Origin of the sequence: Bacillus mojavensis, assembly GCF_012648005.1 — a bacterium.
Lineage (GTDB): Bacteria > Bacillota > Bacilli > Bacillales > Bacillaceae > Bacillus > Bacillus mojavensis.
In genome coordinates, this window is sequence record NZ_CP051464.1 from 1516123 (window position 1) to 1631465 (window position 115343).

Consider the following 115343-nt stretch of genomic DNA (forward strand, 5'->3'; position numbering starts at 1 on the left):
ATTCTGAAACAGAACCACTTTGAGTACGAAGAGTATGAAGTGCTAAAAGTTGTGATTATGGGACATAAGCGTTTATACGAGGTCATGCAGGAGAAAGACGCAATTTACATGAAGCCTGATTTCTCGGATGAAGACGGAATTCGTGCGGCAGAGCTCGAAGGTGAATTTGCAGAGCTGAACGGATGGGAAGCAGAAAGTGAAGCTGCGATCCTCTTAAAAGGTCTCGGCATCTCAGAAGATCTTCACACGAAAAAGATGGAAGATATTGGAGGTTCCGAAAAAGTAAAGGTTCTCCTGGCCCAGGCATTATTCGGCAAGCCCGATGTCCTGCTTCTTGATGAGCCGACGAACCACTTGGACCTTCAGGCAATTCAGTGGCTGGAAGAGTTTCTGATTAACTTTGACAATACTGTGATTGTTGTATCCCATGACCGTCACTTTTTAAACAAAGTGTGTACACATATTGCTGACCTTGATTTTAACAAAATCCAAATCTACGTTGGAAACTATGATTTCTGGTATGAATCAAGCCAGCTTGCATTGAAGCTTTCACAAGAAGCGAACAAGAAAAAAGAAGAGCAAATTAAACAGCTGCAAGAGTTTGTGGCCAGATTCAGCGCGAATGCGTCTAAATCAAAACAGGCGACTTCAAGAAAGAAACTTCTTGATAAAATTTCTCTTGATGACATTAAACCGTCTTCACGCCGTTATCCTTACGTCAACTTCACACCGGAACGAGAAATCGGTAATGACGTTCTCCGGGTAGAAGGATTAACGAAAACAATTGATGGTGTAAAAGTTCTCGACAATGTCAGCTTTATTATGAATAGAGAAGATAAAATCGCATTTACAGGACGTAACGAATTGGCTGTTACTACTCTGTTCAAAATCATTTCCGGGGAAATGGAAGCTGACAGCGGAACGTTTAAATGGGGCGTGACGACATCTCAAGCGTACTTCCCTAAAGACAACAGCGAATATTTTGAAGGCAGTGATTTAAACCTTGTAGATTGGCTTCGCCAATATTCTCCTCATGATCAAAGTGAGAGCTTTTTACGTGGCTTCTTAGGTCGCATGCTGTTTTCCGGTGAAGAAGTACACAAAAAAGCAAATGTATTATCTGGGGGAGAAAAGGTTCGCTGCATGCTTTCGAAAGCAATGCTTTCTGGCGCCAATATTTTAATTTTGGATGAACCGACCAACCATTTAGACCTAGAATCCATTACAGCGCTCAATAACGGCTTAATCAGCTTTAAAGGCGCAATGCTGTTTACATCACATGACCACCAGTTTGTACAGACGATTGCCAACAGAATCATAGAGATTACACCTAATGGCATTGTTGACAAGCAAATGAGCTATGACGAGTTCCTTGAAAATGCTGATGTGCAGAAAAAACTGGCTGAACTATACGCGTAATAAAAAAGCAGAGAATTCTCTGCTTTTTTTTGTACATAGAAAAGAAAGGGGACATTCACTTGAAATTTTTAATTGTTGGAGCAGGTGGAGTAGGCGGTTATATTGGCGGACGGCTTGCAGAGAAAGGGAATGCGGTGACGTTTCTTGTCCGCCAAAAAAGAGCTGAACAGCTAAAACAAACGGGACTCGTTATTCATAGTGAAAAGGGTGACGTGTCCTTGGACCCAGCAGTAATCACTGCAGGAGAAAGAGGACAGTTTGATGTGATCATCATCGCTTCTAAAGCATATTCACTCGGTCAGGTGATTGACGATGTCAAACCTTTTGTCCACAGCGCATCAGTCATTATTCCTTTCTTGAACGGTTATCGCCACTATGAGCAGCTGTTTACGGCATTTTCGAAAGATCAGGTGCTGGGCGGGCTGTGTTTCATAGAAAGTGCTTTAAACAAGCAGGGAGAAATCAACCATACAAGTGCGTCGCATCGTTTTGTGTTTGGTGAATGGAACGGTGAGCGTACGAAACGGATAAAAGAACTTGAGAAAGCATTCGCAGGAGTGAAGGCGGAGGTCATCATTAGCGAGCATATCGAGAAAGACATCTGGAAAAAATATCTGTTTATTGCAGCGCAAGCAGGAATGACAACCTTATTTCAAAGACCGCTTGGACCAATCCTTGAAACAGAGAGCGGCCGGCACACTGCGCGAACACTCATTGGGGAAATCGGCATGATCTTGCGCAAGGAGGGGGTGCCCGCTGATCCAGAGCTTGAAGAAGATAGCTTCCGCACGATGACAAAAATGTCTTATCATATGAAATCCTCCATGCTCCGTGATATGGAAAATGGCCAAACGACTGAAGGTGATCATCTGCATGGCTTTTTGCTTGATAAAGCAAAGCGTTTATCTCTTTCAACACCAGTATTAGAAACGGTTTATGCCAATCTGCAAATGTATGAAGCAGAAAAATAAGAAGGAGGCGAAAGCCTCCTTCTTATTTTAAAAAGCCCAATTTCCATTTCTGAAAATCGGTTCTCTTTTTCCGTCTTCAGTAATTCCATCAATGTTCATATCCTTAGAACCAATCATAAAATCTACGTGGGTAATGCTTTCGTTTAAGCCTTCTTTGACAAGCTCTTCACGAGACATCTGTTTTCCACCCTCAATGTTAAAAGCATAGGCACTGCCGATTGCCAGGTGATTTGATGCATTTTCATCAAATAAAGTGTTATAAAAAAGAATATTTGATTGTGAGATAGCTGAATCGTAAGGAACAAGAGCTACCTCACCAAGATAGTGAGAGCCTTCATCTGTTTCGACCAATTCTTTTAATATGTCTTCTCCTTTTTCAGCTTTGATATCAACAATACGGCCGTTTTTGAATGTGAGCGTGAAGTTTTCGATAATATTCCCGCCGTAGCTGAGCGGTTTTGTGCTCGATACAAACCCGTCAACCCCGTCTTTTTGCGGCAGCGTGAATACTTCTTCTGTCGGCATATTAGCCATAAATTCATGTCCGCTTTCATTTACGCTTCCGGCTCCAGCCCAAACGTGTTTTTTCGGAAGCTTGATTGTTAAATCAGTTCCTTCTGCTTGATAATGTAAAGCGGCGTAATGTTTTTGGTTCAAATGATCAACTTTTTCATGAAGGTTTTGATCATGATTGATCCACGCTTGGACCGGATTTTCTTCGTTTACGCGTGTTGCTTTAAAAATTTCTTCCCACAGAAGCTGTGTCGCTTCCTCTTCTGATTTGTCAGGGAACACTTTCTGAGCCCAACCTGCTGATGCAGCACCGACGACAGTCCAGCTCACTTTATCTGATTGAATGTATTGTCTGTATGTATGTAACGCTTTTCCTGCTGCTTTTTGGAAGGCGGCAATCCGTTTGGAATCTACACCTTGCAGTAAGTCTGGGTTTGAGGATACGACTGAAATAAAAGCAGCTCCTTTTTTGGCTAGCTCTTCTCTGCCTTTTGCTTCCCATTCAGGATACTCTTCAAAGGCTTCAAAGGGCGCCAATTCATATTTTAATCTGGCTACTTCGTCATCCTGCCAATTCACTGTTACATTTTTGGCGCCTTTTTCATATGCATGTTTCACAATCAGACGGACGAAGTCACGTACCTCCGTTGAAGCATTTACAACCACATACTGGCCTTTTTGAACATTAACGCCGACCTCAACCGCCAGCTGGGCATATGTATTTAATTTCTCTGAAAATGTATCCATCAATCTTTCCTCCTCGTGCTTTTTTCTCATCATATCAAATAATCTCCAATAAAGAAAAGAAAGGAGTGCAAAGAGAAAAACCCAAAACAAAATTGTCTTGGGCTTTTCAATACTTATGGATGATTCATTTTTACAGGGCCTTCAGGCGCATGAGGCATGTTTGCCAGTGAAATGCTCATGCCTCCAAGAATGATTCCGCTCAAAATGGCTGCAATCGCTACCCGTCTTCCTAAATCTCTAAGCATCTGTTTCCTCCTTATCGTTTCTCCATTTCTCACAATATGAAGAGAGAGAGGAAAAAAGAAGCAGGAATTTCAATTACTTTCTGAGATTTTGCGAGAAAAGGATTATTTAACCGCTTTTTGGAGCTTATCAATCACCTCTAAGGAACGTCCGGTGCCGATTGCCACGGATTCAAGCGGGTTTTGCGCAACGTGTACGGGTACAACGATTTCTTCTGACAGCCATTCTTTTATTCCTTTAAGAAGCGCCCCGCCGCCAGTTAAAATGACACCGCGATCGACAATGTCTCCGCTTAATTCAGGAGGACAGTCCTCAAGTGTGGCTCTAATCGCTTCAAGAATATGAAGGAGAGATTCACGCATCGCATTTTGAATTTCATTTGATTGAAGCAGAATGGTTTTTGGTAGCCCTGTTACAAGGTCACGTCCGCGAATTTCCATTGCATCCGGCACATGCTCAATCAATGCATGGCCAATTTCCATTTTAACCTGCTCAGCTGTGCGTTCACCGATCAGCAAATTGTACTTTTTCCGCACAAATGCAACGATATCCTCATCAAGCTGGTCTCCGCCGATTCTGATTGAATGGCAGGAGACAATGCCTCCAAAGGAAATAATCGCGACTTCCGTCGTGCCGCCGCCGATATCTACCACCACGTTAGCAACCGGCTCGTCAACCGGCAAATCCGCTCCGATCGCAGCTGCCACCGGTTCTTCGATTAAATGGACGTTTTTCGCTCCGCAATTTTTCACCGCGTCACTGATGGCGCGGCGTTCCACTGCAGTTGAGCCTGATGGTGTGCACACAACGACATTCGGCTTTCTAAACGACATGCCGATGCTCTTTCCGGCTTTTTTCATGATGTGCCTTAACAAATCAGTTGTCATGTCGTAGTCAGCGATAACGCCGTCTTTCATCGGTCTGACAGCGACAATTTTTCCTGGTGTTTTACCGATCATATTTTTCGCGTCAGTCCCGATCGCAAGCACTGCTTTTGTCGTTGTATCTACTGCGACAACAGAAGGTTCATTTAAGATGATTCCTTTATTTTTGCTGTAAACAAGTATATTAGCTGTTCCTAAGTCAATTCCAATTTCAGTTGATTGAAACATGTTTTCACCCAATCTTTATCCTGATTTAATATGATTCTACATTTAAAGTTTCTAAGAAAAGAAGTGATTTGTGGGGGTGTGCGTCGGGAAAGAAATGTTTTTGTAAAAAAATGCGGAAGGGTGTAACAGAAGTAATACATTTATCGGTTTTATGGAAAAAATTTCGAGCAATTCTTCAAGAAAGCGGGAAACTTTTTCTAAGTTTCGTACGTCTACGATATATTGAGGGACAACCTTTAATATTACATGAAAAAAGAAACGTTTAAGGAAGAAGGGTTTTTATGAAATCAATAGGTGTTGTAAGAAAAGTAGATGAATTAGGCCGTATTGTTATGCCGATCGAGTTAAGACGGGCACTGGACATTGCTATTAAAGACAGCATTGAGTTTTTTGTCGACGGTGATAAAATTATTTTGAAAAAGTACAAACCTCATGGCGTTTGTTTAATGACTGGGGAAATCACTTCAGAAAATAAAGAATACGGCAATGGTAAAATTACGTTAAGCCCTGAAGGTGCACAGCTGCTTCTCGAAGAAATCCAAGCCGCTTTAAAAGAATAATATATGTTAAAAGGCGGAATGTGTAATCTCCGCCTTTTTTTGCGTGCCAATTTCTGATTACCGCCGCCTAAGATATGACATCATGAACAAAAGGTAATGAATGATTTGGGATACTTTACATATTTTACTCAATTATTTGTCGAAGAATGGTACAATAAACAGAGAAACACAAGCGGCAGGTGGTCATATGAGAAAATATCAAGCACGTATCATTTCCATTATTTTGGCAATGATTTTTATTATGTTTTGGGATTATTTATTTTATTTTATAGGCAAAAACCCGATTAATTGGCCTGTTGACATTGTGTATACAGCAGTCACGATTTTCAGTGTCTGGATGCTGGCGTATTATGTCGATGAGAAGAAACAGCTGGTCAAGAAAATGAAAGATAATGAATGGAAGTATAAACAGCTTTCTGATGAGAAGAACCGCATCATGGATAATTTACAGGAGATTGTTTTCCAAACAAATGCAAAAGGCGAAATTACATACTTAAATCAAGCGTGGGCAGCGATCACAGGTTTTTCGATCAGTGAATGTATGGGAACAATGTATAATGATTACTTCATAAAAGAAAAGCATGTAGCTGATCACATTAATACTCAAATCAAAAACAAAGCGTCCTCGGGAATGTTTACGGCAAAATATGTGACAAAGACCGGGACGATCTTTTGGGGTGAGGTCCACTATAAACTTTACTATGACCGAGATGAGCAATTTACCGGAAGCTTAGGTACAATGTCAGACATCACTGAGCGAAAAGAGGCTGAAGATGAGCTTCTGGAGATTAATGAACGGCTTGCGAGAGAGTCGCAGAAACTGTCGATCACGAGTGAACTGGCTGCCGGCATTGCCCATGAGGTCAGAAATCCCTTAACGTCCGTCAGCGGATTCCTTCAAATTATGAAAACATCATATCCGGATAGAAAAGATTATTTTGATATCATCTTTTCAGAGATTAAAAGAATTGATCTGGTGCTCGGCGAGCTTTTGCTGCTGGCGAAGCCGCAGGAAATAACATTTAAAACGCACCCAATTAATGAAATTTTGAAACAAGTCACAACATTGCTTGATACAAATGCCATATTGTCCAATATTGCTATAGAAAAGAATTTTGATGAGACAGAAACCTGTATGATTAAAGGGGACGAAAACCAGCTGAAGCAGGTTTTTATCAATATAATCAAAAATGGAATTGAAGCAATGCCAAAAGGCGGTGTCGTTACGATTTCCACTGCTAAAACAGCTTCACACGTCGTAATAAGCGTAAAAGATGAAGGGAACGGCATGTCACAGGAAAAGCTTGAACAAATTGGAAAACCTTTTTATTCAACAAAGGAGAAAGGCACAGGACTGGGGCTCGCGATTTGTTTGAGAATATTAAAGGAGCATAACGGGGAATTGAAGATTGAAAGTGAAGCTGGAAAAGGCAGCATCTTTCAAGTTGTTCTGCCTTTAAAATCTGATAGCTGAGAGGGGAAAAACAAGATGAACTCGCTTCTGTTTGTATATGGGACCTTAAGGAAGCATGAAAAAAATCATCATCTGTTATCACAGTCGGCTTGTATCAGTGAGCAGGCACGGACAAAGGGATGTCTTTTTGATACGGCAGCCGAGGAACCTGCGGCCGTCTTAGAGGCTGATGGCTATATTTGCGGTGAGATTTATGAAGCAGATGAATCATGTATACATAAGCTGGATCTTTTTTATCAAGGCTATTACAAGAAATCTGTACATGTAGAAACTGATGCTGGAATTAAGAAAGCACTTGTGTATGATATGAAAAAAGATGATTGTGCTGACTTTGTGAAAATAGGCAGCGGTGACTGGAAAGAACATCAGATGATCAGCAAATCTAAAGGTCCCGTGTACTATTTTGCCTACGGATCTTGTATGGACAATGCCCGTTTTCAAAAAGCAGGGGTTGATCATTATTTTCAAGATCCAGTGGGAGGAGCTGTTTTAAAAGGGTATACAACCCGCTTTACGTTAAAAAGACAAGACGGCTCAAGAGCGGATATCACTGAAGACGGAGGCACGACAGAAGGGGTTTTGTATCGTCTTCCTTTTTCAGCTGTCGCCTATTTGTATAAAAGAGAAGGGGTTGAATCTCTTACCTATCGGCCGGCATTTGTAGACGTTGAAGCAGGGGGAAAGCTCTATACCGATTGTTTAACCTTTCTCGTCCTCCGAAAAGAAGCAGAAACAGCACCTCCTCAGCATTATCAAACCGAGATTGAACGGGGAGCCGAGCTTTATTTGACCCCGGGCTTTACTGAACGGCTTAAGCAGCATATGAATTCGCTGCCAAAGGGTTGATGAAATTAACACTGCTTCAAAAGAATATGATAAAATTTGATCAATATGATGTTAGGTAAAGGAGCACCACTATGAAAAAAGAATTTGCGGTAATTGGACTCGGCCGTTTTGGTGGAAGTATTTGCAAAGCATTGAGCGAAGAGGGCGTCGAGGTCATGGCGATGGATATTGATGAAGATAAAGTCAACGAGTATGCCAAAATTGCATCACATGCCGTCATCGGAGATTCGACCGACGAATCTGTTCTGAAAAATTTAGGTTTGAGGAATTTTGACCACGTCATTGTTGCGATCGGTGAAAATATTCAGGCGAGTATATTAACAACTCTGATCCTCAAAGAACTGGGTGTCAATACGATTACAGTTAAGGCTCAGAACGATTATCATGAAAAAGTGCTGTCCAAAATCGGCGCGGATCACATTGTCCACCCGGAACGAGATATGGCAAAAAGAATTGCGCATAATATCGTTTCCAACAATGTACTTGATTATTTGGAGCTGTCAGAAGAGCATAGTCTTGTCGAGATCGTAGCCAACAGCCGTCTTGCCGGAAACACTCTTCTCGATTTAGATATACGGGCGAAATACGGTATTAATATTGTAGCGATTAAAAGGGGTAAGGAAGTCATCGTGTCGCCGCTAGCAACTGAAGTGATACACCAAGAAGATATTCTCATCGTTATTGGATCGGTTACGGATATTTCACGTTTTGAGAAAAGAGTTCTTCATACGAAATAGAAGAAATATAAGCCGTCCTTAGGGGCGGTTTTTTCATATTATCAGAATATAACAAATTTAATGAACTGAGTGCCAATTTATTAAAATTTTATTGACTACGGATAAGCGTTCCGATAGCATATTGTACCATATAAATAAAAAAGAGGAGGGGGCCATTTGAATAAAGAAGCGCTGGTCAAAAGGCTGAATGCTTCAGCCCGCAGACAAAAAGCTGACATCGTCATTAAGAACGGGAAAATCATGGACGTATATAATCATGAGTGGATCTATGAAGATATTGCGATAACAGACGGAGTCATTGTAGGCCTCGGCCAGTATGAAGGTGAAGAAACCATTGATGCAGAGGGGCAAATCATTGTGCCGGGATTTATTGATGGTCATGTACATATTGAGTCATCAATGGTGACACCGATCGAGTTTGCCAAAGCCGTATTGCCGAATGGCGTGACGACCATTATTACCGATCCGCATGAAATAGCGAATGTGTCCGGTCAAGAAGGAATCAAATTTATGATTGAACAGGCCCGCCAAACACCGCTGAATATCCATTTTATGCTTCCCTCCAGTGTGCCTGCCGCCAGCTTTGAGCGATCCGGTGCAGTACTCCGGGCGGCCGATTTGAAGCCATTTTACGAAGAAAAAGAGGTATTGGGTCTGGCTGAAGTGATGGATTATGTATCGGTTGAGCAGGGTGAAGCAGACATGGTTAATAAGCTGTTAGATGCCCGGAGTGCCGGGAAACGGATTGATGGGCATTTAGCAGGCTTGTCAACTGATCTCATCAATATATACAGGACCGCTCTTGTCTTGACCGATCATGAGGTAACAACGAAGGAAGAAGCGCTTGATCGTATCAGAAGAGGGATGTATGTCATGATGCGAGAAGGGTCAGTGGCAAAAAACACATTGAAAGTGCTGCCGGCTGTTAATGAAAAGAATGCGCGCCGTTTCTTCTTCTGTACTGATGATAAACATGTAGATGATTTATTGTCAGAGGGAAGTGTGAATCATCAGGTGAAAATGGCCATTCAAGCAGGCCTCGACCCGTTTTTGGCATACCAATTGGGAAGCCTGAATGCAGCGGAATGTTACGGACTAGATACAAAGGGAGCAATTGCTCCGGGATTTGACGCCGACCTGCTCTTTATTTCAGATGTGGAAAATGTCACTGTCACAAAGACGATGGTAAAAGGACAAACTGTTGCTGAAGATAATAAAGCAGTCGGTCAGGCACAAGTTCATACGCTAACACCAGACCCGGCACTGCTTGACTCCGTTAACCTTGCTGCTCCTCTTTCCGAACAGGATTTTCATATGCCAATTAATCCCCAGCAGCAGATGAATGTCATTCAAATCATACCAAATCAGCTTGAAACACGCCTTGTGAGTGTTCCGGCTCCAGAAGCACATATTTTTCAGCCTGACATTGAACTTGACTTGTTAAAGATTGCAGTCGTTGAACGGCATAAGGGATTAAAAGAAACGGGACTCGGTATTGTGAAAGGATTTGGTTTGAAAAGCGGAGCGATTGCAACAACCATTTCACACGATTCGCACAATATCATTGCTGTCGGGACAAATGACGCCGATATCGCAGCCGCAGTTAATAAGCTGCAGGAAATTGGCGGCGGATTAACAGTTATAAAAGATGGGGAAGAACTTCACTCTGTTCCTCTGCCGATTGGGGGATTATTATCCGACCAATCGGCAGAATTGGTGAATCAAAGTTTAATGACGCTTCATGAAAAGCTCTCATTTATTGGTTTCAAAGACCGCTTTAACCCATTTTTGACGCTTTCATTTTTGGCTTTGCCTGTCATTCCTGACATCAAAATGACGACAACAGGGTTGTTTGATGTAAAGTCATTTCAGCATATAGCACTGCAATAAAAAAGATGCACTCCTAAGTGAGTGCATCTTTTTTTAAACCTCCATAATGATCGGAAGGATCATTGGGCGGCGTTTCGTTTTTTCATATAAGAACGGAGCAAGCGTATCCGTAATCTCATTTTTGATTTCTGACCATTGAGTGGTTTTTCGTTCCATGACTTTTTGTAAGTGGTTTGAAATGAGCTCTTGGGCGTCATTGATCAAATCGCCCGATTCTCTCATGTAAACAAATCCTCTGGAAATCAAGTCAGGGCCCGCTGAAATCTTAAAGTCATCCATATCTATGCTGACAACGACGATCACAAGACCTTCTTCAGAAAGAATTCTGCGGTCGCGAAGCACGATATTTCCAATATCACCGATACCGCTGCCGTCGATGTATACTGAACCGGATGGAATTTTACCGGCAACTGAAGCTTCATCGCCTTTAAGCGCCAATACTTCACCATTATCCATGATAAAGCAGTTTTCTTCAGGGATGCCGCAATCTGTTGCAAGCTTGACATGCATCTTTTGCATTCTGTACTCACCGTGAATCGGCATGAAGAATTTAGGCTTGATTAAACGTAGCATCAGCTTTTGTTCTTCCTGTCCGCCGTGGCCTGATGTATGGATATCATTAAGAGGTCCGTGAATAACCTCAGCCCCCGCACGATACAGCTGGTTAATTGTACGGCTCACGCTGATAGTGTTGCCTGGGATAGGGGATGAAGAAAATACGACTGTATCCCCAGGATTGATAGAAATCTGCCGGTGTGTGCCGTTTGCAATTCTGGATAAAGCCGCCATCGGTTCCCCTTGGCTTCCTGTACACAGGATCGTTACTTTATTGGCAGGAATGCGATTGATTTCATTATGTTCAATAAACGTATTTTTAGGACAGTTAATATAGCCGAGAGTTTGTCCGATTTCGATAGCCGATTCCATACTGCGTCCAAATACGGCAACTTTTCTTCCATTTAATACAGCAGCCTCAATTACCTGCTGCAAGCGGTGAATATTCGACGCAAATGTAGCGAAGATAACTCGGCCGTCCACCTTGCGGAAAATGTCATGAATGCTTTCTCCGACACGGCGTTCAGACATAGTGAACTCAGGGTTTTCACTGTTTGTGCTGTCTGAAAGGAGACACAGAACGCCTTCTTTGCCGATTTCGGCCATTTTCGTTAAGTTTGCCGGTTCGCCGACTGGAGTAAAGTCGAATTTGAAATCTCCAGTATGTACGATGTTTCCGGGCGGCGTTTTTACAACAATACCGTAGGAATCCGGAATACTGTGTGTTGTTCTAAAGAATGACACAGCCGTTTTGCGAAATTTTACGATATCATCCTCACCGATGATGTTAAGCTTGGTCTGTCTTAATAATCCATGCTCTTCAAGTTTATTCCGAAGTAAGCCGATCGCGAGTTTACCGCCGTAAACGGGAATATTGACTTGTCTAAGCAGGTACGGGATGCCGCCGATGTGGTCTTCGTGCCCGTGCGTAATAAAAAGCCCTTTAATTTTATCTTCGTTTTTGACTAAATACGTGTAATCGGGAATGACGTAATCAATACCGAGCAGTTCGTCCTCGGGAAACTTAATCCCCGCATCAATCAGCACAATTTCATCCTGAAACTGCACCGCATACGTATTTTTACCGATTTCGCCCAGTCCTCCGAGGGCGAAAACAGCAGTCTGATCATTTTTTACAAATTTCATACCGCTCATAACTCCAATACTTTAAAATTTTCACTCTGTTGTTCATATTCTAAAAAAGCACCGTCAACAGGTGTGATAAATTCAATATTAAATTTCTTGTCTTTCAGTTTTGTTCTGACGTCACGCTCTGATACGCCTTCAATATAAAGTGAATCTGTTTTTTCCCGAACAGGTACTTCCTCAGCTTTTTTTTGATAAAATACCTTATAAATCATCCAAATCTCTCCTTAAATGCCGTATGTTAGACTCGCCTTACTCTATTATATTCGAAAACGGAATATAAGGAAAGTCTTGAGCAAAATAAGGACCTTTGAAAAAGTGACAGATCCCTTATCAGGCAATGACTTTCCTGCGGAGCATTCCGTTCCATTGTCTTCTGAGCTTCTTTTTTAATTTCCTAAGCATAACGCAGGTCCCTCCTTCAATTGTTACTTGTCCAAGGTTGTTATATACAAATAGTATACGGAGTTTAGCACGAACTTTTCGTGGATATTAATGGAATTTTATTTAGTTTTTGAGGGAAATGGTTTGCTGAACCGGAATCTTTTTGTATGATGAGTGTGGGAATTGCAGATTAAGACATAAAGGGGAATAACGATGGACTCAAAATTAATCTTTTTCGATATTGACGGCACGATATATGATCATGACAAAAAAATACCGGAAAGCACAAGAAAAACCGTAGCAGAGCTTCAGCGGCAGGGACACCATTTGTTTATCGCCAGCGGGCGGTCCCCGTTTCTGGTGAAACCGATTTTAGAGGAGTTAGGCATTCACTCATTTATTTCCTACAATGGTCAGTATGTCGTCTTTGAAAAAGAAGTGATTTATAAGAATCCGCTGCCTGAAGATGCTATCAGAAGATTGTTAAAGCAGGCGGGAGAAGGAAGCCACCCGGTTGTGTTTATGGCTGAAGATACAATGAAAGCAACTGTTGCAGATCATCCTCATGTCTTGGAGGGAATCGGCAGCCTGAAGACCGACTATCCTGAAACCGATGACCTCTTCTATGAAGGAAAAGACATTTTTCAGCTTCTGTTGTTTTGCCAGGATGAAGAAGAAAAAGTTTATGCGGCTTTTCCTGAATTCGATCTTGTGCGCTGGCATGAGCTTTCAACTGATGTTCTGCCGCGCGGCGGATCAAAGGCGGAGGGGATTAAAAAAGTAATCGAGCGTCTTCCGTTTGATATCAGCGATACATATGCCTTCGGCGACGGATTAAATGATCTGCAAATGATTCAGTTTGTCGGAACAGGCGTTGCCATGGGGAATGCCGTTCCTGAATTAAAAGAAGTTGCGGATTTTGTAACAAAGCCTGTAGACGAGGATGGAATTGCTCATGCTGTCAAAGAATTAGGTCTGCTAAAATAAAAAAGCGGCTGGCACTTAGAGTGTCAGCCGCATATTTTCTTTTAGCGGTCTATCGCAATCGCATTTTCAGGTTCTTTAAAAGGATTTTCTTTATCGATATGATCATAAAACATAACGCCATTTAAATGGTCGATTTCATGCTGAAATACAATCGCCGGAAATCCTTTTAAACGAATATCAATTTGTTCACCCTCCAGTGTTGTTCCTTTCACTCTGATACGAGCATAGCGCGGAACAAAGCCGGGAATTGCCTCATCAACTGACAGGCAGCCTTCACCGCTAGTTAAGTAGCTTCTTTCAACGGAATGGCTGACGATCTTTGGATTAAACAATGCATAGCTGTATAACTTCCCGGAAGCATCTTCTGCATGGACTGCGATCATCCGTTTATTAATATTAATTTGAGGAGCCGCGAGTCCCACGCCGGGACGCAGCTTATATGTTTCAGCTAATTCCGGATTTTGGCTGTTTTTTACGAATTCAATCATATCTGCCAGCTGCTGTTTTTCTTCTTCTGTGGCAGGCAGCCCGACAGGCTCTGCTGTCACTCTTAGGGCAGGGTGGCCGTCGCGCACGATGTTTTCCATAGTAATCAAGAAACTTCACTCCTAAAGCTTAATATGTAAATTATATCGGATTTCTTCGTAAAGGTGCAACGAAACAAATGACCAGCCGTAAATGGCTGGTCAGTGTTTTACTGTGTAATGATTAACAGCCTCCGCCTAAATAAGCAGCTCCGACAATGATTAACAGAATGAATAAAACAACAATTAACGCAAATGTGCGGCCATATCCTGCTCCGCCATATCCGTAACCATAACTGCAGCAGCCTCCGCCGTAACCATATCCATAACCGTACATGAACATAACCTCCTCTTTTAATTACGCCAGAGCCTTGTAGTAGGCATAGCGTCTACAATAACCTATGTAAAAACAAAAAAGTTGTATGGTCATCTGTCCTGATTTTTCACGATTTAGATTTGATTTTTTGTTCAGCAAACCATGAGATAACCATCTGGCTATTGTCAAATATCTTTATGGATTCTATAGTAGAAAATGTCAAGATTGGGGGATTTAACGTGAAAGACAGAATAAAACGGCGACACGGTGTGAAAATCGGAGCCTTTTGCGCTTTGAGTTTACTTTTAACCGGGTGTGTGGGACAGGATCCGCTGGACTCACTTCATGACTCATTAGAAAAAGTCGCTGATCTAGAAAAGCCGTTTCAAGAAGAACAGAAAACGCTCGAGGAATTAGAGAAAAAAGAACATGCTCTCTACAATGATGTCATCAAGCTTAATATGGATGATTATAAAAAAATCGTTTCTTTATCAAATGAAGCGCTAGAGAATGTTAATAAACGTGAAGAACATCTGAAGCTTGAAAATGAGAGCATCGAGAAATCCGAATCAGAATTTGAGGAAGCAAAAAAATCCGCTGAAACTATTAAGGATAGACACATAAAGAAAAAGGCTGAGACTGCGGCAGATCATATGGAAAAAAGATATGCAGCATACAGCTCTATGTCTGAAGAATATGAAAAAGCCATTAAACTTGATAAAAAACTGTATAAGCTTCTGAAAGACAAAGACTTGACGCTGGATAAGCTTGAACAGCAGATCGAAAAAGCAAATGCTTCTTATAAAAAAGTCCTTAAACAAAGCGGAGAATTTGATGTGCAAACGGAGAAATATAATAAAGCCCGCGAAGATTTATATGACGCCGCAGGCTATCACATAAAAAAGAGCTGACTATGATCAGCTCTTTTTTTAAATTCTATTCAAAATTTAAATTTCTATTGTAGTACAGTGTAATAGGTTATACTAGTACAGTTTGAGGTGCAGGTTGCATCTGTTTTTTTATAGAAAATGTAAAGCGAATACATTTATTGAAAATCAGCGATGAAAACGATTGACGGTTCTTCTTTATATGGTGTAAACTAATCCATGTTAAGCGGTGTTGTATTAGTTTTTTACAACTTCGAAATAATACAGTTCAAAGCAGAGTGTAACTATCCTACATAAATGGTTTCGGCAAACTGGGGATCGGCTAAAATATATACGACTTACTGCTGATACTTTAGGGTACCCTAAGTTTGTATGTATAAAAGGAATGCACGTCTAATGACTGTTTAAAAGAAAGGAAGAGGTGACTTAGTATGGCTGCAAAAACGAAAAAAGTAATCGTTGATAGTAAGAAGCAATTTGATGCCATTAAAAAGCAGTTCGAAACGTTCCAAATTTTAAATGAAAAGGGAGAAGTCGTGAATGAAGCGGCGATGCCTGATTTAACTGATGATCAATTGAAAGAGCTTATGCGCCGCATGGTATTTACGCGTGTGCTTGATCAGCGCTCTATCTCATTAAACCGTCAAGGACGTCTCGGATTCTACGCTCCTACTGCGGGCCAAGAAGCTTCTCAGATTGCTACACATTTCGCGCTTGAAAAAGAAGACTTCGTTCTTCCGGGATACCGTGATGTGCCTCAGTTAATCTGGCACGGCCTTCCATTATATCAAGCGTTCCTGTTCTCTCGCGGACATTTCCGGGGTAACCAAATGCCTGATGATGTGAATGCCCTTTCTCCACAAATCATTATCGGTGCTCAATACATTCAAACGGCCGGTGTTGCGCTAGGTCTTAAAAAACGCGGTAAGAAAGCTGTCGCAATCACTTACACTGGTGACGGCGGAGCTTCACAAGGGGACTTCTACGAAGGAATTAACTTTGCCGGCGCTTATAAAGCACCTGCGATCTTCGTGGTGCAAAACAACCGTTACGCGATTTCAACTCCAGTTGAAAAACAATCTGCAGCAGGCACAATTGCACAAAAAGCAGTAGCTGCCGGTATTGTGGGTGTACAAGTAGACGGAATGGATCCGCTTGCTGTATACGCTGCAACTGCTGAAGCACGCGAACGGGCGATTAACGGCGAAGGCCCGACACTGATTGAAACACTGACATTCCGTTATGGCCCGCACACAATGGCTGGTGACGATCCGACTAAATATCGCACAAAAGAAATCGAAAACGAGTGGGAGCAAAAAGATCCGCTTGTACGCTTCCGTGCGTTCCTTGAAAACAAAGGCCTATGGTCTGAAGAAGAAGAAACAAAAGTAATCGAGGATGCAAAAGAAGAAATTAAGCAGGCGATCAAAAAAGCGGATGCTGAGCCTAAGCAAAAAGTAACTGATTTAATGAAAATCATGTTCGAAAAAATGCCTCATAACCTTGAGGAGCAATTTGAAATTTATACACAGAAGGAGTCGAAGTAAGCCATGGCGCAAATGACAATGATTCAAGCAATCACGGATGCGTTACGCACAGAACTGAAAAATGACGAAAATGTCTTAGTTTTCGGAGAAGACGTTGGTGTTAACGGCGGCGTATTCCGTGCGACAGAAGGATTGCAAAAAGAATTCGGTGAAGACCGTGTGTTTGACACGCCTCTTGCTGAATCTGGTATCGGCGGTCTTGCCCTTGGTTTAGGCTTAAACGGCTTCCGTCCGGTAATGGAAATCCAATTCTTTGGATTTGTTTACGAAGTAATGGATTCAGTTTCTGGCCAAATGGCTCGTATGCGTTACCGTTCTGGCGGACGCTGGACTTCACCTGTAACCATTCGTTCTCCGTTCGGCGGCGGTGTTCATACTCCTGAGCTTCACGCTGACAGCTTAGAAGGTCTTGTTGCACAACAGCCTGGTATCAAAGTTGTTATTCCATCAACTCCTTACGATGCCAAAGGACTTTTGATTTCTGCGATCAGAGACAACGATCCTGTTGTTTTCTTAGAGCACATGAAGCTTTACCGTTCTTTCCGTCAGGAAGTGCCTGAAGAAGAATACACAATTGAGCTTGGCAAAGCTGACGTAAAACGTGAAGGTACTGACCTTTCAATCATCACTTACGGCGCAATGGTTCATGAATCATTAAAAGCAGCTGAAGAGCTTGAAAAAGACGGCATTTCTGCTGAAGTTGTTGACCTTCGCACAGTCAGCCCGCTTGATATCGACACAATCATTGCATCTGTGGAAAAAACAGGCCGCGCGATTGTTGTTCAAGAGGCTCAAAAACAAGCCGGCGTTGCTGCGAACGTAGTAGCTGAAATCAATGACCGTGCGATTTTGAGCTTGGAAGCGCCTGTACTTCGCGTTGCTGCGCCTGATACAGTATTTCCTTTCTCTCAAGCGGAGAGCGTATGGCTTCCAAACCATAAAGACGTTCTTGAAACAGCTAGAAAAGTACTTGAATTTTAATCAAATTGCATAATCGGGAGGGAGCTGAAACGCTTTCCCTCCATTATATATGTGTTTTCAATGCTTACGATGTAAACTTTAAAATTGCTTAATCAAACTAGGAGGTCGAGAACTGTGGCATTTGAATTTAAACTTCCAGATATCGGGGAAGGTATCCACGAAGGCGAAATCGTAAAATGGTTTGTCAAGCCTAACGATGAGGTAGACGAAGATGATGTACTGGCTGAAGTCCAAAATGATAAAGCAGTAGTAGAAATTCCTTCACCTGTTAAAGGAAAAGTATTAGAATTAAAAGTTGAAGAGGGAACAGTTGCAACTGTTGGACAAACGATCATTACGTTTGATGCACCTGGTTACGAAGACCTTCAATTTAAAGGCAGCGATGAGTCTGGCGACGCAAAAACTGAAGCGCAAGTTCAGTCTACTGGTGAAGCTGGACAAGATGTTGCGAAAGAAGAGCGTGCTGAAGAGCCTGCTAAAGAAACTGGCGCAGGACAGCAGGATCAAGCTGAAGTTGACCCGAACAAACGCGTGATCGCTATGCCTTCTGTACGTAAATACGCTCGGGAAAAAGGCGTAGATATTCGCAAGGTAACTGGTTCAGGCAACAACGGACGTGTTGTGAAAGAAGATATCGATAGCTTTGTAAACGGAGGAGCACAAGAAGCTGCGCCGCAAGAAACGGCTGCACCTCAAGAAACAGCTGCTAAACCGGCTGCTGCACCAGCTCCAGAAGGCGAATTCCCAGAAACTCGCGAAAAAATGAGCGGTATCCGTAAAGCAATTGCAAAAGCGATGGTTAACTCTAAACACACTGCTCCTCACGTAACACTAATGGACGAAGTGGACGTAACAAACCTTGTTGCACATCGTAAACAGTTCAAACAGGTTGCTGCTGATCAAGGCATCAAGCTGACATACTTGCCTTACGTTGTAAAAGCTCTTACATCTGCACTGAAAAAATTCCCTGTTTTAAACACGTCAATTGACGATAAAACAGATGAAGTAATCCAAAAACATTATTTCAACATCGGTATCGCTGCTGATACTGAAAAAGGCTTGCTTGTGCCGGTTGTAAAAAATGCAGATCGTAAAGCGATCTTTGAAATTTCTGATGAGATCAACAGCCTTGCAACAAAAGCTCGTGAAGGCAAGCTTGCTCCAGCTGAAATGAAAGGCGCATCTTGCACAATTACAAACATCGGTTCTGCCGGCGGACAATGGTTCACTCCGGTTATCAACCATCCAGAAGTTGCGATTCTTGGTATCGGACGCATTGCAGAAAAAGCGATTGTTCGTGATGGCGAAATCGTAGCAGCTCCAGTCTTAGCTCTTTCTCTCAGCTTCGACCACCGTATGATCGATGGAGCGACTGCGCAAAATGCACTCAATCACATCAAGCGTTTACTGAACGATCCACAATTAATTTTAATGGAGGCGTAATGTTATGGTAGTAGGAGATTTCCCTATTGAAACAGATACTCTTGTAATTGGTGCGGGACCTGGCGGCTATGTAGCTGCCATCCGCGCTGCACAGCTTGGACAAAAAGTAACAGTCGTTGAAAAAGGAACTCTTGGAGGCGTTTGTCTGAACGTTGGATGTATCCCTTCAAAAGCGCTGATCAATGCTGGCCACCGTTATGAGAATGCTAAGCATTCTGATGACATGGGAATCACTGCTGAGAACGTAACAGTTGATTTCACAAAAGTTCAAGAGTGGAAAACTTCTGTTGTTAACAAGCTTACTGGCGGTGTAGCAGGTCTTCTTAAAGGCAACAAAGTAGATGTAGTAAAAGGCGAAGCTTACTTCGTAGACAGCAATTCAGTTCGTGTAATGGATGAGAATTCTGCTCAAACATACACGTTTAAAAACGCAATCATTGCGACTGGTTCTCGTCCTATCGAATTGCCAAACTTCAAATATACTGAGCGTGTTTTAAATTCAACAGGCGCTTTGGCTCTTAAAGAAATTCCTAAAAAACTCGTTGTCATCGGCGGCGGATACATCGGAACTGAGCTTGGAACTGCGTATGCAAACTTCGGAACTGAGCTTGTCATTCTTGAAGGCGGAGATGAAATTCTCCCAGGCTTCGAAAAACAAATGAGTTCCCTTGTTACTCGCAGACTGAAGAAAAAAGGCAACGTTGAAATCCATACAAACGCGATGGCTAAAGGCGTTGAAGAAAAGGCTGACGGCGTAACAGTCACTTTCGAAGTAAAAGGTGAAGAAAAAACCGTTGATGCTGATTACGTATTGATCACTGTCGGACGCCGTCCAAATACTGATGAACTTGGTCTTGATCAAGTCGGTATTGAGATGACTGACCGCGGTATTATCAAAACTGACAAACAGTGCCGTACAAACGTACCTAACATCTATGCAATCGGTGATATCATTGAAGGACCGCCGCTTGCTCACAAAGCATCTTACGAAGGTAAGATTGCTGCAGAAGCGATCGCTGGAGAGCCTGCAGAAATCGATTACCTTGGTATTCCTGCCGTTGTCTTCTCTGAGCCTGAGCTTGCATCAGTCGGTTACACTGAAGCACAGGCGAAAGAAGAAGGCCTTGACATTGTTGCAGCTAAATTCCCATTTGCAGCAAACGGCCGTGCGCTTTCTCTTAACGAAACAGACGGCTTCATGAAGCTGATCACTCGTAAAGAGGACGGCCTTGTGATCGGTGCGCAAATCGCCGGCGCAAGCGCTTCTGACATGATTTCTGAATTAAGCTTAGCTATCGAAGGCGGCATGACTGCTGAAGATATCGCTATGACAATTCATGCGCATCCAACATTGGGTGAAATCACAATGGAAGCTGCTGAAGTGGCAATCGGAAGCCCGATTCACATCGTAAAATAATAGAGATAACATAAAAAAACAGCCCCGCTGTAAGCGAGGGCTGTTTTCCTTTATTTAGACAGTACATGCTGTAATGGTTTAATAATGTCTTCTTTCTTTTTCACACATCCCTCTATTTTCACAACGACATGCCGCTGATCAACTACCATGAGAGTAGGGACGGTTTCGATTTCATCTTCCCAGCCTTTCCTATTATCGTATACCTTCATTTTATCTATTTGATCAGGATAATCCTTTTCTAAATCAAGCAGAGCATCATAATATGACGCCTCTTGATCAATTTGATTTTCATCAGAAAAAAATAGGATTTGAGTATGATGAATGCTGTCAATTCGGCTTTTTTGTATTGGATTGATTGTGGAAAGGGTGCAGCCCGATAAAGCAAATATTATCATCAGTATGGGAAATACCGCGCGATATCGCATCTATCTTCTCCTCTGTATAAACCATAGTAAACTAGTTTTAGTTTATCACGAGTAACCGCGTCATCTGCTTCTTGTTACCTAATTGTTATATAATTGAAACCGTTTTTAAAGAGAGATAACATTCCTTTAAACCCAATACTCTGAACGCACATTTTATTCAGCGCGAATCATTTGCAATTTCGTTACACAATTCAAAAAAAGTTCAAGAAAACATGAAATCACCATGTCCTTTCAGCATAAGTATCGAATGAAAGCGTTTGTTATGAAGATGATGATTTATATAAACGAAAAGAAAAAACATGTTACATTAAAAGTTTTTAAAATAAATGTGTTATACAGTTTGTTGTTGACATTTTAAATGTGACATATTAATATAATACCAATAAAAGAAATTAAGCGTTTTCAAAATTAAAAGAAATGGGGAATGAGAGATGGGTACGATTGTTTGCCAAGATTGTAACGAAGCCATTCATTACTTCGAGGATGAGAAGGTTACAACGTTATACGGAACATGCTGCGGACAATGTCAGTGTCCTCTTGATGAAGAGTAAGAAAAAGCATGCGGCTTAGCCGCATGCTTTTTGATTTATTGAATAGCTTTTTGCTCTTTTATAACTCGAATCATGCTTAGAGTAGAGTCCTCCGGTCCTTGAACTGGAAGTCCGGCATCAATGTTTTTGAAGATGTAGCTGATGTTTTCTTCTGTAATAATCTCGCCGGGGATAAAGATAGGAATTCCAGGCGGATACACCATTACAAATTCAGCGATAATCCGTCCTGCTGCTTCTTTTAATGGAACAACTTCTGTATTCGCATAGAAAGCGTCACGCGGCGTCATCGCCAGTAACGGGATTTCTGGAAGCAGTACCTTTGTTTGTTTATGCGTAACATCATTTGCTGACATTTGGCGCGCAATCTCTTTTAAAGCTTCAACAAGGCAATCCGCATCGTTTTGGCTGTCACCAGGCGTGAAGATACACAAGATGTTATAAAGATCTGAAAGCTCTACTTCAATATTAAAGGATTCCCGCAGCCACTTCTCGACATCATGCCCTGTGAGCCCAAGATTTTTAACTGAAATAATTAATTTTGTCGGGTCATAATTGTAAGCTGCTTTAGAACCGAGAATTTCAGAACCGACACAGTAAATGCCCTCAATTTGGTTCAGACGTTCTCTCGTCTGGTTGGCAAGCTTCAACGTTTCTTCAGCAAGCTGATAGCCCTCTGTCGCAAGACGTTTTCTGGCGACGTCCAAAGAGGCTAGAAGCAAATAAGAAGTAGACGTGGTTGTCAGCATGCTGAGTATCGATTGCACTCTGTCTTTAGATACAAGGCCTTCTTTCATGTTTAGGATAGAGCTTTGTGTCAGTGATCCGCCTAGCTTATGCACACTTGTCGCGGCCATGTCTGCACCTGCCTGCATCGCTGAAAGCGGAAATTGGTCATGAAAATGAATATGAACGCCGTGTGCTTCATCGACCAGAACCGGCACATTAAAGGAATGGGCTAATTCTACGATGCTTTTTAAATCAGCAGCTACTCCGAAATATGTCGGGTTGATCACTAGAAGCCCCTTGGCATCAGGATGTTCACTCAGCGCCCGTTTAGCGGATTCAAGTGTAATGCCGTGAGAGATGCCCAGTTCATTGTCAATTTCAGGATGAATAAAGATTGGGACAGCTCCGGAAAATACAATAGCTGACATAATGGATTTGTGCACATTTCTTGGAATGATGATTTTATCTCCAGGTCCGCAGACAGCCATCACCATTGTCATGATTGCGCCGCTTGTGCCCTGAACAGAAAAAAAGGTGTGGTCCGCGCCGAAGGCTTCGGCCGCCAAATCCTGCGCTTCTTTAATGATGCCTTTAGGCGCATGCAGGTCATCTAATGGTTCAATATTAATCAAATCTATACTTAACGCGTTTTCACCGATAAATTGTCTAAACTCTGGATCCATTCCTGCCCCTTTTTTATGGCCGGGAATGTGGAATTGAACAGGCTGTCTGCTTGCGTGCTTTTTCAGGCCTGTGTATAAGGGTGTTTCATGTTGCGACAATTGTTTTCCCACCTTTGTAGTAATACCTATGCATATTAGTGTGTATTAAAATCAGTTTCTCAACCGTTTTTTAGACGTAAAACAAATGAATTATATTATGAACTTGAAAGAATGTAAAGAACAATTTATGATCAAATGAAGATGCTTTTTGTAAAAGGAAAGCGAATTTATAAGGAGTGAAGAAAATGGAATACCAATATCCCATGAATGAAGATTGGACAACCGAAGAAGCAGTGGATGTGATTGCATTTTTCCAGCAGGTTGAGCTGGCTTATGAAAAGGGAGCCGATCGTGAAGAACTGCTTAAGGCGTACCGGCGTTTCAAAGAAATTGTGCCGGGAAAAGCTGAAGAAAAAAAGCTATGCGGCGAGTTTGAGGAACAAAGTACATACTCTCCTTATCGTACGGTCAAGCAGGCGAAGGAATCTGACCAGGCAAAGATTAAGATGTAAAAGGAAAAGAGCCGGATGAAAGATCCCGGCTCTTTTTTATGCTTGTGATACTTTTTGGGTTAAGCGATACAGAAATGCAAGCTGCTGGAAGGCATCGTCGATTCGCTGCAGAAATTCTTCGTTATTCATACTCAGCACCTCATCTTTTGAAAGCTGTATACCGCATAACAGTTCGGCTTTCTTTATGGTCTGCAAACGTTCAAACAATGTCTTGAGTTGTTCCTTGTCCATTTCTGACTGCTTATGGACCCCCGGCTTTGTGTGATCCGCAGACCAAACGAAGCTGTCTGGAATGTGATTTGTAACGCTGTCTTGATTCGCTTCAAGTAATTTGCCGTATTCTTCTTTTATAGGGGACTCATAAATGATCGCGAACCATACAAAAACATGGCTCTCCCACAAGCCGATTTGAAAATGCGGCAGTTTTTTATAGCCTCTTTTGCTATTGGCAAAAGCCACCCAGCTGTCTGCGGGAGGGTTGACTGATCTTCTTGCATGCTTGGCCACATGGGGGAACATTTCATCTCCGGTTAAAGCAGATAATGTCGGGGCAAAGTGCTCGCCTAGAGCAGTCAGCTTCGGACGAACCCGCTCTTTTAACACCTCCATGCGCGCGTCTAAGCCGTCTATTGTAAATGTGTGAAAGTCTTCTTCAGTAAAACGCATTTGTGTCATGATTTTCCTCCTTCATGCTAAGTATACATATTTTATCACAGTTAGAACGCGCAGCAAAAAGATGAGCACGCGTTTGAAGAGAGGGGGAATGTGGTAATAAACGAATAGGTAAACACACAATTTTCAGAATCATGTTACAGGTAAATAGAAGAATCATAGGATATAAGAAGTATCATTGTTGAATGGCAAAATGGGATGCTTTTTTAAAACAAATGATCTCTGGAAGGGGCGAAAGACAATGAGGCAAGTTGTGAAAGAGGGATTTAGGGAAGAGAAAAACAACCGTGTAGCTGTCTGGAGACTAGAGGTTGATTATGAATTGGCAACCCTTTATGAGGCAATGCAAAAGGAAAATGACGAACAAATTGAGCTAAGCAAAAACAAACTTGAACGTCTCAGAAAAGAATGGATTCGCCTCAACGGGTAAAAAGCTATAGTAAAAACGAACCGCGTGAATGGTTCGTTTTTACGTGAGAAGGCATATTTTTCATTTTCCTTGCTTTTTCACCGCCGTTATCAGTATCCTATAAAATAAAGGTCTACATAGAAAAGAGGTACGCATGAATGACAAATTGGACGGAAATTGATGAGACTGCAAAGAAATGGATAAAAGAAGCAGGCGCAAGAATTAAACAGTCGATGCACGAAAGCCTGACAATTGAAACAAAATCAAATCCGAATGATTTAGTCACCAATATTGACAAGGAAACGGAAAAGTTTTTTATTGACCGCATTCAAGAAACCTTTCCGGGGCATCGCATACTTGGAGAAGAAGGACAAGGAGATAAAATTCACTCATTGGAGGGTGTCGTCTGGATTATCGATCCGATTGACGGCACGATGAATTTTGTGCACCAGCAAAGAAATTTTGCAATCTCAATTGGTATTTTTGAAAATGGAAAAGGCAAAATCGGTTTAATTTACGATGTGGTGCATGATGAACTGTATCACGCGTTTAGTGGTAAAGGTGCTTATATGAATGAAACGGAGCTGTCTCCTTTAAAGGAAACCATTATTGAAGAAGCGATTCTTGCCATTAATGCAACATGGGTGACGGAAAACAGAAGAATTGACCCGGGTGTGCTGGCGCCGCTTGTGAAAAGGGTGAGAGGAACACGCTCCTATGGCTCTGCCGCTTTAGAACTGGCAAACGTCGCTGCGGGAAGAATTGACGCTTACATTACGATGCGGCTTGCTCCTTGGGATTACGCAGCCGGGTGTGTGCTGTTAAACGAAGTAGGGGGCATCTATACAACGACTGAAGGTGAACCGTTGACCTTTTTAGAAAATCACTGTGTGCTGGCCGGAAACCCATCTATACATAAAACAATATTGGAAGAGTATCTTCATGCTGAAAAATAGACCATTTGAACAGGATGACCTCAGTTGGTTTGAGGAAATTGCGGAGGCTCATCCTGTTTGGAAAAAGGAAGAGTTTGGGGAAAAAGATGCAGAAAGCTATATGATCTCCTACTCGATGTATAACGGATCATGGCTTGTATGGGAAAAAGACGGCCTGCCTGTTGCCGTCAGCTATCATCTCGAATGGGCTCCTTCCAACGGAAAGCCATGGCTGGGAACTGTGCTGATTGATCCTGCTGAAGAAAGAAAGGGACATGCCAGAGAGATCATTGAACAGATCGGCCAATCGCTGAAGGAAAAACACAGAGCGCTATTTACAGCGGTTCCGATTGACCGGAATGAATGGATCCGGTTTTTGAGCCAGTGCGGCTTTGAACAGCTCAAGACGGAGAAAGATGAGGCAGACAAGTCATACATGATCATGGTAAAGCCTTTAGTTTAAGCTGCCGTATACATGACGGCAGCTTATTTTCATGCACAAAAAACCTCCCAATCTTTAACCATCGATTGAGAGGCGAGCTTGGTGATGAACCAAGGGGTTTATTTTTTTACGGCGTGTATATAATGAATGGTTTCAAACGCTGACAAATCATCCGTTCGTTTCTTGAAGAAAAGGTCATTGATTTCAGCTGGTGTGACATGTTCATAGATGAGTAAACCAGCTGAATCTAATGCTTTTTCGATTTCATGATAAGTAAAACACGATTTCATCGGTTCACCGGCTGCTGAAGCCAACTTCACCATATGTTCAACTCTATTAGACATTCCTTTTGTTTCAAAGAGCGTTTCGTCTGCATAATCAAAAACGATAGAGCTTCCCGAGGGAACATGGGCAAATAAATGGTTAAGCAGGCTTTTATTTTCTTCTTTCGTCAAGTAATAAGAAACTCCTAAAAGGCTGAAGAACGTTTTTTTGTTATCAAAGCCTTCATCTAAGAGAGGCTGATATGAAAACGTTTTGGTAAAGTCCATAGGAACCAAATGAAGATTCGTTGGGATAGTCAGCTGTGCATGATCCAATCTTTTCTTTTTCAATTGCTGTGTAGCGGGGTAATCAATTTCAAATATATCTAAGCTGTTTTCCAGCTCTGGATGCCGAAAACAGAAAGTATCTAACCCGGCGCCAAGAATGACATACTGTTTTGCCCCCAGCACCACTTCGTTGCGCAATACTTTCTCACAATATGCTGCTCGAGCTAAGGGCGTAGGGGAAAGCTGGACTTGTGTAATCCACTTCAGCATTTCCTCTGGGTCATCTTGAAACTTCAAGGCAATATCCTTATTGAAAAACTGTATGCCTTGTATCATATTTTGACTAATGTCGGAAAACTCTTTTTCAGAAATAAGGTCTTTTGCAATATAATCGTCAAAAATTTTAGGTGTGTCATATTGACTGTGATAGGCTCGGCTAAAAGCAGATAGTAAAGCTGTTAAACTGGACTCATTTTCCTTCATATCATGTCCTCCTGATAAACAAAAATAAGATTCCCCCGGCCAGGAGAATCTTATTATACACACAAAAATATTAATAGTAAATTATAGCATAAATAAAAAATTTTGTCAATATATTTGGGTTGGAAGAGTAAGATTTTTCTCTTTTATTTGTTAGCTATTACTTGTAATACATAACTGCAACATGACCTGCTTTTGTGAGAGTCTTATATTAATCCGCTTTGCTCATACGGAACAACGTCATCATGATCGCCGTGCATCATGAGCATCGGTGGCTCCTCGCGATGGAACTTAAGCGGCTTGAGCCTAGCTTTAAAATCTCATGTAAATTTGCTCTGACGCAGCAGTCGGGATTAGGATTTTCATGGTGTGGAAAAGGTCGCCTTCTACCCAATCGCCTTATAAATGTCGTAGAAATGACTTCTGCATCTTTTAATGGTAAGCCCCGCCGGAACCTCTTTTGACATCATTAAACCCGTTTTTTAAAACAATCGGCTGATTTGGCGGATAATGACCGGGTTTGTATGTGCGCAGTCTGCGATTTATTCAGAGGTAAGGTAGGCAGTCCGCACATTTGAACATTAACATATGTCCGGCTGTCGTGAAACAGCTGCTGATTTTCAAAAAAACTTGAAAATCAAGAAAAAGCCTGAGATATCTCAGGCTTTTCATTTAGAAATTACAAACCGACGGCATTCCAGGCTGCTTCAACTTTTGCGGCGTCAGTTGAGCCATAAAGGTCACGGGCAGACTGAATGAGGGCGGCCTTCGCATCTTTGAAAGTGGAATAAGGCGTAAGATACGTTGTTAACGCACGGTAATAAATCTGCTGTGATTTAGAAATGCCTAGTTTTGTAATAGTATTGTAAGCGGCTTTGTTTGGAATTCCGCTGTTTATGTGTACACCGCCGTAATCGCCTTCATCTGTATTCGGAAGGTTTTGATAGTTGGCGTAATTGTCAGGCTGGTCATATTTTGTCGGATTGGACAAGCTGCGGAGAGCCGGCTGGCTGACCGTAATGTCTTCACCGATATCCCAGTCTTCTGTATCAGTAAAGTAACCGAACACATCAGAGAACGACTCGTTTAATGCCCCAGGCTGATTTTCATAGACAAGGTTGGCTGTTTCTTGAGTGACACCGTGTGTCATTTCATGCGCTGTCACATCCAAGGAGCCGGAAAGCGGGGAGAAGAAGGAGCCGTCTCCGTCACCGTAAATCATTTGATCCCCTGTCCAAGCGGCGTTATTATACTGGCTGCCGTAGTGAACAGAAGAAACGATTTTACTGCCTTTGTTGTCATAGCTGTTCCGTTTAAACGTCGAGTAAAAATAATCGTACACTTTACCCAGGTTATAGTGGGCGTCTACAGCTGCGCGCTGTGATGAAGTTGTGAATTTATTTGTTGTGCTTGAGACTAGCGTTCCCGGAAGGCGGCTTTGTCTGTTTTGTAAATCATACGTGATAATTTGAGTGCCGGTTGGTTTTGACAGATCTCTTAAAACATATTTGCCGCTCTCATAAGAAATATTCAGAGGAACTGTTGCACCTTTTAGTGTGGTCCCTGATCCTGTTGCGGCTGCATGTTCTACTTTATTTTGCTGTTTTAAAATGCTGCCTGTTTCGGCATCCACTAAGACTTCCCAGTTCGCAGGTTCAGGTTCAATATAGCGAATCGTGACATCGTAAGCCAGACGATAGCTGCCGTCCTCTGTTTCTACCGCTTTTAACTCCGCTTTATCGCTGTTTTTTGCGCTTCCGTTAGAAACGGCGTCAGGTGATTTGCCAATGGCTTTAAAAGCGAGTGTCAATGCTTTGTCAGAGGATACCTTTTTGCTGTTTTTTGTTTTTGAAGCAGACTGATTGTGCAATTCTCCATTGATCGCATAGACTTTGTCAGATTTATCGACGTGAACGATCACTTGGGAATCTTTAATAGGCACTCCGTTAATAACAGGCACGTATCGAAAGTGCTTGTACCCAAGAGCGTCAGTTGTGCTTTCCACAAGTTTCAGTCTTTTGGCGGGATCGCCTTTAAATACTTTGCTGTTCTTTTTCAAAAACTGTTTGACAGCTTTGTCATTTGGAGCAGAGAGCTCTGTTTGTGCAATGGCGCTTTTGGGAAGAAAGTTTGTTTGATTCTCCTTAAGCTGGTAATTCTCAGCAGCCTGAACACCCGGAAGGCCGATCGATAAACTCATAAACGAAGCAGCGACAACAACGGACAATTTTTTACCTAAACCCACAATAAATCCCCCTTTTTGAAAATACTGAAAAATCTTTATATCGTTATATTAAACGAGCAATCTAGCATTCTCAACAAAAACTAACATAACTAGACAAAATTGATAGAATTGTCCTGTGTTTATTTTTGTTGAATAATATCAAGATGAGTCAAGTGTCATGTGCTGGATGATTGCAAGAGTTATGCCGTCTTTTCATCAAAGGGGGGATGAGAAATTTTTGGTTTTTATTGAAACTTTTTAACAAGTGGCTTGTCTAACCGGATGAGGCCTTAATAAGAAGTAAAGGATTGTTGTACGTGTTGGAATTATTCAGTCATTATGTATTGCATTTTGAACGTTATTTTATTTTGAGCAGGCAAAGCACTTTGCTGATTCAATGGTCAATTGTTGCCCTTGCAGCACTGTATATATTGGCATGTCACCCGAAAATCAATCGGTACCATACATTGTTTTTTGCTGGAGTCTTATTACGGGTTGTTTTGCTGGCGGGCGTGTCTGTTGAACTTGTTCATCAGGTGCAGGTAACGAACTTTACCAGTGCCTATTTAAGGGACGAGGGGAATGAACTGCTGCCGCTGCTGCATTTTTTCTTATACGGGTATGTGCTGCTGACGGCTTTTCATTATATATTAATGCTTCGTGATCACAGAGGAAAAGGGATGTTCTTTACGTTTGATCTGGCTGTTGTCAGCTTGCCGATCGTGCAAATGATATTCAGTTTCTTTTCGTATTGGAAGCAATATCCTGATGAGATCGAGCCAATTGTATACGGTTTACTGTTTTTAATGATCATTCTTCCTATTGTATTGAATGTGCTATTCTTCAAACTGTATTGGAGGCTAAATAAGATCTTACTAGGTTTATTTTATACGCTGATTATCGGACTGCTTGTACTGTTGCTTGTTCCATATCCCGAGCATAATTCGATTGACTATGGCGCTGTAATGCCCTATACGATTTATTTGACAATGGCGGGGTTTTTGATGAGTTATCATCTGTTCCAAAAGTCAAGTAAGGCTAATGCGCATATAAAAAAGGGGCTGACGGTCGCTGTCGTTATGATTTTTATATTGCTCTTAAATCCGATATATAACTTAGGAACGGTTGCTTTCGCTATATCAAAGCCAGCAAATGTCACCGATACATTCAATTTTGTAGGAGAGCACATTTCATCTAAAAAAGCGGAACAGATTTTAAAGTCGTTTTTTCCTACGGATGAGACATTATATTTACATAATACAAATATGGATGTGCATTATTTTTACTCATTTGAAAGCATGAGCTATGAGGCAGAGGTTGATGAAGTATCTCAGATGATAAGTAATTATCAGTACTTGAAAAAGGCACATGGGAAAAACCTGGATGATCAGGAATACGTACGGAAGTCAATCGCTTTTCTTGAGAGACACGGTAGAGTGTTAAGTAAGGATCACATTGAAACAAAGGTATCTAAAGAAGATGGACAGACAGCCGTTCATATATTCCTGAAAAATCAATTTCATAAAAAAGATAACGATGATGATGGCACAGTATTTTATTGGGAAAAGGAAACCTTAATGGGTTTTAGTGAAGACCCTTCAATTTATCAGCTTGATTCCCTTCGGCATGTTCATATCACAGAACAAGACATACACGACATAGTGAAGGAAATATTTACAGCTTTGAAAATACCTCGACAGCCTTATCAAATTACAGATATTGAAAGTAACAGCCTGCTTGGAAGCCTGGTGCGGGTTGAAACAAAAGAAGGAATGGTTTTTTATTTCGAGGCTGAAACCGGCAGTTTACAAAGTCTTTCACTTCCAATTAAAAGAGAAATTTCACTGACAAACAGCCAACTGCACCAGCAGATTTTATCGGTCTTTGAAGCGGATGTATCAGAAGTAAAGAAAAAAAGCAGGCAGAGTGATAAGGTTGTGTATTCTGATTCCTCTAAAACATATGAGTTTTTTGAAGATCAAGGGTTGTTAAATGTTTATGTTTACAACGATACACCCGATAATTCATTCCCGTATACGTATCTTGATGGAAAATTGGCTTATAAAAAAGTAGCTTCTGTATATAAGGATGTCATTTACAAAAAACGCATGCGTCCGATTATCGTTCAAAGAGGGAATGAACACCATTATGCATGGCTGATCATTATTCAGCCGTTCGGCTCAAACCGGCATGATGCTTATGTGGTGGATACAGAAACTCAAGAGGTGAAAAGTCTTTATGAATCATAGAGAAAAAGAGTCTGTGTTTTTAGATTTATACGACCTATATAAAGAAAGAGAGCTAGAAGATGAATCAATGGAATGGATGAAACAGCATGAGCCGTTATATCAAAAAAATGCGGAAGGCTTAAAGAGTGAATCTTGTTCAAAGAGTATTGAAGATGAGAGTCAAATCAGACATATGAAGGTATATATATCTTCCATGTATACCTGTTTCATTTTATTGGCCATTTGGATGACGGTGTGGTTTTATTTTTAATGAAACAGAAGGATTCGATTGAAAATTTGTATCGACAGTATTACCCGGAGATTTTGAATTATCTATTTCGGAGAACTCATCAACTCGAAACAGCCAAGGATTTAGCTCAGGACACGTTTGTGAAAGCCTTTAACGGGCTTGCTTCGTTTAAAGGGCACTCCTCCGTCAGAACGTGGTTATATACGATTGCTCACCATACATTTATTAATTGGTATCGCAGGGAAGTTAAATACCAATTTACTGATATCAGCTTTAGTGAAGGATTAAAGCAAACGACCTATGAACAGCCTGAACAGTATCTTTCCCGGACGGTTAAAAGCGAAACGTTGCGGCAAGAGCTGCTGCAGCTAAAGGGTCAGCACCAATCCGTTTTGATTTTAAGAGAATTTCAAGAGCTTTCTTATGAAGAAATTTCCGAAATCTTAGGCTGGAGCCTTTCAAAAGTGAAAACCACACTTCACCGGGCAAGATTGGAGCTCAAGAAAAACATGACGAAAAGAAGAGAGGAGGAGCGGATATGACCTGCTTTCTAGTAAGAGACCTTCTCCCTCTGTATATTGAAGGTGATTGCAAAAAAGAAACGGAAAACTTCATTGAAGAGCATATGAACACCTGCGGCAGCTGCAGAGACATGTATAAACAGATGTCTGAGCCTTTTGAGTTTAAAGATGAACAAGCATCTCAAGATGCTTTTCTGCCTGAAGAAGAAATCCGTTTTAAACAAAGGTACTATGGTTTGCTGATTATTAAAGCAGCCTTCTGGTTTGGAGCAGTGTTTGCTGTGATGCTGATCATCAAACTGCTGATCTAAAGGAAAAGCGCTTGCCGGATTGACGGACAAGCGCTTTTATTACATTAAGCCTGCGGGTGAAGCATTTGGTAGATGGCTGCAAGCTGTTCTTGAGACAGAGCACCAAAGAGCTTTTCGTAAAAAATTGCCTGCTCCGTTGTCGCACCAGCTTCTAAAGCTGCATTTTTATCAAAGCTGTACGCTCCATCTTCTGAAACAATGGATGCCTGCAGAATATGAATTTTAAGGGAAACAGCGGCGAAAAATTGGTCAAGCGCGAGTGCTTCTTTTTCTGTGAAGCCGAGCTCAACAGCTTTTTCTGTATCAAATTTGTAGCTGCCGTCTTCAACATACACACATTGTGAAACAATATCGAAGAATTCAGATGTCGATTCCCACAATTTTGCAATGATTTGAGCCTCTTCTTGTGTCATTCCTAACTCGACAGCTTTTTCACTGTCAAAATAATAAACCCCGTCTTTTTCATATATACATTGATTTAATAAATCGAAAAATGTATTCAGGTCTTCATTTGTGATTGTCTCCTGCAAAGCAGGTGTGCTGTGACTAACTGTTTTTGCGCTTGCGGCATCGGGTCCGAAAGTAAGCAGGGTGGCTGAGGTCAGTGCGGCAGTTGTAAGTATGGCTTTTTTTACAAATGGTTTCTTCATGTTTCGTCTCTCCCTTTTGTGAATTGTGGTACAAATCCCATTATAGGGAGAGGCTGGTGTGAGGAAAATAGGCTTTATGGTAGTTTGTGTATATCAATGTCGAACCACTTTTGTTTGGTTAAAAGTGTCATATTTAGAACGATTGTCCATGAATGGATGTTGTTTTGCTTCTTCCCGCCTAGGAAACAGGGGAGATAAGCCTTACGCAACGAAAAAACACCGCATTCATTTGCGGTGTTTTTGATTACAATGTCTTTATCAAGGATAAGCTTTTAATCGAGTAATCCTTGCTCGCGCATTTTCTTTTTTAACGTAAATCCGCTTCCCATAACGGCGCAAACGAGCACAATGCTGGCGATAATGCCCCACGTGCTTTTTTCGGCGATAAAGACGCCGATCAGCATTATGCTGAAAACCGCTGCAAATGCAAATAATAATAAAAGCCAATTCATTTTTTTCATATTTCCATCCCCTTTTACGTCTTATAATAAGTTTACAGAAAAACGTGACGCTTTTAAAGAGGATGTGTGGTATAATATGAAAGTTATCTAATTTTTTTAGGAGATGAAAAAGTGAAACTTCGAAATGATCTTCGCAACATCGCGATTATTGCCCACGTTGACCATGGGAAAACGACTCTAGTCGATCAGCTTTTACACCAGGCTGGTACATTCCGTGCCAACGAACAAGTTGCTGAACGCGCAATGGACTCAAACGATCTTGAACGCGAACGCGGCATTACAATTTTGGCGAAAAATACTGCGATTAACTATAAAGATACACGCATCAATATTTTGGATACCCCTGGACACGCAGACTTTGGGGGAGAGGTAGAACGGATTATGAAAATGGTTGACGGCGTACTGCTTGTCGTTGACGCATATGAAGGCTGCATGCCTCAAACTCGCTTCGTTCTGAAGAAAGCTCTTGAGCAAAACTTGAACCCGGTTGTTGTTGTGAACAAAATCGACCGTGATTTCGCACGTCCTGAAGAAGTGATCGATGAGGTTCTTGACCTGTTCATCGAGCTTGACGCAAATGAAGAACAGCTCGAATTCCCGGTGGTATATGCTTCCGCGATTAATGGAACAGCGAGCCTTGACCCTAAGCAGCAAGATGAAAACATGGAAGCTTTATATGAAACGATTATTAAGCATGTTCCGGCACCTGTTGAGAATGCAGATGAGCCGCTTCAATTCCAAGTTGCACTTCTTGATTATAACGACTATGTAGGCCGTATCGGAATCGGACGTGTTTTCCGCGGTACGATGAAAGTCGGTCAGCAGGTTTCTCTTATGAAGCTTGACGGTACAGCTAAATCATTCCGTGTGACAAAAATCTTTGGTTTCCAAGGCTTAAAACGGGTGGAAATTGAAGAAGCAAAAGCGGGAGACCTCGTTGCGGTTTCCGGAATGGAAGATATCAACGTCGGTGAAACAGTCTGTCCTGTAGAGCATCAAGAACCGCTTCCGGTGCTTCGCATTGATGAACCGACACTTCAAATGACATTTGTCGTGAATAACAGCCCGTTTGCCGGCCGTGAAGGGAAATATGTAACAGCCCGTAAAATTGAAGAGCGCCTTCAGTCACAGCTACAGACTGATGTCAGCTTGCGTGTCGAGCCTACAGCTTCTCCAGATGCTTGGGTGGTTTCCGGCCGCGGTGAGCTTCACCTGTCTATTTTAATTGAAAACATGCGCCGTGAAGGCTATGAGCTTCAAGTGTCAAAACCTGAAGTCATCATCAAAGAAATTGACGGTGTACGCTGTGAGCCTGTAGAGCGCGTGCAAATTGATGTTCCGGAAGAGCATACAGGCTCTGTAATGGAATCAATGGGAGCGCGTAAAGGTGAAATGATCGATATGATTAACAACGGTAACGGCCAAGTCCGTTTAATCTTTACAGTGCCTTCCCGCGGATTGATCGGTTACTCAACAGAGTTCCTGTCATTAACACGCGGCTTCGGTATCCTGAACCATACGTTTGACAGCTACCAGCCGATGCAGGCGGGCCAAGTCGGCGGACGCCGTCAAGGTGTGCTCGTGTCAATGGAAAACGGAAAAGCGACATCTTACGGAATTCAAGGGATTGAAGACCGCGGTGTGATTTTTGTTGAGCCTGGTACTGAAGTTTATGAAGGAATGATTGTTGGAGAGCATAACCGTGACAACGACCTTGTTGTCAATGTCAGCAAAATGAAACAGCAGACAAACGTCCGCTCTGCAACAAAAGATCAAACAACAACAATTAAAAAAGCGCGCATCATGTCTCTAGAAGAATCTTTAGAGTACTTAAACGAAGATGAATACTGCGAAGTAACGCCTGAATCCATCCGTTTAAGAAAGAAAATCCTCAACAAAAACGAACGTGAAAAAGCGGCTAAAAAGAAAAAAACAGCAGGATTGTCTTAATCCCTTGCAGAATTTGAAAAGATAGAACCCGTACGCTACAGGGGAGGGAATCTTTTTGAATGACGTAAGCGAACGCCTGTCGTTCTTCGCCGCTCTATATCAAGTGGACCGGCAGCCCGCAGCAGGCATGTGGCTGCTATACGGCACCATTTTTGTTTTAGCTGTTATTGTGTTTAAACTTGGATTTGCCAAACGGCTTCCGGTATTAAAATCAGCAGTGGTGTACTTATTTCTGGCTTTAGGCTGCACTGTTTTGACTTTTCTCGGTGTATTTTTGCCTGTGGCAGAGGGATTGGTCGTCGCTGCATTGATTTTAATCATTTACAAAATTCGGCTGTATCAGTCGAAAAAGGAACAGTCGGCAAAATCATGAAAAAGACTCAGCATCTCGCTGAGTCTTTTTTTTATTCTGTATGAATAGCTGCCGCTTTATTTTTTAACTGTTTCTTTCTTCTGCTGTCCCGGGTGAAACGTGAACTTTCCGGTTTTCAGCCGTTCTTCTGTTTTTTGGGCAATTCGATCATGGCATTCCTGGCACATATATGTATGGATCGGACGGTTTCTCAGCCGTTTCGCAATCAGGGTTTCATCATCAATTGTTTCAATTTTATCACAAATAGAACATTGGACCCTCATCATATCACCTCTTTCACTCTACTATGTATTATATCATGGATCAGATGCTGTCCAAAATAAGAAAAAGCTAAAGCCGCAAGGGCTAAAGCTTAATCATTATTGTTCTTTTTCATATGATGATCAGATTGATCGTTTTGTTCCGTTTCCATTTCCTTCTCTTGCTTTTCGTTTAATTGATCGTTTTGCTGCTTGGTTTGCGGTTCATCTTCATCGTCAATCACATCGTTAGGCACTTCCGGAAGCACCCGTCCGACAATTGCGGCCAGTTCATCTAAAATCCCCGTAACAGGACGGCCTTCACTGATCTCTCTTCCCATTTCATTGAGGCGGCTTACGGTATCAGGATCAGCAACCACGACTGCATTGGCTCCGTGCCGATCATTTTTTAAAGCCTGTGCCACAGAGTATTTAATGGTTTCGACTTTACTTCTATCCAGATTATCGTCAACGTCAATTCCTACTACAGCATATCCCCCGAGCACAACAGCTGTTGCATCCTTGACATCTGGCACTTTTTCAGCAACGCCGACAAGATGCTTGGCAATATCGGTTCTAGTTCCATTGTCTTTTGTTTCCTGAGATGTGTCCTTTACGTGAATCGGTTTTGTTTCCTGCTGTCTCGTTGATTCTTTTTCAATATTTTGCTCCTGTCTTCCCTGTTGAACAGCACAGGCGGACAAAATGAGTGTGAGCTGTATGATAATGAAAAGAATTCGCACTTGCGGTTTCCCTCCTTGAAATGCATTCATTAATTTTATTGTTGAATTAACCTTCTATCTTTATTCACAAAAACATATATTTTAGCAGGCGTTCACCTTTTTCATCGTAAAAGAAGCAGGAAGAACTTTGACCCTTATATCAGGAGGCTGAGACTTGAGTAAAATTTATGTGTTAGATACGAATGTGTTATTACAGGATCCTAACGCTATTTTTTCTTTTGAAGAAAATGAAGTTGTCATCCCTGCTGTCGTTTTAGAAGAGGTTGATTCAAAGAAACGATATATGGACGAAGTTGGGAGGAATGCGAGGCACGTATCTAAGCTGATAGACGCGCTAAGACTGAAGGGGAGACTGCATGAGAAGGTTCCGCTTGATACGGGGGGGACGCTCAGAATTGAATTAAACCACCGTTCCTTTCACCAGCTTCAAGAAATTTTTATCGAAAAAACGAATGATAATCGTATATTAGCCGTTGCTAAAAACTTAAGCCTCGAAGAAGAGACGAAGGAAAACGGCAGGCCTGTGATCCTTGTCAGCAAGGATGTATTAGTCAGAGTCAAAGCGGATGCCATCGGCCTTCTTGCTGAAGATTTCTTAAATGACCGGGTTGTGGACAATGATGAGATGTACAGCGGTTATAAGGATTTATATATTAACCAGCAGTTATTTAGCTCTTTTTACGGAAAAAATCAAATTTCAGTTCAGGATATAAAGCAGCATACATTTTACCCAAACCAGTTCGCGTTAATGAAGGATGAATTAGGAGGATCGTCCTCAGCTGTCGGTATTGCGGATAAAACGGGTAAGGTCTTAAAAAGGCTTGTGTTTGATGATGAACACGTTTGGGGAATCAGACCGAGGAATGTCCAGCAGACCATGGCGTTAGAGCTTTTGCTGCGAGAAGATATTCCGCTGGTGACGCTGATCGGAAAAGCCGGAACCGGGAAAACATTGCTTGCTTTGGCAGCGGGGCTATTACAGACAGAAGATTTAGGGATATATAAAAAGCTGGTCGTGGCAAGGCCGATTGTACCTGTGGGCAAGGATATCGGATACTTGCCGGGTGAAAAAGAGGAGAAGCTAAAGCCTTGGATGCAGCCGATTTTTGATAACTTGGAGTTTCTGTTTAATGCCAAGAAACCGGGAGAGCTCGAGGCGATTTTGGCAGGGATCGGTTCGATCCAAGTAGAGGCGCTGACTTATATCAGAGGGAGAAGCATTCCCGATCAATTTATTATTATTGATGAGGCGCAAAATTTGACCAGGCATGAAGTGAAAACACTTCTTACAAGAGTGGGCGAAGGCAGTAAAATTGTCTTAATGGGCGATCCTGAACAAATTGATCACCCATATTTAGACAGTCTGAATAATGGTCTGGCATATGTCGTTGAGCGATTTAAAGGACAACCCATCTCAGGCAGCGTGAAGCTTTTAAAAGGTGAGAGATCCGGGCTTGCCCAGCTTGCCGCTGACTTGCTGTGATGATTTAAATGATTTCAATCTCTATTATATTGGTGATTGGCTGTACGTGATCAACTGGATCTTCAAAATAAATATGAACCGGGCCGCCTTCCTGAATCGGCTTGCCTGCCTGGCTGAAATGGACAATACTGTTCAGCGCGGTATCAAGAGGAACGGCGGCTTTACCGGAACTTGTAATAAATACGCATTGTGATGCAGAGCTGAGCGGCTCGGCATTTTTCAGCACACTTCCCAATTTCATTGCGAAGCTGCCGTTCATTAATTTCTGTTTCTCAAATTGTTTTTCCGTCTTTAATGTAGGCGGCGCAATCTGTCCTTCTCTAATAACACGTTCAGTATCCAGGCCAGATTCATTCTCAGCCGAATGTAAATTGATTTCTTGGCCGTCCCCTTTACGGTCAAATGAAAATTTACGATCATCAAAAATCCATACGCTCGGATCAATCGTAATTGGATATGTAACATTGCCTTTTACTTGTATAACGCTCATGGTATAACCCCCTTCTCTCAAAATTATAAAAGTTTTCGCATGAATTGTCACTTTGTGTAACAAATTATGTGTATTGAGATGCTCAGGGAGCGAGGGTGGTCGCATGGTATGCCGGCATAATGACGAACTGGAAGCGTTAGTGAAAGAAGCAAAAAAGGTGACAGACAAGGGAGAGGTGGCCAGCTACATTCCCGCTTTAGCAAAAGCTGATCAGCACGATCTCTCAGTAGCGATTTATTATTCCAATAATACTTGTCTGTCAGCGGGTGACGTAGAGAAAACATTTACCCTTCAAAGTATATCGAAAGTGCTCTCACTTGCCCTTGTGTTAATGGAATACGGCAAGGACAGAGTCTTCAGTTATGTCGGCCAGGAGCCGACCGGTGATCCGTTTAATTCAATTATTAAGCTTGAAACCATGAATCCGAGCAAGCCGCTAAATCCTATGATAAATGCCGGAGCACTGGTTGTAACCAGCTTGATTAAAGGACAAACGTCTAAAGAGAGACTCGATTATCTGCTTTCTTTTATCAGGAAACTGACAAACAACCAAGACATCACCTACTGCCAGGACGTAGCTGAGTCTGAATACAGCACATCAATGATTAATCGGGCAATGTGTTATTATATGAAGCAGTATGGGATTTTTGAGGATGATGTTGAAGCAGTAATGGATTTATATACGAAGCAATGTGCGATTGAGATGAACAGTCTTGATTTAGCGAAAATTGGGGCAGTGTTTGCGCTTAACGGCAGGCATCCAGAAACAGGAGAACAAGTCATTTCAAAAGATGTCGCAAGAATTTGCAAGACGTTTATGGTCACCTGCGGAATGTATAATGCAAGCGGAGAATTCGCGATTAAGGTCGGAATTCCTGCGAAAAGCGGCGTATCAGGAGGGATTATGGGCATTTCACCCTATGATTTTGGGATCGGCATTTTCGGCCCGGCTTTGGATGAAAAAGGGAACAGCATTGCAGGTGTAAAGCTTTTGAAAATAATGTCTGAAACGTATAGGCTGAGTATTTTTTAATTTATGTCATCTGTTTAAATCCTCTTGCATTTTCTGCTGATACCCTTTATGATAAATAGAAGAATTAGGTACTCGCCTGGGGAACGGAGGGATACTTTTGGCTTCAGAGATGATAGTTGACCATCGGCAAAAAGCTTTTGAGCTACTGAAAGTTGACGCTGAGAAGATTTTGAAGCTGATCCGAGTACAAATGGATAACTTAACGATGCCTCAATGTCCTCTATATGAAGAGGTATTAGATACTCAAATGTTCGGACTTTCGAGGGAAATCGATTTTGCTGTCCGCCTGGGATTGGTTGACGAAAAAGATGGAAAAGACCTTTTATACACATTAGAACGCGAATTGTCTGCTTTGCACGACGCGTTTACAGGTAAATAAATGATAAAACTCAAACTAATTAACAGTTTGGGTTTTTTTATAACCGCTTGCTTTTTCACCGTATAATGACGGTCTCTTTTTGTGCATTTCATCCGAATCGTATAGAGAATCTTCGTGTCATTTGATAAATTGTAGTAAAATAAAAAATATAAATACATAAAAACCATAGGTAATGGAAGTTGGAAGCAGGGAAGAGGATGTTATGTTAAAAAAAATGCTAAAATCTTATGACTACTCACTGATATTCGCAATTGTTTTACTATGCGGATTCGGTTTAGTGATGGTATACAGCTCAAGTATGATTACGGCTGTTTCTCGGTATGGGGTAAGCAGTAATTATTTCTTCATGCGTCAGCTGTTTGCTTTAATCGCAGGAGGCATCCTTTTTATTGTTATGGCCGTGTTTCCTTACAAAGCACTGGCTCATCAAAAATTTCAAAAGGTGATGCTGCTTGTTTCAGTGTTTGCGCTTATCTCACTGTTTGTATTCGGGCATGTTGCCGGAAATGCGCAAAGCTGGTTTAAAATCGGCGGAATGAGTATTCAGCCGGGTGAATTTGTCAAGCTGGTAGTGATTTTATATCTAGCAGCTGTCTATGCAAAAAAACAAAGCTATATTGATCACCTGTTAACAGGAGTTGCGCCTCCTGTGGTGATGACGGTTATTATCTGCGGTTTAATTGCCATGCAGCCTGACTTTGGTACAGCGATGATTATCGCCATCATCGCTACGTGTATGATCTTGTGCTCGGGTTTCAGCGGGAAGACGCTGGTAAGGCTTGTTTTGCTGGGTGGAATTGTCTTAATTCTGGTCAGTCCAATTATTTATTTTAATATGGATAACATTTTAACAGAAAAGCGTTTAGCTCGTTTTGAGAGTCTGGAAGATCCGTTTAAATATGCGAATACATCAGGTTTGCAAGTGATCAATTCTTATTATGCGATTGGGTCGGGAGGTATTTTCGGTCTTGGGCTCGGAGAAAGTATCCAGAAATACGGGTATCTTCCTGAGTCACATACTGACTTTATCATGGCCGTGATTGCTGAAGAACTCGGCATTTTTGGGGTATTGTTTGTTGTTTTCCTGTTGGGCTTTATCGTATTAAAAGGTTTCTATATTGCGAGAAAATGCGATGACCCGTTTGGAAGTCTTCTGGCAATCGGCATTTCAAGCATGATTGCCGTACAATCGTTTATTAACCTTGGCGGTGTCAGCGGGCTCATCCCGATTACGGGTGTTACGCTGCCATTCATCAGCTACGGAGGCTCTTCTTTACTGCTTTTATTGGGAAGTATGGGGATATTAATCAATATCAGCATGTTTGTGAAATATTCAGAGAATAAGAAGAAGAGAGAGTCCTTGGCGCCAAAGGGAATGAAAAAGAAACAGCTTGAAAAAACTGTTTATCTGTAAAAAACAAGTGTGTACACGTAAAGGGTATTCCGATATGATAGATTATATTCCATTCGGGTAAGGGGGAAAAAAGTTTGTCACAGCAATCGATACAAAAAGTGTTAGTAGCAAACAGGGGAGAAATTGCAATCCGTATATTCCGTGCTTGTACAGAATTGAATATTCGTACAGTTGCGGTTTATTCAAAAGAAGATTCCGGTTCCTATCATCGTTACAAAGCAGATGAAGCGTACCTGGTGGGCGAAGGGAAAAAACCAATTGATGCCTACCTGGATATTGAAGGTATTATTGATATTGCGAAAAGAAACAAGGTGGATGCGATCCATCCGGGATATGGTTTCTTATCTGAAAATATACATTTTGCAAGGCGCTGTGAAGAAGAAGGCATCGTGTTCATCGGTCCGACTTCTGAACATTTAGATATGTTTGGTGATAAGGTAAAAGCGCGTGAGCAGGCGGAAAAAGCCGGAATTCCTGTTATTCCAGGAAGCGATGGCCCTGCAGAAACGCTTGAAGCAGTCGAACAATTCGGACAAATTCACGGTTATCCGATTATTATTAAAGCTTCGCTTGGCGGCGGCGGACGCGGCATGAGAATTGTCAGAAGTGAAAGTGAAGTCAAAGAAGCATATGAACGTGCGAAATCAGAGGCAAAAGCAGCCTTTGGCAATGATGAAGTATATGTAGAGAAACTGATTGAAAACCCTAAGCATATTGAGGTTCAGGTGATTGGAGACAATCAGGGCAACGTGATTCATCTTTTTGAACGGGACTGTTCTGTTCAAAGACGCCACCAAAAGGTGATTGAAGTAGCGCCGAGCGTTTCGCTGTCAACTGAATTGAGAGATCAAATTTGTGAAGCGGCGGTTGCGCTTGCTAAAAACGTGAACTATATAAATGCTGGTACGGTTGAATTCCTTGTCGCGAACAACGAGTTTTATTTTATAGAAGTAAATCCGCGTGTTCAAGTTGAGCATACAATTACGGAAATGATTACCGGTGTTGATATTGTGCAGACACAGATCCTTGTTGCCCAAGGCCACAGCCTTCACAGCAAAAAAGTCAACATTCCGGAGCAGAAGGACATTTTTACAATCGGCTATGCGATTCAGTCACGGGTAACGACTGAGGATCCGCAAAATGATTTTATGCCTGACACAGGGAAAATCATGGCTTACCGCTCGGGTGGAGGCTTTGGTGTTCGTCTTGATACAGGAAACAGCTTCCAAGGCGCCGTTATTACGCCATATTACGATTCACTGCTCGTTAAGCTATCAACTTGGGCTTTAACGTTTGAACAGGCAGCGGCCAAAATGGTTCGAAACCTTCAGGAGTTTAGAATCAGAGGAATTAAAACAAACATTCCGTTCCTTGAAAATGTCGCAAAGCATGAAAAGTTTCTGACAGGACGATATGATACGTCTTTCATTGATACAACGCCTGAGTTGTTTAATTTTCCTAAACAGAAAGACCGCGGAACAAAAATGCTTACTTACATTGGAAATGTAACAGTGAATGGTTTCCCTGGAATCGGCAAAAAAGAGAAACCTGCGTTTGACAAACCGTTAGCTATCAAAGTAGACGTCGACCAGCAGCCTGCTAGAGGAACAAAACAGATTTTAGATGAAAAAGGCGCTGAAGGGCTTGTAAATTGGGTTAAGGAACAGAAATCTGTTCTATTAACTGATACAACATTCCGGGATGCCCATCAGTCTCTACTGGCGACTAGATTCAGATCGCATGATTTGAAAAAAATCGCTAATCCGACGGCTGCGTTATGGCCGGAGCTGTTCAGCATGGAAATGTGGGGAGGCGCGACCTTCGATGTAGCCTACCGCTTCCTGAAGGAAGATCCATGGAAGCGTTTGGAGGACCTCCGCAAGGAAGTGCCGAACACGCTGTTCCAGATGTTGCTTCGTTCCTCAAACGCTGTCGGCTATACGAATTATCCAGATAATGTAATTAAAGAATTTGTAAAGCAATCCGCTCAATCCGGCATTGATGTTTTCCGTATTTTCGACAGCTTAAACTGGGTAAAAGGGATGACGTTAGCAATTGATGCCGTTCGGGATTCAGGTAAAGTGGCTGAAGCGGCAATTTGTTACACAGGTGATATTCTCGATAAAACCCGTACAAAATATGATCTTGCTTATTATACATCTATGGCGAAGGAGCTTGAGGCTGCAGGGGCCCATATTCTCGGAATTAAAGATATGGCAGGTCTGTTAAAACCGCAAGCCGCATATGAGCTGGTGTCTGCGTTGAAAGAAACGATCAATATTCCGGTTCACTTACATACGCATGATACGAGCGGCAACGGAATTTATATGTATGCAAAAGCAGTAGAAGCAGGCGTTGATATAGTAGACGTGGCGGTCAGCTCAATGGCTGGCTTAACATCACAGCCTAGTGCGAGCGGATTTTACCATGCGATGGAGGGAAACTCCCGCCGTCCGGAAATGAACGTGCAAGGCGTGGAATTACTATCCCAGTATTGGGAATCAGTTCGTAAATATTATAGTGAATTTGAAAGCGGGATGAAGTCTCCGCATACTGAAATTTATGAGCATGAAATGCCTGGTGGCCAATACAGCAACCTGCAGCAGCAGGCGAAAGGCGTAGGCCTGGGCGATCGCTGGAACGAAGTCAAAGAGATGTACAGACGCGTAAATGATATGTTTGGTGATATTGTGAAGGTTACGCCTTCCTCTAAAGTAGTCGGGGATATGGCGCTGTACATGGTGCAAAATAACCTGACTGAAAAGGACATTTACGAAAAAGGCGAATCATTAGATTTCCCTGATTCTGTTATTGAGCTTTTCAAAGGAAATATTGGACAGCCTCATGGCGGATTCCCGGAAAAGCTTCAAAAGCTCATTTTAAAAGGGCAGGAGCCGATCACAGTCAGACCGGGAGAACTGCTTGAGCCGGTATCCTTTGAAGCGATCAAACAGGAGTTTAAAGAGCAGTATAACCTAGAGATTTCAGACCAGGATGCTGTGGCGTACGCCCTTTATCCTAAAGTCTTCTCTGATTATGTGAAAACTGCTGAAAGCTATGGAAATATTTCAGTATTAGATACTCCGACCTTCTTCTATGGCATGACATTAGGAGAAGAAATAGAAGTGGAAATTGAACGCGGGAAAACGCTGATCGTCAAACTGATTTCAATCGGTGAACCTCGGCCGGATGCAACTCGCGTGATCTATTTCGAACTGAACGGCCAGCCGCGTGAAGTGGTCATAAAGGACGAAAGCATTAAGTCTTCCGTTCAGGAGAGATTAAAAGCAGACCGTACAAATCCAAATCATATTGCGGCTTCTATGCCTGGAACTGTCATCAAGGTACTGACAGAAGCGGGTGCCAAAGTCAATAAAGGTGATCATTTGATGATCAACGAAGCCATGAAAATGGAAACAACGGTTCAGGCGCCATTCTCCGGGACAATCAAACAGATTCATGTGAAAAATGGAGAGCCGATCCAAACGGGAGATCTGCTTCTCGAAATTGAAAAAGCATAATCAAAAAGAGTGTATATCAGCTGATATACACTCTTTTTTAGTGAAGAACGAGATATGAAGACATGAAAGTGCAGCAAATCGGGGGCTGATTCAAACGTGTGTAAAGGACGCATTGGTTGTCTGCTCACAGGTGCCGGAATGAGACAAGCTGAACAAGGAGGGATGCTTCATAGGCTTTCGTATGATGATGGCTTCTTTTCTGGTAAGAATGAATGGACAAAGTTATTTTAATTAAGTCCTGTCCCAAACATCGACTGAACAACGCGTTTAGCATTCATCATCGGTCGAGATGATCCAAACCTTATATTAATCATCAAGTTGGAAGGATAAAAAAGACCAAAGCGTATAAGAGCTTTGGTCCTGTGTCTTATGCCCGTTTTGATTCGTAACGAAAGCGTGCAATCAATAATAAGAAGTAGCATAAAACCCCAAACAGGCATGCAATAAAAAATGAGTGCGCAAGCGCAAAGCCCAGCGCCAGTTCAGAATATACGATCATAATGCCGGACAGTGCCTGTAACGTGATAAAAATAAGACACGAAATCCAGCCCCAAAAGATTTGCTTTTGTCCTTTATAGGAAGTAATCGCATGAACAGCGGCAACGATGATCCATACAAACAGGAGCAAGGCTGCAGCTCTGTGCCCCATTTGCACCCATTCGTGAAATTGGGTCGGAAGTCCATTGTTCAGCCTGCTGCACAGCGGCACATCAGGACACGCCAGACTGGATTCTGTATGTCTTACGTATGCGCCAGTATACACAACGATATAGGAATATATCAAAATACCTATCATGTGAAATTGCATTTTCTTGCCGATTTGAAGCGGTTTGACAAGTTTTCTGGCTGATTTATCAGCTTCAAATATAAGCAATGTTAATATTAGAACGGACGCAAAGGAAATCAGTGAAATCCCAAAATGAAGCGCCATAATAAGCGCGTTTGAACCGAATACAACAGCTAACGCGCCAAGCAGTGCCTGGAGAAACAAAAAGATAATGGACATGATGGCAAGAAACGTTGTCTCACGGAAAACAGGTGTGATTTTTCTCCATGACCAAAAGGCAAGGCTTAATACAAGAATAATTGAGATGCCGCTTGCGAATCTGTGGCTCCATTCAATAATAGAAGCGGGATTCAGTTCAGGGAAGAAGCGCCCGTGGCACAGCGGCCACTGTCTGCCGCATCCTTGGCCGGAACCTGTTTTTGTAACGAGGGCTCCCCCGATTAAAACAATAAGCATCACAAATGTAGTCAAAACACCGAGAGCTTTTAATGCTTTATTCATACAATATCCACCTTCTTAACAAACTGCTGCAATTTTTTATACGTACCAAGTGTAAGCGAATATGTGTTTTGTGGCAATTCTTAGAGCCCTTTGTTCACAAAAATATAATAGAATTACGACTTCTGGAAATGTATACTTGATTATTCATGCCGGGTCTGATAGAAATAAGGTAAACGCATTGGCGAATTGGCGATTGCCTTTTTCTCTGGTAAAATTCATAAAAAGTTCACAAATAAATTCCTGTTTCTCGTTTAATATTTAATAGGATGTTTTTTTACAAGTTGTTATCTTGTATGATAGAGTTGCAGGTTATTATGAACCTGCGTTAGGTTTGTAAGGGAGGTTTACGTTATGGCTAACTCCAGAATCTTAAATGATACAGCTATAGACGGACAAATTGAAGAAACAACGGCATGGAAAGATTTTCTGTCCCTCATTAAAATAGGGATCGTAAATTCTAATCTCATCACAACTTTTACTGGAATGTGGCTTGCTTTTCATATTTCCGGTTTAAGCTTTTTAGGCAATATAAACACCGTTCTTCTTACTTTATTTGGATCATCATTGATTATTGCGGGCTCCTGTGCGATCAATAACTGGTATGACCGGGACATTGATCATATCATGGAGCGTACAAAAGTAAGACCGACGGTTACGGGTAAAATTCAGCCGAATCAGGCTTTATGGTCTGGAATTTTGCTTGTTGCTTTAGGATTGATCATGCTGCTGATGACCACTGTGATGGCTGCTGTTATTGGTTTTATCGGAGTATTTACTTATGTTGTCCTGTACACAATGTGGACGAAACGCCGCTATACGATTAACACAGTAGTAGGGAGTGTTTCCGGAGCAGTGCCGCCTCTGATTGGATGGACGGCAGTAGAAGGAAATATCGGCGTCGTGGCATGGGTATTATTTATGATTTTATTCATTTGGCAGATTCCTCACTTCTTATCGCTTGCCATTAAGAAAACTGAGGACTACAGAGCCGCGAATATTCCAATGCTTCCAGTCGTATATGGATTTGAAGTGACGAAAAGACAAATTATTGTATGGGTTGCGTGCCTGATGCCGCTTCCATTCTTTTTAGGAAGCCTAGGTCTACCGATTGTGATTCTCGGATTGCTGTTAAATATCGGCTGGCTGATTCTTGGGTTGATGGGTTTCCGTTCAAAAAATATCATGAAGTGGGCGACTATGATGTTCGTTTACTCACTGAATTACATGACAATCTATTTCGTTGCAATGGTTGTCTTTACGCTTTTCTAAAAAATAGATACATTGCTTGTTTTATCGCTTCAAAATAACCGATGACAACTAGTGAATGCCGCCTTGACCTTTTGTTTAATCAGGCGGCTTTACTTTTATACATAGATGGCATTTTGAGTAAAAAAACTCATAATTTAAGAGAAGAGGAAATGTAAGTGCTTTATTGGGAGGCGGCCGGATTGCGATGGAATCAATCTATTTTCCGCCGCTGTATTGACCAGAAAAGGGGTTGGGTGAAATGGTAAAGCATTGGCGTCTTATCTTATTATTAGCCTTGGTGCCGCTTCTGTTAAGCGGATGTGGAAAACCTTTTTTATCCACGCTCAAGCCTGCTGGCGAGGTGGCTGATAAACAGTATGACCTGACAGTGCTCAGTACATTGATTATGGTTGTTGTCGTAGCAGTCGTATCTGTTATCTTCTTTTACGTGATTGTAAGATTCAGAAGGTCACGGGTTGGGGAAAACACGATACCAAAACAAGTGGAAGGGAATAAATTTTTAGAAATCACATGGACAGTAATCCCTATTTTGCTGCTCATCATTCTTGTTATCCCTGTCGTATTATATACGCTTGAACTCGCAGATACATCACCTATGGATAAGAAAAACCGCAAAGCCGAGGATGCTCTCGTTGTCAATGTCAGAGCGAATTTATATTGGTGGGAGTTTGAATATCCTGATTACGGCATTATCACAAGCCAGGAGCTGATCGTACCGACAGACCAGCGGGTTTATTTCAGTTTAAAAGCTTCTGATGTAAAACATTCTTTCTGGATTCCTTCAGCTGGAGGAAAAATTGATACCAATACTGATAACGAAAATACGTTCTTCTTAACGTTCGATTCAAAACGCAGCAAAGAGGCGGGAGATACGTTCTTTGGAAAGTGTGCTGAGCTTTGCGGGCCTTCACACGCACTCATGGATTTTAAAGTAAAGGCCCTTTCTGCGAAAGAGTTTCAGGCATGGACAAAAGATATGAAAAACTATAAGACGACAGCAGAAAATGATTTGGCTAAGCAGGGGGAAGAGCTGTTCAAAGAGAAAAACTGCCTGAGCTGTCATGCAGTGGAGCCGAATGATAAGCGTGCGGAGGCAGCAAGAACGGCACCAAATCTGGCGACTTTCGGTGAAAGGACAAAAGTGGCAGGGGTAAAGGATGCCAATGAAGAAAATGTGAAAGCCTGGCTGAAAGACCCTGAGAGCATAAAGCCGGGGAACAAAATGACAGGAACATATCCGAAGCTTTCAGACAGTGAAATGGACGCGCTTTATGAATACTTAAAAGGCTTGAAAGCAGAAAGCAAGTAGGGAAGAAAGGGAGATATTGGGGGAGGTCACATATGTTGAATGCGCTTACAGAAAAGCGGACGCGCGGATCTATGCTTTGGGATTATTTGACGACGGTGGACCACAAAAAAATTGCAATACTTTACTTAATCGCAGGAGGATTCTTCTTTCTTGTCGGGGGAATTGAAGCGATGTTTATCAGAATCCAGCTTGCAAAGCCGGAAAATGCTTTTCTCAGTGCTCAAGCGTACAATGAAGTGATGACGATGCACGGGACGACAATGATCTTTTTGGCTGCGATGCCGCTTTTATTTGCTTTGATGAATGCGGTTGTTCCATTGCAGATCGGAGCGCGGGATGTTTCGTTTCCATTTTTAAACTCGCTTGGTTTTTGGCTCTTCTTCTTCGGGGGCATTTTCTTAAACTTAAGCTGGTTTTTGGGAGGAGCGCCAGATGCGGGCTGGACGTCATATGCCTCGCTTTCGCTTCATTCCAAAGGGCACGGCATAGACTTTTTCGTCCTTGGACTCCAAATATCCGGACTGGGGACGCTGATAGCCGGGATTAACTTTTTGGCCACGATTATTAACATGAGGGCTCCCGGCATGACGTACATGAGGCTGCCTTTGTTTACATGGACGACATTTGTGGCGTCGGCATTGATTTTGTTTGCGTTTCCGCCGCTAACGGTTGGCTTGGCTCTTATGATGCTGGATCGGCTGTTCGGCACAAATTTCTTTAATCCTGAGCTTGGCGGTAACACGATTATTTGGGAGCATTTATTTTGGATATTCGGACATCCGGAGGTTTATATTCTGATTTTGCCTGCTTTCGGCATTTTCTCAGAGGTCATCCCGGTGTTTTCCAGAAAGCGTTTGTTTGGATATTCTTCAATGGTTTTTGCGATCGTGCTTATCGGTTTTCTTGGCTTTATGGTTTGGGTGCACCACATGTTTACGACAGGCCTCGGACCGATTGCGAACGCAATCTTTGCAGTTGCTACAATGGCAATCGCTATTCCGACCGGGATTAAAATTTTTAACTGGCTGCTGACGATTTGGGGAGGAAATGTGAAATATACCACAGCCATGCTGTATGCCGTCTCATTTATCCCGTCCTTTGTGCTTGGCGGTGTGACAGGTGTCATGCTGGCGGCAGCAGCTGCTGATTACCAGTTCCATGATACGTATTTTGTTGTGGCGCACTTTCACTATGTCATTATAGGCGGAGTGGTATTCGGGCTATTAGCCGGTGTTCATTTCTGGTGGCCGAAAATGTTCGGTAAAATTCTGCATGAAACAATGGGGAAAATATCATTTGTCTTGTTTTTTATCGGCTTCCATCTTACTTTTTTCATCCAGCACTTTGTCGGTTTAATGGGCATGCCGCGCCGAGTGTATACCTTCTTGCCAGGCCAGGGGCTTGAAACCGGCAACTTGATCAGTACAATCGGGGCGTTTTTTATGGCAGCAGCTGTTATCCTCCTGCTTGTCAATGTCATCTGGACCTCGGTGAAGGGCGAATATGTCGGAGATGATCCATGGCATGACGGGCGTACGCTTGAATGGGCTGTTTCGTCACCGCCGCCAGAATATAATTTTAAACAGCTTCCATTTGTCAGAGGGCTTGACCCGCTGTGGATCGAGAAGCAGGCGGGACACAAATCAATGACACCGGCTGAACCGGTTGAAGATATCCATATGCCAAACGGTTCAATTCTGCCGCTGATCATTTCCTTCGGCCTCTTTGTCGCTGCCTTTGGTCTCTTGTATAGAACCGAGCACGCTTGGGGTCTGCCGGTGATCTTTATCGGACTTGGCATCACATTTTTTACAATGCTGCTCCGTTCATTGATTGATGATCACGGTTATCATATTCACAAAGAGGAACTGCCGAACGATGATAAAGGGGTGAAGGCGTAATGCAAATTGAAGAAAAATTCACCGCAGAGACCTTTCCAGCTTCTCCCGAAAAAGCAACACTGGAAGGGAAAAATAAATTTTTAGGTTTTTGGCTTTTTCTTGGGGGAGAGACTGTTTTGTTCGCGTCTCTCTTCGCCACTTTTCTTGCACTCCGGAATTCAAACGCCGGTGACCCGCCTACGACAGAAATGTTTGATGTCACACTCGTTTTTATCGCCACAATGCTCTTATTAACGAGCAGTTTAACGAGTGTATATGCGATGTATCATATGAAAAACTTTTCATTCGGGAAAATGCAGCTCTGGCTAGGGATTACCTTGTTATTGGGGGCGGGATTTTTAGGCTTGGAAATTTATGAATTTAAGCATTACACACATGAGTTTGGCTTTACCATCACAAGCTCGGCGCTTGGCTCATCGTTTTATACGCTTGTCGGCACACATGGTGCGCACGTGGCGTTTGGCCTCTTGTGGATCAGCGCGCTGATGATTCGCAATGCAAAGAGGGGCTTGAGCTTATATACAGCGCCTAAGTTTTACGTGGCCAGTCTTTACTGGCATTTTATTGATGTCGTGTGGGTCTTTATCTTTACCGTTGTATATTTAATGGGGATGGTGGGATAAACATGGTCGATAAAAAAAGCAGAGGACATATCAGCGGCGACCTTGAATATAAGAAAAAGAAGCATGCTCAGGAGATGAAATATCAAGTCATGTCTTTTGGCCTGATGATTGGCCTTACGCTCGTTGCATTTCTGACTGTGGCAACAGACGGCATCGGCAGCTGGTTTACGATTCCTTTCATAATACTGCTTGCGGCTATTCAAGTGATATTTCAGCTGTATTACTTCATGCATATGAATCAGAAAGGGCATGAAGCGCCGGCATTGTTTCTGTATTCAGGTATGTTTGTCGCGTTCATTACGGTGCTTGCGTTTGTTACAATTATATGGTGGTAATTTGAGCAGCCGCCGGAGGTGAAGACATGAATCAGTTAGACGTGTTTGGGTTTCGCGCTATGTGGAGCCCTTATCTTTTTTGTATCCTTTTAGGCATCACGGTGCTTTACATCTTTTTTTACAGACGGATGTCTTCAAAGCCTGACCGTCTTACGGGTAAAGAAATGGCCTGTTTTCTGTCGGCAATGCTGTTTTTATATGCAGCCGAAGGAAGCCCGATTGATCTGCTCGGACATATTATGTTCAGCGCCCATATGGTGCAGATGGCTGTTTTGTATTTAGTGGTTCCGCCTTTATTAATCGCAGGAATTCCTGCATGGGCCTGGGAAAAAATGATTTTTCGGCCTGCTATTAAGCCGTTTTTTACTTTTTTCTCAACACCCTTAATTGCATTGCTTTTATTTAACGGCATTTTTTCTCTTTATCATGTGCCGCTAATATTTGATACTGTCAAAACGGATACGCTTTACCATACGGTAATGACTTGGCTCATTTTCGTGTTAGCATTTTTTATGTGGTGGCCGCTCGTCCATAAGGTGGCTCGGCTTCCGCAGCTCAGCGGCTTGATGAAGCTGGGCTATATTATGGCGGACGGTATACTGCTGACGCCTGCTTGCGCCCTGATCATGTTTAGCGGAACGCCGTTATATGCCACCTATACAGATCCGTCTGCCTGGGCGGAAGCCATGAAGCTTTGTGTTCCTGCGGATGTGCTGGGGCAGGTTCCGTTAACAGGACCGGAAATGTTTAATACACTTCCTTTGTTAGAGGATCAGCAGCTCGGGGCAGTTATGATGAAAATCATTCAGGAAATTGTATACGGCGCTTTTTTGGCGATTGTCTTTTTTCAATGGGTGAAGAAGGAAAGGGAAAAGGATGGACACGAGGAGCCGCCTTATATTCAGCAGACGATACCATAAAAGGTACAGCGGCAATTGGCTGTACCTTTTTTATTACATTTGAACGGTTTTCAGTATGTCGGAGATGTCCTGGATGAGTGCCTTGCTTTTGGTCACAACCTGCACTGGGAACTCTTCTGTTTCTCCGTATTCCACTCCGTGCGGGTAATAGTGTTTTCCTAATAGAGGGGGCATTAATTGAATAACGGCGCGGCCGCTTCCGACATCGCCCTCTGTTGCATTGCCTTGAATCCGCAGGTAAAACGTTCCCTCAATCGTCGAAAACTTTCTGTCATAGGTCACTCTTTCATAATCCCATTGACCGGCTCTAATGAGTCCCTTGCTTTCCATCAAATCGTCCAAGAGGCTGAGCTCAGCCTTTACCCCTTCAAGTCCGCTATCAGTAAACTTCAACACTGACCCCTCCTTATAAAAATTACCTTTCCTGACAATCATAGTATGAAAGCGTTAAACTTTCAATGAATCTTCTTCTTTTGAAAGTATGCAAAAATGAAAATTTGACGAAAATATCACTAGATAAAAGGAGGTTTTACGGATGACAAAAATAAAAGATCTGATGACAGCTGACTTGCAATATTGCACGGTATTAGATAATGTATATGAAGCTGCGGTAAAGATGAAAGACGCGGATGTAGGAGCCATTCCGGTAGTTGATGAGGATGGAGAAACACTGGTCGGCATCGTAACTGATCGTGATCTAGTGTTAAGAGGCATCGCCTCAAAAAGGCCCAACTCCCAAAAAATCACTGACGCTATGACTGAAAAACCTGTCAGTGTGGAAGAGGACGCGCCAGTTGATGAGGTACTTCATTTAATGGCATCCCATCAGCTCAGACGGATACCTGTAACCAAAAACAACAAGCTGACTGGTATTGTCACGCTTGGCGATCTTTCCTTATCTGAACAAACAAATGAACGTGCCGGCAGTGCTTTATCAGATATTTCAGAGGACGAAAACAGAGAGCAAGGCTTTTTGCATTAACACATAAATCTTTGACATGTTAAATAGGCTGTATTGTAATGAGAAATAAGGCAAGACATGCAATTCACATCACGGGGGTGATAGATTGAAAAATATATTAAGAGCCATGGTTATCCTCTTGATTATTTGCGGAACTTATGTTCTGTTTATTCAATATGGGGCTGTTCCTGAAAAAAAATCAAATGACAGCGAGCCTCAAGTCTCTAACGAGGAAGCGGCAAGCGGCAAACGAATACATATGCCGACTTCAGGATTATTGTCCTTTATGGGCAAATCCGCCAACGATGTAAAGATAAAACTTGGGGAACCGGAACGTATTGACCCCTCGGCTTATGATTACGAATGGTGGGTTTACAATCAAGGAAAAGACCAATATGTGCAAATCGGGATGCTGGACAATAAAGTGGTCACATTATTTGCGGCGGGAAATGATATTAACGCAAAGCCCTTCAAAATCGGTGAGTCAACGGGAGAAGTATTTAAGACAACCCAGGTGGCTCCGTTTGTAAATGTAGAGTATAAAGGAAATTCCTATCGGTTTGAGTTTTCTGAAGAGGACATTAACACCAGACCGACTGTAAAAGTAGGGAAGATGTACGTCCAGCTGTATATGGACAAATTTGAGGGGAAGCTATCCAGCATCAGGGCGTTTGACGCGCAAACCTTTGTTAAGCAAAGACCTTATGAGGTAGTGTACCGCGGTGAGTTAGTAGAACCGAAAACCGTTACGGAAGATAAGTGGAATGAGATCCAATCAACGAGTGAAAAGCAAATACTCGATTTGACCAATGTTATTCGTGTCAAACATGGGTTAGCTAAGCTTGAGTGGGATCAGCCGACGGCCGAAGTGGCTTTTGGCCACAGTGAGGATATGAAGAAAAACAACTATTTCTCCCATGTATCGAAGAAATACGGCACGCTGAAGGACCGCTTAGAAAAAGGTGATGTCGACTTTGAGCAAGCGGGAGAAAATATCGCGTACAATTATGTGGACGGTCCGGCTGCTGTAGAAGGCTGGCTGAATAGTGAAGGCCATCGAAAAGCGCTTCTAAATTCAGATTACACGCATCTTGGTGTCGGCGTAGACCGGAAGTATTACACTCAAAACTTTATTAAACGCTGATAGATCAGCCGCGGGCCACAGGTACCGCGGCTGTTTATTGTTTCTGCAAAGACTCAGATGAACCTTTCTCGATGGATACTGTGAGTGACGTCGGGACCAAAAAAGGCTGCAACGAGTTGCTGTCCAGCTCTTTTTTGATGAGGAGACTGACAGACGGCCGGAGCCAATTAGGGATCTTGTTCTGACGGGTTTCGGTACATGCCGCATCTAAACATTTACAAAGGGCTGGAATCTTGATTTCGAAACGAAGGTCTCGGCTAGGGATAAAGCTTCTGTTGTTCGACCTGAAAGCGCATTGAGAAATTACGCGGAGTTTGTTCTGCGCTGCTTGTTTTAAGGGGAAATGCCTAAAAAAATTTTCTGTAAATATTAGGCGAACACTATGGCTCATAAACCGATACATTGTAGTAGGTACATTTTTCGGAGGGGGTGAGGATTGTGGCGAATCAACATGCCAATCATTCAATTAATGACTTTAAACAATTCGTTAAAAAACATCCCAAGCTAATCAAAGAAGTGCGCAAAGAACAAAGAAGCTGGCAGGACGTATACGAAAATTGGGTTCTCTTCGGAGAAAAAGACCCGATTTGGGATCCGTACAGAGAACCGGGGGCAGCCGCAGAAGCGGTAACCGACACATCAGAAAGAAATGATTTTGTTTCTAAAATGGTGACAGCTGTGAAAAAGATGGATGTCAATCAAATGAATGAACAGATCAATAAAATGAGCCAGTCGATCTCATCGTTGCAAAGCCTTCTCAACACATTTTCCGGAAGCGGACATAAGCAATCTCAGCCAGGACCCGGACAGCATCCTTTTTCTTTTCGGAAGGATTAATAAAGGAGAGCTTATATGCGCAAAGACGTTCAGGAATTTATTTTAGCAGATGAAGAACGAAAACGATTCTTAAGAGAACAGCCGATTTGGTACCGGAGGCTGGCGAGAAAGCCGGATGACCTGGCTTCATTTCAGCTTGAAATGATGAATTTTTATGAAAAAACCATTCCGCATCGGGTGAATCAGTTTACGAACGGGATTCAAATGGCACAAATGATGATGCAAATGTTCCAAGCGATGCGGACAAAAGATTAAAAGACCCAAAAATGGGTCTTTTTCATTGTGTAAACCAGGGGGGCTTTTACAACTCCATTTTTAAGGGCGGCTAAGCATTTTCCAATTGGCAGGTTTCATGGTAAACTAACAACTGGAGGTGCGTGCTATGTATGCGACGATGGAATCCGTGCGGCTTCAAAGTGAAGCTCAGCAGCTTGCCGAGATGATTCTGCAGTCGGAGACGGCTGAGAACTACCGCAATTGTTACAAGCGTCTCCAGGAAGATGAAGAGGCAGGGCGGATTATTCGTTCTTTTATCAAAATAAAAGAGCAATATGAGGATGTGCAGCGTTTTGGCAAATATCATCCTGACTATAGAGAAATATCCCGGAAAATGAGGGAGATCAAGCGGGAGCTCGACCTGAACGATAAGGTGGCCGACTTCAAAAAAGCAGAGACCGAACTGCAGTCTATTCTTGATGAAATCAGCGTTGAAATTGGGACAGCTGTATCAGAGCATATAAAAGTTCCGACTGGGAATCCTTATTTTGACGGTTTGTCTTCATGCGGAGGCGGCTGCGGATCAGGCGGCGGCTGCGGATGCAAAGTGTCATGACGAGACTGGCCGTCTCGTCTTTTACATATAAGAGAAATCAGGCAGGTGAACGTATTGGAGAATAGACGCCAGGGCATGATTGTGTATCTTCATTCTTTAAAGCAAAGCAAAATGCTGAGAAAGTTTGGAAATGTGCATTATGTGTCAAAACGCTTAAAATATGTCGTGCTGTATTGTGATATGGATCTAATTGAAAAAACAATGGACAAGATCTCGTCATATTCTTTTGTTAAGAAAGTTGTGCCTTCTTATAAACCGTTTTTAAAATTGGAATTTGAGTCAAAGCTCGATAAAGCGAAAGAATATGATTATAAAATCGGAATATAGCTGTATAAAAAAATCCCCGCAGGTTTCTGCGGGGTCCTTCTATTCCTTAACTTGTTAAGGAGAAGGCAAAGGGAGAGGAGAAACCGGAGGAAGAACTTATGGGGAAACGTAAGTCTTCTCCGCGGTTGGCAACAACATCCTCTGGATGCTGTTGCTTATAGTATGGACAATGATCCTTCCGCTTATACACTTGTAAATGAAGTTTAGCGCTCATTGTTTGAAAGAATGCTTTATGATAAGATAGGATTGGTTTTTTTCTTATACATAACGGCGTCCGGCCGAACAAGGTAACAAAATAGCTTTTAGAAAAAGTGGTGTGGAACATGAGAGTAATTTCTGGATCAAAAAAAGGCCGTTCACTAAAGGCAGTGCCAGGAACATCAACGAGACCGACAACCGATAAAGTGAAGGAATCCATTTTCAATATGATTGGCCCTTATTTTGACGGGGGCAGGGGACTTGACTTATTCGCAGGAAGCGGAGGTCTTGGTATTGAAGCGCTTTCACGAGGGTTTGACCATTGTGTATTTGTTGACCGTGATTTTAAAGCGATTCAAACAGTGAAATCGAACTTGAAAACATTAGAGCTTACAGCATACGCAGATGTGTACCGTAATGATGCGGAACGTGCTTTGCACGCAGCTGCGAAAAGAGAAGCGGGCTTTCACGGGATTTTTCTTGATCCTCCGTATAAGGAACAAAAACTGAAGGCGCTCTTAAGTGTGATAGACGAACAACAAATGCTGGAAGATGACGGTTTTATCGTCGCAGAGCATGACAAAGACGTCGAGCTTCCCGAAGCAGTAGGTGATTTAGTGATAACAAGAAAAGAAACCTACGGATTGACAGGGGTGGCGATCTATAAAAAGAGGGGGTTATGATGTGACGAGTATAGCTGTCTGTCCCGGCAGTTTTGATCCGGTGACCTACGGGCATCTGGATATCATTAAACGCGGGGCCAATATATTTGATCAAGTGTATGTGTGTGTGCTGAACAATTCTTCAAAAAAGCCATTATTCAGTGTAGAAGAACGCTGTGAGCTTTTGAGAGAAGTGACAAAAGACATTCCGAACATAACAGTTGAGACGTCACAAGGGCTGTTAATTGATTATGCAAAAAGAAAAAATGCAAAAGCCATTTTAAGAGGCTTGAGAGCGGTGTCTGATTTTGAGTACGAGATGCAGGGAACATCCGTAAACCGCGTGCTTGATGAATCAATTGAAACCTTTTTTATGATGACAAATAACCAATATTCTTTCTTAAGTTCAAGCATAGTAAAAGAAGTGGCAAAGTATAAAGGCGCGGTATCAGAATTTGTACCGCCGGAAGTCGAGAAGGCGCTTCAGGAAAAATTCAGACAAGGATGAGTGTTTTGAGCTCATCCTTTTTTTGTTCCGTTTGTCAGTCTGTATGAAAAAATGAAAATGTACGTAAACAGTGCACATAACGTGACAGCAGGGCCAATCTGCACAAGCAGATTCCATCCGCTGATAAGAGCTGTCGGCAGCTCACCTGTTTCAAGAGATTTAAAAACGTACTGATCATGGTCATTCCACGCGGTGTAAAGAGGTTTCCATAACAGAATGACAAAAACGGCGGCATAAATGCCTTGCAGCACACGCGCGATGAAGAAAGGTTTAAATCTGATGTCCGTCTCTGATAAAATGCCTGCCACTTGAGCCTGAACGGAAAAGCCGCTGAACCCGAGGATAAAGCTGACGACAACGGCTTTTTGCAAAAGGGAGACATCTGTCTCGCTGACAAGCTTGCTTCCCATTGTAATTTCAAACATCCCTGATAATAAAGGAATGTCCAGCTGAGAGGGGAGCTGAAACAAGGTCAGTGCTCCTTCTGTGAGAATAGAGAGAATATCGGTCAGTTGTACGACAGATAACAAACGATTAAAGACAGAAAACAAAATAATAAAGCCGCCCACCATTAGAAGGGTTTGCACAGATGACGTTACAGCGTCGCCTAAAATTTTTCCTAAAGGTCTTTTTTCCGCAAGTCTTGCAGTGTGAAGAGCGTGTAAAGCATCTTTGATTGAAGGCAAAGAGATGGTTTTGTTTCTCATGAGCTGCCGCTCTTCTTTACGCCCGTAGGAGCGCATCGTTAAACCAACAGCCAAATTTCCTAAATAGTGTGCAGATGCTAATAAAATACCTAATGACGCATTCTGAAAAAAGCCGACGGCGACAGCTCCAAAAATAAAGAGCGGGTTGGATGAATTGGTGAAGGAGGCAAGCCGTTCTGCTTCTACTCTTGAAATCTGTTTTTCCTGCCGCAGCCTTGCCGTCAGTTTTGCGCCGGCGGGGTTCCCTGATGCCATACCCATGGCCAGAACGAAGCCACCGACACCCGGCACGCGGAAAATAGGGCGCATAAAAGGCTCGAGCAGAACACCGACAAACCTTACAATACCAAAGCCAATTAATAGCTCAGACAGTATGAAAAACGGCAGCAAAGACGGAAATACGACCTCCCACCACATGGACAGCCCGGTTTTAGAGGCTTCGAATGAGGCCTGCGGATGTGAGATGACAGTCGCTGTTAAAAAAATAAAAAACGCAGCAATCAAAAGTGTATGAATCTTCGACAAGTTCATTCTTACCTCCCCGACGCTAAAAATGCACAATGACATGTATATCATGATAAAATATGGTATGACTCGAAACGGCCAAGCAGTACCTGTCCTCTTGACCCTTTGTACTAATATACGAGCATAGGGGTTCAGTTTAGACCATAGAATTCGGTATACAGGGAATTCAGGCAGGAGGTTAACACGTTGGCCAAACCTAAAATCGGGTTAGCGTTAGGATCGGGAGGCGCCAGAGGACTTGCTCATCTTGGCGTGCTTTCCAGTTTACATAAGCACCAAATTGAAGTGGATATGATTGCGGGGAGCAGTATGGGCGCTTTGGTCGGCAGTTTCTACGCCGCGGGGCATGACGTGGAAACGATGAAAAAAGTCGCCAAGGCTTTCAAACGGCGGCTCTATGCTGATTATACGGTACCGAAACTCGGTTTTTTGAGAGGTGACCGTGTCAGGCAGCTCGTGCATGCTTATACATTCGGCAAACCGATTGAGGAACTCAAAATCCCTCTTGGAATTGTCGCGTGTGATCTGCAGACAGGAGAAAAGATTGTTTTCCGAAAAGGATCAGTATCAGATGCGGTGCGGGCAAGCATCAGCATACCAGGCATTTTTATTCCGCAGAAGCTGGACGGACGGCTTCTTGTAGACGGCGCGGTCGTCGACCGTATCCCGGTGTCTGTTGTAAAAGACATGGGGGCTGACATTATCATCGCCTCAGATGTCTCCAGGGTTCGAAAAACCGAAAAGGCGGCGCATATTTTTGATGTAATCATGCAAAGTATGGATATACTCCAAAATGAATTGGTGCGACATCAGACGATCGCCGCTGATATCATGATTCGCCCTTCTCTTGAAACATACAGCTCCAGCTCGTTTGCCAATATAGAAGAGATGATAACAGCAGGCGAGCAGGCAACAAACCGAATGATCAGCCAGATAAAAAAAGAAATAGAGAATTGGGAGGGCTAATAACTTGCTACGCAAAAAACATTTTAGCTGGATGCTTGTCATCCTCATTCTGATTGCCGTTTTATCATTTATAAAACTGCCATACTATATTACAAAACCGGGAGATGCGACAGAGCTTGGTTCACTAATAAAAGTGGAGGGAGGCTACTCGGAAACAGGGAGTCTCTCCTTAATGACTGTCAAAGTGGGACCGGCTAATCCATTTACATATGCATGGGCTAAGATACATCCCTATTATGAAATCGTTCCTGATGAAAGCATCAAGGAAGAAGGCGAATCAGATAAGGAATATATGAAACGGCAGCTTCAAATGATGAAAAGCTCACAGGAAAATGCCGTCATCGCCGCATATCAAAAGGCAGGAAAAAAAGTAAGCTATTCCTTTAACGGCATCTACGCAAGCTCAGTGGTAGAAAACATGCCGGCGAAAGGCAAAATAGAAGTCGGCGATAAAATCATCAGTGCAGACGGGAAAACCTATCAGTCTGCTGAAAAGCTGATCGACTATATCAGCAGCAAAACAGCCGGGGATAAAGTAACGTTAAAAATTGAAAGAGAAGGAAAAGAAAAGACGGCCACCCTTGCTTTAAAACAATTTCCTGATGACCCTGGCCGTGCTGGAATAGGAGTTTCGCTGTATACAGACAGGAACGTCAAGGTAAAGCCTGATATTGATTTCGAAATCGAAAATATCGGCGGCCCATCAGCGGGATTAATGATGTCGCTTGAAATTTATAATCAGCTGACAAAAACAGATGAAACCAAAGGCTATGACATTGCAGGCACCGGTACGATTGATGTCGACGGAAAAGTAGGACCGATCGGCGGCATTGATCAAAAAGTCGTCGCCGCAGACAAAGCTGGTAAAGACATCTTCTTCGCTCCGAATCAAAACGGCGCCAGCAATTCTGATTATCAAAACGCAGTAAAAACAGCGAAAGACATTGATTCAGACATGAAGATTGTGCCTGTTGATACGATGCAGGATGCGATTGATTATTTGAATAAGCTGAAAGCGAAGAGCACCTGAAATTCAGGTGCTCTTTTTATATGCTCAAAAAACGGTGTTCATCCTCGTCATATCGTATCGGGGCATGTCCGTATTCTTGTATATCAAATTCGGTTCTAAGGGGCTCTTCTATCGCAAGGCTGTAGATTCTGCTTGCTTTAATGTCCAGATCGAGAGCAGGGTGGGAAAAGGAAGACAGCTTACTGACAAGCGGAACGGACAGCGCTTTTTTCTTTTTTGATAAAAAGGCCTGTCCTTTTTTCGTCATCCCGAGAAGTCTGATATAAGGAACCTCCTCGTCATTGATCAGCCGGTGAATCTCCTGTTTTTTCGTTCTCGTTAAAATGTGTATGTTCATCCGCTGAAGCCTCGTCCACGTATATCGCTTTGTTTTGAGAAACTCCATAAATTCTTGATAGGAGCTGGCTTTTCTGATCGAACGGAGGATTCTGTTCTCCAGTCCTTCCTCAACCTCGTATATTTGCTGTAATTCTAAGGCTGTGAGAGTCGAAAGACTGTATTTCAAATAAGAAAAATAGCTTTCTGGTGTATGCCACAGTCCGAAAGTCTTGCGGTAATCGGCTAATTCTCGTGCAGCTGCTTTGGGAAGAAACGGAACGCAGTCATCAAAAGGCTTTTCAATCAGGGCTTTTCTGATGCTGGTCGCGCTGGCAATATGCCTATCTTCATCAGGAAGGTCAGCATCATGATAATCCGAGGAGATTCTCGCTGTCGTATAGGGCTTCATATCATATCCGCCGGAAAGAATCGATTTTACATAATGGTACCCCAGAATGTTGTTCGGCTTCGACATATCAAGTCCGTTTTCTGTATGTAAAATGGAATTGAAGGCGATAGCAGCTGCTGATGGATAACTGGCACCCTTTTTAAGCTCTTCTTTTATACATTGATCAAACGAATCTTTATGCTCATCCATTATCTTTGCGGATTCTAAAAACGGCTCAATCTGTCCGTTCTCACTCCCGAAAAACAGTGCCTCGCATCCCAGGTTATTCAAAGTGGAGACGCTGCCGCGTGCGAAAATCTCCGCTTTTTGCACCGCGTAAAGATAAGGCAGTTCGACTACGAGGTCGACTCCGCTCTGAAGCGCCATTTTTGTGCGGGCCCATTTGGATACAACAGCAGGCTCCCCGCGCTGCAGAAAATGTCCGCTCATCACCGCAACAGCCGTGTCGCATCCGGTTTGCCGTTTGGCTGTTTGGGCATGATAGAGATGTCCGTTATGAAAGGGATTATACTCAACCACCAATCCCACAGCTTTCATATTTTTTCCGCCTTTCTTGCTATGTTTAAAAACGTATGGTACATTTGCAATTGAAAACTCTTACGTCTTTTTTGATTTAAGTGTATGCATAGGATATTCAGCTGTCAACGATGCTTGGCTGGCAGCATTATGCTGTAAAGAAAAAATATTGACAAAAACATTCTTAAAAGCTATAATCATGTTTGTTGCTTTCCTGAGGTGATACAAATGAAATGGACGATTTATCAGTTGCATCAAATGAAAAACCCGAGTTTTGAGTTTGATGAGACAGTTGAGTTACATGAGCTGACAAAGCTGAATTCTGACATTCGCCGCATTTCTCCTGTAAGGGTGAAAGGCAGAGCGGATATCAAATCTAAGCAGGTTTCGTTTGATTTTACGATCTCAGGCGAAATGATTTTGCCATGCTCAAGAACACTCGTTGATGTTCCGTATCCATTTACAATTTCAACAAAAGAACTGTTTATATTTCATCAGACGGATGATATAGAAGATGATGACGTTCACATTGTTGAGGACGATACTATCGACTTAACTCCGATCGTGAAAGAAGAAATTCTTTTAGAAATCCCTATGCAAATCTTTTGTGAATCTGAACAAGAAAAAGGAGCTGCTCCTCAAGAAGGAAAGGACTGGCAAGTCATTTCAGAGGAAGACAAGAAGAATCAAGTCGATCCGAGACTTGCTGCCCTTGAAAAGCTCTTAAAACAAGATGATGAATCTTAACTCTTTAAGGAGGTGGGAATAATGGCTGTACCTTTTAGAAGAACTTCTAAAATGAAAAAAAGATTGCGCCGTACACATTTCAAACTTAATGTACCTGGTATGACAGAATGTCCGTCATGCGGAGAGATGAAATTGTCTCACCGTGTATGCAAAGCATGCGGATCATACAACGGCAAAGACATAAATGTAAAAAGTAACTAATTAGAAAAGCGCAGGGTGAAAACCCTGCGCTTTTTCTTTTTTTCTTCCTGTCAGCTTGTAGAAAATTTGTGAGTGCAAATAGTCTATCTAATCTATTACCGGCATATGTATGAGATAAATAAGCTGACATGGAGGGAGATTGATTTGACCATTACAAGACAAGATGCTTGGACACAGGATGAGGATTTGCTGCTGGCAGAAGTAGTGCTTCGTCATATTCGCGAGGGCGGAACACAGCTTTCTGCCTTTGAGGAGGTCGGAAGGGCGCTGACCAGAACAGCCGCTGCCTGCGGATTCAGGTGGAACTCTTATGTGAGAAAGCAATACCAATCAGGCATAGAACTGGCAAAAAAACAGCGGAAAGAACTAAGAAAACAAATTGGGGTTCATTCCGTCAATATGCCGAATTCCGTCAGGCAGACTGTCCCGGCAGCTTCAGAGGGAAAAAGAGATTTGTCCATTCAGGATGTGATTGAGTTTCTCGAACAGTTTAAAGAGGCACCGTCCGCGCAAGAATTCCACGTTGAAAAGGAAAAAATGAAGGAGCAAATTCAGTCGCTGCAAAAAGAACTCGAGGATTTGCGGAGTGAAAACCAAACATTGAGAAACCAGCTGGAGATGACAGAAGAGGACTACAAGGCACTGATCGATATTATGGACCGAGCCAGAAAAATGGTTGTTTCAAAGGAAGACGGGAGACTGAAAAAAACAGCTCAAGAAACGTAATGAACCCTCAAAATGAACCGGCCCTAGAGTCATCAAAGGCCGGTTGTTTCATTTTTATGCTGATTCACCCGGTGTCATTTCGCCAGCTATATCCGGATGCCAGATGAGCGGGTTTTCCCCTTTGTCCCGCGCCATGTCATATTTGACTGGTTCAAAGTTCATTTTACTAAAAAACTCTGCTGATTTGATCCGAGGGTTTGTTCGAATCGGCATTCTGAATGATTTGGCGAATTCAACTAAGGCTGTACCGTAGCCTCTGTTTTGATAACCTGGAAGGACTTCAAGCTTCCAAAGCTCTAAGTAATCCTGGTGTTGGTCGAAGTAAGGATTTGATTTGCCATTTACTTGATACAGACTCATACGCGCTACCAGTTTATCCCCAAAATAAATCCCATAAAAAGGCGAAGTGCTGTCATTTTCAATGATATTAGCTTGAAGATCTTCAAGCATCGAGAGCTCTTGTATACCATATTCTTTGAATTTCTTGAATTCTTCAAGCGTTTTATAGTTGACAAGCAGACGTTCTACCTTAATCAAACCAATCTCCCCCTTTGTTGTTCTCTACATATATTGTAATCGCTTTATTTAAAAAATCCAAATATTTAAACTTTAATTTAAGTGTTTTGAAATCTCTGCGAAGTATTTTTTTCATACTTCTGCTATGATAATACGTAAATGTTAAATTGGGTGTGACATCATGAAAATTGGAATTATCGGCGGGGGCTCCGTCGGTCTTTTATGTGCCTATTATTTATCTTTGGATCATGAGGTGACTGTTTTGACGAGGCGGGATGAACAGGCCGCTGCGATTCAATCTGAAGGGGTTCGGCTTTATAAAGCCGGGAAAGCGTTCAATGCTCATTGCAGTGCGGGTACAGCTATTGATTCAGGTTTTGACCTTCTTGTCGTGACAGTGAAACAGCATCAGCTTCGAACTGTTTTTTCAATGCTTGAACGAATCAAAAAAACAAATATTTTATTCTTGCAAAACGGTATGGGTCATATACACGACCTTAAAGACTGGGGGGCTGACCATTCCGTTTATGTTGGGGTTGTTGAGCACGGAGCTGTAAGGAAATCGGATACAGCCGTTGAACATACAGGCATTGGTGCGATAAAATGGAGCACATTCAAGCATGCTGAAGCAGATCGGCTGAACGCGATGCTCCAGCATAACCATTCCGAATTTCCAATTCGCTATGAGATGGATTGGTATCGCCTGCTGACGGGCAAGCTGATCGTAAACGCCTGCATTAATCCGTTAACCGCGCTGCTGCGTGTGAAAAATGGAGAGCTGTTGACAGTGCCTGCTTATTTTTCTTATATGAAGCTCGTTTTTCAAGAGGCATGCAGCATTTTGCGGCTGGAAGATGAAGAGGCAGCCTGGGAGCGTGTACGTGCAGTTTGTGAGCAAACGAAAGACAATCGCTCTTCCATGCTGGTTGATGTGACCGCCGGACGGCAGACGGAGGCTGACGCCATCCTTGGATACTTGCTGAAAGAAGCACAGCTTCAAGGTCGCGATGCTGTTCACCTTGCGTTTTTACATGGCAGCATCAAAGCTTTGGAGCGAAACCGAAACAAAGTCTTTTGAGCTTTTCTGGTAACATGCTATACTCATTTCGGATAACTAACTATTTATTGGAGAAAGGAAGTTCTAGAAGATGCAGCTAACTGAACTTTCCATCAAAAATCAGAATGTGTTTGTACAGCACTATATAGATGGTAAAGAAGAAATGTCTTCTTTTTTTGATTACAGCATTCATCATAAGGATATGTGGCAAGAAAGACTGAAAGATTTATCCTCGCGGGTTTTCGCAAGAGAGGAATTGACAGCCTATTTATCCTCTTATCACAACAAGTTCGGCTCAAGCGCTATGCAGCATTCTATTGAGAAGCTGAAGGATCCTTCGAGTGTTGCTGTTGTCGGCGGACAGCAGGCAGGGCTTTTAACAGGACCGCTCTACACCATACATAAAATCATCTCAATTATTGTTTTAGCAAAGGAAAAGGAAGAACAGCTAAAGGTGCCTGTTGTACCGATTTTTTGGGTTGCCGGAGAAGACCATGATTTGGATGAAATTAATTTTGTCCATACGTCAGAAGAAAGCGGTCCGGTGAAAAAAAAGCTTCCACAGTCTTACTGGAAAAAGTCATCTGCCGCCAATACACCGCTTGACCAAGAAAAATGCGCCGCATGGATAGACGATGTGTTTGCGGCTTTTGAAGAAACAGACCATACGAACACACTTCTGGAACATGTAAAACGATGTTTAAGAGAATCTGTTACGTTTACCGATTTCTTTGAACAGCTGATTGCGGATCTGTTTCAAGAGGAAGGCTTAGTATTGTTGAATTCCGGAGACCCGGGAATTAAAAAGCTGGAAACCGCCATGTTCCAAAAGATCCTCCATGACAATGATGATCTTGCACAAGCTGTTTCTAAACAGCAGGACTTCATGCGCGAAGCGGGTTACAAGCCGATTATCGAGTCTGGAAAAGAGCAGGCAAATCTGTTTTATGAATATGAAGAGGAACGCTTTTTAATTGAGAAAGACAACGGCCGTTTTGTGATTAAGGAACTTGATCTGGCATGGTCGATGGATGAACTTTATACACATATGGAAGAACATCCTGAGCGCTTCAGCAATAATGTCGTAACGAGACCGTTAATGCAGGAATTTTTGATTCCTACCTTGGCATTTATCGCGGGACCCGGTGAAATCAATTATTGGGGTGAGCTCAAACAGGCTTTTGCAGTGATGGGCTTTAAAATGCCTCCTGTTATGCCGAGGCTGAACATCACGATAGTTGAACGCCATATTGAGAAAAAACTGATTGAACGAAAGATATCATTACAAGAGGCAATAGAAGGCGGAACGGAAAACCAAAAAGAGAAATACTTTGAACACCAGATTCCGGAAGAGTTTACCGCGGTAATTGAGCAAGCGAAAAACCAGATTGAAGCCATTCATAAAACCGTCCGGCAGGAGGCGCTTAAGGTTGATCAGAGCATGGAGCCTTTGCTCCTGAAGAACGCGGCGTTTATTCAGGATCAGCTTCAGTTTTTAGAGCGTACAGTGACAAAACGAATTGAGGAAAAAGAAGGCTATGTCTTAAGGGATTATGAGAGAATTCAAAATAGCATTAAGCCGCTGCTCGCACCGCAAGAGCGAATTTGGAATATCATGTATTATCTAAACAGGTACGGCCCAAAATTCTTCATATCATTCAAGAATCTGCCATTTTCTTTTCAAAATCAACATCAAGTTGTCAAACTTTGAAATAAAGTTTTAAAGAACCCTGAATAGTTCAGGGTTTTTTTTTATGTGTAAACAGTGTAAAATGAAGTTGTGGAGAGAAGTGGTGGATAGTGGTGAGTTAAGGAGAGAAAGTGGGGCAAAAGATCATGTTTATGGGTGAATACCAGCATACAATTGATGCGAAAGGCCGCATGATCGTACCCGCTAAATTCAGAGAAGGCCTCGGTGAGCAGTTTGTGCTGACAAGAGGACTTGATCAGTGTCTCTTCGGCTACCCTATGCACGAGTGGAAACAGATTGAAGAAAAACTAAAAGCTCTTCCTCTCACAAAAAAAGATGCCCGCGCATTTACACGTTTCTTCTTTTCAGGTGCGACAGAGTGCGAACTGGACAAGCAGGGCAGGGTAAATATCGCATCATCTCTATTGAATTACGCTAAACTGGAAAAAGAATGTGTTGTTATCGGGGTTTCGAATCGAATTGAATTGTGGAGTAAGGTAATTTGGGAACAATACACAGAAGAGCAAGAAGATTCATTCGCTGAAATTGCTGAAAACATGATTGGATTTGATATATAATGAATCTTCGTGTATAACACTCTAAAAACAATTTCAATTCATCCTGATAAAAGGTGGGACCAACACAAAATGTTTCAACACAAGACAGTACTTCTTCGTGAAACCGTTGACGGCCTAAATATTAAACCGGACGGTACATATGTAGACTGCACACTCGGTGGAGCTGGGCACAGTACATATTTATTACAGCAGTTATCCGAGAAAGGGCGTTTAATCGCTTTTGACCAAGATGACACGGCATTACAGCATGCAGAAGAAGCGTTGTCTGATTATCAAGGACAGCTTATTCTGATTAAAAGCAATTTTAGGTACTTAAAAGAATGTTTACATGAACACGGCATTACTGAGGTAGACGGTATTTTATTTGATCTAGGGGTGTCTTCCCCGCAGCTGGATACACCGGAAAGAGGATTCAGTTACCATCATGACGCACCTTTGGACATGAGGATGGACCAGTCGGCCACGCTTACGGCGAAAGAGGTCGTAAATGAGTGGCGCTATGAGGATCTTGTCCGTATTTTCTTTAAATACGGTGAAGAGAAGTTCAGCAAACAGATCGCCAGAAAAATTGAGGAGGCCAGAAGCAAATCTCCTATTCAAACTACGGGCCAACTGGTCGATCTAATAAAAGACGCGATTCCCGCTCCGGCCAGAAGGAGCGGAGGACATCCCGCAAAACGCGTGTTTCAGGCAATCAGAATTGCTGTGAACGATGAACTGAAGGTTTTTGAAGAGGCTTTGGAGCAAGCAATTGATGTGTTAAAGCCGGGGGGCAGGGTATCAGTGATTACCTTCCACTCACTTGAGGACAGAATTTGCAAATCAACGTTTAAAGAGAAGTCGTCACTTCCGGATCTTCCTCCGGGTCTTCCTGTTATACCGGAAGAGTTTGAACCGGAGCTCAAGCTTATCACAAGAAAACCGATCACGGCATCTGAAGAAGAATTGGCAGAAAACAATCGTGCCCGTTCTGCGAAGCTTCGAATTGCTGAAAAAAGAAAATAACAAACGCGAACGCAAACCTAAAAAGGAGGTCATCAGCCTATGAACAATTTAGCTTATCAACCAGAGAAACAGCAACGGCATGCGATCAGTCCTGAGAAAAAAGTGATTGTCAAGAAAAGGGCTTCCATTACTCTCGGAGAAAAGGTGCTTCTCGTCCTCTTCGCCGCTGCAGTGCTGAGCGTATCGCTTTTGATCGTGTCGAAGGCTTATGCGGCTTACCAAACAAATATAGAGGTGCAAAAGCTTGAGGAGCAAATTTCTTCCGAAAACAAGCAGATTGGTGACCTCGAAAAAAGCGTTGCTGATTTAAGCAAGCCGCAGCGCATTATGGATATTGCGAAAAAGAACGGCTTGAATTTAAAAGATAAAAAAGTGAAAAACATACAGGAATGATTCAAATGCCAAAAAAGAATAAATTTATGAACAGAGGAGCAGCGATTCTAAGTATTTGTTTCGCTCTCTTTTTCTTTGTCATCCTCGGGAGAATGGCATATATTCAAATAACCGGAAAAGCCAACGGTGAAGTGCTTGCGACAAAAGCGACAGAGCAGCATGAAAAGAAACGGTCAATCGAAGCGAGCAGGGGCTCCATCTTAGACCGAAATGGAAAAGTAATTGCTGAGGATACAGCTACGTATAAGCTGATCGCTGTTCTTGATGAAAAAATGACTACTGACAAAAAGCATCCGCAGCATGTCCAGAACAAGGAAAAAACAGCTGAAGAATTGTCTAAAATGATAAACATGGACAAGGCTGATATCCTTGATATCTTAAATAAGAAGAAGGCAAAACAAGTCGAGTTCGGTTCAGCGGGACGGGATATTACGTATTCACAAAAGCAAAAAATCGAAAAGCTGAATCTCCCGGGAATTTCATTTTTGCGTGATACAAAACGCTACTACCCGAACGGCATATTTGCGTCCAACTTAATCGGCTATGCCGAAGTTGACCAAAAAACAAATGAAATTACCGGCGCGATGGGCTTAGAAAAAGTGCTGGATCAGTATTTGAAGGAGCGGGACGGATACGTAACATACGAAAGTGACAAATCCGGCTGGGAGCTCCCGAACAGCAAAAATAAAATTACAGCGCCAAAAAATGGTGACAATGTTTATTTAACCATTGACCAGAAAATTCAAACCTTTTTAGAAGACAGTATGACAAAAGTGGCGGAAAAGTATAAACCGAAAAAAGTCATGGCCGCAGTCGTCGATCCGAAAACGGGCAAAGTGCTTGCAATGGGGCAGCGTCCAAGCTTTGACCCGAATACGCGCGATGTGACGAATTATTATAACGATTTGATTTCATATGCGTATGAGCCCGGGTCGACAATGAAGATCTTTACACTTGCAGCTGCGATACAGGAGAATGTGTATAACGGCAATGAAAAGTACAAGTCTGGAACATATATAGTTGGCGGAGAACCTGTAAGGGACCATAATGATGGTGTAGGCTGGGGGCCAACAACATATCATGACGGTGTTGTAAGGTCTTCAAATGTTGCTTTTGCCAAACTGGCTAATGAAAAATTGGGCTATTCCCGGTTTAATGAGTATCTTCATAAGTTCAATTTCTATCAAAAAACAGGCATTGACTTGCCGGGTGAAGTATCAAGTAAGATGAACTTTAAATATGAATTTGACAAAGCATCAACTGCATATGGCCAAGCCTCTGCCGTAACACCAATTCAACAGCTGCAGGCTGCAACTGCAATAGCAAATGACGGTAAAATGATGAAACCCTATATCATAGACCATATTGTAGATCCTGACAAGAAAAAAACCATTTATCAAAATAAACCTCAGTCCGCCGGTACCCCAATTTCTGCGGATACCGCTAAAAAGGTTCGTAATATTTTAGGTGATGTCGTTTCATCTGATATCGGTACTGGACAGCCATATAAAATTGAAGGTTTTGATGTGGCTGTTAAAACCGGAACAGCACAAATTGCCGGACAAAACGGTTATCTATCTGGACGCGATAATTACGTATTCTCTGTAATGGGAATGGCGCCTAAAGATGATCCTGAGCTGCTGATCTATGTTGCAGTGCAGCAGCCGCAATTAGAAAATGATGAAACAGGCTCTAATCCAGTATCTGAAATTTTCAATCCGACAATGAAAAACAGTTTGCATTATCTGAACATTGAACCGACTGAAACGTCAGATTCAGATGAGGAAGAAACGAAAGCGCAGGCGATGCCTGATTTAACAGATCAAACTGTAACAGGTGCTCAAAAGAAAGCGAAAGACGAAAACCTCACACCGATTGTGATCGGCAGTGATATTGCAGTAAAACAGCAATATCCAAAAGCGGGTGAGGAAGTTTTGACCAATCAGAAGGTCTTCCTGAAAACGGGGGGTAAAATCAAGATGCCTGATATGACAGGCTGGTCGAGAAGAGAGGTTCTTCAATACGGCGATTTGGCAGGAATTCATATAGAAGTGAGCGGACAAGGTTACGCTGTGAGCCAAAGCGTTAAGAAGGACAAAGAAATAAAAGACGGAACCGTGATCAAGGTGAAGTTTAGGAATCCTGATTAAATAGAAAGAAAGCTTACCCTGTTGGGTGAGCTTTCTTTTTTTCTATCTCCAAAGAGGAGCGCCGTTCTACCTGTCCACACGCAGGCATAAAATGAAACAAGCCTAAATAAGGAGTGAACGGTGCCTTGCGCGTCTCGAATGTAACGGTTAGAAAACGTTTATTATTTGTTTTGCTTTTTGGAGTGATCGTATTTCTGATCATTGATACAAGGCTGGGGTATGTTCAGTTTGTCATGGGGGAGAAACTGACTTCTCTGGCGAAGGATTCCTGGAGCCGGAACCTGCCGTTTGAGCCGGAACGGGGAGAGATCCTTGATCGGAACGGCGTTAAGCTTGCTACAAATAAGAGTGCTCCGACCGTATTTGTCGTGCCGCGCCAAGTCCAGGATCCACTGAAAACGAGCAAACAGCTGGCTGCGGTGTTAAATATGTCTGAAGAAAAAGTATATAAGCACGTCACAAAAAAAGCGTCGATAGAAAAGATTACGCCGGAAGGGAGAAAAATTTCAAATGAGAAGGCAAAAGAAATCAAAGCGCTCGATTTAAAAGGGGTGTATGTAGCGGAGGATAGTATCCGCCATTATCCGTTCGGCAGCTTTTTATCCCATGTGCTTGGGTTTGCCGGCATTGATAACCAAGGCCTCCTCGGGCTTGAAGCCTATTATGATGATGATTTAAAAGGAGAAAAAGGCTCTGTTAAGTTTTATACAGATGCCAAAGGGAAGAAAATGCCCGATGAAGCAGATGACTACACACCTCCTAAGGATGGACTCGATATGAAGCTGACTGTAGATTCGAAGGTGCAAACCATAATGGAACGAGAGCTTGATAACGCTGAAGCTAAATATCATCCAGACGGTATGATTGCAGTTGCAATGAACCCGAAAAACGGAGAAATACTTGGGATGGCAAGCAGACCTGACTTTGATCCGGCTGATTACCAATCTGTTGACCCGTCCGTTTACAATCGGAATCTCCCTGTGTGGAGCACGTACGAGCCGGGTTCGACCTTTAAGATTATTACACTTGCGGCGGCTCTGGAGGAGCAAAAAGTCAACTTAAAACGCGACCAATTTTATGATAAAGGACATGCAGAAGTAGACGGAGCAAGACTGCGCTGCTGGAAAAGGGGCGGCCACGGACTGCAAACGTACCTTGAAGTTGTGCAAAACTCCTGTAACCCCGGCTTCGTTGAATTGGGAGAGAGATTGGGCAAAGAAAAGCTATTCAAATATATAAAAGGCTTTGGATTTGGCCAAAAAACCGGGATTGACCTGCAAGGTGAAGGAACAGGGATTTTATTTCCGCTTGACAGAGTAGGTCCGGTTGAGCAAGCGACAACCGCCTTCGGGCAGGGGGTATCCGTCACGCCGATTCAGCAGGTTGCAGCCGTTTCTGCCGCTGTTAACGGCGGCACGCTCTACACACCTTATATAGCAAAAGAGTGGATTGATCCGGTAACCAAAAAAACAGTCAAAAAACAATCGCCAATCGCCAAGAAACAAGTCATTTCTAAGGAAACATCAAAACAAATCCGCTATGCTTTAGAGAGCGTCGTTGCAGAAGGCACCGGACGCAATGCGTTTGTCGAAGGCTATCGTGTCGGCGGGAAAACAGGTACAGCGCAAAAGGTGAAAGATGGCAAATACCTCGAAAATAACCATATTGTATCATTTATCGGTTTCGCGCCGGCTGACGATCCGAGTCTTGTCGTCTATGTCGCGGTCGATAACCCGAAAGGCACGATTCAGTTTGGCGGAACCGTTGCAGCGCCTATTGTGGGAAGTATTATGAGAGACAGCCTGCCGGAGCTTGGTGTGAAGCCTAGGAAAAATCAAATCGAAAAAAAATATCAATGGAACGACACAAAAACAGTAGAAGTTCCGAATGTTGTAGGGATGTCTGTCTCAGATCTTGAGTCACTTTTGGTGAATCTGAATATAGATGCTTCCGGAAAAGGAAGCAAAATCGTCAAACAATCACCAGCTGCAGGAACGAAAGTAAAAGAGGGCTCTAAGATACGTGTTTATTTGACTGAAGAAGATGAAAAAAAGGAGGCAGCCGATTAATTCGGGCTGCCTATTATTTTATTGCAGAAAAAAGCTGATATCTTTCAAGATTAGCTGGATGTATCCTTTTTTTTACGCTAAAATATGAACTGTATGCTTAAAAGTCATTATCACATCATTTGATGTGACTTCAATGATAAAAAGAACGAATAGAATGTTGAGAGGTTTGATACGATGAAACTTACAAAGCTGCTTACATACTTAACAACCGAACCTTCTGTAAATGATTCACAAGACCCTGAAATAACTTCAATTGAGATGGACTCCAGGGAAGTAAAGAAAGGGAGTCTTTTTGTATGTGTAAAAGGGTATACGGTAGATGGCCATGATTTTGCGCAAAAAGCAGTTGAAAACGGCGCAGCGGCTATTGTGGCTGAAAAGGAGCTCGATGTGGATGTGCCTGTCATCATTGTCCGGCAGTCACTGCGGGCGCTCAGCGTTTTGTCTGATGCGTTTTACGGACAGCCGACAAAGAAACTGCAGCTGATCGGAATAACGGGCACAAACGGAAAAACATCAACGACCCATATGGTTGATGAGATTCTCAAAAAAGCGGGGAAGCGAACAGGCTTAATCGGCACGATGTACATTAAAATCGATGACGAAACACTTCCCGTTAAAAACACGACACCGGAAAGCGTCACGTTACAGCAAACGTTTAAAAAAATGAATGACAAGCATGTCGACACGGCCATCATGGAGGTTTCTTCTCACGCTTTATCACTGGGACGGGTTCACGGCTGTGATTATGACATTGCCGTATTTACGAACTTAACACAGGATCATCTTGACTATCACAAAACGATGGATGAATACCGACAGGCAAAAAGCCTGCTGTTTTCTCAGCTTGGCGGGGCATTCAACCATGAAAATCCAAAACGGGCTGTTTTAAACGCGGATGATGAGGCAAGCGCTTATTTTGAAAAGGTCACTGCGGCACATATTTCTACATATGGAATTAAAAACAATGCTGATGTAATGGCGAAAGATATCAAAACTACTGCACAGGGCACAAGTTTTCAACTGGTGACGAACAAAGGCACGAAGCACATCACGATGTCGCTCGTCGGACAGTTTAACGTGTATAACGTGCTCGCTGCTGTTGCGACTTGTATTGCGGCAGGCATTCCGTTTGAAACCATTACAGAAGCCGTGGAAGAATTGCATGGCGTAAGAGGCCGTTTTGAACTGGTTAATCAGCAGCAGGAGTTTCCGGTTATTGTTGATTACGCACATACGCCGGACAGCCTTGAAAACGTACTGAAGACATGCAGAGACATGGCGGAAGGAAAGCTGTTTGTTGTTGTCGGCTGCGGCGGAGACAGAGATAAGACAAAGCGCCCGAAAATGGCGAAAATCGCTGTTGAGCTGGCTGACGAACCGATTTTTACTTCAGATAATCCGAGAAGCGAAGATCCGCGTGCCATTTTAAGAGATATGGAAGCAGGGGTAGAGAACGAATACTACCACAGCATTGCCAATCGCGAGCAGGCGATCTTCTTTGCCATTGCCAACGCCAAAAAAGGCGATGTTGTCCTCATTGCTGGGAAAGGACATGAAACCTATCAGCAGATTGGAAACGAAACCTTTGACTTTGACGATGCCGAAGTGGCGGCAAGAGCCATTGTCGAACTGAATAAAAATAAGACGAATTCATAGGAAAGAGATGTTATTGCATGATGGAGCTTGAAAAGATTTTTCATATGGAAAAAAAACATGAATATGATAACTACGTATGTCGTTTGAAAGAAACAGGAGGAGAAAAGGACAATGCTTGAGCAAGTCATTCTGTTTACAATTTTAATGGGTTTTTTAATCAGTGTTCTGCTCTCTCCGATTCTTATTCCGTTTTTAAGAAGATTAAAATTCGGCCAGAGTATTAGAGAAGAAGGACCGAAATCACACCAGAAAAAATCAGGGACACCGACAATGGGCGGGGTCATGATCATACTGTCTATCATTGTGACAACAATAGTGATGACGCAGAAGTTTTCAGAAATAAGTCCGGAAATGTTCCTGCTGCTGTTTGTCACGATCGGTTACGGTTTACTCGGCTTTTTGGATGATTACATCAAAGTCGTAATGAAACGAAATCTCGGTCTGACGTCAAAGCAAAAACTGATCGGACAAATTATCATTGCAATTGTGTTTTATGCGGTGTATCATTACTACAATTTTGCGACGGATATCCGCATTCCGGGGACTGATCTGTCATTTGATCTTGGCTGGGCTTACTTTATCCTTGTACTATTTATGCTTGTCGGTGGATCAAACGCCGTCAACCTGACTGACGGTCTTGACGGTCTATTATCAGGTACGGCAGCCATTGCTTTTGGCGCCTTTGCCATTCTGGCATGGAATCAATCCCAATATGATGTTGCTATTTTCTCAGTTGCGGTTGTCGGAGCGGTGCTGGGCTTCCTAGTCTTCAATGCGCATCCAGCCAAAGTGTTTATGGGAGATACAGGATCACTTGCATTGGGAGGAGCAATCGTCACCATTGCCATTTTAACGAAATTAGAAATCCTGCTGGTTATTATCGGCGGTGTATTCGTCATTGAGACATTATCCGTTATTCTGCAGGTCATCAGCTTTAAAACGACAGGTAAACGAATCTTTAAAATGAGTCCGCTTCACCACCATTATGAGCTTGTCGGGTGGTCTGAATGGAGAGTTGTTGTAACATTTTGGACTGCGGGACTTTTGCTTGCCGTATTAGGAATTTACATCGAGGTGTGGTTATAAGTGGAAAACGATCTATTTTTGCAAAATCAGCATTTTTTAGTCCTTGGACTCGCCAAAAGCGGGTTTGCGGCGGCTTCTATTCTTCATGAAAAAGGTGTCTATGTTACAGTCAACGACCAAAAGCCTTTTGATGAGAACGAACCAGCCCAGAAACTTTCTGAAAAAGGGGTCGAAGTTGTCTGCGGAGAGCACCCTGTTTCTCTGTTCGATCAGCATCAGATTACTGTACTGATCAAAAACCCGGGTATTCCATATGAAAATATTATGGTTCAGGAAGCAGAAAAAAGAGGCATCCCGATATGGACGGAAATTGAGCTTGCCTACCATCTGACGAATGCCAAATTTATTGGGATCACTGGGTCGAATGGAAAAACGACAACGACAACGCTGATTTATGAAATGCTGAAGGCAGACTCTCAAAAGGCGCTGATCGCCGGAAACATCGGTACAGTCGCAAGTGAGGTTGCCTATCACGCTGATGGAGATGAATGGATCGTAACGGAACTTTCGTCATTTCAGCTGATGGGAACGCACGACTTCAGGCCTGAAATCAGCCTGATTTTAAACGTGTTTGATGCCCATCTGGATTATCATCATACGAGAGAAAACTATGAAAAAGCGAAACAAAAAGTGTATCTGCATCAGAAAGCTTCAGATAAAGCAATTGTCAACCAGGATGATGAAACAGTCGTGCGCCTGGCTGAGGCCGGAAAAGCCGGAATTGTTCCTTTTTCAGTAAGCAAACAGCTTGAACACGGCGCTTATGTAAAAGAGGGCATGATTATGTACAACGGCGAAGCTATTCTTCCTTTGGAAGAGGTTGTGCTGCCAGGTGCGCATAATCTGGAGAACATTTTAGCCGCGATTGCGGCAGTGAAAACGGCTGGAGCGTCCAACGAAGCAATCAAAACAGTGCTGACAAGCTTTACCGGCGTAAAGCACCGTCTCCAGTATGTCACAACAGTGAAGAACCGTAAGTTTTATAATGACAGCAAAGCAACAAACGTTTTGGCGACAAGCAAAGCGCTTTCGGCTTTTGAAAAACCTGTCATCCTGCTTGCAGGCGGACTGGATCGCGGAAATGGCTTTGACGACTTAAAACCTTACATGAAGCATGTCAAAGCGGTGCTTACATTCGGACAGACAGCGCCGAAACTCGAAAAGCTCGGAAATGATCTGGGAATACAACATGTCAAACGTGTCGATAATGTTGAACAAGCAGTATCTGCGGCGTTTGCGCTCTCAAATGAAGGAGATGTCATTCTGCTTTCACCTGCGTGTGCGAGCTGGGATCAATTCAAAACATTTGAAGAACGCGGTGACATGTTTATAGACGCCGTGCATATGCTTAAGTAAGGGCTTGTCTTGAAATCGGCAGCCCTAATGACTTTAAGCTTGGGGTGTCGATTGCTTTGACTACTAAAAAAACATCGCCTGATTTGTTATTGGTCATCATTACGTTATTATTATTAACAATTGGATTAATTATGGTGTACAGTGCGAGTGCGGTATGGGCGGATTATAAATTTGACGACTCATTCTTTTTCGCGAAACGGCAGCTACTGTTTGCGGGCATCGGCGTTATTGCCATGTTCTTTATTATGAATGTTGATTATTGGACATGGCGGACATGGTCCAAGTTGCTGATGGTTATCTGTTTTTTCTTGCTGGTGCTTGTTTTAATACCAGGCGTAGGCATGGTGCGGAACGGCTCTAGAAGCTGGATCGGTGTCGGCGCATTCAGCATACAGCCTTCAGAGTTTATGAAGCTTGCGATGATAGCATTCCTTGCTAAATTTCTCTCTGAAAAGCAAAAAAACATTACATCGTTCAGACGGGGATTTGTCCCGGCGCTCGGCATCGTGTTTTCCGCATTTTTGATTATTATGTGCCAGCCTGACCTCGGTACGGGAACGGTAATGGTCGGTACTTGTATTGTCATGATTTTTGTAGCCGGTGCGCGAATTGCCCATTTCGTCTTTCTCGGGCTGATCGGCCTGAGCGGATTTGTTGGGCTCGTACTGTCGGCTCCATATCGGATTAAACGGATTACCTCTTACTTGAATCCGTGGGAAGATCCGCTCGGCAGCGGCTTTCAAATTATTCAATCGCTGTATGCGGTAGGGCCTGGCGGATTGTTCGGAATGGGGCTCGGCCAAAGCAGACAGAAATTCTTTTATCTGCCTGAGCCGCAAACGGACTTTATTTTCGCCATCTTGTCAGAGGAGCTTGGGTTTATCGGCGGATCTCTTATTTTGCTTCTGTTCAGCGTGCTGCTGTGGAGAGGAATCAGGATCGCGCTCGGTGCACCAGATCTATATGGCAGCTTTGTCGCTGTAGGGATTATTTCAATGATCGCGATCCAAGTAATGATCAATATCGGTGTTGTGACGGGCCTTATTCCGGTAACTGGCATCACGCTGCCGTTTCTAAGCTACGGAGGTTCATCATTGACGCTGATGCTGATGGCTGTCGGTGTGCTGCTAAACGTGAGCCGGTACTCGAGGTATTAATGAAATTTCATTCGTGAAGCGATCCTATGAAACAGGAAGCTGGGAAACAATTGATGCGATAACCCTGTCCATAAAAACAGGGTTATCGTTATGTTATAGAGACTGAGACTGGGGGAAGAGATATGCGAATTGCAATAAGCGGAGGCGGCACAGGGGGACACATCTATCCAGCACTTGCCTTTATCAAAGAGGTGCAGCGCCGCCATCCTGATGTAGAATTTTTATATATCGGAACAGAAAACGGATTAGAGAAAAAAATTGTAGAACGGGAAAATATACCGTTTCGTTCCATTGAAATTACAGGTTTTAAAAGAAAGCTTTCATTTGAAAACGTAAAAACGGTCATGCGTTTCCTAAAAGGCGTTAAAAAAAGCAAGTCGTATTTAGCGGAATTTAAGCCGGATGCCGTGATTGGAACGGGCGGTTATGTGTGCGGGCCGGTTGTATACGCGGCTGCAAAAATGGGGATTCCGACTATCGTTCATGAACAAAACAGCCTGCCGGGCATCACCAATAAGTTTCTTTCAAAATATGTTGATAAAGTAGCAATATGTTTTGAGGAAGCAAAATCACATTTTCCAAGTGAGAAAGTTGTATTTACGGGAAACCCGAGAGCCTCTGAGGTCGTCTCAATAAAGACGGGCCGCTCGATGGCAGAATTCGGGCTCTCTGAAGAGAAAAAAACCGTATTAATCTTCGGCGGAAGCAGAGGCGCCGCACCGATTAACCGTGCGGTCATTGATATGCAGGATGCGCTGAAATCAAGAGCGTATCAAGTACTGTATATTACGGGCGAGGTTCACTATGAGAAAGTAATGACTGAGCTGAAAAACAAGGGTGCAGCTGACAATATGGTCACAAAACCGTTTCTTCATCAGATGCCAGAGTATTTAAAGGCGATTGATGTGATTGTAGCAAGAGCGGGTGCGACGACCATTGCGGAAATTACGGCACTCGGAATCCCAAGTGTGCTGATTCCAAGTCCGTACGTAACAGCGAATCACCAGGAGGTCAATGCGAGATCTCTCGGTCAGCATGATGCGGCGATTGTTTTGAAAGAAACAGAACTCAGCGGGGAAAAGCTGATTGAAGCGCTTGACCGGATTGTGCTCGATGAACAAACATTAAAGGATATGAGCGAACGGACAAAGTCACTAGGTGTTCCTGATGCGGCTGCCCGTTTATACAGCGTACTCGAAGATTTGAAAAAATAATAGAAAAGCAAATGGAATGCGGAGGTTTACGATGGAGAAAGTGATACAAGAATTAAAAGAACGCGAAGTCGGCAAGGTGCTTGCAAATGAACCGCTCGCAAATCATACAACAATGAAAATCGGCGGTCCTGCGGATGTATTGGTCATTCCAAGCAGTGTAGATGCTGTCAAGGACATCATGGATGTTGTGAAAAAATATGAAGTAAAGTGGACAGTCATTGGCCGCGGATCAAACCTTCTTGTATTAGATGAAGGGATCAGAGGTGTGGTGATCAAGCTGGGCGCGGGTCTTGACCACCTGGAGCTTGACGGGGAACAAGTCACTGTCGGTGGCGGTTATTCAGTTGTGCGTCTTGCTACATCGATGAGCAAAAAAGGCTTGTCGGGATTAGAATTCGCTGCCGGAATTCCGGGATCCGTCGGAGGGGCTGTCTATATGAATGCAGGCGCTCACGGGTCTGATATGAGTAAGATCCTTGTCAAAGCGCATATTTTGTTTGAAGACGGCACAATCGAGTGGCTGACAAATGAGGAGATGGAATTCACCTACAGAACGTCCGTATTGCAAAAGAAACGCCCTGGTGTTTGTCTTGAAGCCGTTCTCCAGCTTGAACAGAAGGATAAAGAATCAATCGTTCAGCAAATGCAAAGCAATAAAGACTACAGAAAGAATACACAGCCGTATTCAAGCCCTTGTGCAGGAAGTATATTCAGAAACCCGCTTCCGAACCATGCCGGCAATCTAGTGGAAAAAGCGGGCTTAAAAGGATATCAAATCGGCGGTGCGAAGATATCGGAGATGCACGGAAACTTCATCGTCAATGCGGGCGGAGCATCAGCAAAAGATGTGCTTGATCTCATTGATCATGTGAAAAAGACAATCCGTGAAAAATACGAGATTGATATGCACACAGAGGTTGAAATCATCGGTGAAAATCGCTGATTCAAGTTCTGAACTGAAGCTGTTCATATGATATACTGTAAGCAAACGACAAACGGCATCATAGTATGCCGTTTGTTTTGGAATAGGCAGACTTTTAAGGCTGTTTCAGTTGAATGAGGTGAACAGGCAATGAATCCGGGTCATGACCGAGAAAAAATCGTAAATATTGAAGAGCGGATCCCTAAAATTAAAGAGCAGAGAAAACAGAAGGCAAACCGAAGGCTTATTTCATTTATTATGCTCTTTTTTATGATGGTGCTGATCATCGTGTATTTGCAGACACCGATTAGTAAAATTTCATCAATCTCTGTTACCGGTAATGAGAATGTTTCCAAAAAGGAGATAATTGATCTTTCCGATATCAAAAGCGGAGATACTGAATTTTGGAGTCTGGATAAGAAAAAAACAGCAAAAAAGATTCAGGAAAATAAATTAGTGAAAAAAGCAGAAATCAGCAAATCCCTTCCTAATAAAATTAACATTGCGATCGAAGAATATAAAGCGATTGCCTATTTAGAAAAAGACAATGTGTATTACGAAATCCTTGAAAACGGTTCAGTTTTGCCAAACGAAGTAACGCCGGATGATGCGGGACCCATTTTGGTGAATTGGACAGACGCTAAAAAACGTGTTCAAATGGCCAAGCAGCTCGATGCTTTGTCAAATTCTTTAAAACAGTCGATTTCAGAAGTGTATTATACTCCTGTCAAAATGGATCAAAACCGTATTAAATTATATATGAACGACGGGTATGTCGTTACTGCTTCCATCAAAACCTTTGCAGACCGAATGAAAACGTATCCTTCTATTATCTCACAGCTCAACGGCAGTAAAAAAGGGATTATTCATTTAGAAGTTGCTACCTATTTTGAAGAGTTTGGAAAAAGCGATTCGTCTGCCAAAAAGGAAGATGAAAATTGAGGGGCAAATCAGCCGTCCTTCTTTCTTTGATTATGCTAATCGCAGGTTTTTTAATTTCTTTTTCCTTTCAGACGACAAGAGAAAACCACAAAAGCATGACAGAGACGGAAGATTGGAAAAAAGAATATGCCCTGCGGGATGAACTGCTGAAGCAAGAGAAAGAAAACAAGGACCTTGAAAAAGAACTGTATCAAAAGCAGAACAAAGTCCGTCAGACTGAAAATAAGCTGAAAAACGAAAAAACAGAATACTATAACGTTCTGGAAGATGTAGAAAAGTACAGAATGTATATTGGGGAAGTCGGTGTACAAGGAGAGGGCGTTCAAGTGACTTTGGAAGATGCTTCTTACATACCGGAAGGAGAGAACGTGAACAGCTACATCGTTCACGAAAGCCATCTCTTTCAAGTCATAAATGAACTGTATATATCTGGTGCGGCAGCCGTCTCCATCAACGGCCAGCGGCTGACCCATAATTCCTACATCAAGTGCAACGGGCCGGTCGTAACGGTTGACGGGGTGCAGCACCCCGCCCCATTTGTCGTTTCTGCCATTGGAGATCCCGATGTCCTGCTTCCTTCGTTAAATATAGCAGGAGGCCTGATCGATCAGCTTTCTATGGATCATATTTCTGTTACCGCAGAAAAAAAGAAAAATGTACAAATGGAGCCCATTCTGAAAACGAAGGAATGACTGGAAAAGCGGGTGAAGTGATTGAAAATAAAGCGTTCCTTCATTAGCATTAGCGTGCTTATGGTCATATTCGGCCTTATGATATCTGTTCAATTTAATTCTTTAAAGCATCCCCAAGTCCGAGATACAAGAGATATGTGGGATATTAGAGAAGAGCTTACATCAGAGCAGAAGAAGCAGGAAGAGCTGCTGGCTGAAATTAATAAGTATGATAAATTGCTGAATACCTATACGCAAAACAAAGAATTGACAAAAGAAACAGCGCTCAATAATACATTACAAACCTTAAAAAAAACAGCCGGCATGACCGATATTACAGGTAGCGGAATTGTCATCACCCTTTCTCCGCTTTTTTCTGAAAGCGTAACTGGAGAGGCGATCAAAAATCCACCGCCGGATTTACTAAAGAAGCTGATTAATGAACTCAACTCTTATGGTGCTGAGCATATCTCAATAAATGAGCGAAGAGTTGTGAATTCTTCAGTGATACGGGACATAAACGGCACAACAAAAATAGACGGATACAGCCTAGATGATTATCCTTTAACAGTAAAAGTGCTTGCTGAAGATCCGGACAAGCTGTACAGCAGGGTAAAGGGGTCCGATCTAGAGGATATCTTTGCTTCTGAAAATGTAGCGTTAAAAGCAGGTAAATCTGACAGCAGCCTCACATTAAAAGCTTATGACAGAGCAGTGGACGTACAACAGCTAAAACCGCTTAAAGACTAAAAGGGAGGAGAATTGTCATGTGGCTGCCCGTGCTTGGACTCGTGCTCGGAATAACGATCGGACTGATGACAAACTTAACAATACCGAGTGAATACTCAAATTATTTATCACTTGCTGTGCTTGCTGCACTTGATACTCTAATCGGCGGAATCAGGGCGCATTTACAAGGTACATATGATGAAATGGTATTTGTTTCCGGTTTCTTTTTTAATATTATATTGGCAATAAGTTTAGCTTTTCTGGGAGTTCATCTTGGTGTAGACTTGTATTTAGCAGGTATATTCGCATTTGGAGTCAGATTATTTCAGAATATAGCCGTTATAAGAAGAAATCTACTAACAAAGTGGACTCTTTCTAAAAAAAATAAAAAAAATGTGATATAAAAGAGGATATACATAGGATATAACGAATATTTTCAATAAACATAAAATGTGAAAAGCACATAAGAATATTCCGTTGTTATTTTTTGTTACACACTTGTAAAGCCACATTCATTGTATTGTTGTTCCGCAAATAATAGAATAGAAATGATCGAAATGTGAGGAGGTGCCATAGAATGAACAACAATGAACTTTACGTCAGTCTTGACATCGGTACGTCCAATACAAAAGTGATCGTCGGAGAAATGACAGATGATTCCCTTAATATTATCGGTGTGGGAAATGTACCGTCTGAAGGGTTGAAAAAAGGCTCAATCGTTGATATAGATGAGACCGTTCATTCTATAAGAAAAGCGTTTGACCAAGCTGAAAGAATGGTAGGTTTTCCGCTTAGAAAAGCTATTGTCGGCGTTAATGGAAATTATATCAATATTCAAGATACAAACGGTGTTGTAGCAGTTTCTAGTGAAAATAAAGAAATTCAAGTAGAAGATGTCCGCCGCGTCATGGAAGCGGCCCAGGTTGTTTCAATACCGCATGAACAGCTGATAGTCGACGTCATTCCTAAACAATTTATCGTTGATGGAAGAGATGAAATTACCGACCCGAAAAAAATGCTTGGTGTGCGTTTAGAAGTAGAGGGCACACTGATCACCGGTTCAAAAACAATATTACATAACTTGCTTCGCTGCGTTGAAAGAGCCGGTGTTGAAATAACTGATATTTGTCTACAGCCGCTGGCAGCCGGTTCTGCTGCTTTGTCAAAGGATGAGAAAAATCTCGGTGTGGCTCTCATTGATATAGGCGGAGGGTCAACCACCATTGCCGTATTCCAGAACGGACACCTGACTTCTACCCGTGTCATTCCTCTCGGAGGCGAAAATATCACCAAAGATATCTCCATCGGATTGAGAACGTCCACAGAAGAAGCGGAACGTGTGAAAAAACAATTTGGACATGCCTACTATAACGAGGCTTCAGAAGATGAAGTATTTGAGGTAACCGTTATAGGCACCAATCAAAAACAAACATTTACACAGCAGGAAGCAGCGAATATCATTGAAGCAAGAGTCGAAGAAATCCTTGAGATTGCTTCAGAAGAACTTCGCAATATGGGAATTAGCGATCTGCCGGGAGGCTTCGTGCTGACAGGGGGACAAGCAGCGATGCCTGGTGTCATGTCACTGGCGCAGGATGTGCTGCAAAACAATGTCAGAGTGGCGAGCCCGAATTATATCGGTGTAAGAGATCCTCAGTATATGACGGGAGTTGGCATGATTCAATTTGCCTGCCGGAATGCTAGAATTCAAGGCAGAAAAATTGGCTTCAAGATGCCTGAAGAAGCGATACAGGAAATTGCAGTCTCATCAGCAGAGGAAGAAGAGCATCATCACCAAAATGAGATGCAGCAACGGCCAAAAGGAAAACAAAAAACACAAGCCGAACATAACAAACAGAGCAAAATGAAAAAACTATTAAGCATGTTTTGGGAATAGATAGATAGTCATTCGGCAGATTAGGAGGATTTAGCATGTTGGAGTTCGAAACAAACATAGACGGCTTAGCATCAATTAAAGTAATCGGAGTAGGAGGCGGCGGTAACAACGCGGTCAACCGAATGATTGAGAATGAAGTGCAAGGAGTAGAGTACATCGCGGTAAATACGGACGCTCAAGCTCTTAACCTGTCAAAAGCGGAAGTGAAAATGCAAATCGGCGCAAAGCTGACTAGAGGATTGGGAGCAGGTGCGAATCCGGAAGTCGGTAAAAAAGCCGCAGAGGAAAGCAAGGAGCAGATTGAAGAAGCGCTAAAAGGCGCTGACATGGTATTCGTAACAGCTGGTATGGGAGGCGGAACAGGAACAGGTGCCGCACCGGTTATTGCGCAAATCGCAAAAGATTTAGGAGCATTAACAGTCGGGGTCGTTACAAGACCGTTTACGTTCGAAGGCCGTAAGAGACAGCTGCAGGCGGCGGGCGGAATTTCTGCAATGAAAGAAGCGGTGGACACACTGATTGTGATTCCGAACGACCGTATTTTGGAAATTGTTGATAAAAACACGCCGATGCTTGAAGCATTCCGTGAAGCTGATAACGTACTCCGTCAAGGGGTTCAAGGTATTTCTGACCTGATCGCTACTCCTGGTCTCATTAACTTAGACTTTGCTGATGTGAAAACGATCATGTCTAACAAAGGATCTGCTTTGATGGGTATTGGTATTGCGACTGGGGAAAACCGTGCTGCAGAAGCTGCGAAAAAAGCCATTTCCAGTCCGCTTCTTGAAGCAGCAATTGACGGCGCGCAAGGCGTCTTAATGAACATTACTGGCGGAACAAATCTGAGCCTATATGAAGTTCAGGAAGCAGCAGATATTGTCGCTTCTGCATCTGACCAGGATGTAAACATGATTTTCGGTTCTGTTATTAACGAAAATCTTAAAGACGAGATTGTGGTTACTGTGATCGCCACTGGTTTTATCGAACAGGAGAAAGATGTTACGAAACCCCAGCGTCCATCATTAAACCAGAATATCAAATCACATAATCAGAGTGTTCCAAAACGTGAGCCGAAACGAGAGGAACCGCAGCATCAAAACACAGTCAGCCGCCAAACCTCACAGCCGGCTGACGATACGCTTGATATCCCGACATTTTTAAGAAACCGCAATAAACGCGGCTAATTGAAAGGACAAAATCGTTTTCGATTTTGTCCTTTTTTATTTTTTCCTCAATCATTTCCATCCATCTATCATGTCTTTTGAACTATGTCTTCCTACACAGATCAACAAATCAACCTATTATACCTACCGATATTTCATGACCATCTAATCATTTTCATTTATATGGAAATGGAATGACAGGAAACGACAATATCTGTAATTGAGATTGTCTACAGTTAACATACAGCGAAGTTTTGACAAACAAATTGAACTTTAAAGGAGGGACGACATTTTTTTACAAAGTGGTTTAAAAAAGGGGGATAAAAAATGAGGAAAAAGATGAAAAACAGACTGATCAGTTCTGTTTTGAGTACAGTTGTCGTCAGTTCACTGCTGTTTCCGGGTGCAGCCGTGGCAAGCAGCAAAGGAGCCGCTTCTTCTGTAAAACAGGAGCTTCAATCTTCAGAGACGATTCAAAATAAGATATCCAGCTCATTAAAGAAAAGCTTTAAAAAAGAAGAAAAAACTACCTTTCTGATCAAATTTAAAGATCAAGCTGACACTCAAAAAGCGGCAAAATCAGCTGTCAAAAGAGCGAAATCTAAAAAGATGACCGCTGCTAAAACGGAATATCAAAAGCGTTCCGCCGTTGTGTCTTCGTTAAAAGTGACAGCTGATGAAGCTCAGAAGGACGTCTTGAAATATTTAAACAGCCAGAAAAATAAAGGGAATGCCGATGATATTCATTCCTATTATGTGGTAAATGGAATTGCAGTACATGCTTCAAAAGAGGTCATGGAGAAAGTGGCCCAGTTTCCTGAAGTAGAAAAGGTGCTTCCAAATGAAAAACGGCAGCTTTTTAAGTCATCCGCCTCCCCATTCAATATGAAAAAAGCGCAAAAAGCGATAAAAGCGACTGACGGCGTAGAATGGAATATAAACCAAATAGATGCACCGAAGGCTTGGGAGCTTGGATATGACGGAACGGGTACGGTTGTCGCCTCAATTGATACAGGGGTTGAATGGGAACACCCTGCATTAAAAGAAAAATATCGCGGGTTTAATCCGGAAAGCCCGAATGAGCCTGATAATAACATGAACTGGTTTGATGCTGTAGCGGGCGAGTCAAGTCCTTATGATGATCTTGCTCATGGCACTCACGTAACAGGTACAATGGTTGGTTCTGAGCCTGATGGCACGAATCAAATTGGTGTCGCACCTGGCGCAAAATGGATTGCCGTTAAGGCGTTTTCAGAAGATGGCGGGACAGACGCTGACATTTTGGAGGCCGGTGAATGGATTTTAGCTCCAAAAGACGCAGAGGGCAATCCTCACCCGGAAATGGCTCCGGATGTCGTCAATAATTCTTGGGGCGGGGGCTCCGGCCTTGATGAATGGTACAGGGATATGGTCAATGCCTGGCGGGCGGCCGACATTTTCCCGGAATTCTCTGCGGGAAATGCTGATCTCTTTAACCCGGGAGGACCTGGTTCTATCGCTAATCCTGCCAATTATCCGGAAGCATTTGCGACCGGAGCGACTGATATTAACAAAAAGCTTGGCGATTTTTCACTCCAGGGACCGTCGCCATACGATGAAACAAAGCCGGAAATTTCTGCTCCAGGCGTAAACATCCGGTCTTCAGTTCCTGGCCAGACATATGAAGACGGATGGGATGGCACATCGATGGCAGGACCGCATGTTTCTGCTGTTGCCGCGTTGTTGAAGCAGGCAGACGCCTCACTTTCTGTCGATGAGATGGAGGATATATTGACAAGCACGGCTGAGCCATTAACGGACTCTACATTCCCTGACTCTCCGAATAACGGATACGGTCATGGTTTGGTTAATGCTTTTGACGCTGTATCAGCCGTTACAGACGGTTTAGGAAAAGCAGAAGGGCAAGTTTCTGTCGATGGGGAAGATGAGGAGCTGCCTGTCTATCAGCATGAGAAAGTAAATGAAGCTTATGAAGGTGCCAGCCTTCCGCTTACCTTGACAGCTGAAGACAATGTGAGTGTGACTTCCGTTAAATTGGCCTATAAGCTGGATCAAGGCGAATGGAAAGAGGTCAATGCGAAACGAATCAGCGGAGATCATTTGAAGGGGACGTACCAGGCGGAAATCCCAAGTATAAAGGGGACCGCATTAAGCTATAAGTGGATCATTCAGGATTTTGGCGGCCATGTTGTTGAGTCTGACATATATGATGTAACCGTAAAACCTAGCATCACTACTGGATACAAGCAGGATTTTGAAACAGAACCAGGCGGCTGGCTTTTGAGCGGAACAAACAATAACTGGGAGTGGGGAGTTCCGGAATCAGGACCTCATGCAGCTGCATCAGGAGAAAAAGTATATGGGACAAACCTGACTGGAAATTATGCCAATGGAGCGAATATGAATCTCACTATGCCTCCAATTGATGTGCCGGATTCAGGGAACCTGTTTCTTCAATTCAAGAGCTGGCACAACCTGGAAAGTGATTTTGATTACGGCTACGTTTTTGTTTTACCGGAAGGCGAAACGAATTGGGAGCAGGCTGGGGTCTATAATGGAAAGACTTCAAACTGGATCAACGAAGAAATTAATTTATCCGCATACAAAGGCCAAAACATTCGAGTGATGTTCAACCTTCAGTCTGATGAAAGCATTGCGAAAGAGGGCTGGTACATTGATGATGTTCAGCTTTCAGACAAATCTGCCGGAAAAACAGCTAAAAAGAATAAGCTGGGCGTACAAAAAACGGCAGAAAAGCAAAAGAAAAAAGCGGTTAATCCAAAAAAGGCTAAGCCTTCAACACATACAGTCAAAACAGAACATAGCGCTGATATGCAGCCGCAAGCATTGCCGCTAAGAGCACAGGTCAGTGTGATTGAAACAGGAAAATCAACCTATTCAGATCAATCAACCGGACAGTACAAGCTGACGCATAAAGCAGGAGACTATACGCTTATGGCAGAAGCTTATGGCTATCAATCGAAAACGCAAAAAGTGTCTTTGCAGGCAGATCAGACAACCCAAGCTAATTTTACGTTAGAAGAACTAAAGAAAGGCACATTAAAAGGCACTGTCATCAATAAAACAACAGGAAAGCCTGTAAAAGGGGCTTCCGTCTATGTTATTGAGGATGCCGCGGTTGAACCGGCAACTACAAACGACAAAGGAGAATATACACTTGAGGCCTATGAGGGCTCTTACACCGTTAAAGTAGCTGCGCCGGGCTATTACAGCGATGAATTTTCCGTTGAATTAAAAGGTGATATCACAAAAGAAACTGTGCTAAAGCCTTTCGTCGGTTATCCAGGCGAGATCGGATACGATGACGGAACAGCGGAGAATGCAAATTCCTATTTTGCAGCCGGAAACGGATGGGCGGTGAAAATGTCACTGGCTGACGGCAAGGAAAAAGGCATGCTGACAGGAGGGCTATTCAGATTCTGGGATACGGAGTTCCCTGATCCTGGCGGCACAGAGTTTAAGGTCGAGGTTTACGATGCGACAGGGAAAGATGGAGCACCCGGCAAAAAAATTGCGGGACCATATCAAGCTGAAGCTCTTCGTAATGGCGAATGGACGAAAGTAGATCTCAGCTCGAAGGGGATTATGGTCGGTAAAGACTTTTATCTTGTCTATATCCAGTCAAAACCTGATCCATATTCACCAGGCTTGGCAATGGATGAAACCGGGCAGTACTCAGATCGCAACTGGCAGTATGTTGACGGAACATGGCAAAAAGGGGATAAAGAAGACGGCAACTATATGATTCGTGCATTAGTCGATTATGAAGCTGCCGTACCTGACATTACTTCTCCTGCAGACCAATCATATACCAATAAGGAGAGCGTCACTGTAAAAGGAAAGGCATCTCCCGGGACGACTATAACCCTTTATAATGGTGATAAAGAAGCAGGAGAAACGAAAACTGCCGCAGATGGCACGTTCGAGGCAGGGGTTTCACTCAGCAAAGGGGAAAACAAGCTGACAGCGGCTGCATCAACAGACTCCGGAACGACAGATGCTTCAAGTCCTGTTACGGTCACACTTGATCAAGACAAGCCTGAACTGACGCTCGACAATCCAAAGGATGGCGAGAAAATCAATAAAGAAGCGCTGACTGTTAAAGGCACTGTTTCAGATGACAACTTGAAAGAAGTAAAGGTTAATGGCAAAAAAGCAACAGTCACAGACGGTTCCTACTCCGCCCGTATCCTATTGGAAAACGGAAGCAACGAAGTAAAGGTGACAGCCTCTGACTTAGCAGGCAACAAGACGACGAAAAAAGCAGTCGTCGATGTGAATTTTGACAAGCCAGTTATTAACGGACTAATTCCTGGCGAGGACAAAATCTTAAAAGCCGGTGAATCGGTCAAAATCGCTTTTTCAAGCACGAAAGGGGCAGATGCAACGTTTGTCATTCGTCTTCCGCTCACAAATGCAAGAGCGAATGTACAAAACGCTACCGAGCTGCCGTTAAGGGAAATATCTCCGGGACGATATGAAGGCTATTGGACAGCAACATCTTCTATTAAAGCAAATGGAGCGAAAGTAGAGGTTATCGTTCGAGACAATTACGGCAATGAAACTAGAAAAACAGCGAATGGAAAACTATATATCAATACTGAAAAGTAAGTGTAAAAAAAGCTGCCGCCCTTGGCAGCTTTTTTTCTATATACTCGCATTCATTCCCTCGACAAATTAAGCAGTTATCCCTGAAAAATTGTATGGGCCTCTCAACATTAATTGACAGACTTTCCCACAGAGCTTGCTTTATACTTATGAAACAAGAAGGGGAACAGCGTGATGCAAGAAAGAAAGGGGTCAGGTGTGAAAATCTATTTAGATGTCATTTGGCTGTTAAACTTTTGTTTTGACGCACTGTTGCTTTTACTGACGGCATTTATTTTAAAACGCCATGTGAAAAAAAGAAGATTGATAGGCGGCGCGTTTATCGGTTCAAGTATTGTCCTTTTGATGTTTACTCCTTTCTCGCCGATCGTTGAGAACCCGGCCGGAAAGCTCGCTTTTTCGGTTGTCATTGTACTCGTAACATTCGGTTTTAAGAGGTTTCGTTATTTCTTTCAAAATTTGTTTTCCTTTTATTTTGCTACTTTTCTAATGGGAGGAGGAATAATCGGAGCACACTCATTGCTGCAGTCAAACTCTATTGTCAGTAACGGTGTCATGATCACCAATCAAACCGGATTTGGGGACCCGATCAGCTGGATGTTTATCGTGGCTGGCTTTCCCGCGTTATGGTTTTTTTCCAAGAGAAGAATCGAAGATATTGAAACAAAAAACATTCAATATGAGGAACGAGTCAGGGTACAGGCGGACCTGGGCGGCCAAACACTGCACGCAAGAGGCCTGGTGGATTCAGGCAACCAGCTGTACGACCCGCTCACAAAAACGCCGGTCATGATAATTCACATTGATAAGCTTGAACCGATTTTCGGAGAGGCTGATACGATGATTATTCGAAATGCAGACCCGATGGAAGCGATTGAACAGCTTGATGATTCGTTTCGTTTTTTAGATAAAATGAGGCTGATCCCATACCGGGGAGTAGGCCAGCAGCATCAATTCTTATTATGTATCAAACCGGATCATGTAACGATTATGACAAAAGATGAAATGATTTCCGCGGATAAATGCTTAATTGGCATCAGTACGTCAAAGCTGTCGGCAGATGGAGATTTTGACGCGATTATTCATCCGAAAATGCTGTCAGGAAAAGCCATTAAGCACGTATCCTAATGTTCGCAAATGTCCGTTACTTATCATACTCATAAGGCGTGACATTTAGAAGGGAGAGGAAGATGAAAAAACTTAAATTGCGGTTGACGCACCTCTGGTATAAGCTGCTGATGAAACTGGGCTTGAAAAGCGATGAAGTGTATTACATAGGCGGAAGTGAAGCTTTGCCGCCGCCATTATCAAAAGACGAGGAGCAGGTTCTATTAATGAAGCTCCCAAGCGGTGACCAGGCGGCCCGCGCTATTTTGATCGAACGCAACCTGCGGCTGGTCGTCTATATCGCCCGGAAATTTGAAAACACGGGAATTAATATTGAAGATTTAATCAGCATCGGCACCATTGGATTAATCAAGGCTGTGAATACCTTCAATCCGGAAAAGAAAATCAAACTGGCTACATATGCCTCTCGCTGTATCGAGAATGAAATCCTGATGTATTTAAGGAGAAACAACAAAATCCGTTCAGAAGTATCTTTCGATGAACCGCTTAATATTGATTGGGACGGCAATGAGCTTCTGCTTTCTGATGTGCTGGGCACGGATGATGATATCATTACAAAGGACATTGAAGCAAACGTGGATAAAAAGCTTCTAAAAAAAGCGCTCGAACAGTTAAATGAGAGGGAGAAACAAATCATGGAACTTCGTTTCGGGCTTGTCGGCGAAGAGGAAAAAACCCAAAAGGATGTTGCGGATATGATGGGGATTTCTCAATCCTATATTTCCCGTCTGGAAAAACGAATCATTAAAAGATTGCGAAAAGAATTCAACAAAATGGTGTAAAAAATTTTTGCGGGTTAATCCCTTGATTCTACAAGGATTTCCCAATTATGACTATTTTTCGGTCTGAGTACAGTGCATATTTTTCCCACCCGAGGAGATACTTAACGTTGTACAGCAGCTCCTGTAGGGAGGGAAAAAAGTGTCGAGAAATAAAGTCGAAATCTGCGGGGTGGATACGTCCAAATTACCCGTACTCAAGAATGAAGAGATGAGAAAGCTGTTTAGGCAATTGCAGGACGAAGGTGATGATTCAGCCAGAGAAAAGCTTGTAAACGGGAACTTGCGTCTTGTCTTAAGTGTCATTCAAAGATTTAATAACAGAGGGGAGTATGTTGATGACTTATTTCAAGTCGGCTGCATCGGACTAATGAAATCCATTGATAATTTTGATCTAAGCCACAATGTTAAGTTTTCAACATACGCTGTACCTATGATTATCGGAGAGATCCGCAGGTATTTGCGCGATAATAACCCGATACGAGTCTCGAGATCACTCAGGGATATCGCATATAAGGCACTCCAGGTAAGAGAACGGTTAATCAGTGAGACAAGCAAGGAGCCGACGGCAGAGGATATCGCCAAAGTTCTTGAAGTACCGCACGAAGAAATCGTGTTTGCACTCGACGCCATTCAAGATCCGGTATCTCTTTTTGAACCGATCTACAATGACGGCGGAGATCCGATTTATGTCATGGATCAAATCAGTGATGAACGCAACAAAGATACACAATGGATTGAAGAGCTGGCTTTGAAAGAGGGCATGAGAAGGCTGAACGAGAGGGAAAAAATGATTTTAAGAAAACGGTTCTTCCAAGGAAAAACGCAAATGGAAGTAGCCGAAGAAATCGGGATTTCTCAAGCACAGGTGTCCAGACTGGAAAAGGCAGCAATCAAACAAATGAATAAGAATATTCATCAATAGCATGGACGCGGAAAGCCTTTAAAACAGAAATTGTTTTAAAGGCTTTTCTATTTAGAACGAGCGGTTTACGTTTTCGAAAAAGTAAGGTATCCTAGTCCGTACAAAGTTTTGTGAAAATTAAAACAATTCTTTGATTTGGAAAGAGGAGGACCACAATGATTTTGCAGCTTGACAATGTCTCACTAAGACGGAATGGAAAATGGATACTAAAGGATATTCATTGGAAAGTAGAAGAAAAGGAGAACTGGGTGCTTTACGGATTAAACGGAGCAGGGAAGACCGCGCTGTTAAATATGCTATGCTCTTACTATTTTCCGACAACAGGCGAGATGCAGGTGCTTGGTCATGTATTCGGAAAAACGGAGCTGGGAGATAAACTCAGGCGAAAAATCGGCCTTGTCTCAGCGGGTCTTCAGCAAAAATTGTATCCGGCAGATTCAGCTTTTGAAATTGCTCTGAGCGGGGCATATGCTTCAATTGGCTTGTATGAAACTCCAAGTGCGGATATCAGAGAAAAAGCGATTGCCCTGCTCGAGGACTTAGGAGCCATCGATTATGCTGACCGCCGCTATGAAACTCTTTCTCAAGGAGAGAAACAAAGAGCTTTAATTGCAAGAGCGCTAATGGCTGATCCGGAGCTGCTTATACTGGACGAACCAGTTACAGGACTTGATTTTATTGCCCGGGAAAAACTGTTAGATACGATTACACATATTGCAAGCAGGGAAAATGCGCCGTCTATTCTTTATGTTACGCATCATGCGGAAGAAATTTTGCCGATTTTTGATAAAGCCCTCTTGTTAAAAAAGGGAGAAGTCTTTAGATCAGGACAAATGAAAGACATGCTGACAGACGAATCACTTTCTTCTTTTTTTGATACGCCGATCCGTGTATTATGGAATCAGGATCGTCCGTTTTTAACAAGAGCTGAGACGGTAACAAATGCATAACGACATACGATTCATCCTAGGGGTGCTTTAGAAGCTGAGAGAGACGCTTGTCTCAACCCTTATTGACCTGATCTGGATCATACCAGCGGAGGGAAGCGGTGAAAAAGCGGAGAATGCAGCAGCTTGCACTCTGCTTTCTTTATTAAGCCGTTTCATGAATATGAAACGGCTTTTTTCTATTAAAAATAGGAGCGGATAACATGATTGATCAAGTAGAATCTTTACTAAAAAAAGCGGAAGAACAAAAGGACGAGCTCATTGGGCTTGCGAAAACGCTGATTTCTTTTAAAACACCGGCGCCGCCTGCGAGAAATACAGACAGCATCCAAACATGGATTGCGCAGTTTTTGCGTGAACGGGGATTTTTCATCGACAAATGGGACGTTTATCCTGGAGATCCCAATGTTGTGGGTGTTTTAAAGGGAACAAATACAGCAGCCTATCAAAGTTTAATCATCAATGGGCATGTCGATGTGGCAGAGGTAAGAGAGGACGAGGAATGGGTGCATGAGCCGTTTTGTCCTATTGAGAAAAACGGTTTCTTAATCGGCCGGGGCGCCTCAGATATGAAAGGCGGAATGGCCTGTGTGCTGTTTGCTGTAAAGCTGATTCGTGAAGCAGGCATTGAGCTCCCGGGCGATTTGATTCTGCAATCGGTCATCGGGGAGGAGGTCGGAGAGGCCGGCACGCTTGAATGCTGCAAAAAGGGCTATCACGCAGACTTTGCAGTTGTGGCGGATACGAGCGATATGCATATTCAAGGTCAAGGCGGAGTGATTACAGGCTGGATCGAAATCAAAAGCAGTCAAACGTTTCACGATGGAACAAGACGCAATATGATCCACGCTGGCGGAGGAACATTCGGGGCGAGCGCGATCGAAAAAATGGCAAAAATCATTTCTGGACTCGGTGAGCTTGAGCGCCATTGGGCCATTATGAAACGTTATCCCGGCTTTGCACCCGGTACAAACACAATTAATCCCGCTGTTATAGAAGGAGGCAGACATGCGGCCTTTATAGCGGATGAGTGCCGGCTGTGGATCACAGTCCATTTTTACCCGAATGAAACGCATGAACAAGTGGCAGCGGAAATAGAAGATTACATCAACCGGCTGAGTGATAGTGATATTTGGCTGAGGGAAAACCGTCCTGTCTTTAAATGGGGAGGCTCTTCAATGATTGAGGATAGAGGAGAAATTTTTCCGGCCTTGGAAGTTGATCCGGCTCATCCTGGCGTTTTAGCCCTTACAGCGTCACACGAGGAAATCAAACGCGAACGCCCGGTCGTTGACGTCTCTCAGACCGTAACCGATGGCGGATGGCTTTATAATGCCGGTATCCCAAGCGTGATCTACGGACCTGGCAATTTATATAATGCTCATTCCGTTAATGAGGAGGTATCGATTGAGCAGCTCGTAGATTATACGAAAATCATGCTCACATTCATCCTTAGATGGTGCAGCCGTAAAAAAGAACAATGATCATGAAAATTTCTCCTTGCTGACAAGGTTCAGCCCGCCCGTTCATATACTAGAAAAAAGGACCAAAAAAAGGACGTGATGGGATGATCAGCATTTCAGAATTTCAGGTGAAAGACGTCGTCAATGTCTCTAACGGAAAAAAATTGGGGAGCATCGGAGATATTGATATCAATGTCACTACAGGAAAAATTCAGGCGATTATACTAGGGGGAAATGGAAAAGTTCTCGGTTTTTTTGGAAAGGAAGAGGAAATGGTCATTCCTTGGCGAAATATAGTTAAAATCGGTGAAGATGTCATTTTAGTCCGATTAAGTGAATCCCATGCTTAGCTTTTTTGCCGCTGATTGTCAAATGCCGGAAGTCTGAACTCTTCCGGCACATTTCATTTATGAAATATGCAAATCGGCGCTAAACGAATGCAGAAAGATGTGGTAAAATAAGTGGGAAATTACGCCTTATAAATGTTTGTCGAAAGGTTGGATCATCATGAATACATATCACCCATTCAGTCTCACCACCCCCTCGACACTCATGATACAAGACTGGAAACAAACGAATCAAAATCATGCAGAAATCATTGCCGGATTTACTACGAAAAACGGCGGTGTCAGTCAAAAACCTTTTGAGTCGTTAAATACAGGATTGCACGTTCATGACAAAGATGCAGATGTGGTTAAAAATCGTGAATATATAGCCGATATGTTTAATATTGATTTGCAGTCTTGGGTATTTGCTGACCAGACACACGACAATCGCGTCCAAAAAGTGACGCAGAGGGACAGGGGCAAAGGCGCCCGTGAGTATCAATCAGCTTTTAAAGCAACAGACGGGCTCTATACAAATGATAAAAATGTATTCCTGGCATTATGCTTTGCTGATTGTGTGCCTCTTTTCTTTTTCGATCCGGTGAAATCGCTTGTCGGGGTCGCTCATGCCGGATGGAAAGGCACGGTCAAACAGATTGGCAGAGAAATGGTGAAACAATGGACCGAACAGGAGGGCTCGAAGCTTTCTGATATATACGCTGTTGTCGGACCGTCTATCTGCGGTGCGTGCTATACCGTGGATGATCGTGTGATGAATGCTGTCCGCGCATTGCCGTTTTCAGCAGAGCGTGCCGTAAATCAGACGGGGCAGGGGCAGTATCAGCTTGATCTGAAAGAGCTGAATCGACTCATACTGATTGACAGCGGTTTGGCAAATGAGCAGATTTCTGTCAGCGGTTTATGTACGGAAAGTGAGCCATCACTTTTCTTTTCCCACCGGCGCGATCAGGGGAAAACAGGACGGATGATGTCCTTTATCGGAATGAAGGAGGCATAAAAGATCTTGCGTGTTGTTGATCATTTACGACATATAAACGAACGAATAAACGAAGCATGTAACAGATCGGGCCGCAGCTCCGATGAAGTTACGGTTATTGCAGTCACAAAATATGTCTCGCCAGAAAGAGCACAGGAGGCGGTCGATGCGGGCATCACGTGCCTCGGAGAGAACCGGGACGCCGAGCTGCTTCGCAAACAGGAAATCATAAAAGGAAATGTGGAATGGCATTTTATCGGCAGCCTTCAATCAAGAAAAGTAAAAGCTGTCGTCAATTCTGTTTCCTATATTCACTCTCTGGACCGGCTTTCATTAGCGAAAGAAATTGAAAAACGGGCTGAAGGTGCTGTCCAATGCTTTGTGCAGGTCAATACCTCGCTTGAGCCCTCTAAACACGGCATGAAAAAAGAAGAAGTGATACCCTTCATACAGGAGCTTTCCGGCTTTGATCACATCGTTGTGGCCGGACTGATGACTATGGCTCCTCTGACTGATGACCAAGATCAGATCAGAAGCTGTTTCCGAGCGCTGAGAGAACTTCGTGATCAGGTTCAAGAGCTGAAACAGCCGAACGCTCCATGTACAGAACTGTCGATGGGCATGTCAAATGATTTTGAAATCGCGATTGAAGAAGGGGCTACTTATATTAGAATCGGCTCATCGTTAGTCGGAAATGAAACAGGGGGTGTACAGCAATGAGTATGAAAAATAAACTGAAAAACTTTTTCTCGATGGATGAAGAAGAATACGAATACGAATATATTGAAACTGAGCGGGATTCTCATGAGGAACAGGAACAAAAAGAAAAACCTGCTTATAATGCCGGTAAACCAGCAGCCAAACAGAACGTGGTAAGCTTGCAAAGTGTTCAGAAATCCTCTAAAGTGGTGTTGAGTGAGCCGCGCGTTTATGCGGAGGCGCAGGAAATAGCCGACCATCTGAAGAACAGGCGGGCAGTTGTCGTCAATCTTCAGCGGATACAGCATGACCAGGCGAAACGGATTGTTGACTTCTTAAGCGGAACCGTTTACGCCATTGGCGGCGATATCCAAAGAATTGGTTCAGATATTTTCCTATGCACGCCTGACAACGTAGATGTATCAGGCACAATTTCTGAGCTCATATCTGAAGACGATCAGAGGTGGTAAAGCGAGATGATCCTTTATCAAGTTTTTTCGGTTTTAAGCTTATTAATTACAATATACTCATTTGCCCTGATCATATATATTTTTATGTCATGGGTGCCGAGTACGAGGGAAACAGGAGTCGGACGTTTTTTAGCTTCGATCTGTGAACCATATCTCGAGCCATTCAGAAAAATTATCCCCCCAATTGCAATGCTGGATATTTCACCAATCGTAGCCATTCTCGTGCTGCGGTTTGCGACAACCGGCCTGTGGGGGCTTTATCGCATGATTGCCTTTTAAGGTGACAGTTTGATAGGGGCTTGGCTGCTGCCAAGCCTCTTTACATAGAAGGGAAAGACGATGAGCGATATTTATCAGCACTTCAGAAAAGACGAGCGTGCCTTTATCGATCAGGCACTCGAATGGAAAAGAATTGTCCAGGAGCAGTACCGGATGAAGCTGACCGACTTTTTAGATCCCCGGGAACAGGTCATTCTCGCTGCTGTCACGGGACAGGCAGATGTAGGACTGGCTTTTTGCGGCGGCTATGGCAGAGCGGAGCGAAAACGGGCAATTTTATATCCTGAGTATATCACGCCGGAAGAATCAGATTTTGAGCTTCAGGCGTTTGACGTCCGCTATGCTGAAAAATTTGTGACGGTCGATCACCGGTCTCTTCTTGGTTCATTAATGGGAATCGGCCTGAAGCGGCAAAAGTTTGGAGATTTAGTGTTTTCAGAGACGGCAGTGCAAATCATTGTCTCAGCTGAAACAGCCGATTTTGTTGCAGCTCAGCTTACCCAAGCCGGAAAAGCCGCGGTCAAGCTTGAGAAAATTGACTTGTCAGACCTTAAAATTCCCGCACTAGATGTCGAAATAAGAGATGATACCGTTTCTTCTTTAAGGCTTGACGCAGTCTGCGCCTCTATGAGCAGGCAATCACGCCAGAAATCACAAACGCTGGTGAAAAACGGTCTTGTAAAAGTGAACTGGAAGGTTGTTGAAGATCCTTCTTACCAGGTTGCTGAAGGGGACATGCTCTCTATCAGGGGCTTTGGCCGCTGCAGTCTGACAAAAATCGAAGGGAAAACCAAAAAAGACAAGTGGAGAGTCACGTTTGAACGACAAAAATAGTCGGTTTTTCAGTTTTTTTCTCCATCTGTGTTGAATTTGCTTTATAATGTGAACTAGATAACCGTACTGAAATGTAAAAAATGGAGGTGGCATCATGCCATTAACGCCGAATGATATTCACAATAAGACGTTTACAAAAAGTTTTCGCGGATATGATGAAGACGAGGTAAATGAATTTCTGAGCCAAGTCAGAAAAGATTACGAAATTGTTCTCCGTAAAAAAACAGAGCTTGAAGCGAAAGTGAATGAGCTAGATGAAAGAATCGGGCACTTTGCCAACATTGAAGAAACGCTGAATAAATCGATTCTGGTTGCCCAAGAAGCAGCTGAGGACGTAAAGCGCAATTCTCAAAAGGAAGCAAAGCTGATTGTTCGGGAAGCGGAGAAAAACGCTGACCGCATCATCAATGAGTCTTTATCGAAATCAAGAAAAATCGCAATGGAAATCGAAGAACTGAAAAAACAGTCTAAAGTGTTCAGAACACGTTTCCAAATGCTGATCGAAGCGCAGCTTGATCTTCTGAAAAATGATGATTGGGATCATCTGCTCGAATATGAAGTCGACGCTGTGTTTGAGGAAAAGGAATAAATTCTCTGATTACCTTGACATTTTCTTAGCTTGTCGAATATAATACGTTCATAAATTCAGATGAAAAGACGGTTGAAAGGGACAGTCATGTTTCCATCATGCCTTTATAGCGACCCGGAGATGGTGAAAGTCCGGGATGGCCGGAATCATGTAGATCAGCCCTTAAGTTTCCTTTCTGAACTCACAGTAGGTTAGGACGTTCATCACGTTACGATGCTCGAGAGGAAAAAGCGTAAGCCTGGCTTTTTCTAAAAGGGTGGTACCGCGAGATAAGCTTTCTCGTCCCTTATGGGATGAGAGGGCTTTTTTTATTTTCTGAAAAAATTGGTGGAGGAATGAAAATGGATTACAAAGACACGCTCTTAATGCCGAAAACAGATTTTCCGATGCGAGGCAATTTGCCAAACCGTGAGCCTGACATGCAAAAGAAATGGGAGGAGCAGGATATCTACAGTCTAGTACAGGAACGGACGAAGGACCGCCCGAAATTTGTTTTACATGACGGACCTCCGTACGCAAACGGCGATATCCACATGGGCCACGCGCTTAACAAAATTTTAAAGGACTTCATCGTCCGCTACAAATCAATGAGCGGGTACAACGCACCATATGTACCGGGCTGGGATACACATGGATTGCCGATTGAAACAGCTCTTACAAAAAACAAAAAAGTGAACCGCAAAGAAATGTCAGTAGCTGAATTCCGCAAGCTATGCGAAGAATATGCATGGAAGCAAATTGAGGGTCAGCGTGAGCAGTTCAAGCGTCTCGGAGTCCGCGGTGACTGGGAAAATCCATATGTGACACTGAAACCGGAATATGAAGCACAGCAAATCCGCGTTTTCGGTGAGATGGCAAAACGAGGCTACATTTATAAAGGCCTTAAACCGGTTAACTGGTCACCTTCAAGTGAGTCTGCTTTAGCTGAAGCGGAAATCGAATATCAAGACAAACGCTCAGCATCTATTTACGTCGCGTTTGGCGTGAAAGACGGAAAAGGAGTGCTTGAAAACGGTGAGCGCATCATCATTTGGACAACAACGCCTTGGACGATCCCTGCAAACCTCGGCATTTCGGTGCATCCTGATCTAGAATACAGCGTGATTGCAGTCGGTGATGATCGCTTTGTTGTAGCAAGTGCACTGGTTGAAGCTGTAGCTTCTGCATGCGGCTTTGAGCAGTATGAAGTGACAAGAACGATCAAAGGGAAAGATCTCGAAAATATTATCGCTGAACACCCGCTATACGGCAGAGATTCACTCGTTATGCTTGGCGATCACGTGACAACTGACGCCGGAACAGGCTGTGTTCATACAGCACCGGGACATGGGGAAGATGACTTTATCATTGGCCAAAAATACGGCTTAGACGTCCTTTGTCCGGTTGATGAAAAAGGTGTGATGACAAGCGAAGCTCCTGGCTTTGAAGGTATGTTCTATGATGATGCAAACAAAGTGATCACACAGCAGCTCGAAGAAAAAGGCGCGCTCGTGAAGCTTGAATTCATTACACACTCCTATCCGCACGATTGGAGAACAAAGAAACCAACCATTTTCAGAGCAACTGCGCAATGGTTTGCGTCTATTAAAGATTTCAGATCAGACCTGCTGGATGCCATTAAAGAAACCAAATGGGTTCCTGAATGGGGCGAGCAGCGTTTGCACAATATGGTGCGTGACCGCGGCGACTGGTGTATTTCCAGACAGCGTGCATGGGGTGTGCCGATTCCGGTATTTTATGCTGAAAACGGTGAGCCAATCATCACAGATGAAACGATTGAGCACGTTTCAGAATTGTTTAGAAAACATGGCTCGAACATTTGGTTTGAAAAAGAAGCGAAGGATCTTCTTCCGGAAGGCTTTACGCATCCTGGTAGCCCGAACGGCACATTTACAAAAGAACAGGACATCATGGATGTTTGGTTTGATTCTGGTTCTTCCCACCAAGCGGTGCTTGAAGAGCGCGAGGATCTCGTTCGGCCGGCTGATTTATACCTTGAAGGCTCTGACCAATACCGGGGCTGGTTTAACTCATCTCTATCAACAGCAGTAGCCGTAACAGGAAAAGCGCCATATAAAGGTGTGCTCAGCCATGGATTTGCACTGGATGGAGAAGGACGCAAAATGAGTAAATCCATCGGTAACGTTGTGGTTCCAGCAAAAGTTATGAAACAGCTTGGCGCCGACATTTTGAGATTATGGGTGTCTTCTGTTGACTACCAGGCGGATGTTCGCGTCTCTGATGCGATTCTGAAGCAGGTTGCTGAAGTATACCGTAAAATCCGCAACACGTTCCGTTTCCTTCACGGCAACCTATTCGATTTTGATCCAAAAACAAATGCGGTGGCTGTGGAAGATCTTCGTGAAGTCGATCAGTATATGCTGATTAAGCTAAACAAACTGATTGATAAAGTGAAAAAAGCGTATGACGAGTACGAATTTGCGGTTGTGTATCACAGCATCCACAATTTCTGTACAATTGAATTAAGCTCATTCTATCTGGATTTCGCTAAGGATATTGTATACATTGAGCATGCGGATCATCCGGATAGACGCAGCATGCAGACTGTATTCTATGAAACGCTGCTTGCATTAGTGAAGCTTACAGCGCCGATTCTGCCTCATACTGCTGACGAATTGTGGTCTCACTTAACATTTGTTGACGAGCAAAGCGTTCAGCTGACAGATATGCCGGAAACGATTGCGGTTCCAAACAGCGAAGCGACAGAAGATAAGTTTGACCGTTTTATGTCTCTTCGTGATGATGTGCTAAAAGCGTTAGAAACAGCGCGAAATGAAAAAATCATCGGTAAATCATTGGAAGCAAGCCTGAAGTTGTATCCGAATAAAGAAAACAAAGAGCTATTAGCTTCTATTAAAGAAAATCTTTCTCAGCTGTTTATTGTTTCTGAATTAACCATCAGTGAAGAAAATGAAGCGCCAAACGATGCGCAAAGCTTTGAGACAGGGAAAATCGCTGTCGAGAAAGCTGAAGGCGAAATGTGTGAGAGATCCCGTGTGATTTCTAAAGATGTAGGTGCAAACCCGAAATATCCTACACTGTCACTGCGCAACGCTGAAATCGTTGAAAAGTATTATCAGAATTAATGAAAGAGCCCGGCGCACAAGCCGGGCTTTTTTTGTGCCAAGAGTGACATCGTTTAGAATGTCAGGAAAAATCTTATGGGCTTTAGATCATCATTCACAGGTAACAATATAGGTATTACGTTAAGAGCAGGAGTTGTGATGAATGAATGATCAACTGACCGCAATTTATACGGAACTTCTTCTGATGAAAGAAGAATTACAGTCGAGATTATTTGAGTATTCTTGCTTTCAGGTTTCAACAAGCCCGCAGGCAGCAATCAATCATAAACAAAAAGCAACTCTGATCTATCATATTAAAGAAGAGCTTCAGGACGTTCTTCTCGCATTGTCAAAAATTGAGGACGGCACATTCGGATATTGTGAAGAAACTGGGTCTCCCATTCCTCTATCAAAGCTGGCGGTGCTGCCGACAGCGCGAACAGCAAACGATTTTCTGTATTCGGTCCAATTTGAAAAAAAAACGCTTCCTCTGTGGAAATCAACTGATATTGAGTATGATCAGGCGCTGTATGAATAACAGCGCCTTCCCAATTAAGTCTGTACAGAGGCTGATATTTCTTTACTCCTGTGCTTTTTATTGATAAAATGCATAATGGATTAAAGTAACCGTACAATGGAGGAACGTTTGTGCTGTATTACGTTATCGCACTACTTATTATCGCAGCTGATCAACTGACAAAATGGCTTGTCGTCAAGAACATGGAACTTGGACAAAGCATACCGATCATTGATCAGGTATTCTATATTACCTCCCATCGCAATACGGGGGCGGCGTGGGGGATATTAGCCGGTCAGATGTGGTTTTTTTACCTCATCACAACTGCAGTCATTATTGGTATTGTTTATTACATACAGCGATATACGAAAGGGCAAAAGCTTCTTGGTGTTTCCCTTGGACTCATGCTTGGCGGCGCCATCGGCAATTTTATCGACCGGGCTGTCAGACAGGAAGTGGTGGATTTTATCCATGTCATTATCGTCAATTACAATTACCCGATCTTTAATATCGCGGACTCTTCATTATGTGTCGGCGTAATGCTTTTATTTATACAAATGCTGTTGGACAGCGGGAAAAAGAAGAAGGAGCAATAGAATGAATCAATTTGACATAACCGCTTCAGAAGAACAAAAAAGTGAGCGGATTGATAAATTTCTGGCATCGACTGAAAATGGTTGGTCGAGAACCCAGGTTCAGCAATGGGTGAAGGACGGACAAGTTGTCGTAAACGGAAGCCCGGTGAAAGCGAATTATAAAATTCAGCCGGGTGATCAGGTGACCGTCACTGTACCTGAGCCGGAAGCACTCGACGTGCTGGCAGAACCGATGGATCTGGATATATACTATGAAGATCAAGATGTGCTGGTTGTCAATAAACCTCGCGGAATGGTTGTGCACCCAGCACCCGGGCATCTTACGGGCACACTTGTAAACGGCCTTATGGCTCATTGCACGGATCTTTCCGGAATAAATGGCGTGATGCGTCCGGGGATCGTTCACAGGATCGATAAGGATACGTCCGGATTATTAATGGTGGCGAAAAATGATATGGCACATGAGTCTCTCGTGAACCAATTGGTCAACAAAACGGTCACGCGGAAATATACGGCGGTTGTCCACGGAATTATTTCTCATGATGACGGTACAATTGATGCGCCGATCGGGCGGGATAAGAAAGACCGGCAAAGCATGACCGTAACACGTGATGGCAAAAACGCCGTCACTCATTTTCATGTTCTTGACCGCTTCCAGGAGTTTACGCTTGTAGAATGCCAGCTTGAAACAGGAAGAACGCATCAAATCCGTGTTCATATGAAGTATATCGGCTTCCCGTTAGCGGGAGATCCGAAATACGGGCCGAGAAAAACGATCGATTTTAACGGACAGGCGCTTCATGCCGGAATTTTAGGTTTTCAGCATCCTCGCACTGACGAATATATCGAATTTGAGGCACCGCTTCCTGAGGATATGTCTGCTTTAATCGAAAATCTGAGAAAAACCCGTTGACAGGACGTCTCTTTTCTGAAATAATAAACGAAGCTGAATAGATTCTTTAAAACAGTCCAGAGAGGCTGAGAAGGATAACGGATTGACGGGATACGTGTATATGCACGCACCTTGTCCTAAACCCCTCTCTGCCAATGGCAAGAGGGGTTTTTTCTTCTAAATGAACTGTGAGGTGTCACATAATGAATCAAAAAGCTGTCATTCTCGACGAACAGGCAATCAGACGTGCGCTGACCAGAATTGCTCACGAAATGATAGAACGCAATAAAGGGATGAACAACTGCATCCTTGTCGGCATCAAGACAAGAGGCATTTATTTAGCAAAACGCCTCGCCGAACGGATAGAACAGATTGAAGGAAATCCTGTAACGGTTGGAGAAATTGATATTACCCTTTACAGAGATGATCTATCCAAAAAAACGAGCAATGAAGAACCGCTTGTGAAAGGTGCAGATATACCGGTAGACATCACAGATCAAAAAGTAATTGTCGTAGATGATGTTCTTTACACAGGGAGAACGGTCAGAGCCGCTATGGACGCCCTTGTCGATGTAGGCAGGCCTTCCTCAATTCAACTGGCTGTGCTTGTTGACAGAGGACACAGAGAACTGCCGATCCGAGCAGATTACATCGGGAAAAACATTCCGACTTCAAAAGCTGAAAAGGTTATGGTGCAGCTTGATGAGGTTGACAAAAACGATCTCGTCGCCATTTATGAAAATGAATAATGTATCACCTTTTTAAACGCAATCCAGAGAGGTTGCAAAGAGGTGCACAGCGAAGCCCCGAAAGTATGCGGCCGGTCTTTGTATGCCTCTTTGCGTAAAAATAGCAAAGAGGTTTTTTTATACAGTTATGAAGTCATCCTAATATGAAAAGTCATCAATCAGGGGGAAAATCATCATGAGTAAGAAAAAAGTTAATTTAGGAGTCAGGGAAATCCCGAAACCTTTCTCTTGGGTTTCGTTCAGCCTGCAGCATTTATTTGCGATGTTTGGCTCAACGATTTTGGTTCCGAAGCTGGTCGGAATGAGTCCTGCTGTTGCATTGGTGACGAGCGGTATCGGAACACTTGCTTACCTTCTGATCACGAAAGGACAAATACCAGCGTACCTCGGTTCATCCTTTGCCTTTATTTCTCCGATCATCTTGGTAAAAGCGACCGGCGGACCGGGAGCGGCAATGGTTGGTGCGTTTCTGGCAGGGCTTGTGTACGGGCTGATTGCCTTGCTGATCAGACAGCTTGGAACAGGCTGGCTGATGAAGCTTCTCCCGCCTGTCGTCGTAGGTCCGGTTATTATCGTCATTGGACTGGGTCTGGCAGGTACAGCGGTAAATATGGCCATGTATGCTGATCCGAATGCAAGTGAGCTGGTTTACAGCTTAAAACATTTCAGTGTTGCAGGTGTCACTTTAGCGATCACGATCATTTGCGCGATTTTCTTGCGAGGATTCTTAAGCTTAATCCCGGTCTTGATCGGAATCATCGGCGGATACTTGTTTGCCCTGACTCAAGGAATTGTCAACTTTCAGCCGGTGCTTGACGCGAAATGGTTTGCTATCCCTGAATTTATCATCCCGTTCAAAGATTATACGCCGTCAGTGACACTAGGCATTGCCGCAGCAATGGTCCCTGTCGCATTTGTTACCATGTCAGAGCATATTGGCCACCAGATGGTGCTGAGCAAAGTTGTCGGACAAGACTTCATTAAAAAACCGGGTCTCCATCGCTCGATAATGGGTGACAGCGCAGCCACAATCCTTGCTTCCTTGATTGGCGGCCCGCCTACAACCACTTATGGAGAAAACATTGGCGTACTGGCCATTACTAGAGTGTTCAGCGTCTTTGTTATCGGAGGCGCGGCAGTGATTGCCCTTTGTTTCGGCTTCATCGGCAAGATATCTGCGCTTATCAGTTCAGTGCCGTCAGCGGTTATGGGAGGCGTTTCCTTCCTGCTGTTCGGCATCATCGCTTCCAGCGGTTTGAGAATGCTGATTGACAACAAAATTGATTATGAAAATAACAGAAACCTCATCATCACATCAGTCATCCTTGTGATCGGCGTAGGCGGCGCATTTATCCAGGTGTCTGAAGGAGGATTCCAAGTGTCTGGCATGGCGCTTGCGGCAATTGTAGGTGTCGTCTTAAACCTGATTCTTCCGCAAGCGAAGGAAGAGCAGACAGATACATCCGAACAACATCATATCTAAACCTTTTAATGAAAGTCCAGAGAGGCTTGGAAGGGTTATAAAGAGAAGAAAGCTTCACGCTGCTCCTCTATTTAACCGTACCCCGAGTCTATCCAAGACCGGGGTTTTTTTCAGCCTTTAAAAGTTGAAATGAGAGGGGAAAGAAAATGAAGCATTTAACGACGATGAGTGAACTCAGCACTGGGGAAATCAAAGATTTGCTTCAAACTGCGCAAGACCTTAAAAACGGAAAAACAGACCATCAGCTGACAGGTAAATTTGCAGCGAATCTGTTTTTTGAACCAAGCACCAGAACACGATTCAGCTTTGAGGTAGCTGAAAAGAAACTCGGCATGAATGTCCTGAATCTTGACGGAACAAGCACCAGTGTACAAAAAGGTGAAACCTTATATGACACAATCCGAACGCTCGAATCAATCGGTGTTGACGCGTGTGTTATCAGGCACAGTGAGGATGAGTACTACAAAGAGCTTGTCGGACATGTAAATATCCCGATTCTGAATGCAGGAGACGGGTGCGGCCAGCATCCGACACAATCATTGCTTGATTTAATGACTATCAATGAAGAATTCAACACGTTCAAAGGCCTTACCGTCTCCATTCACGGCGACATTAAGCACAGCAGGGTCGCAAGATCTAATGCTGAAGTGTTGACAAGACTCGGTGCCCGCGTTCTGTTTTCCGGTCCGCCGGAATGGCAGGATGAAGAAAATACGTTTGGCGCGTATGTCTCAATGGAAGAAGCAGTAGAGACTTCGGATGTCGTCATGCTGCTCCGTATTCAAAATGAAAGACATCAGTCAGCTGTCAGCCAGGAAGGCTATTTAAATGAATTCGGCTTGACTGTAGAACGGGCTGAACGTATGAAGCAGGATGCGATTATTATGCACCCCGCGCCTGTGAATAGAGGAGTGGAGATTGATCACAGCTTAGTAGAAAGCAAAAAATCAAGAATCTTCAAACAAATGCAAAATGGCGTATTCATCAGAATGGCAGTGTTACAGCGAGCCTTACAAACCAATGCGAAAAGAGGAGAAGCAGCGTATGTCATATCTCATTAAAAACGGCTGGATACTTAACGAAAATGGTGAAAAAACAGAACAGGATATTCGAGTGACAGGAGAGGTCATCTCCGAAATCGGCAAGCTTGATGCAGCAGATGGAGAAACGGTTATTGACGCGAAAGGATTGCTCGTTTCACCGGGGTTTGTTGACCTCCATGTACACTTTAGAGAGCCTGGCGGAGAGAAGAAAGAAACCATTGAAACTGGTGCAAAAGCAGCGGCGCGCGGCGGTTATACAACCGTAGCGGCCATGCCGAATACACGGCCGGTTCCTGATACGAAGGAGCAGATGGAATGGGTGCAAAAGCGCATTAAAGACACATCATGTGTCAGAGTCCTTCCTTATGCATCTATTACGATCAGACAAATTGGTGATGAGATGACAAACTTTGAAGCATTAAAGGAAGCTGGGGCATTTGCTTTTACAGATGACGGCGTCGGTATACAGACAGCAGGAATGATGTATGAAGCAATGAAACGCGCAGCCGCGATAGACAAAGCGATTGTTGCACATTGCGAGGACAACTCCTTAATTTATGGAGGAAGCGTACATGAGGGGACATTCTCCAAAGCAAACGGGCTCAACGGCATTCCTTCTGTGTGTGAATCGGTTCATATTGCCCGCGACGTGCTGCTGGCTGAGGCGGCAAACTGCCATTATCATGTATGCCATATCAGCACGAAAGAGTCTGTCAGGGTCGTACGCGATGCGAAAAAAGCGGGAATCAGAGTGACAGCAGAAGTATCACCGCATCATTTGCTGCTTTGTGATGAGGACATTCCGGGGCTGGACACAAACTATAAAATGAACCCGCCGCTGCGCGGTGCGGAAGATAGAGAAGCACTGATTGAAGGGCTTTTGGACGGAACGATCGATTTTATAGCAACCGACCATGCGCCGCATACAGAAGAAGAGAAAAACACAGAAATGAAGCTGGCGCCGTTCGGTATTGTCGGTTTGGAAACAGCTTTCCCGCTTCTTTACACACATTTTGTCAAAAACGGCAGCTGGAAGCTGAAACAGCTGATTGATTATATGACAATCAAGCCGTGCCAAGCGTTTAATCTCCCATATGGAACACTGAAACCGGGACAAGCAGCTGACATCACATTAATCGATTTGGAAAGAGAAGCAGTGATAGACAAAGAAACATTCTTATCTAAAGGTAAAAACACACCATTTAACGGCCTCAGCTGCAGCGGCTGGCCAGTCGCTACAATTGCAGCAGGAACGCTTGCTTATGAAGAAGGGAGACTTGTGAAATGAAAAGACGATTAGTACTGGAAAACGGAGCGGTATTTGAGGGCAAAGCCTTCGGGAGCTTGGAGCACAGCATGGGGGAAGTCGTTTTCAATACCGGTATGACTGGTTATCAGGAAATTTTGTCAGACCCTTCTTATTGCGGGCAGATTGTTACGTTAACATATCCGCTTATCGGAAATTACGGCATTAACCGTGATGACTTTGAATCCATTACGCCTTTTGTTAAAGGATTGATTGTAAAAGAATTATGTGAACTGCCTTCCAACTGGCGTTCAGCGTACACATTGGATGAGTATTTAAAAATGAAAAAAATTCCGGGACTGCAAGGAATTGATACAAGAAAGCTGACGAGAATGATCCGCACGGCCGGCGCGCTAAAAGGAACGTTTGCCTCACCTGATGAAGATACCAAATGGGTACTGAAAAGACTGAACGAAACTGAACTGCCGAGAAATCAAGTATCCCAAGTGTCAGCTAAAACAGCATACCCTAGTCCGGGAAGAGGTAAACGCATTGTCCTGGTGGACTTTGGCATGAAGCACGGCATTTTAAGAGAGCTGAACAAACGGAAATGCGATGTCATCGTTGTGCCTTACAACGTAACAGCAGAAGAAGTCCTTCAGCTGAAGCCAGACGGCATCATGCTTTCTAACGGACCTGGAGACCCGAAAGATGTGCCTGAAGCAATTGAAATGATAAAAGGTGTTCTTGGAAAAGTGCCATTATTCGGAATTTGTCTCGGCCACCAGTTATTTGCGCTGGCGTGCGGAGCCAATACTGAAAAAATGAAATTCGGTCACAGGGGCTCCAACCATCCGGTAAAAGAGCTTGCAACCGGAAAAGTTGCCTTAACATCACAAAACCATGGCTATACAGTTTCATCTATCAATGAAACAGAGCTTGAAGTCACACACATCGCGATAAACGACGATACGATTGAAGGGCTGCAACACAAAACACTGCCGGCATTTACGGTTCAATATCATCCAGAAGCATCACCTGGTCCTGAGGACGCTAATCATCTGTTTGACAGATTTATCGAAATGATTGAAACAACGGAGAAAGAAGGGGAAGCGGTATGCCAAAACGCGTAGACATTAACAAAATTTTAGTAATCGGGTCAGGACCAATCATCATCGGCCAAGCAGCTGAATTTGATTATGCTGGAACGCAAGCCTGCCTTGCATTAAAAGAAGAAGGCTATGAGGTCATTCTTGTCAACTCAAACCCTGCAACGATCATGACTGATACAGAAATGGCTGACCGAGTTTACATTGAACCGCTGACACCTGAATTTCTGACGCGGATTATCAGAAAAGAGCGTCCTGACGCCATTCTTCCTACACTCGGCGGTCAAACCGGCTTGAATCTTGCGGTTGAGCTTTCTGAGCGAGGTGTGCTGGAGGAGTGCGGCGTTGAGGTGCTCGGCACAAAGCTGTCTGCAATCCAGCAGGCTGAAGACCGCGACTTGTTCAGAACATTAATGAATGAACTAAATGAACCGGTGCCTGAAAGTGAGATCATCCACTCCCTGGAAGAAGCAGAAAACTTCGTCAGCCAAATTGGATTCCCTGTCATTGTCCGCCCGGCATATACATTAGGCGGAACAGGCGGCGGCATCTGCTCGAATGAAACCGAACTGAAAGAAATTGTTGAGAACGGATTAAAATTAAGCCCGGTGCACCAATGTTTGCTTGAAAAAAGTATTGCCGGCTATAAAGAAATCGAATACGAAGTCATGAGAGACAGCCGAGATCATGCGATTGTCGTTTGTAACATGGAGAACATTGATCCGGTAGGTATCCATACAGGAGACAGTATTGTCGTCGCACCGAGCCAAACGCTCAGCGACCGTGAATATCAGCTCCTCCGGAATGTATCTTTAAAACTGATCCGTGCGCTTGGAATTGAAGGGGGATGTAACGTACAGCTCGCTTTAGATCCAGACAGCTTTCAATACTACATCATTGAAGTGAACCCGCGTGTCAGCCGTTCATCTGCCCTTGCATCAAAAGCGACAGGCTATCCGATTGCAAAGCTCGCAGCTAAAATCGCCGTCGGCCTTTCACTAGACGAAATGATGAATCCGGTCACAGGGAAGACATACGCTGCATTTGAACCAGCGCTGGACTATGTTGTATCTAAAATACCTCGCTGGCCGTTTGATAAGTTTGAATCAGCAAACAGAAGGCTCGGCACCCAGATGAAAGCGACGGGAGAGGTGATGGCGATTGGCCGCACGCTTGAAGAATCGCTGCTGAAAGCTGTGCGTTCACTGGAAGCTGATGTGTATCATCTTGAATTAAAAGATGCCGCCGATATACCTGATGAGCTTCTCGAGAAGCGGATTAAAAAAGCCGGAGACGAGCGTTTATTCTACCTGGCTGAAGCGTACAGAAGGGGCTACACAGTTGAGCAGCTTCATGAATTCTCTGCCATCGACCTCTTTTTCCTGCATAAGCTGTTCGGAATCGTTCAGTTTGAAAAAGAGCTGAAATCAAATGCGGGCGATACGGATGTGCTGAGACAGGCAAAAGAACTCGGATTTTCTGATAAGTACATCAGCCGCGAGTGGAAAATGAAAGAATCTGAGCTTTACAGCATGAGAATACAAGCGGGAATCGCACCGGTATTTAAAATGGTGGATACGTGCGCGGCGGAATTCGAATCAGAAACGCCATACTTCTACAGCACATATGAAGAAGAAAATGAATCTGTTGTTACAGATAAGAAAAGCGTGATCGTACTTGGCTCCGGCCCGATTCGAATCGGCCAAGGGGTTGAATTTGACTACGCTACGGTTCACTCCGTGTGGGCAATTAAACAAGCAGGCTATGAGGCAATTATCGTCAATAATAACCCTGAAACCGTGTCAACTGATTTTAGTATCTCAGACAAGCTGTACTTTGAACCGCTTACGATCGAAGATGTCATGCATATCATTGATCTCGAACAGCCGATGGGCGTTGTCGTGCAATTTGGCGGACAAACTGCAATCAACCTTGCTGACGAACTTTCTGCACGCGGAGTCAAAATCCTTGGAACGTCATTAGAAGATTTAGACCGTGCGGAAGACCGGGATAAGTTTGAACAGGCGCTGGTAGAACTTCAAGTGCCGCAGCCGCTTGGCAAAACTGCGACATCAGTTGATCAGGCTGTAAACATCGCGAGCAACATCGGCTATCCGGTACTGGTGCGCCCTTCATATGTGCTTGGCGGCCGGGCGATGGAGATTGTGTATCATGAAGAAGAACTGCTTCATTACATGAAAAACGCAGTCAAAATCAATCCGCAGCATCCAGTATTGATTGACAGATATCTGACTGGAAAAGAAATCGAAGTGGATGCGGTGTCTGACGGCCAAACCGTTGTCATTCCGGGAATCATGGAGCACATTGAGCGTGCGGGCGTGCACTCTGGAGACTCTATCGCGGTCTATCCGCCGCAGTCTCTGACGGAAGACATAAAAGAAAAAATTGAACAATATACGATCGCACTCGCGAAAGGGCTGAATATTGTCGGCTTGCTCAACATCCAATTCGTCCTGTCCCAAGGTGAAGTATACGTGCTTGAAGTCAATCCGAGATCAAGCAGAACGGTGCCGTTCTTAAGCAAGATCACGGGCATTCCGATGGCGAACCTCGCGACAAAAGTCATTCTCGGGCAAAAGCTGGCTGAGTTTGGCTACAATGAAGGCCTGCAGCCTGAACAGCAGGGTGTATTTGTAAAAGCACCGGTCTTCTCCTTCGCGAAGCTGAGAAGAGTGGACATTACGTTAGGGCCTGAAATGAAATCAACAGGTGAGGTCATGGGGAAAGATTCCACCCTTGAAAAGGCGCTCTATAAGGCCCTGATAGCTTCAGGCATTCAAATCCCTAACTACGGTTCCGTGCTTTTAACAGTGGCGGATAAGGACAAAGAAGAAGGGCTTGCCATCGCTAAACGATTCCATGCGATCGGGTATAACATTTTAGCGACCGAAGGAACGGCGGGGTATCTCAAGGAAGCATCAATTCCAGCGAAGGTCGTCGGAAAAATCGGCCAGGACGGACCGAACTTGCTTGATGTGATCAGAAATGGAGAAGCCCAGTTTGTCATCAATACGCTGACAAAAGGAAAGCAGCCGGCAAGAGACGGATTTAGAATCAGACGTGAATCAGTAGAAAACGGTGTTGCCTGCTTAACATCTTTAGATACGGCAGAAGCGATTTTGCGGGTGCTGGAAAGCATGACGTTCCGTGCCGATCAAATGCCGGCAGTCAACTCAAATCAGGAGGCGGCAATCACTATATGAAAAAAGCGTATTTGACGGTGTGTGCTAACCAGCAAATTGCAGACCGGGTGTATCAAATGGTCCTAAAAGGGGAGCTTGTCCAAGGGTTTACTGTTCCAGGACAGTTCCTTCACTTGAAAGTGAGCGAAGCGGTTACGCCTCTTTTGCGAAGACCAATCAGCATTGCTGATGTTAACTTTGAAAAAAATGAAGTCACCATGATTTATCGAGTAGATGGGGAAGGAACAAGACTCTTGTCGCTGAAGCAGAAGGGAGATCTGGTGGATGTTCTTGGGCCTTTGGGCAATGGCTTTCCAGTAGATGAAGTCCAACCCGGAAAGACGGCTTTGCTGGTAGGGGGCGGTGTAGGAGTGCCGCCTCTCCAAGAACTGTCGAAACGTTTAAAGGAAAAAGGCGTAAAGGTCATACACGTTTTAGGATTCCAAT

Annotated in this window: 113 protein-coding genes, 1 pseudogene, 1 riboswitch and 1 other annotated feature (2 of these 116 only partly in view); of the genes and pseudogenes, 91 read left to right on the forward strand and 23 right to left on the reverse strand. The window is 43.3% G+C overall.

Annotation, left to right across the window (positions count from 1 at the left end):
- Both HC660_RS07890 and HC660_RS07895 read left to right on the forward strand, forming a co-directional pair.
- Positions 1–1419: the 3' portion of an ABC-F family ATP-binding cassette domain-containing protein gene (locus HC660_RS07890; RefSeq protein ID WP_168747675.1), read on the forward strand. Its footprint begins 201 nt before the window's first position; 1419 of the gene's 1620 nt are visible here — the last part of the coding sequence; its start codon lies off the left edge, out of view; it ends in the stop codon at positions 1417–1419.
- A 59-nt stretch (positions 1420–1478) separates the two neighbouring features.
- Positions 1479–2390, forward strand: a complete 912-nt coding sequence (locus HC660_RS07895; protein WP_168747676.1) for a ketopantoate reductase family protein — start codon at positions 1479–1481, stop codon at positions 2388–2390.
- A 27-nt stretch (positions 2391–2417) separates the two neighbouring features.
- On the opposite strand, the gene HC660_RS07900 is transcribed toward HC660_RS07895, so the two are convergent.
- The 3 genes from HC660_RS07900 to mreBH form a co-directional block, all read right to left on the reverse strand.
- Positions 2418–3650 (reverse strand): aminopeptidase, encoded by a 1233-nt coding sequence (locus HC660_RS07900; RefSeq protein WP_168747678.1) that lies wholly within the window; start codon positions 3648–3650, stop codon positions 2418–2420.
- Between the two features lie 113 nt (positions 3651–3763).
- Positions 3764–3895 carry a protein YkpC gene (locus HC660_RS07905; protein ID WP_010334091.1) on the reverse strand — a complete coding sequence of 44 codons (132 nt, stop codon included), beginning with the start codon at positions 3893–3895 and terminating at the stop codon, positions 3764–3766.
- Positions 3896–3997: 102 nt separating this feature from the next.
- Positions 3998–5005 carry a cell shape-determining protein MreBH gene (gene mreBH / locus HC660_RS07910; protein WP_168747680.1) on the reverse strand — a complete coding sequence of 336 codons (1008 nt, stop codon included), beginning with the start codon at positions 5003–5005 and terminating at the stop codon, positions 3998–4000.
- Positions 5006–5286: 281 nt separating this feature from the next.
- Here mreBH and abhA point away from each other — a divergent pair, with 281 nt between their 5' ends.
- The 5 genes from abhA to ade all read left to right on the forward strand — a co-directional run bounded on the left by abhA (position 5287) and on the right by ade (position 10512).
- Positions 5287–5565: a transcriptional regulator AbhA gene (gene abhA, locus HC660_RS07915; RefSeq protein ID WP_003244728.1), complete on the forward strand. Its 279-nt coding sequence runs from the start codon at positions 5287–5289 to the stop codon at positions 5563–5565.
- 187 nt (positions 5566–5752) lie between these two features.
- Complete coding sequence (gene kinC / locus HC660_RS07920; protein WP_010334093.1) at positions 5753–7039, forward strand: two-component sensor histidine kinase KinC; 1287 nt, start codon at positions 5753–5755, stop codon at positions 7037–7039.
- Between the two features lie 15 nt (positions 7040–7054).
- On the forward strand, positions 7055–7885 hold the full coding sequence (locus HC660_RS07925; protein WP_168747682.1) for a gamma-glutamylcyclotransferase family protein: 831 nt from the start codon (positions 7055–7057) through the stop codon (positions 7883–7885).
- Positions 7886–7956: 71 nt separating this feature from the next.
- Positions 7957–8622 (forward strand): Ktr system potassium transporter KtrC, encoded by a 666-nt coding sequence (ktrC, locus tag HC660_RS07930; protein ID WP_010334094.1) that lies wholly within the window; start codon positions 7957–7959, stop codon positions 8620–8622.
- 156 nt (positions 8623–8778) lie between these two features.
- Entirely contained in the window at positions 8779–10512 is a 1734-nt protein-coding gene (ade, locus tag HC660_RS07935; protein WP_168747684.1) for an adenine deaminase, read from the forward strand.
- Between the two features lie 33 nt (positions 10513–10545).
- On the opposite strand, the gene rnjA is transcribed toward ade, so the two are convergent.
- Together rnjA and rnpZA are read right to left on the reverse strand one after the other, a co-directional pair.
- Positions 10546–12213, reverse strand: coding sequence for a ribonuclease J1 (rnjA, locus tag HC660_RS07940; protein ID WP_010334096.1), 1668 nt, complete (start codon positions 12211–12213; stop codon positions 10546–10548).
- A 5-nt stretch (positions 12214–12218) separates the two neighbouring features.
- Positions 12219–12428, reverse strand: coding sequence for an RNA polymerase subunit omega 1 (rnpZA, locus tag HC660_RS07945; protein WP_010334097.1), 210 nt, complete (start codon positions 12426–12428; stop codon positions 12219–12221).
- A gap of 382 nt (positions 12429–12810) precedes the next feature.
- Here rnpZA and HC660_RS07950 point away from each other — a divergent pair, with 382 nt between their 5' ends.
- Positions 12811–13584: a Cof-type HAD-IIB family hydrolase gene (locus tag HC660_RS07950; protein WP_168747686.1), complete on the forward strand. Its 774-nt coding sequence runs from the start codon at positions 12811–12813 to the stop codon at positions 13582–13584.
- 41 nt (positions 13585–13625) lie between these two features.
- Here the strand turns inward: HC660_RS07950 and def are convergent, their stop codons facing one another.
- Positions 13626–14180: a peptide deformylase gene (gene def, locus HC660_RS07955; RefSeq protein WP_168747688.1), complete on the reverse strand. Its 555-nt coding sequence runs from the start codon at positions 14178–14180 to the stop codon at positions 13626–13628.
- 112 nt (positions 14181–14292) lie between these two features.
- Positions 14293–14445 carry a YjcZ family sporulation protein gene (locus HC660_RS07960; protein WP_010334100.1) on the reverse strand — a complete coding sequence of 51 codons (153 nt, stop codon included), beginning with the start codon at positions 14443–14445 and terminating at the stop codon, positions 14293–14295.
- 218 nt (positions 14446–14663) lie between these two features.
- On the opposite strand from HC660_RS07960, the gene HC660_RS07965 reads away from it, so the two are divergent.
- From HC660_RS07965 to lpdA, 5 genes are all read left to right on the forward strand, one after another.
- Positions 14664–15335 (forward strand): YkyA family protein, encoded by a 672-nt coding sequence (locus tag HC660_RS07965; RefSeq protein WP_168747690.1) that lies wholly within the window; start codon positions 14664–14666, stop codon positions 15333–15335.
- Between the two features lie 407 nt (positions 15336–15742).
- Positions 15743–16858 (forward strand): pyruvate dehydrogenase (acetyl-transferring) E1 component subunit alpha, encoded by a 1116-nt coding sequence (pdhA, locus tag HC660_RS07970; protein ID WP_024121261.1) that lies wholly within the window; start codon positions 15743–15745, stop codon positions 16856–16858.
- Between the two features lie 3 nt (positions 16859–16861).
- The gene (pdhB, locus tag HC660_RS07975) at positions 16862–17839 is read left to right on the forward strand and encodes a pyruvate dehydrogenase complex E1 component subunit beta (RefSeq protein ID WP_029441235.1); all 978 of its coding nucleotides are present in this window, start codon (positions 16862–16864) and stop codon (positions 17837–17839) included.
- Positions 17840–17953: 114 nt separating this feature from the next.
- Entirely contained in the window at positions 17954–19282 is a 1329-nt protein-coding gene (gene pdhC, locus HC660_RS07980; RefSeq protein ID WP_024121262.1) for a pyruvate dehydrogenase complex dihydrolipoyllysine-residue acetyltransferase, read from the forward strand.
- Positions 19283–19286: 4 nt separating this feature from the next.
- Entirely contained in the window at positions 19287–20699 is a 1413-nt protein-coding gene (gene lpdA, locus HC660_RS07985; protein WP_168747692.1) for a dihydrolipoyl dehydrogenase, read from the forward strand.
- A gap of 50 nt (positions 20700–20749) precedes the next feature.
- Here the strand turns inward: lpdA and slp are convergent, their stop codons facing one another.
- A complete protein-coding gene (gene slp, locus HC660_RS07990; protein WP_168747694.1) occupies positions 20750–21124 on the reverse strand; it encodes a peptidoglycan-associated lipoprotein Slp in 375 nt (124 codons plus the stop codon).
- A gap of 431 nt (positions 21125–21555) precedes the next feature.
- Between slp and HC660_RS07995 the strand changes: the two genes are divergently transcribed.
- Positions 21556–21675, forward strand: coding sequence for a GapA-binding peptide SR1P (locus tag HC660_RS07995; protein WP_010334106.1), 120 nt, complete (start codon positions 21556–21558; stop codon positions 21673–21675).
- Between the two features lie 35 nt (positions 21676–21710).
- Here the strand turns inward: HC660_RS07995 and speA are convergent, their stop codons facing one another.
- The gene (gene speA / locus HC660_RS08000; protein WP_168747696.1) at positions 21711–23183 is read right to left on the reverse strand and encodes an arginine decarboxylase; all 1473 of its coding nucleotides are present in this window, start codon (positions 23181–23183) and stop codon (positions 21711–21713) included.
- A 185-nt stretch (positions 23184–23368) separates the two neighbouring features.
- On the opposite strand from speA, the gene HC660_RS08005 reads away from it, so the two are divergent.
- Positions 23369–23635: a UPF0223 family protein gene (locus tag HC660_RS08005; protein ID WP_010334108.1), complete on the forward strand. Its 267-nt coding sequence runs from the start codon at positions 23369–23371 to the stop codon at positions 23633–23635.
- 36 nt (positions 23636–23671) lie between these two features.
- Here HC660_RS08005 and HC660_RS08010 read toward each other — a convergent pair whose 3' ends face one another.
- Positions 23672–24310: a YktB family protein gene (locus HC660_RS08010; protein ID WP_168747698.1), complete on the reverse strand. Its 639-nt coding sequence runs from the start codon at positions 24308–24310 to the stop codon at positions 23672–23674.
- A 238-nt stretch (positions 24311–24548) separates the two neighbouring features.
- Between HC660_RS08010 and HC660_RS08015 the strand changes: the two genes are divergently transcribed.
- From HC660_RS08015 to HC660_RS08025, 3 genes are all read left to right on the forward strand, one after another.
- Positions 24549–24737, forward strand: a complete 189-nt coding sequence (locus tag HC660_RS08015; protein ID WP_010334110.1) for a YkzI domain-containing protein — start codon at positions 24549–24551, stop codon at positions 24735–24737.
- A gap of 137 nt (positions 24738–24874) precedes the next feature.
- Complete coding sequence (gene suhB, locus HC660_RS08020) at positions 24875–25672, forward strand: inositol-1-monophosphatase (protein ID WP_168747700.1); 798 nt, start codon at positions 24875–24877, stop codon at positions 25670–25672.
- Entirely contained in the window at positions 25659–26114 is a 456-nt protein-coding gene (locus HC660_RS08025; RefSeq protein WP_168747702.1) for a GNAT family N-acetyltransferase, read from the forward strand. The genes suhB and HC660_RS08025 overlap by 14 nt, the downstream gene beginning before the upstream one ends.
- A 98-nt stretch (positions 26115–26212) precedes the next feature.
- Here HC660_RS08025 and HC660_RS08030 read toward each other — a convergent pair whose 3' ends face one another.
- Both HC660_RS08030 and HC660_RS08040 read right to left on the reverse strand, forming a co-directional pair.
- The gene (locus HC660_RS08030) at positions 26213–27127 is read right to left on the reverse strand and encodes a class I SAM-dependent methyltransferase (protein ID WP_168747703.1); all 915 of its coding nucleotides are present in this window, start codon (positions 27125–27127) and stop codon (positions 26213–26215) included.
- Between the two features lie 676 nt (positions 27128–27803).
- On the reverse strand, positions 27804–29369 hold the full coding sequence (locus tag HC660_RS08040; RefSeq protein WP_168747705.1) for a M4 family metallopeptidase: 1566 nt from the start codon (positions 29367–29369) through the stop codon (positions 27804–27806).
- 287 nt (positions 29370–29656) lie between these two features.
- Here HC660_RS08040 and HC660_RS08045 point away from each other — a divergent pair, with 287 nt between their 5' ends.
- From HC660_RS08045 to HC660_RS08060, 4 genes are read left to right on the forward strand one after another with little or no spacing between them, the layout of a single operon-like run.
- A complete protein-coding gene (locus HC660_RS08045; RefSeq protein ID WP_168747706.1) occupies positions 29657–31597 on the forward strand; it encodes a hypothetical protein in 1941 nt (646 codons plus the stop codon).
- Positions 31587–31847, forward strand: coding sequence for a hypothetical protein (locus HC660_RS08050; protein WP_168747707.1), 261 nt, complete (start codon positions 31587–31589; stop codon positions 31845–31847). The genes HC660_RS08045 and HC660_RS08050 overlap by 11 nt, the downstream gene beginning before the upstream one ends.
- Complete coding sequence (locus tag HC660_RS08055; protein WP_168747709.1) at positions 31847–32368, forward strand: sigma-70 family RNA polymerase sigma factor; 522 nt, start codon at positions 31847–31849, stop codon at positions 32366–32368. The genes HC660_RS08050 and HC660_RS08055 overlap by 1 nt, the downstream gene beginning before the upstream one ends.
- Positions 32365–32658, forward strand: coding sequence for a zf-HC2 domain-containing protein (locus tag HC660_RS08060; RefSeq protein ID WP_168747711.1), 294 nt, complete (start codon positions 32365–32367; stop codon positions 32656–32658). Before HC660_RS08055 ends, HC660_RS08060 begins: the two co-directional genes overlap by 4 nt.
- A gap of 44 nt (positions 32659–32702) precedes the next feature.
- On the opposite strand, the gene HC660_RS08065 is transcribed toward HC660_RS08060, so the two are convergent.
- Entirely contained in the window at positions 32703–33308 is a 606-nt protein-coding gene (locus HC660_RS08065; protein WP_168747713.1) for a hypothetical protein, read from the reverse strand.
- A 272-nt stretch (positions 33309–33580) separates the two neighbouring features.
- Positions 33581–33769 (reverse strand): YlaF family protein, encoded by a 189-nt coding sequence (locus HC660_RS08070; RefSeq protein WP_095714829.1) that lies wholly within the window; start codon positions 33767–33769, stop codon positions 33581–33583.
- 111 nt (positions 33770–33880) lie between these two features.
- Between HC660_RS08070 and typA the strand changes: the two genes are divergently transcribed.
- Positions 33881–35719 carry a translational GTPase TypA gene (gene typA, locus HC660_RS08075; RefSeq protein ID WP_010334118.1) on the forward strand — a complete coding sequence of 613 codons (1839 nt, stop codon included), beginning with the start codon at positions 33881–33883 and terminating at the stop codon, positions 35717–35719.
- Positions 35720–35774: 55 nt separating this feature from the next.
- Positions 35775–36092, forward strand: coding sequence for a YlaH-like family protein (locus tag HC660_RS08080; RefSeq protein ID WP_024121276.1), 318 nt, complete (start codon positions 35775–35777; stop codon positions 36090–36092).
- Between the two features lie 56 nt (positions 36093–36148).
- On the opposite strand, the gene HC660_RS08085 is transcribed toward HC660_RS08080, so the two are convergent.
- Together HC660_RS08085 and HC660_RS08090 are read right to left on the reverse strand one after the other, a co-directional pair.
- Positions 36149–36358 (reverse strand): YlaI family protein, encoded by a 210-nt coding sequence (locus HC660_RS08085; protein ID WP_168747715.1) that lies wholly within the window; start codon positions 36356–36358, stop codon positions 36149–36151.
- 86 nt (positions 36359–36444) lie between these two features.
- Entirely contained in the window at positions 36445–37074 is a 630-nt protein-coding gene (locus tag HC660_RS08090) for a YhcN/YlaJ family sporulation lipoprotein (protein WP_010334121.1), read from the reverse strand.
- A 154-nt stretch (positions 37075–37228) separates the two neighbouring features.
- Between HC660_RS08090 and HC660_RS08095 the strand changes: the two genes are divergently transcribed.
- Entirely contained in the window at positions 37229–38557 is a 1329-nt protein-coding gene (locus tag HC660_RS08095) for a PhoH family protein (protein WP_010334122.1), read from the forward strand.
- Between the two features lie 4 nt (positions 38558–38561).
- Here HC660_RS08095 and HC660_RS08100 read toward each other — a convergent pair whose 3' ends face one another.
- Positions 38562–39047: a peptidyl-prolyl cis-trans isomerase gene (locus tag HC660_RS08100; RefSeq protein WP_168747717.1), complete on the reverse strand. Its 486-nt coding sequence runs from the start codon at positions 39045–39047 to the stop codon at positions 38562–38564.
- A 103-nt stretch (positions 39048–39150) separates the two neighbouring features.
- Here HC660_RS08100 and glsA point away from each other — a divergent pair, with 103 nt between their 5' ends.
- The 4 genes from glsA (at position 39151) to pyc (ending at position 45394) form a co-directional block, all read left to right on the forward strand.
- Positions 39151–40080 carry a glutaminase A gene (glsA, locus tag HC660_RS08105; RefSeq protein ID WP_010334124.1) on the forward strand — a complete coding sequence of 310 codons (930 nt, stop codon included), beginning with the start codon at positions 39151–39153 and terminating at the stop codon, positions 40078–40080.
- A 97-nt stretch (positions 40081–40177) separates the two neighbouring features.
- Positions 40178–40459, forward strand: coding sequence for an Fpa/YlaN family protein (locus HC660_RS08110; protein ID WP_003221339.1), 282 nt, complete (start codon positions 40178–40180; stop codon positions 40457–40459).
- A 202-nt stretch (positions 40460–40661) separates the two neighbouring features.
- Positions 40662–41873, forward strand: coding sequence for an FtsW/RodA/SpoVE family cell cycle protein (locus HC660_RS08115; RefSeq protein WP_168747719.1), 1212 nt, complete (start codon positions 40662–40664; stop codon positions 41871–41873).
- Positions 41874–41947: 74 nt separating this feature from the next.
- Entirely contained in the window at positions 41948–45394 is a 3447-nt protein-coding gene (gene pyc, locus HC660_RS08120) for a pyruvate carboxylase (protein WP_010334126.1), read from the forward strand.
- Between the two features lie 367 nt (positions 45395–45761).
- Here pyc and ctaA read toward each other — a convergent pair whose 3' ends face one another.
- Positions 45762–46682 (reverse strand): heme A synthase CtaA, encoded by a 921-nt coding sequence (gene ctaA / locus HC660_RS08125; RefSeq protein ID WP_168747720.1) that lies wholly within the window; start codon positions 46680–46682, stop codon positions 45762–45764.
- A gap of 351 nt (positions 46683–47033) precedes the next feature.
- Here ctaA and cyoE point away from each other — a divergent pair, with 351 nt between their 5' ends.
- The 6 genes from cyoE (at position 47034) to ctaG (ending at position 53039) form a co-directional block, all read left to right on the forward strand.
- The gene (gene cyoE, locus HC660_RS08130) at positions 47034–47951 is read left to right on the forward strand and encodes a heme o synthase (protein ID WP_010334129.1); all 918 of its coding nucleotides are present in this window, start codon (positions 47034–47036) and stop codon (positions 47949–47951) included.
- Between the two features lie 238 nt (positions 47952–48189).
- Positions 48190–49260, forward strand: coding sequence for a cytochrome c oxidase subunit II (gene coxB / locus HC660_RS08135; RefSeq protein WP_010334130.1), 1071 nt, complete (start codon positions 48190–48192; stop codon positions 49258–49260).
- A gap of 32 nt (positions 49261–49292) precedes the next feature.
- Complete coding sequence (ctaD, locus tag HC660_RS08140) at positions 49293–51161, forward strand: cytochrome c oxidase subunit I (protein ID WP_026014704.1); 1869 nt, start codon at positions 49293–49295, stop codon at positions 51159–51161.
- Positions 51161–51784, forward strand: coding sequence for a cytochrome c oxidase subunit III (gene ctaE, locus HC660_RS08145; RefSeq protein ID WP_059352864.1), 624 nt, complete (start codon positions 51161–51163; stop codon positions 51782–51784). The genes ctaD and ctaE overlap by 1 nt, the downstream gene beginning before the upstream one ends.
- A gap of 2 nt (positions 51785–51786) precedes the next feature.
- Positions 51787–52119 (forward strand): cytochrome c oxidase subunit IVB, encoded by a 333-nt coding sequence (ctaF, locus tag HC660_RS08150; RefSeq protein WP_010334133.1) that lies wholly within the window; start codon positions 51787–51789, stop codon positions 52117–52119.
- 26 nt (positions 52120–52145) lie between these two features.
- Complete coding sequence (gene ctaG, locus HC660_RS08155; protein WP_168747722.1) at positions 52146–53039, forward strand: cytochrome c oxidase assembly factor CtaG; 894 nt, start codon at positions 52146–52148, stop codon at positions 53037–53039.
- Between the two features lie 33 nt (positions 53040–53072).
- Here ctaG and HC660_RS08160 read toward each other — a convergent pair whose 3' ends face one another.
- Entirely contained in the window at positions 53073–53435 is a 363-nt protein-coding gene (locus HC660_RS08160; RefSeq protein WP_168747723.1) for a YugN family protein, read from the reverse strand.
- Between the two features lie 139 nt (positions 53436–53574).
- Here HC660_RS08160 and HC660_RS08165 point away from each other — a divergent pair, with 139 nt between their 5' ends.
- The 8 genes from HC660_RS08165 to coaD all read left to right on the forward strand — a co-directional run bounded on the left by HC660_RS08165 (position 53575) and on the right by coaD (position 58508).
- Positions 53575–54021 (forward strand): CBS domain-containing protein, encoded by a 447-nt coding sequence (locus HC660_RS08165; RefSeq protein WP_010334136.1) that lies wholly within the window; start codon positions 53575–53577, stop codon positions 54019–54021.
- Between the two features lie 85 nt (positions 54022–54106).
- A complete protein-coding gene (locus HC660_RS08170) occupies positions 54107–55144 on the forward strand; it encodes a CAP domain-containing protein (RefSeq protein WP_168747724.1) in 1038 nt (345 codons plus the stop codon).
- A gap of 438 nt (positions 55145–55582) precedes the next feature.
- Entirely contained in the window at positions 55583–55981 is a 399-nt protein-coding gene (ylbD, locus tag HC660_RS08175; protein WP_029441238.1) for a YlbD family protein, read from the forward strand.
- A 15-nt stretch (positions 55982–55996) separates the two neighbouring features.
- Complete coding sequence (locus HC660_RS08180) at positions 55997–56236, forward strand: YlbE-like family protein (RefSeq protein WP_010334139.1); 240 nt, start codon at positions 55997–55999, stop codon at positions 56234–56236.
- Positions 56237–56363: 127 nt separating this feature from the next.
- Positions 56364–56813: a regulatory iron-sulfur-containing complex subunit RicF gene (ricF, locus tag HC660_RS08185; RefSeq protein ID WP_010334140.1), complete on the forward strand. Its 450-nt coding sequence runs from the start codon at positions 56364–56366 to the stop codon at positions 56811–56813.
- A gap of 54 nt (positions 56814–56867) precedes the next feature.
- The gene (locus HC660_RS08190) at positions 56868–57140 is read left to right on the forward strand and encodes a YlbG family protein (protein ID WP_168747725.1); all 273 of its coding nucleotides are present in this window, start codon (positions 56868–56870) and stop codon (positions 57138–57140) included.
- Positions 57141–57463: 323 nt separating this feature from the next.
- Positions 57464–58021: a 16S rRNA (guanine(966)-N(2))-methyltransferase RsmD gene (gene rsmD, locus HC660_RS08195; RefSeq protein ID WP_168747726.1), complete on the forward strand. Its 558-nt coding sequence runs from the start codon at positions 57464–57466 to the stop codon at positions 58019–58021.
- Between the two features lies 1 nt (position 58022).
- The gene (gene coaD / locus HC660_RS08200) at positions 58023–58508 is read left to right on the forward strand and encodes a pantetheine-phosphate adenylyltransferase (RefSeq protein ID WP_024121295.1); all 486 of its coding nucleotides are present in this window, start codon (positions 58023–58025) and stop codon (positions 58506–58508) included.
- 11 nt (positions 58509–58519) lie between these two features.
- Here coaD and ylbJ read toward each other — a convergent pair whose 3' ends face one another.
- A complete protein-coding gene (gene ylbJ, locus HC660_RS08205) occupies positions 58520–59746 on the reverse strand; it encodes a dipicolinic acid transporter SpoVV (RefSeq protein ID WP_168747727.1) in 1227 nt (408 codons plus the stop codon).
- A 180-nt stretch (positions 59747–59926) separates the two neighbouring features.
- Here ylbJ and HC660_RS08210 point away from each other — a divergent pair, with 180 nt between their 5' ends.
- Together HC660_RS08210 and ddcP are read left to right on the forward strand one after the other, a co-directional pair.
- Positions 59927–60706 carry a patatin-like phospholipase family protein gene (locus HC660_RS08210; protein ID WP_168747728.1) on the forward strand — a complete coding sequence of 260 codons (780 nt, stop codon included), beginning with the start codon at positions 59927–59929 and terminating at the stop codon, positions 60704–60706.
- 4 nt (positions 60707–60710) lie between these two features.
- Positions 60711–61736: a protease DdcP gene (ddcP, locus tag HC660_RS08215; protein ID WP_168747729.1), complete on the forward strand. Its 1026-nt coding sequence runs from the start codon at positions 60711–60713 to the stop codon at positions 61734–61736.
- Positions 61737–61752: 16 nt separating this feature from the next.
- On the opposite strand, the gene HC660_RS08220 is transcribed toward ddcP, so the two are convergent.
- Both HC660_RS08220 and HC660_RS20925 read right to left on the reverse strand, forming a co-directional pair.
- Entirely contained in the window at positions 61753–63000 is a 1248-nt protein-coding gene (locus tag HC660_RS08220) for a nucleotidyltransferase (RefSeq protein WP_168747731.1), read from the reverse strand.
- Positions 62997–63180: pseudogene (locus tag HC660_RS20925) on the reverse strand (hypothetical protein). Before HC660_RS20925 ends, HC660_RS08220 begins: the two are co-directional and overlap by 4 nt.
- Before the next feature lie 27 nt (positions 63181–63207).
- On the opposite strand from HC660_RS20925, the gene HC660_RS08225 reads away from it, so the two are divergent.
- The 3 genes from HC660_RS08225 (at position 63208) to gerR (ending at position 64653) form a co-directional block, all read left to right on the forward strand.
- Positions 63208–63726, forward strand: coding sequence for a YceD family protein (locus HC660_RS08225; protein ID WP_010334147.1), 519 nt, complete (start codon positions 63208–63210; stop codon positions 63724–63726).
- 21 nt (positions 63727–63747) lie between these two features.
- Entirely contained in the window at positions 63748–63927 is a 180-nt protein-coding gene (gene rpmF / locus HC660_RS08230; protein ID WP_003154457.1) for a 50S ribosomal protein L32, read from the forward strand.
- A 144-nt stretch (positions 63928–64071) separates the two neighbouring features.
- Complete coding sequence (gerR, locus tag HC660_RS08235; protein WP_168747732.1) at positions 64072–64653, forward strand: sporulation-specific transcriptional regulator GerR; 582 nt, start codon at positions 64072–64074, stop codon at positions 64651–64653.
- Positions 64654–64707: 54 nt separating this feature from the next.
- On the opposite strand, the gene HC660_RS08240 is transcribed toward gerR, so the two are convergent.
- A complete protein-coding gene (locus HC660_RS08240) occupies positions 64708–65190 on the reverse strand; it encodes an N-acetyltransferase (protein WP_168747733.1) in 483 nt (160 codons plus the stop codon).
- A 160-nt stretch (positions 65191–65350) separates the two neighbouring features.
- Between HC660_RS08240 and HC660_RS08245 the strand changes: the two genes are divergently transcribed.
- The 43 genes from HC660_RS08245 to pyrK all read left to right on the forward strand — a co-directional run.
- Positions 65351–66247, forward strand: coding sequence for a 2-dehydropantoate 2-reductase (locus HC660_RS08245; protein ID WP_168747734.1), 897 nt, complete (start codon positions 65351–65353; stop codon positions 66245–66247).
- A 70-nt stretch (positions 66248–66317) separates the two neighbouring features.
- Positions 66318–67937 (forward strand): bacillithiol biosynthesis cysteine-adding enzyme BshC, encoded by a 1620-nt coding sequence (gene bshC / locus HC660_RS08250; RefSeq protein ID WP_168747735.1) that lies wholly within the window; start codon positions 66318–66320, stop codon positions 67935–67937.
- A gap of 125 nt (positions 67938–68062) precedes the next feature.
- The gene (gene mraZ / locus HC660_RS08255; protein WP_003221402.1) at positions 68063–68494 is read left to right on the forward strand and encodes a division/cell wall cluster transcriptional repressor MraZ; all 432 of its coding nucleotides are present in this window, start codon (positions 68063–68065) and stop codon (positions 68492–68494) included.
- 69 nt (positions 68495–68563) lie between these two features.
- Positions 68564–69499, forward strand: coding sequence for a 16S rRNA (cytosine(1402)-N(4))-methyltransferase RsmH (rsmH, locus tag HC660_RS08260; RefSeq protein ID WP_168747736.1), 936 nt, complete (start codon positions 68564–68566; stop codon positions 69497–69499).
- Positions 69500–69538: 39 nt separating this feature from the next.
- Positions 69539–69892, forward strand: coding sequence for a cell division protein FtsL (ftsL, locus tag HC660_RS08265; RefSeq protein WP_010334153.1), 354 nt, complete (start codon positions 69539–69541; stop codon positions 69890–69892).
- A gap of 5 nt (positions 69893–69897) precedes the next feature.
- Positions 69898–72042, forward strand: a complete 2145-nt coding sequence (gene pbpB / locus HC660_RS08270; protein WP_483398308.1) for a penicillin-binding protein 2B — start codon at positions 69898–69900, stop codon at positions 72040–72042.
- 125 nt (positions 72043–72167) lie between these two features.
- Entirely contained in the window at positions 72168–74111 is a 1944-nt protein-coding gene (locus HC660_RS08275) for a stage V sporulation protein D (RefSeq protein ID WP_168747738.1), read from the forward strand.
- A 174-nt stretch (positions 74112–74285) separates the two neighbouring features.
- Positions 74286–75770 (forward strand): UDP-N-acetylmuramoyl-L-alanyl-D-glutamate--2,6-diaminopimelate ligase, encoded by a 1485-nt coding sequence (locus HC660_RS08280; RefSeq protein ID WP_059335837.1) that lies wholly within the window; start codon positions 74286–74288, stop codon positions 75768–75770.
- Between the two features lie 111 nt (positions 75771–75881).
- A complete protein-coding gene (gene mraY / locus HC660_RS08285; protein WP_168747739.1) occupies positions 75882–76856 on the forward strand; it encodes a phospho-N-acetylmuramoyl-pentapeptide-transferase in 975 nt (324 codons plus the stop codon).
- Positions 76857–78212 (forward strand): UDP-N-acetylmuramoyl-L-alanine--D-glutamate ligase, encoded by a 1356-nt coding sequence (murD, locus tag HC660_RS08290; RefSeq protein ID WP_168747740.1) that lies wholly within the window; start codon positions 76857–76859, stop codon positions 78210–78212. It begins immediately after the preceding gene.
- Positions 78213–78268: 56 nt separating this feature from the next.
- A complete protein-coding gene (gene spoVE / locus HC660_RS08295) occupies positions 78269–79369 on the forward strand; it encodes a stage V sporulation protein E (RefSeq protein ID WP_003221421.1) in 1101 nt (366 codons plus the stop codon).
- 122 nt (positions 79370–79491) lie between these two features.
- On the forward strand, positions 79492–80583 hold the full coding sequence (gene murG, locus HC660_RS08300; RefSeq protein WP_168747741.1) for an undecaprenyldiphospho-muramoylpentapeptide beta-N-acetylglucosaminyltransferase: 1092 nt from the start codon (positions 79492–79494) through the stop codon (positions 80581–80583).
- 31 nt (positions 80584–80614) lie between these two features.
- The gene (murB, locus tag HC660_RS08305) at positions 80615–81526 is read left to right on the forward strand and encodes a UDP-N-acetylmuramate dehydrogenase (RefSeq protein WP_168747742.1); all 912 of its coding nucleotides are present in this window, start codon (positions 80615–80617) and stop codon (positions 81524–81526) included.
- A 129-nt stretch (positions 81527–81655) separates the two neighbouring features.
- Positions 81656–82447: a cell division protein FtsQ/DivIB gene (locus HC660_RS08310; protein WP_168747744.1), complete on the forward strand. Its 792-nt coding sequence runs from the start codon at positions 81656–81658 to the stop codon at positions 82445–82447.
- Positions 82444–83139 carry a DUF881 domain-containing protein gene (locus HC660_RS08315; RefSeq protein WP_010334162.1) on the forward strand — a complete coding sequence of 232 codons (696 nt, stop codon included), beginning with the start codon at positions 82444–82446 and terminating at the stop codon, positions 83137–83139. The genes HC660_RS08310 and HC660_RS08315 overlap by 4 nt, the downstream gene beginning before the upstream one ends.
- Positions 83140–83160: 21 nt before the next feature.
- Positions 83161–83868, forward strand: a complete 708-nt coding sequence (locus HC660_RS08320; protein WP_010334163.1) for a DUF881 domain-containing protein — start codon at positions 83161–83163, stop codon at positions 83866–83868.
- A 17-nt stretch (positions 83869–83885) separates the two neighbouring features.
- Complete coding sequence (locus tag HC660_RS08325; protein ID WP_010334164.1) at positions 83886–84251, forward strand: small basic family protein; 366 nt, start codon at positions 83886–83888, stop codon at positions 84249–84251.
- Positions 84252–84424: 173 nt separating this feature from the next.
- Positions 84425–85744 (forward strand): cell division protein FtsA, encoded by a 1320-nt coding sequence (gene ftsA / locus HC660_RS08330; protein ID WP_010334165.1) that lies wholly within the window; start codon positions 84425–84427, stop codon positions 85742–85744.
- A gap of 35 nt (positions 85745–85779) precedes the next feature.
- Positions 85780–86928: a cell division protein FtsZ gene (ftsZ, locus tag HC660_RS08335; protein ID WP_010334166.1), complete on the forward strand. Its 1149-nt coding sequence runs from the start codon at positions 85780–85782 to the stop codon at positions 86926–86928.
- A gap of 306 nt (positions 86929–87234) precedes the next feature.
- A complete protein-coding gene (locus HC660_RS08340) occupies positions 87235–91539 on the forward strand; it encodes a S8 family peptidase (protein WP_168747746.1) in 4305 nt (1434 codons plus the stop codon).
- 195 nt (positions 91540–91734) lie between these two features.
- Positions 91735–92664 carry a sigma-E processing peptidase SpoIIGA gene (gene spoIIGA, locus HC660_RS08345; RefSeq protein ID WP_168749424.1) on the forward strand — a complete coding sequence of 310 codons (930 nt, stop codon included), beginning with the start codon at positions 91735–91737 and terminating at the stop codon, positions 92662–92664.
- 62 nt (positions 92665–92726) lie between these two features.
- Positions 92727–93446 (forward strand): RNA polymerase sporulation sigma factor SigE, encoded by a 720-nt coding sequence (gene sigE, locus HC660_RS08350; RefSeq protein WP_024121327.1) that lies wholly within the window; start codon positions 92727–92729, stop codon positions 93444–93446.
- A 139-nt stretch (positions 93447–93585) separates the two neighbouring features.
- Positions 93586–94368, forward strand: a complete 783-nt coding sequence (gene sigG, locus HC660_RS08355) for an RNA polymerase sporulation sigma factor SigG (protein WP_010334169.1) — start codon at positions 93586–93588, stop codon at positions 94366–94368.
- 155 nt (positions 94369–94523) lie between these two features.
- Positions 94524–95318: an ABC transporter ATP-binding protein gene (locus tag HC660_RS08360; protein WP_168747748.1), complete on the forward strand. Its 795-nt coding sequence runs from the start codon at positions 94524–94526 to the stop codon at positions 95316–95318.
- An 8-nt stretch (positions 95319–95326) separates the two neighbouring features.
- Positions 95327–95429: riboswitch (TPP riboswitch) on the forward strand.
- Between the two features lie 89 nt (positions 95430–95518).
- On the forward strand, positions 95519–96799 hold the full coding sequence (locus HC660_RS08365; protein ID WP_168747750.1) for an acetylornithine deacetylase: 1281 nt from the start codon (positions 95519–95521) through the stop codon (positions 96797–96799).
- A gap of 83 nt (positions 96800–96882) precedes the next feature.
- Positions 96883–97128 carry a YlmC/YmxH family sporulation protein gene (locus tag HC660_RS08370; protein WP_010334173.1) on the forward strand — a complete coding sequence of 82 codons (246 nt, stop codon included), beginning with the start codon at positions 96883–96885 and terminating at the stop codon, positions 97126–97128.
- A 157-nt stretch (positions 97129–97285) separates the two neighbouring features.
- Positions 97286–98122 (forward strand): peptidoglycan editing factor PgeF, encoded by an 837-nt coding sequence (pgeF, locus tag HC660_RS08375; protein ID WP_168747752.1) that lies wholly within the window; start codon positions 97286–97288, stop codon positions 98120–98122.
- Between the two features lie 6 nt (positions 98123–98128).
- On the forward strand, positions 98129–98821 hold the full coding sequence (locus HC660_RS08380; protein ID WP_168747754.1) for a YggS family pyridoxal phosphate-dependent enzyme: 693 nt from the start codon (positions 98129–98131) through the stop codon (positions 98819–98821).
- Positions 98818–99270 (forward strand): cell division protein SepF, encoded by a 453-nt coding sequence (sepF, locus tag HC660_RS08385; RefSeq protein ID WP_024121333.1) that lies wholly within the window; start codon positions 98818–98820, stop codon positions 99268–99270. Before HC660_RS08380 ends, sepF begins: the two co-directional genes overlap by 4 nt.
- Before the next feature lie 6 nt (positions 99271–99276).
- On the forward strand, positions 99277–99549 hold the full coding sequence (locus HC660_RS08390; protein ID WP_010334177.1) for a YggT family protein: 273 nt from the start codon (positions 99277–99279) through the stop codon (positions 99547–99549).
- A gap of 60 nt (positions 99550–99609) precedes the next feature.
- Entirely contained in the window at positions 99610–100383 is a 774-nt protein-coding gene (locus tag HC660_RS08395) for a YlmH family RNA-binding protein (protein ID WP_010334178.1), read from the forward strand.
- A 94-nt stretch (positions 100384–100477) separates the two neighbouring features.
- Positions 100478–100972: a septum site-determining protein DivIVA gene (gene divIVA, locus HC660_RS08400; protein ID WP_010334179.1), complete on the forward strand. Its 495-nt coding sequence runs from the start codon at positions 100478–100480 to the stop codon at positions 100970–100972.
- 62 nt (positions 100973–101034) lie between these two features.
- Positions 101035–101262, forward strand: a binding site (T-box leader).
- Between the two features lie 51 nt (positions 101263–101313).
- Positions 101314–104079: an isoleucine--tRNA ligase gene (ileS, locus tag HC660_RS08405; RefSeq protein WP_127695271.1), complete on the forward strand. Its 2766-nt coding sequence runs from the start codon at positions 101314–101316 to the stop codon at positions 104077–104079.
- Positions 104080–104221: 142 nt separating this feature from the next.
- Entirely contained in the window at positions 104222–104596 is a 375-nt protein-coding gene (gene ylyA / locus HC660_RS08410; RefSeq protein ID WP_010334180.1) for a sporulation-related RNA polymerase-binding protein YlyA, read from the forward strand.
- A 110-nt stretch (positions 104597–104706) separates the two neighbouring features.
- Entirely contained in the window at positions 104707–105171 is a 465-nt protein-coding gene (gene lspA / locus HC660_RS08415) for a signal peptidase II (RefSeq protein ID WP_010334181.1), read from the forward strand.
- Between the two features lies 1 nt (position 105172).
- On the forward strand, positions 105173–106084 hold the full coding sequence (locus HC660_RS08420; RefSeq protein ID WP_168747755.1) for an RluA family pseudouridine synthase: 912 nt from the start codon (positions 105173–105175) through the stop codon (positions 106082–106084).
- A 182-nt stretch (positions 106085–106266) separates the two neighbouring features.
- Positions 106267–106812: a bifunctional pyrimidine operon transcriptional regulator/uracil phosphoribosyltransferase gene (gene pyrR / locus HC660_RS08425; protein ID WP_024121338.1), complete on the forward strand. Its 546-nt coding sequence runs from the start codon at positions 106267–106269 to the stop codon at positions 106810–106812.
- Between the two features lie 175 nt (positions 106813–106987).
- Complete coding sequence (gene pyrP / locus HC660_RS08430; RefSeq protein WP_168747757.1) at positions 106988–108295, forward strand: uracil permease PyrP; 1308 nt, start codon at positions 106988–106990, stop codon at positions 108293–108295.
- Positions 108296–108441: 146 nt separating this feature from the next.
- Positions 108442–109356, forward strand: coding sequence for an aspartate carbamoyltransferase catalytic subunit (locus HC660_RS08435; RefSeq protein WP_101863368.1), 915 nt, complete (start codon positions 108442–108444; stop codon positions 109354–109356).
- Positions 109340–110626, forward strand: a complete 1287-nt coding sequence (locus HC660_RS08440; protein WP_168747759.1) for a dihydroorotase — start codon at positions 109340–109342, stop codon at positions 110624–110626. Before HC660_RS08435 ends, HC660_RS08440 begins: the two co-directional genes overlap by 17 nt.
- On the forward strand, positions 110623–111717 hold the full coding sequence (locus HC660_RS08445) for a carbamoyl phosphate synthase small subunit (RefSeq protein ID WP_168747761.1): 1095 nt from the start codon (positions 110623–110625) through the stop codon (positions 111715–111717). Before HC660_RS08440 ends, HC660_RS08445 begins: the two co-directional genes overlap by 4 nt.
- Positions 111702–114917, forward strand: a complete 3216-nt coding sequence (carB, locus tag HC660_RS08450; protein WP_168747763.1) for a carbamoyl-phosphate synthase (glutamine-hydrolyzing) large subunit — start codon at positions 111702–111704, stop codon at positions 114915–114917. The genes HC660_RS08445 and carB overlap by 16 nt, the downstream gene beginning before the upstream one ends.
- On the forward strand, positions 114914–115343 hold the 5' portion of the coding sequence (pyrK, locus tag HC660_RS08455; RefSeq protein WP_168747764.1) for a dihydroorotate oxidase B electron transfer subunit. Its footprint extends 341 nt past the window's final position; 430 of the gene's 771 nt are visible here — the first part of the coding sequence; the start codon lies at positions 114914–114916; the stop codon falls past the right edge of the window. The genes carB and pyrK overlap by 4 nt, the downstream gene beginning before the upstream one ends.

What these genes read in the sequence shown, in the direction of transcription:
- HC660_RS08055 (WP_168747709.1), top strand. Translation starts at nt 31,847, where the DNA reads ATGAAACAGAAGGATTCGATTGAAAATTTGTATCGACAGTATTACCCG.
- HC660_RS08420 (WP_168747755.1), top strand. Translation starts at nt 105,173, where the DNA reads ATGAATCAATTTGACATAACCGCTTCAGAAGAACAAAAAAGTGAGCGG.
- ctaD (WP_026014704.1), top strand. Translation starts at nt 49,293, where the DNA reads ATGTTGAATGCGCTTACAGAAAAGCGGACGCGCGGATCTATGCTTTGG.
- bshC (WP_168747735.1), top strand. Translation starts at nt 66,318, where the DNA reads ATGCAGCTAACTGAACTTTCCATCAAAAATCAGAATGTGTTTGTACAG.
- HC660_RS07950 (WP_168747686.1), top strand. Translation starts at nt 12,811, where the DNA reads ATGGACTCAAAATTAATCTTTTTCGATATTGACGGCACGATATATGAT.
- HC660_RS08070 (WP_095714829.1), bottom strand. Translation starts at nt 33,769, where the DNA reads ATGAAAAAAATGAATTGGCTTTTATTATTATTTGCATTTGCAGCGGTT.
- HC660_RS08180 (WP_010334139.1), top strand. Translation starts at nt 55,997, where the DNA reads ATGCGCAAAGACGTTCAGGAATTTATTTTAGCAGATGAAGAACGAAAA.
- cyoE (WP_010334129.1), top strand. Translation starts at nt 47,034, where the DNA reads ATGGCTAACTCCAGAATCTTAAATGATACAGCTATAGACGGACAAATT.
- pgeF (WP_168747752.1), top strand. Translation starts at nt 97,286, where the DNA reads ATGAATACATATCACCCATTCAGTCTCACCACCCCCTCGACACTCATG.
- HC660_RS08065 (WP_168747713.1), bottom strand. Translation starts at nt 33,308, where the DNA reads ATGAAGAAACCATTTGTAAAAAAAGCCATACTTACAACTGCCGCACTG.
- pyrR (WP_024121338.1), top strand. Translation starts at nt 106,267, where the DNA reads ATGAATCAAAAAGCTGTCATTCTCGACGAACAGGCAATCAGACGTGCG.
- ylyA (WP_010334180.1), top strand. Translation starts at nt 104,222, where the DNA reads ATGAATGATCAACTGACCGCAATTTATACGGAACTTCTTCTGATGAAA.
- slp (WP_168747694.1), bottom strand. Translation starts at nt 21,124, where the DNA reads ATGCGATATCGCGCGGTATTTCCCATACTGATGATAATATTTGCTTTA.
- HC660_RS08165 (WP_010334136.1), top strand. Translation starts at nt 53,575, where the DNA reads ATGACAAAAATAAAAGATCTGATGACAGCTGACTTGCAATATTGCACG.
- lpdA (WP_168747692.1), top strand. Translation starts at nt 19,287, where the DNA reads ATGGTAGTAGGAGATTTCCCTATTGAAACAGATACTCTTGTAATTGGT.
- HC660_RS08085 (WP_168747715.1), bottom strand. Translation starts at nt 36,358, where the DNA reads ATGATGAGGGTCCAATGTTCTATTTGTGATAAAATTGAAACAATTGAT.
- HC660_RS08015 (WP_010334110.1), top strand. Translation starts at nt 24,549, where the DNA reads ATGAGGCAAGTTGTGAAAGAGGGATTTAGGGAAGAGAAAAACAACCGT.
- rsmH (WP_168747736.1), top strand. Translation starts at nt 68,564, where the DNA reads ATGTTTCAACACAAGACAGTACTTCTTCGTGAAACCGTTGACGGCCTA.
- HC660_RS08325 (WP_010334164.1), top strand. Translation starts at nt 83,886, where the DNA reads ATGTGGCTGCCCGTGCTTGGACTCGTGCTCGGAATAACGATCGGACTG.
- glsA (WP_010334124.1), top strand. Translation starts at nt 39,151, where the DNA reads ATGGTATGCCGGCATAATGACGAACTGGAAGCGTTAGTGAAAGAAGCA.
- HC660_RS08220 (WP_168747731.1), bottom strand. Translation starts at nt 63,000, where the DNA reads ATGAAAGCTGTGGGATTGGTGGTTGAGTATAATCCCTTTCATAACGGA.
- murG (WP_168747741.1), top strand. Translation starts at nt 79,492, where the DNA reads ATGCGAATTGCAATAAGCGGAGGCGGCACAGGGGGACACATCTATCCA.
- rnjA (WP_010334096.1), bottom strand. Translation starts at nt 12,213, where the DNA reads ATGAAATTTGTAAAAAATGATCAGACTGCTGTTTTCGCCCTCGGAGGA.
- ricF (WP_010334140.1), top strand. Translation starts at nt 56,364, where the DNA reads ATGTATGCGACGATGGAATCCGTGCGGCTTCAAAGTGAAGCTCAGCAG.
- carB (WP_168747763.1), top strand. Translation starts at nt 111,702, where the DNA reads ATGCCAAAACGCGTAGACATTAACAAAATTTTAGTAATCGGGTCAGGA.
- HC660_RS08390 (WP_010334177.1), top strand. Translation starts at nt 99,277, where the DNA reads ATGATCCTTTATCAAGTTTTTTCGGTTTTAAGCTTATTAATTACAATA.
- ileS (WP_127695271.1), top strand. Translation starts at nt 101,314, where the DNA reads ATGGATTACAAAGACACGCTCTTAATGCCGAAAACAGATTTTCCGATG.
- ftsA (WP_010334165.1), top strand. Translation starts at nt 84,425, where the DNA reads ATGAACAACAATGAACTTTACGTCAGTCTTGACATCGGTACGTCCAAT.
- pdhB (WP_029441235.1), top strand. Translation starts at nt 16,862, where the DNA reads ATGGCGCAAATGACAATGATTCAAGCAATCACGGATGCGTTACGCACA.
- HC660_RS08365 (WP_168747750.1), top strand. Translation starts at nt 95,519, where the DNA reads ATGATTGATCAAGTAGAATCTTTACTAAAAAAAGCGGAAGAACAAAAG.
- HC660_RS08245 (WP_168747734.1), top strand. Translation starts at nt 65,351, where the DNA reads ATGAAAATTGGAATTATCGGCGGGGGCTCCGTCGGTCTTTTATGTGCC.
- divIVA (WP_010334179.1), top strand. Translation starts at nt 100,478, where the DNA reads ATGCCATTAACGCCGAATGATATTCACAATAAGACGTTTACAAAAAGT.
- mraY (WP_168747739.1), top strand. Translation starts at nt 75,882, where the DNA reads ATGCTTGAGCAAGTCATTCTGTTTACAATTTTAATGGGTTTTTTAATC.
- sigE (WP_024121327.1), top strand. Translation starts at nt 92,727, where the DNA reads ATGAAAAAACTTAAATTGCGGTTGACGCACCTCTGGTATAAGCTGCTG.
- HC660_RS08010 (WP_168747698.1), bottom strand. Translation starts at nt 24,310, where the DNA reads ATGACACAAATGCGTTTTACTGAAGAAGACTTTCACACATTTACAATA.
- HC660_RS08280 (WP_059335837.1), top strand. Translation starts at nt 74,286, where the DNA reads ATGAAACTTACAAAGCTGCTTACATACTTAACAACCGAACCTTCTGTA.
- HC660_RS08360 (WP_168747748.1), top strand. Translation starts at nt 94,524, where the DNA reads ATGATTTTGCAGCTTGACAATGTCTCACTAAGACGGAATGGAAAATGG.
- murB (WP_168747742.1), top strand. Translation starts at nt 80,615, where the DNA reads ATGGAGAAAGTGATACAAGAATTAAAAGAACGCGAAGTCGGCAAGGTG.
- HC660_RS08030 (WP_168747703.1), bottom strand. Translation starts at nt 27,127, where the DNA reads ATGAAGGAAAATGAGTCCAGTTTAACAGCTTTACTATCTGCTTTTAGC.
- HC660_RS08060 (WP_168747711.1), top strand. Translation starts at nt 32,365, where the DNA reads ATGACCTGCTTTCTAGTAAGAGACCTTCTCCCTCTGTATATTGAAGGT.
- ctaA (WP_168747720.1), bottom strand. Translation starts at nt 46,682, where the DNA reads ATGAATAAAGCATTAAAAGCTCTCGGTGTTTTGACTACATTTGTGATG.
- HC660_RS08025 (WP_168747702.1), top strand. Translation starts at nt 25,659, where the DNA reads ATGCTGAAAAATAGACCATTTGAACAGGATGACCTCAGTTGGTTTGAG.
- HC660_RS08445 (WP_168747761.1), top strand. Translation starts at nt 110,623, where the DNA reads ATGAAAAGACGATTAGTACTGGAAAACGGAGCGGTATTTGAGGGCAAA.
- HC660_RS07905 (WP_010334091.1), bottom strand. Translation starts at nt 3,895, where the DNA reads ATGCTTAGAGATTTAGGAAGACGGGTAGCGATTGCAGCCATTTTGAGC.
- pyrP (WP_168747757.1), top strand. Translation starts at nt 106,988, where the DNA reads ATGAGTAAGAAAAAAGTTAATTTAGGAGTCAGGGAAATCCCGAAACCT.
- ftsZ (WP_010334166.1), top strand. Translation starts at nt 85,780, where the DNA reads ATGTTGGAGTTCGAAACAAACATAGACGGCTTAGCATCAATTAAAGTA.
- ctaF (WP_010334133.1), top strand. Translation starts at nt 51,787, where the DNA reads ATGGTCGATAAAAAAAGCAGAGGACATATCAGCGGCGACCTTGAATAT.
- HC660_RS07900 (WP_168747678.1), bottom strand. Translation starts at nt 3,650, where the DNA reads ATGGATACATTTTCAGAGAAATTAAATACATATGCCCAGCTGGCGGTT.
- kinC (WP_010334093.1), top strand. Translation starts at nt 5,753, where the DNA reads ATGAGAAAATATCAAGCACGTATCATTTCCATTATTTTGGCAATGATT.
- HC660_RS08440 (WP_168747759.1), top strand. Translation starts at nt 109,340, where the DNA reads ATGTCATATCTCATTAAAAACGGCTGGATACTTAACGAAAATGGTGAA.
- HC660_RS07995 (WP_010334106.1), top strand. Translation starts at nt 21,556, where the DNA reads ATGGGTACGATTGTTTGCCAAGATTGTAACGAAGCCATTCATTACTTC.
- ctaE (WP_059352864.1), top strand. Translation starts at nt 51,161, where the DNA reads ATGCAAATTGAAGAAAAATTCACCGCAGAGACCTTTCCAGCTTCTCCC.
- HC660_RS08050 (WP_168747707.1), top strand. Translation starts at nt 31,587, where the DNA reads ATGAATCATAGAGAAAAAGAGTCTGTGTTTTTAGATTTATACGACCTA.
- HC660_RS08435 (WP_101863368.1), top strand. Translation starts at nt 108,442, where the DNA reads ATGAAGCATTTAACGACGATGAGTGAACTCAGCACTGGGGAAATCAAA.
- pbpB (WP_483398308.1), top strand. Translation starts at nt 69,898, where the DNA reads ATGCCAAAAAAGAATAAATTTATGAACAGAGGAGCAGCGATTCTAAGT.
- HC660_RS08225 (WP_010334147.1), top strand. Translation starts at nt 63,208, where the DNA reads ATGAAATGGACGATTTATCAGTTGCATCAAATGAAAAACCCGAGTTTT.
- HC660_RS08340 (WP_168747746.1), top strand. Translation starts at nt 87,235, where the DNA reads ATGAGGAAAAAGATGAAAAACAGACTGATCAGTTCTGTTTTGAGTACA.
- HC660_RS08115 (WP_168747719.1), top strand. Translation starts at nt 40,662, where the DNA reads ATGTTAAAAAAAATGCTAAAATCTTATGACTACTCACTGATATTCGCA.
- ylbJ (WP_168747727.1), bottom strand. Translation starts at nt 59,746, where the DNA reads ATGAACTTGTCGAAGATTCATACACTTTTGATTGCTGCGTTTTTTATT.
- mreBH (WP_168747680.1), bottom strand. Translation starts at nt 5,005, where the DNA reads ATGTTTCAATCAACTGAAATTGGAATTGACTTAGGAACAGCTAATATA.
- ctaG (WP_168747722.1), top strand. Translation starts at nt 52,146, where the DNA reads ATGAATCAGTTAGACGTGTTTGGGTTTCGCGCTATGTGGAGCCCTTAT.
- suhB (WP_168747700.1), top strand. Translation starts at nt 24,875, where the DNA reads ATGACAAATTGGACGGAAATTGATGAGACTGCAAAGAAATGGATAAAA.
- rsmD (WP_168747726.1), top strand. Translation starts at nt 57,464, where the DNA reads ATGAGAGTAATTTCTGGATCAAAAAAAGGCCGTTCACTAAAGGCAGTG.
- ktrC (WP_010334094.1), top strand. Translation starts at nt 7,957, where the DNA reads ATGAAAAAAGAATTTGCGGTAATTGGACTCGGCCGTTTTGGTGGAAGT.
- sepF (WP_024121333.1), top strand. Translation starts at nt 98,818, where the DNA reads ATGAGTATGAAAAATAAACTGAAAAACTTTTTCTCGATGGATGAAGAA.
- abhA (WP_003244728.1), top strand. Translation starts at nt 5,287, where the DNA reads ATGAAATCAATAGGTGTTGTAAGAAAAGTAGATGAATTAGGCCGTATT.
- HC660_RS08395 (WP_010334178.1), top strand. Translation starts at nt 99,610, where the DNA reads ATGAGCGATATTTATCAGCACTTCAGAAAAGACGAGCGTGCCTTTATC.
- rpmF (WP_003154457.1), top strand. Translation starts at nt 63,748, where the DNA reads ATGGCTGTACCTTTTAGAAGAACTTCTAAAATGAAAAAAAGATTGCGC.
- ftsL (WP_010334153.1), top strand. Translation starts at nt 69,539, where the DNA reads ATGAACAATTTAGCTTATCAACCAGAGAAACAGCAACGGCATGCGATC.
- HC660_RS07925 (WP_168747682.1), top strand. Translation starts at nt 7,055, where the DNA reads ATGAACTCGCTTCTGTTTGTATATGGGACCTTAAGGAAGCATGAAAAA.
- mraZ (WP_003221402.1), top strand. Translation starts at nt 68,063, where the DNA reads ATGTTTATGGGTGAATACCAGCATACAATTGATGCGAAAGGCCGCATG.
- rnpZA (WP_010334097.1), bottom strand. Translation starts at nt 12,428, where the DNA reads ATGATTTATAAGGTATTTTATCAAAAAAAAGCTGAGGAAGTACCTGTT.
- HC660_RS08370 (WP_010334173.1), top strand. Translation starts at nt 96,883, where the DNA reads ATGATCAGCATTTCAGAATTTCAGGTGAAAGACGTCGTCAATGTCTCT.
- pdhA (WP_024121261.1), top strand. Translation starts at nt 15,743, where the DNA reads ATGGCTGCAAAAACGAAAAAAGTAATCGTTGATAGTAAGAAGCAATTT.
- HC660_RS07960 (WP_010334100.1), bottom strand. Translation starts at nt 14,445, where the DNA reads ATGTACGGTTATGGATATGGTTACGGCGGAGGCTGCTGCAGTTATGGT.
- HC660_RS08005 (WP_010334108.1), top strand. Translation starts at nt 23,369, where the DNA reads ATGGAATACCAATATCCCATGAATGAAGATTGGACAACCGAAGAAGCA.
- HC660_RS08100 (WP_168747717.1), bottom strand. Translation starts at nt 39,047, where the DNA reads ATGAGCGTTATACAAGTAAAAGGCAATGTTACATATCCAATTACGATT.
- coxB (WP_010334130.1), top strand. Translation starts at nt 48,190, where the DNA reads ATGGTAAAGCATTGGCGTCTTATCTTATTATTAGCCTTGGTGCCGCTT.
- HC660_RS08310 (WP_168747744.1), top strand. Translation starts at nt 81,656, where the DNA reads ATGAATCCGGGTCATGACCGAGAAAAAATCGTAAATATTGAAGAGCGG.